The following is a 114,953-nucleotide window of genomic DNA, read 5'->3' as shown; positions in this document are numbered from 1 at the left end:
ACGGCGCTAATGTACGCCTAAAAATGGGGGGTGGCAAGAGGGATTTTTTTAAATAAATTCCGATAGTTACGGGTGTCGTGGAACGGCGACAGTTTGATTTCGCCGCGCAATAAAATCACTTTGAGCGACGCAATGAACGCGGGGAGTGCGGTGTGATGACAGGTGTTTGAAAAGGTTAGTTTCTTAGCGAAACTAACCTTTATAAAGCGATCAAATATAGAGCGAGGCTTCGCCAAGAGGACGCGTTTTGAATCGACGATGCATCCAGAGATACTGCTCTGGCGCACGCATGATTTCAGTTTCAATGACTTTATTGATAAACGCCGCGGCTTCGCACTCGTTTTGTGGATAGTTAGCCATTTCAGGAGAGATGTGCAGACGGTAGCCTGAATTATCCGCTTTTCTCACCATGGTCACGGTCAGCATGGAGGCGCCCGACAGACGCGAAATCACAAAGGTGCCGTTGGTCGTCGCAACGTCTTTAACCGCAAAGAACGGTGCGAAGCTGCTTCCCTTGCGTCCATAATCCTGATCGGGGGCGAACCAGACAGCCTCACCTTTCTTCAGCGCTCCGACCATACCGCGCAGGTTGTTACGGCTGATCATCGCCTTATTGGAACGCATGCGGCCACGCGTCTGTACCCACTCCATCAGCGGACTGTTGTGAGGACGATAAGTGGCCATCATGGGCTGACAAAGTCCCATCACGCGGCCACCCAGCTCCAGCGACATAAAATGAACGCCAACAACCATTACGCCGCGTTTTTGCATCTGCGCGTGTTTAAGGTTATCCAGCCCTTCCACGTCAAACCATTTACGGACACGTTCATCCGGCCAGAACCAGGCCATACCGGTTTCAAGCAAGGCCATGCCGATAGACTTGAAGTTTTCAGCGATGAGCTTCTCGCGTTCCTCGGCATTGTACTGTGGAAAGCAAAGCTCAATATTTTTACGCGCGATGGATTCGCGACGTTTCAGGAAATAGCGGGATGCGCTGCCCAGCTTCGACCCCAGCAAACGCAGAACGGGGTAGGGAAGCTGAACCAGCAGCCAGAGAACGCCAAGACCAAACCAGGTAAACCAGTAACGCGGGTGTAAGAACGCACGTTGAAATTTGGATTGAGACAAAATAGTGAAACCTATATGAAGCCTGTAAAGGTAGCGCAGAGTTTGCGATACGACGTGCCGATAAGACCGTTCTTCAAGGTGATGGTTGCAGGCTTTACCGAACTTTACGGCGTTACCTGGCCACTGCTGATTTGGGTGGGCGGCGTAATGTAGCACCGTTATACGATATGTGCTATTACTCGTTTTTGATTAAAAAAGCGGCAGAATGAAAGGTGCTTGATTTTGCAGTTTTTATCGTTCTCAACATTGTCTTGCGTCAGCTCTGGAGCGTAACAATGGAGGCTGGTAAAGTCTGTTTTAGGACGACAACGTAACTGACAGGAATAACCGGGTGACTGAGCGGATCGATTATCAGATTGAAAAGTACAGTTTTACGGAAGTAAATGAATCCCCTCGCCTTACAGAGCAGTGGAGTGATGTTTTGCGCGAGTGCAGGGAGAGTAAAGCCGGGGCAGAGGAGCGCTTGCGTATTGCTTTGCTCAATGTCGATTACGTGACCAGCTTTGAGCTGCCATTCCGCTTGCTGCTTGTTCGCACGCCCCAGTTAATTGCTGGACTGCGTCATGAGCTCCAGCTCAGCCAGAAAAATGTCCTGTTTAACGGGAAACGCTTCGGCTGTGTCTGGAGCGTGAAAACCGATCTGAGCGACGTTCCGGAAAGTTTTCAGTACCGTCTGTCTACCCGTATCCGGCGACTGGGGGCGGCCCGGCAGACCGCGGAACCTTTTTTACTTATTGCGAAAGAGATTAAGTCTCCCGTCGAACGTCTGAAGCGGGCGCTGCTGAGCGGGCTGGACGTAACCGCCCTGGATGCGCTTTTCTGGTTTGGCATCCAGAGGATTGCCGCCGAGGTGTCGCGTCTGAGAAAGTCGGGGATGAGGATTGCAACGGCTGAAACAGAGGTATTTGACAATCTGACCGGAACGACACGGCGCGTGCCGGTTTATCGTTGTGCGGAAAAGATGGTGTCCCCTGCAGGAATCGAACCTGCAACTAGCCCTTAGGAGGGGCTCGTTATATCCATTTAACTAAGGGGACGAGGCGGCACGAGTATAGCGTTATTTACACTTTGCGTTAAGCGCATCGCCGCCTGACTGCTCAAAGAGTCACCATTCAGGTCGATTTTTTTGTCGATTTATCATCATTTTCCCGCGCCTTACGCTCAGCTTTGCGTTTGTTAGACATGTCGTTACGGATTTGAGCATGGCTTAACAGCGCGAAGATAAACGTCCCGCCGCAGATATTTCCCGCCAGCGTCGGCAGTGCGAACGGCCAGAAAAAATCGCTCCAGTGCAGCGTACCGTTAAAGACCAGATAGAGGATCTCCACGGTACCGACCACAATGTGCGTGGTGTCGGCCAGCGCGATCAGCCAGGTCATCAGGATGATCACCACAATTTTTGCGCTACCGGCAGAAGGAAACATCCAGACCATCGTGGCGATAATCCAGCCGGAGATGATGGCGTTTGAGAACATTTCGGCGGGCGTGTTTTTCATCACGTCCATACCGATTTTCACAAATGCGTCCCGGGTGGGTTCATCAAAAATGGGCATATATTCAAACGCCCAGGCCGCGATGCCGGTACCGATGATGTTGCCCAGCAGCACCACGCTCCACAGACGCATTAACAGACCGAAATTGCCGAGGGTAGGGTTTTGCATCACCGGCAGAACGGCGGTGACCGTGTTTTCGGTAAACAACTGCTGGCGAGCCATAATGACGATAATAAAGCCAAAGGTATAGCCGAGGTTCTCCAGTAAAAAGCCCCCGGGCACACCTTCCAGCTGAACATGAAATATCCCTTTTGCGAGCAGGGATGCCCCCATTGACAGACCCGCAGCGATAGCCGACCAGAAGAGGGCCATGGCATCGCGCTCCATCTCTTTTTCGCCATCCTGGCGTATATGTTCGTGGATGGCCATCGCGCGGGAAGGGAGGCGATCTTCGTCAATTTCTATCTTCTCGCCGCGCGCTTTCTCCTCGCTTTCAATTTCAATCTCCTCTTTACTCTCGCCAATTTTTTCTTCACCCACTTCTTTCATATCTGCTCCCGGAGGTTGATCTTTCTTTAAAGCGTAGCGGCTTTTATCCGGATGCCTGTGGGGATGGTCTTAAATTGGTGGCAATGACAACAAAGGTGATACATCTCTTTCAAAGACATTATAAAATTGCCAGCGAAACGAATTCCAAAAGCCAGGCTATGCTGAGATCAGAGTCACGGTGGTTACTGCCCGTAATTGTGCTCATAGACATCGGTAAACGTGCTGTTACAATCGCTTGCACGTTTACAGACGGAGCGTCAACGGCTCCGTTACGGATGGCAATCAATGATAGCCATACTGAACAGGGAGATTTTTATGAAACTTCGGCTGTCGGCGCTTGCGCTGGTCGCGACGATGCTTGTGGGCTGCGCCAGCTCCGGGGAGCAAACGGGACGCTCCGATCCTCTCGAAGGATTTAACCGTTCAATGTATAACTTCAACTACAACGTGCTGGACCCGTATGTGGTTCGTCCGGTAGCTGTAGCATGGCGTGATTATGTTCCACAACCTGCGCGTAATGGGTTAAGTAACTTTACCAGCAACCTCGAAGAGCCTGCGGTTATGGTGAACTACTTCCTGCAGGGTGACCCGTATCAGGGGATGGTCCACTTTACTCGCTTCTTCCTGAACTCCATATTGGGGATGGGGGGCTTTATCGATGTTGCCGGCATGGCTAACCCGAAACTGCAGCGTGAACAGCCGCACCGTTTCGGCAGCACGCTGGGACATTATGGCGTCGGGTATGGTCCCTACGTGCAATTACCGTTCTACGGCAGCTTTACTCTCCGTGATGATGGCGGCGATATGGTGGATACGCTGTATCCGGTCCTGTCGTGGCTGACCTGGCCGCTGTCGGTGGGTAAATGGACGGTGGAAGGGATTGAAACCCGCGCGCAACTGCTCGACTCCGACGGTCTGCTGCGTCAGTCTTCTGACCCGTACATTATGGTGCGTGAAGCGTACTTCCAGAATCATGACTTTATTGCTAACGGCGGTAAGCTGAAACCGGAAGAGAATCCAAACGCGAAGGCGATCGAGAACGAACTAAAAGATATCGATTCGGAGTAAATAAAAAAGGTGAGCGATGCTCACCTTTTTCAATTCCTGCGCGATTAGAACGCGTAGTTGAAGTTCATACCATACAGCCAGGCTTTACCTTCGGAAGAGAACTCATACGGACCTTCTTTGAAGGAAACTTTTTGACCGTGCATATAAGAGATACCGGCGTCAATTGAGGCATCCTTATTGAAGGCATAGGTCGCACCTGCGCTCAGCCAGAAACGGTCCTGATCCGGAATAGAGATCGAGCGCTTGTCGGCAGGAACCGGGCTGTCATCGAAGGCAATACCGGTACGGAACGTCCAGTTATCATCCATATAGTAGGTGGTCCCCAGCGCGATGCGGTAAGCGTCGCGGAAGCTTTCATCTTTATAGAAGAGCGTGTCGCCCTTGCTGTTGGTCGCCTTCAGCTCCTGGAACTGGCTCCAGCTGGTGTAGGTCAGGCTATAGTGGATCGCCCACTGCGGTGCCACGCGGTTATAACCGGACAGCTCCCACATTTCCGGCAGGTGCAGGCTCAGAGAACCACCCGTGGTACTGCCGTTGGTACCCAACGGCAGGCCGAAGTTGCCGAGGATCTGGTTATAGGCGGAAGGCAGGCTGCTCTTGTAATCGCCATCAAAGTCGATTTTTACTTCGGAACGGTAGGTAAAGCCGTAGCGGTTGTTCTTATCGAGTTCGTACAGGATACCGGCGTTCCAGCCGAAGCCCCATTCGTCACCCTTCAGATAAGCAATCTGGGTGTCTGCCGGAATGCCCGCAACTTGCTGCGCCAGTGGTGGTGGCAGTGCGCCTGAACCCGCGACGATTTTGCCCAGATCACCTGCATAGCGCTCGATTTTCGCTTTGGCGTACACCGCATCAAAGCCCACGCCGAAGCTCCAGTGGCTGTCCAGACGGTAAGCGCCACTCAGGTTCAGGTTCAGGGTTTCAAGGTCAGTTTTACCACCGTAGGCACCTGCTGCGTAGTTATCACCAAACTCGGTCGCTAAACCGTAGTTAGAGGTCACGGAGGCACCCCAACCAAACTGGTCATTTATAGGCGCCACGAAATGCAGGTTTGGCACCCACGCCGTTGGCGCGATGTTATCTGAATTCAGGCTGGCACCGGTAGGAGAACGGCCCGTAATATCAACGCCCGGGTCAACGAAAATCGCCCCGGCGGAGAAGGTTGGACGATCAAACATCATGATCAATGCCGGGTTACGACTCGCGTTACCCGCATCATCAGCAATAGCACCTTCCCCTGAATACGCGCGGCCAAGGCCAGAGGAAGAAAATTCGTTTAACTGAAAGCCCGCTGACCAGGCGGAAGTAGAGACGATTGCCACTGCGACTGCCAGCGCAGTTTTGTTGAACAGGGTTTTCTGGCTCATGACCATAACCTCATTGAGTTATTTTTATTCAATAATTGTTACATACCGTAACAGGAGCGCGAAGTGTAGGGTCTGAGGTATGACAGACAAATCAGACCAGTGGCGTGAGTATAGGTCCGACCAGCATGAATGTTGCAAGTTTGTTTATTAATATTTTCAAACATGTTTCACGAAACGAGATCTGGTTGGCAAAATTGTGACCATCACGACTCACCCAAAAGGGTGGTTTTTGTTTTAGATCATTTTTTAGTGTGATATTGGTCACTTATCCGCTTTTACGCCATTAACGGCTGGAGAGCGCCCGCGCCGGGGCGTAAAATATCAGCATCGTGTTTATCTCGCGCGCTGCGCGAATACAGAGGAAATTGAGCTATGAGTAAATGCAGTGCTGATGAAACCCCGGTTTGCTGCTGTATGGATGTTGGCACCATCATGGACAACTCCGATTGCACCGCCTCTTACAGCCGTGTATTCACCAACCGTGCCGAAGCGGAAGAGACTCTGGCCGCGCTGAGCAAGCGTGCCCGTGACGTTGAATCCGATCCGTGCGAAATCAAGTCTACCTTCACTGAAGTAGACGGCGGCGTGAAGCTGGATATCGATTTTGTCTTCGCCTGCGAAGCCGAAACGCTGATCTTCCAGTTAGGCCTGCGTTAATTTCTTTTTGCCCGGCGGCGCTTCGCTTGCACGGGCCTACGATTTTGTAGGCCGGGTAAGGCAACGCCACCATCCGGCAACACATTGCACAAATGCCCCTGCCATGCAGGGGCATTTTCTTTTTCTTCTCTGTGTTTTAGCTCGCACTTTTTCGTTTCCCCGATTGGCTGAATGTAAAAAAATGGTTAAGACTATTATCAGGTCAGACCACTTAACGTTTGCGAAAATTTTTTACAGGGGAGTGTTATGAGTCAGGCATTACCGCTTATTACCCGTCAGGGCGACCGTATTGCCATCGTCAGTGGGTTGCGCACGCCATTTGCTCGCCAGGCTACGGCGTTTCACGGCATACCGGCTGTTGACCTGGGGAAAATGGTAGTGGGGGAGATGCTGGCTCGCAGCGAAATTCCGCTTGAGGTCATCGAACAACTGGTTTTCGGCCAGGTAGTGCAGATGCCGGAAGCCCCCAATATTGCACGAGAAATTGTTCTCGGGACCGGGATGAACGTTCATACCGATGCCTACAGCGTCAGCCGCGCCTGTGCAACCAGTTTCCAGGCCGTGGCTAACGTCGCAGAAAGCCTGATGGCGGGTACGATCCGCGCCGGGATTGCAGGTGGGGCGGACTCCTCTTCGGTACTGCCGATTGGGGTCAGCAAAAAGCTGGCGCGCATCCTGGTGGATGCCAACAAAGCCCGCACGACCGGGCAGAAACTGAAACTTTTCTCGCGTTTACGCCTGCGCGATCTCCTGCCTGTGCCACCTGCCGTCGCGGAATACTCCACCGGCCTGCGCATGGGCGATACCGCCGAGCAGATGGCCAAAACGTACGGCATTACTCGCGAACAGCAGGATGCCCTGGCGCATCGTTCACATCAGCTTGCGGCAAAAGCCTGGTCGGAAGGGAAACTCACCGACGAGGTCATGACCGCCTATATTCCTCCTTTCCGTGAACCGCTCGCGGAGGATAACAATATTCGCGGCACCTCGACGCTGGCGGATTACGCAAAACTGCGCCCAGCGTTTGACCGTAAACACGGTACGGTAACGGCGGCTAACAGTACGCCACTGACGGACGGCGCCGCGGCCGTGATCCTGATGACCGAATCCCGCGCGAAAGAGCTTGGGATCACGCCTCTGGGCTATTTACGCAGCTATGCTTTCACCGCCATTGATGTCTGGCAGGACATGCTGCTGGGCCCGGCATGGTCCACGCCGCTGGCGCTGGATCGCGCGGGGCTGACGCTGGCGGATTTAACCCTGATTGACATGCACGAAGCGTTTGCCGCGCAAACCCTGGCTAACGTACAGCTGCTGGCAAGCGAGCGTTTTGCGCGCGACGTGCTGGGCCGCGCGCACGCCACCGGTGAAGTGGACCAGAGTAAATTCAACGTGCTGGGGGGCTCCATTGCCTACGGTCATCCGTTTGCGGCGACCGGGGCGAGGATGATCACCCAAACACTCCATGAGTTACGCCGTCGTGGCGGCGGTTTTGGTCTCGTCACCGCCTGTGCGGCGGGCGGGCTGGGTGCAGCAATGGTTCTGGAGGCTGAATAATGGAAATGACATCTGCATTTAACCTGACGGTTCGCCTCGATAACGTCGCTGTGATAACCATTGATGTCCCTGATGAAAAGATGAATACCCTGAAGGCCGAGTTTGGCGCTCAGGTGCGCGCGATGCTAAAGCAGATCCGCGAAAACAAGGCCATTCGCGGTCTGGTATTTATCTCTGCTAAGCCGGATAACTTTATTGCCGGGGCCGACATTAACATGATCGCCCGGGCGCAAAGCGCGCTGGATGCTGAAGAGCTGGCGCGTCAGGGCCAGCAGGTGATGGCGGAGATCAACAGCCTGCCAATCCCGGTTATTGCTGCGATCCACGGGGCGTGTCTGGGCGGTGGGCTGGAGCTGGCGCTGGCCTGCCACAGCCGCATCTGTACCGACGATGCGAAAACCGTTTTAGGCCTTCCTGAAGTGCAGCTTGGCCTGCTGCCTGGCTCTGGCGGAACGCAGCGTCTGCCGCGCCTGGTGGGCGTCAGCACGGCGCTGGAGATGATCTTAACCGGTAAACAGTTACGTGCTCGCCAGGCGCTAAAAGCCGGTCTGGTGGATGACGTCGTGCCGCACGCCATTTTGCTGGAGGCCGCCGTTGAGCTTGCGCTGAAAGGGCGTCAGGCAAAACGTCCTCTGCCGGTACGCGAGCGCGTGCTCGCCGGGCCACTGGGGAGAACGCTGCTGTTCAGGATGGTGGGTAAAAAGACCGAACAGAAAACCAAAGGTAACTATCCGGCGGCAAAGCGGATCCTGGAGGTTATTGAAACCGGGCTGTCCCAGGGAACCAGTAGCGGCTATGCCGCTGAGGCCAAAGCCTTTGGCGAACTGGCGATGACGCCACAGTCACAGGCATTGCGCAGCATCTTCTTCGCCAGCACCGACGTGAAAAAAGATCCCGGCAGCGAGGCGCAACCCGCGCCGCTGCACGCCATTGGCGTGCTGGGCGGCGGCCTTATGGGCGGTGGTATCTCTTTTGTTACCGCAAGCAAAGGCAAATTGCCTGTAAGGATCAAAGACATCTCAGCGAAAGGGATCAACCACGCGCTGCAGTACAGCTGGCAGAACCTTGATCAAAAGGTAAAACGTCGCCATATCAGAGCCAGCGAGCGTGATAAAACCCTGGCGTTGATCTCCGGCACGACGGATTACCGCGGTTTTGCCCACCGCGATGTCGTGATTGAAGCCGTGTTTGAAGACCTGGCGCTTAAGCAGCAAATGGTCGCTGACGTTGAGCAATATTGCGCGCCGCATACCATTTTTGCCTCAAACACGTCGTCTTTACCGATTGGCGATATTGCGGCAAAGGCCGGGCGTCCGGAGCAGGTGATAGGCCTGCACTTTTTCAGCCCGGTAGAAAAAATGCCGCTGGTAGAGGTGATCCCGCATGCCGCAACCAGCCCGCAAACCATCGCCACCGTCGTGAAACTGGCCAAAATGCAGGGTAAGACGCCGATCGTCGTCGCGGACAAAGCCGGTTTTTACGTCAACCGCATTCTGGCACCCTATATTAATGAAGCGATGCGGCTGCTGACGGAAGGCGAGAAAATCGAGCATGTCGACGAGGCGCTGGTGAAGTTTGGTTTCCCCGTTGGCCCAATCCAACTTTTGGATGAGGTGGGAATAGACACCGGCACTAAAATTATACCTGTGCTGGAAGCAGCCTATGGAGATCGTTTTAGCCCACCTGCAAACATTGTTTCTGCAATTTTGAAGGACGATCGCAAAGGCAGAAAAAATGAACGCGGTTTCTATCTTTACGGCGCGAAAGGGCGTAAAAGCAGAAAACAGGTCGACCCTTCGGTTTATGGGCTTATTTCGACCACCGGTCAGGGAAAATTGTCCGCCGTTCAGTGTGCTGAACGCTGCGTGATGATGATGCTCAATGAAGCGGCGCGCTGCTTCGGTGAGCAGGTGATCAAGAGCGCGCGCGATGGCGACATCGGCGCGGTATTTGGCATAGGTTTCCCGCCGTTTCTTGGCGGCCCGTTCCGTTACATGGATACGCTCGGCGCGGGTGAAGTGGTTGCAATCCTGCAACGTCTGGCTTCGCAATATGGCCCCCGGTTTACACCGTGTGACGAATTATTGCAGATGGCGGAGCGGGGCCAGACATTTTGGCCCGCAAGGGAAACTGACCTCGTAAACTGAGGTCAAAGAAGGGTAAATCCTGAAGTGAATGAACCTGTTCTGGCGATTTTGTAAACAGAGATTGACTATACTTACGCCATTGAGGTAAAAAACAGCGTTTCATTCACCGAATGGATCAGGCACAATGCCCGGCCATCGGGTTTTCTACCTCTCAGCATTTATCGCGGGTAGTTAACGCCGGTGATTCTGGTTAACAAAAGCGGTGCAATATGCAAGTTTTTATCATGCGTCACGGCGACGCGGCACTCGATGCCGCCAGTGACTCAGTACGTCCTTTGACCGTCTGTGGCTGCGACGAATCTCGTCTGATGGCGACCTGGCTTAAAGGTCAAAAAGTGGACATCGAACGCGTTCTGGTGAGTCCGTTCCTGCGTGCAGAACAGACGCTGGAAGTGGTGGGGGAGTGTATGAACCTGCCAGCCAGTGTGGATGTTCTCCCTGAACTCACCCCATGTGGCGATGTCGGCCTTGTCAGTGCTTATCTTCAGGCGCTGTGCAATGAAGGTGTCGCCTCCGCGCTGGTCATTTCCCACCTGCCACTGGTTGGCTATCTGGTATCTGAACTGTGCCCGGGCGAAACCCCGCCGATGTTCACGACATCTGCCATTGCCAATGTTTCTCTCGACGAAACGGGTAAAGGTGTCTTCAACTGGCAAATGAGTCCGTGCAACCTGAAGATGGCAAAAGCCATCTGACGTGACGTGCGATAACGCGGGGGCGCAAACTCTGCCTCCCGCCGTCCTGTCAGGGTAATTCTGGCGGTTGCCACTCTTCCACTTCAATCAACACCAGTAATGCGGCATCACCGCCGTACTCTTTGGGTGCCTGATGAAATGCCATCACGTGTGGATGCTGAGCCAACCACAGCGGTGTCTGTTGCTTCAGAATATGTTTACCGTGGCCATGCATCACGCAGGCGCAAAACACATGTTCGCGGCGACAGGCTGCGATCAGTGCGCCCAACTCTTGTTTGGCCTGCATCTGCGTTAATCCGTGCAGATCGAGAAACAGCTCAGGCGAATAATCCCCACGGCGTAATTTTTTCAGCTCAAAATGGCTGACGTCTTCACGTACATACTTCACAGCCCCTTGCGTGTTGAGCAGAGGCTGAAATTCATCTGAAAAATAGTGGCTGTTATCGGCCTGCTCCTGCAACAGTCTTTTGACCGGCACCTCGGAGATTTTCTTGCGCATCGGACGGTGGACGAGGGTGTCCTGCTTGATTTGGCGCGTGCCGGTCATCAGCTGGCGGAAGAGCGCCTGATCCTCCTCGCTGAGCGATGTTTTCTTTTTCATTCGTCATTCTCATCTCGTATTTCCAATAGTGTACCCGACTAAACGCATTTTTTAACCTCAAGCGCGACGCGTCATTGCTGATTTATCGCCGTCTTCATGGCAAACTAGCCGCCGAAAATTATGCGAGCATGCCCTGGAGGAAAGAGTGGATAAAATATTTGTCGATGAAGCAGTAAACGAGCTGCATACCATACAGGACATGTTGCGCTGGTCGGTTAGCCGCTTCAGCGCCGCCAATATCTGGTACGGTCACGGTACCGATAACCCGTGGGATGAGGCCGTGCAGCTGGTACTGCCATCCCTCTACCTGCCGCTGGATATTCCGGAAGACATGCGCACCGCGCGTCTGACCTCCAGCGAAAAACACCGTATCGTTGAGCGCGTGATCCGCCGCGTGAACGAGCGTATTCCGGTCGCCTACCTGACCAACAAAGCCTGGTTCTGCGGCCACGAGTTCTATGTCGATGAACGCGTGCTGGTGCCGCGCTCGCCGATTGGCGAGCTGATCAACAACCACTTTGAAGGCCTGATCGGCCATCAGCCGCAGCACATTCTGGATATGTGTACCGGCAGCGGCTGCATTGCCATTGCCTGCGCTTACGCCTTCCCGGAAGCGGAAGTGGACGCCGTCGATATCTCCACCGACGCGCTGGCCGTGACCGAGCACAACATTGAAGAGCACGGCCTGATCCATCACGTTACGCCAATTCGCTCTGACCTGTTCCGCGACCTGCCGACGCTGCAGTACGATCTGATCGTCACCAACCCGCCGTACGTTGATGCGGAAGATATGTCCGATCTGCCGAGTGAATATCGTCACGAGCCGGAGCTGGGCCTGGCGTCAGGCTCTGACGGCCTGAAGCTGACCCGTCGCATTCTGGCCTGCGCGCCGGATTATCTCACCGACGACGGCGTTCTGATTTGTGAAGTGGGCAACAGCATGGTACATCTGATAGAGCAGTACCCGGATGTGCCGTTCACCTGGCTTGAGTTCGACAACGGCGGTGACGGCGTCTTTATGCTGACCAAAGCGCAGCTGCTCGACGCGCGCGAACACTTCAGCATCTATAAAGATTAATCCAGCGGGCTTCGGCCCGTTTCACAACGCTCAAACACAAACAACAACATCGGAGCCGTGATGGCAGGAAACAGTATTGGACAGGTATTCCGGGTGACCACGTTTGGTGAGTCGCACGGGCTGGCACTGGGCTGTATCGTTGATGGCGTACCGCCAGGTATAGAACTGACCGAAGCAGATTTACAGCACGACCTTGACCGTCGTCGTCCGGGCACCTCTCGCTACACCACGCAGCGTCGCGAGCCGGACCAGGTCAAAATTCTCTCCGGCGTTTTTGAAGGCCGCACCACCGGCACCAGCATTGGTCTGCTGATCGAAAATACCGATCAGCGCTCCCAGGACTACGGCGCCATCAAAGACGTCTTCCGTCCGGGCCACGCTGATTACACCTACGAACAAAAATACGGCTTTCGCGACTATCGCGGCGGCGGACGCTCATCGGCGCGCGAAACCGCGATGCGCGTGGCGGCAGGGGCCATTGCCAAGAAATACCTGCAGCAGAAATTCGGCATCGTTATTCGCGGCTGTCTGACCCAGATGGGCGACATTCCGCTGGCGATCAAAGACTGGGATCAGGTCGAGCAAAACCCGTTCTTCTGTGCGGACGCCGACAAGCTTGAAGCGCTGGATGAACTGATGCGCGGCCTGAAGAAAGAGGGCGACTCCATTGGCGCGAAAGTGACCGTGGTGGCCGATGGCGTCCCGGCGGGCTGGGGCGAGCCGGTATTTGACCGCCTCGACGCCGACATCGCTCACGCGCTGATGAGCATCAACGCGGTGAAGGGCGTTGAGATTGGCGACGGTTTTGACGTGGTATCCCTGCGCGGCAGCCAGAACCGCGATGAAATTACTGCACAGGGCTTCCAGAGCAACCACGCGGGCGGCATTCTGGGCGGGATCAGCAGCGGGCAGCAGATTATTGCCAATATCGCGCTGAAGCCAACCTCCAGCATTACCGTGCCGGGCCACACGATTAACCGTGATGGCGAAGAAGTTGAGATGATCACCAAAGGACGTCACGATCCGTGCGTGGGGATCCGCGCGGTGCCGATCGCAGAAGCGATGCTGGCGATCGTGCTGATGGATCACTTCCTGCGCCAGCGCGCGCAGAACGCGGATGTGACGACCACCATTCCACGCTGGTAAACATGAAAAAAACCGCAATTGCTCTGCTGGCGCTGCTGGCCAGTGGAGCCAGTCTGGCCGCGACGCCATGGCAAAAAATCACCCACCCGGTGGCGGGGAGCGCCCAGTCTATTGGCGCTTTTTCGAACGGATGTATCGTCGGTGCACAGGAGTTACCTCTGCAGTCCGATACCTACCAGGTGATGCGTACCGATCAGCGACGCTATTACGGCCACCCGGACCTGGTGCTGTTCATCCAGCGTCTGGGAAATCAGGTGCATAACCTGGGGCTGGGCACGATGCTGATTGGCGATATGGGGATGCCTGCCGGCGGTCGTTTTAACGGTGGACACGCCAGTCACCAGACCGGACTGGATGTCGATATCTTCCTGCAGCTGCCGAAAGCGCGCTGGAGTTCAGCCCAGTTGCTGAAACCGCAGGCGCTGGATCTGGTGTCGAGCGACGGTAAGCGCGTTGTGCCCTCACTGTGGACGCCGGATATCTTCAGCCTGATTAAGCTGGCGGCAAAAGATAACGACGTTACGCGGATCTTCGTCAACCCGGCTATCAAGCAACAGCTGTGCCTCGATGAGGAAACCGATCGCGACTGGTTGCGCAAAGTGCGCCCGTGGTTCCAGCATCGCGCCCACATGCACGTTCGTCTGCGTTGCCCGGCAAACAGCCTGGAATGTGAAGATCAGCCGTTGCCTCCGCCAGGCGATGGCTGTGGTGCGGAACTGCAAAGCTGGTTTGAACCGGCAAAACCTGGAACCTCTAAGCCTGAGAAGAAGACACCGCCTCCGTTGCCGCCTTCCTGCCAGGCGCTACTGGATGAGCATGTACTTTAATGGATAATTTCGTCGATCTGTTTATGGTGTCACCGCTGCTGCTGGTGGTGCTGTTCTTTGTGGCTATGCTGGCCGGTTTCATTGATGCCCTTGCGGGCGGGGGCGGGTTGTTAACCGTACCCGCGCTGCTGGCGGCGGGCATGAGTCCGGCGCAGGCGCTGGCGACCAACAAGCTGCAGGCCTGCGGCGGCTCGCTTTCCGCGTCGCTCTATTTTATTCGCCGTAAGGTCGTCAATCTTGCCGACCAGAAGCTCAATATTCTGATGACCTTTATCGGCTCGACGTCGGGCGCGCTGCTGGTTCAGCACGTGCAGTCCGATATTCTGCGCCAGATTCTGCCGGTTCTGGTCATCTGTATCGGCCTTTACTTCTTGCTGATGCCAAAGCTCGGGGAAGAAGATCGTCAGCGTCGTCTGCACGGTTTGCCCTTTGCCCTGATTGCCGGCGGCTGCGTGGGGTTCTACGACGGTTTCTTTGGTCCTGGCGCAGGCTCGTTTTACGCGCTGGCGTTTGTGACGCTGGCCGGGTTTAACCTCGCCAAATCTACCGCCCATGCCAAAGTGCTCAACGCCACCTCGAACGTCGGCGGCCTGCTGCTTTTTATCATTGGCGGCAAGGTCATCTGGGCAACCGGCTTTGTGATGATGGCAGGGCAGTTCCTCGGGGCGCGTGCAGGCTCGCGTCTGGTGTTAAGCAAAGGACAAAAACTGATTCGCCCGATGATCGTTATCGTCTCGGCGGTAATGAGCGCCAAACTGCTTTATGACAGCCATGGACAGGAGATCCTCACCTGGTTGGGGATGAACTAATGAACAGTACGCATAAATACGAACAGCTGATTGAGATTTTTGACGGCTGTTTTGCTGAAGATTTTAATACCCGTCTGATTAAAGGCGACGACGAACCGATCTATCTTCCTGCTGATGCCGAGGTTCCGTATCACCGTATCGTGTTCGCGCACGGCTTCTACGCCAGCGGTCTGCACGAGATTTCGCACTGGTGCATCGCAGGGAAAGCGCGTCGCGAACTGGTGGATTTCGGTTACTGGTACTGCCCGGACGGACGTGACGCCGCTACGCAGGGGCAGTTTGAAGATGTGGAAGTGAAACCGCAGGCGCTGGAGTGGCTGTTCTGCGTGGCGGCGGGTTTCCCGTTCAACGTCAGCTGCGACAACCTTGAAGGCGACTTCGAGCCGGACCGTATTGTTTTCCAGCGCCGCGTACACGCGCAGGTGATGACATATCTTGAGAACGGCATTCCGGAACGCCCGGCACGCTTAATCAAGGCTTTACAGAATTATTACCACACGCCGGAGATCACGGCGGAATGCTTCCCTTGGCCGGAAGATCTTTAACAGAGGAAAGAAGATGATCGCAGAATTTGAATCACGCATTCTGGCGTTAATTGATGACATGGTGGAACACGCCAGCGATGATGAGCTGTTCGCCAGCGGTTATCTGCGTGGTCACCTGACGCTGGCTATTGCTGAGCTGGAGGCCGGGGACGATCACTCTGCCGAGGCCGTTCACGATGAAGTCACCCGTAGTCTGGAGAAAGCTATTCAGGCAGGAGAACTCTCTCCGCGCGACCAGTCTCTGGTGCTGGGCATGTGGGATAATCTGTTCCAGCAGGCTAAACGCTAAGCCGCCTTCTCTTCCCTCTCCCCTTTGGGGAGAGGGTTAGGGTGAGGGGATTTGACCGCACTTTACTTAACCATTTTCCCCTTCAGCAGCTTCCGCACCCACAAGCGATTCGGATTCAGTCCCGCAAGCGTAACCCTGTCCAGCGGAAGCGGCTCGTCGCTCATTTGCGCGGCTAATACTTCAGCCAGCAGCGGTGCAGAACAGATCCCGCGCGAACCCAGCCCGCCCAGCATAAACAGTTCCGGGTAGACCGGTGAAGTCACTGCCGTTTCCTGATGTTCAGCCAGATCCGAATAGACCGCAAGCGTGGCGTCGTAGTCCGGCACGTTTCCCGCCATCGGCAGATGATCGCGGGTGGCACAGCGCACGCCGCAGCGCGCGTCTCCGGCACTGACGTCAACCGTTTTCGCCCACGCTGCATCCGGGAAACAGTCAACCAGGCGCTGACGGTTTTGCGCCTGATCCGCCTCACTGTAGCGCATATCCGTTTCGCCGCGATGATAGCTGGCCCCGATACAGTGGTGACCGTTAGACGGATTCTGCGGCGTCAGGTAGCCGTCATAGCACAGCACCTGGCGCAGTTTGCCCAGCTCAGGCGTCGAAGGGATATGGCTCACCTGACCGCCGACCGGATACACCGGCAACGTCGCTGTCTGGATAAACTGGCTGATGTGGTGCCCGTTGGCGAGAACGACGCTGGCATGGTGCGCCGTGTTGCCATCGGCAAAATGCAGATCCCACTGTTCTGTCCGGCTGAGTGATTCCACGTTGTGGGCATAGTGCACCGTCAGTCCGCGCGACTGCGCCAGGGCAATGACCGCGGTGGTCAGTTCTGCCGGGCACAGCCAGCCGCCGAGGGGGTACTGAATGCCGCCGCAGTGCGTCTCTACGCCAGCGCTTTCTGCCACCTGCGGTGCGCTCAGCGGGCGGGCAATCTCGTCAGGCAGGCCCAGCGACAGCATTTGGGTGATTTTTTGCTGGCTCTTCTCATCCCAGGCGAGCTGCGTGACGCCGCACCAGTCGTGGTCGAATGCCACCGGAAGGGCGTCATACAGGCGACGGGCGAAGGTAAACGCCGCCGGGAAAAACTGGAACAGCGCCGGGTCATGCGCGCTTAAAAGCGGATAGAGCGCGCCCTGGCGGTTGCCGGAGGCGCCGTTTGCAGGCGCGTCGTCAGCACAGTAGAGCGTGACCTGCCAGCCACGGTGGATAAGCGCGAGCGAGAGCAGGGCACTGGCAATCCCCCCGCCAATGATGGCAACCTCACGGGATGCGCTGGCACGGCGCGCAAACCAGGGCGTGCTGGCCGGGATATCCAGCGAGTGCTCCATTCTGCCGACCAGCATGTCGCGCTTGCGGCCGAAACCTTTGGTCTTCTGCATGGTAAAGCCCGCCTCCTGCAACCCGCGGCGGACAAAGCCTGCCGAGGTGAAGGTGGCGAGCGTCGCGCCAGGGCGCGCCAGTCGCGCCATCGCGTTAAACAGATGCTGGCTCCACATATCCGGGTTTTTGGCGGGAGCAAAGCCGTCAAGGAACCATGCGTCCACTTTCTGATTCATCGAATCATCAAGCTTGTCGGTCAGATCGTTGATGTCGCCCAGCCAGAGGTCCAGCGTGACGCGTCCACCGTCCAGAGTCAGGCGATGGCAGCCGCCGATGTGGGGCGGCCACTGCGACTGAAGCTGCTCTGCCCAGGTTGCAAGCTCCGGCCAGCGCTGATGGGCAAGCCGCAGGTCGTGCGCGGTGAGCGGGAATTTTTCGAAACTGATGAAATGTAATCTTTGTAGCGTAGCCTCAGGATGTGCAGCGTGAAACCGATCGAACGCCTGCCAGAGGGTTAAAAAATTCAGCCCGGTGCCGAACCCGCTCTCCGCCACCACAAACAGGCTCCGCGGATGGGCCGGGAAGCGGGTGCTGAGCTGGTTTCCGTCGAGGAAAACATAACGGGTTTCTTCCAGTCCGTTATCATTAGAAAAATAGACGTCATCAAAATCTCGGGAAACAGGTGTACCCTCAGCGTTGAATTCGAGGTTGGCGGGTTGTATAGCGTTTTGTTTCACGTAAGTTACTCGTCTGACAGGCAGTGGCACGATCTTAACGATGTGAGTCCATCGGTGCAAATTTCCGCAGAAAATGTCTGATCGGACTTGTTCGGCGTACAAGTGTACGCTATTGTGCGACTCGAAACTTACTATAGTGCGACTTACAGAGGTATTGAATGAAACGTGCAGTGATTACTGGCCTGGGCATTGTTTCCAGCATCGGTAATAACCAGCAGGAAGTCCTGGCATCTCTGCGTGAAGGACGCTCCGGGATCACTTTCTCTGAAGAGTTTAAAGATTCAGGTATGCGTAGCCACGTATGGGGTAACGTCAAACTGGACACCACCGGTTTGATTGACCGCAAAGTGGTTCGTTTCATGAACGATGCCTCTATTTATGCTTATCTCTCCATGCAGGAAGCGATCAAAGATTCCGGCCTGAGTGAAGAGGTTTATCAGAACAACCCGCGCGTGGGTCTGATCGCCGGCTCCGGCGGCTCCTCAAAAGCGCAGGTATTCGGTGCTGACGCAATGCGTAGCCCGCGTGGTCTGAAAGCGGTAGGTCCGTACGTGGTGACCAAAGCCATGGGTTCTGCGGTTTCCGCGTGCCTGGCGACCCCGTTCAAAATCCACGGTGTGAACTACTCCATCAGCTCCGCGTGTGCGACTTCCGCGCACTGCATCGGTAATGCGGTTGAGCAGATCCAGCTGGGTAAACAGGACATCGTATTTGCTGGCGGCGGCGAGGAGCTGGGCTGGGAAATGGCCTGTGAATTCGACGCCATGGGCGCACTGTCCACCAAATACAACGAGACGCCAGATAAAGCCTCCCGTACCTATGACGCACACCGTGATGGTTTCGTTATCGCAGGCGGCGGCGGTATGGTTGTGGTTGAAGAGCTGGAGCACGCGCTGGCACGTGGCGCGCACATCTACGCTGAGATCGTGGGCTACGGTGCCACATCTGACGGCGCTGACATGGTTGCGCCATCCGGCGAAGGCGCGGTACGTTGCATGAAAATGGCGATGCACGGCGTTGATACTCCAATCGACTACCTGAACTCCCACGGTACCTCTACGCCTGTAGGCGACGTGAAAGAGCTGGGTGCGATCCGCGAAGTGTTCGGCGACAACAGCCCGGCGATCTCTGCGACCAAAGCCATGACCGGTCACTCTCTGGGTGCGGCGGGCGTGCAGGAAGCGATCTACTCTCTGCTGATGCTGGAAAATGGCTTTATCGCTCCAAGCATCAACATTGAAGAGATGGATGAGCAGGCGGCTGGCCTGAACATCGTGACCAAACCAACGGAAGCGACACTGACCACCGTCATGTCCAACAGCTTCGGTTTTGGTGGTACTAACGCCACGCTGGTGATGCGTAAGTACAAAGCATAAGTTTTATGTTTGATTAGAAAAGGGAGCCATAAGGCTCCCTTTTTTTATGCATTGACAAGCGGCTGATTGCACAGGCAAACTTCACACCTCAACATTATCCTCACGATAATGCGTAAGCGTTTAACGTCAACCAACGCACCTTAATCCTGGTAAACAGGTAGAGGGGGCGTGGCATTTCCCCGCCTTACTCTTCATTTCGGAGTAAAGCATGACTGCAGTCACTCAAACAGAAACAACCTCTTCAGCGAATGTCTCGCTGTTCCGTATCGCTTTTGCGGTATTCCTGACCTATATGACCGTTGGCCTGCCGCTGCCGGTGATCCCGCTGTTCGTTCATCAGGAGCTCGGGTATGGCAACACCATGGTTGGCATCGCTGTAGGCATTCAGTTTTTAGCCACGGTATTAACCCGCGGTTACGCCGGGCGACTGGCGGATCAGCACGGTGCGAAACGTTCAGCGCTCCAGGGAATGTTTGCCTGTGGGCTGGCGGGCGGCGCATGGCTGCTGGCCGCGCTCCTGCCGGTAGACGCGGCGTATAAATTTGCTCTGCTGGTGCTGGGCCGTTTGATCCTCGGTTTTGGTGAAAGCCAGTTGCTGACCGGCACCCTGACCTGGGGAATGGGGTTGGTGGGGCCCGCCCGTTCCGGCAAGGTGATGTCCTGGAACGGCATGGCTATCTATGGCGCCCTGGCCGCCGGTGCGCCGCTTGGGCTGCTCATCAATAGCCAGTTTGGGTTTGCGACGCTTGCGGCCACCACCATGCTGCTGCCGCTGCTGGCGTGGGCCTTTAACGGCTCGGTGCGTAAAGTGCCCGCGCACAAAGGTGAGCGTCCTTCCCTGTGGAGCGTGGTCGGCCAAATCTGGCAGCCGGGTCTTGGCCTGGCGCTGCAGGGCGTGGGCTTTGCGGTAATTGGTACTTTCGTCTCGCTCTATTTTATGAGCCGTGGCTGGGCGATGGCTGGCTTTACGCTCACCGCGTTTGGCGGTGCGTTTGTGCTGATGCGCGTCTTCTTCGGCTGGATGCCGGATCGCTTTGGCGGTGTGAAGGTGGCGGTGGCGTCGCTGGTCATTGAAACTATCGGTCTTCTGCTGTTGTGGAATGCACCCGTGGCATCCGTTGCGCTGCTTGGCGCGGCGCTGACCGGCTGCGGCTGCTCTCTGATTTTCCCGGCACTTGGTGTGGAAGTGGTGAAGCGGGTGGCCCCACAGGTGCGGGGTACGGCGCTCGGCGGTTATGCGGCGTTTCAGGATATCTCCTACGGCGTAACCGGGCCGCTGGCCGGGCTGTTAGCGACGTCGTTTGGCTATCCGTCCGTCTTCCTGGCCGGTGCGGTTTCCGCAGTGGTGGGGATTGTGGTGACGCTGGTGGCGTTTCGCAGAACGTGAGCCGTTGTTGCCGGGTGGCGGCTGCGCCTTACCCGGCCTACGGTTCGGGGCGTTGTAGGCCCGGTAAGCGTAGCGCCACCGGGCAAATCCTCAGGCAACCAGCCAGAAAATCGCCAGTGCAATCACTAACGCAATAAACAGCAATCCCGGACGCGCAGAGAGGGTTCTGAACGTCTCCACAACCGGCGCAAACAGCGGGCTGTAGATCGGCTGAATATCTCTCACCTCCGGTACGCCGCCTTCGCGCTCGGCGCGGCGAACAAAGATCTGATTGAGCACATCCTGCACCTGCGCGGTGGTCAGAACCGTTTGCGGGGTGGCCTGCCAGTTTTGCAGGGCATAGTCCCGAATCATCTCAAACTCATGCGGTTCCAGCGGCTGTTTGAGCGCAGCCTGAACGGTATGCAGGGTAGGGGCGCTCTGGGTGCTGAGCGTCTGGCGCGCCTGCAGCCAGGTTACCAGATGGGTAAACTGTTTTGCGGGGATCAGCTCGCCCGCCTTCACGCCGGACAACTCCAGCATGGATTGCCAGATAAGCTTCGTCGGTTCGCCGGTGGCCGCGGCAAGCTTGGTCACCATCTGCTTAAGCGTGTTGTGCTCGGCAGGCAGCAGCGAGCGTTCGGTCGACGGACGCACCTGAGGCTGTGGAATAGAGAGCTCATTGTTCTGCAGCAGCGTCAGCACCGTTTTAAGCTGCTCCGGCGTCAGCTGACCCAGAGCGGTCTGACCATACTGCTGGCGAATAAAATCACTCACCGCCTGGCGGTTATTCCCCTGGCCCAACAGCTCCGTCAGCTGCGCGACAATCTGGCGCGTGGTGTGGTTCTGCTGCGCGGTGGTAATACGCTGGTTCAGGTTTTGCTCAGCGGCAGGGAAGTGGCGCGACTGGAGCGGCGCGTCGTTTCTCATACCCAGGTCATGCTTTACCCCAGCCCAGACTTCCGCATTTTGCTGCGAAGTCAGCGCAATCAGGCGCGTGATCAGGCGCTCCAGCACGGTGCGCTGTTGCGTGGATAGCGGTTGTTCACCGGCAACGTTTTGCGTGACAGGGCCTTCACCCGGAGGGCGCGGCGGCGTACCTGAAATGGGCTGCATCGTCAAAAATCCTTAAAGTCAAAACTCAGCGTAAACCTGGCATACGTATATGCCTGGCGGCCAGATTATGGCACACTTGGCAGGTTTTCTTCCTCTCAAACAGGTACTCAGACGTGAAAATCCTCGTTGATGAAAATATGCCTTATGCCCGTGAGCTGTTTAGCCGCCTGGGTAACGTGAAGGCTGTCCCTGGTCGCCCGATCCCGGTCAACGAACTGGATGACGCAGACGCGCTGATGGTGCGCTCGGTGACCAAAGTAAATGAGGCACTGCTCGCCGGTAAAGGGATTAAGTTCGTCGGGACCGCAACGGCAGGGACCGATCATGTGGATGATAAATGGCTTGCGCAGGCCGGGATCGGTTTTTCCGCCGCGCCGGGCTGTAATGCCATTGCCGTCGTGGAATACGTTTTCTCCTCGCTGCTGATGCTGGCCGAGCGCGACGGTTTTGCGCTGAAAGACCGCACGGTGGGGATTGTCGGCGTGGGCAACGTTGGCGGACGCCTGCAAAAGCGCCTGGAAGCGTTAGGGATCCGCACGCTGCTGTGCGATCCGCCGCGCAAAGACAACGGCGAGGAGGGGGATTTCCGCTCGCTGGATGAGCTGGTTGAACAGTGCGATGTCCTGACGTTCCACACACCGCTGTTTAAAGAGGGGCCGTATAAGACTTTGCATCTGGCTGACGAGGCGCTGATCCGCCGTCTGAAGGCTGGCACTATTCTGATAAATGCCTGCCGTGGTCCGGTGGTGGATAACGCCGCGCTGCTGAAATGTCTGGAAGCGGGACAGGATCTCAGCGTGGTGCTGGACGTCTGGGAACCAGAGCCGGATCTCAACGTTGCGCTGCTGAACAGGGTGGACGTTGCGACCGCACATATCGCGGGTTATACGCTTGAGGGGAAAGCGCGCGGTACGACGCAGGTCTTCGAGGCCTACAGCGCCTTTATTGGCCACCCGCAGCAGGTGGCGCTGGATACCTTACTCCCCGCGCCTGAATTTGGCCGTATTACCCTGCACGGTCCGCTCGATCAGGCAACGCTGAAAAGGCTGGTGCATTTGGTGTATGATGTGCGCCGCGATGATGCGCTGCTGCGTAAAGTGGCGGGGATCCCGGGTGAGTTTGATAAGCTGCGCAAGCACTACGTTGAGCGCCGCGAGTGGTCTTCCCTGTATGTGATGTGCGATGACGCCCCGGCGGCGACGCTGCTGCACAAGCTGGGTTTTAACGCCGTTCATCACCCGGCGCATTAATGTCTTCTTAATGCTCCCTGTCGGATACTCCGACAGGGACGCTTTTTTATTTCTGGAGTAAACCACCATGTCTGAAGGCTGGAACATTGCCATTTTAGGTGCCACGGGTGCCGTGGGCGAAGCCCTGCTCGAAACCCTTGCTGAGCGTCAGTTCCCGGTGGGCGATATCTATGCGCTGGCGCGTACCGACAGCGCGGGTGAGCATCTGCGTTTTAACAGTAAATCCGTCATGGTCCAGGATGCCGCCGCGTTCGACTGGACGCAGGCGCAGCTGGCGTTTTTCGCCGCGGGCGCTGAAGCCACGGCGGCGTACATTGAAGAGGCGACCAATGCCGGCTGTCTGGTGATCGACCTGAGCGGCCTGTTCGCTCTGGAGCCGGACGTGCCGCTGGTGGTGCCGGACGTGAACCCGTTCGTGCTGGCCGACTACCGTAACCGCAACATCATCGCGGTACCTGACAGCCTGACCAGTCAGCTGCTGACGGCCCTGAAACCGCTGATCGACGACGGTGGCCTGTCGCGCATTGCCGTCACCAGCCTGCTTTCCGTGTCCGCGAACGGCAAAAAGGCCGTCGATGCGCTGGCAGGGCAGAGCGCGAAACTGCTGAACGGCATCCCGATTGACGAAGATGATTTCTTTGGTCGCCAGCTGGCGTTCAACATGCTGCCGATGCTGCCAGATAATCAGGGCTCCGTGCGCGAAGAGCGCCGTATCGTGGACGAAGCGCGTAAAATTCTGCAGGACGATGGCCTGATGATCTCCGCAAACGTTGTGCAGTCCCCGGTCTTTTACGGTCACGCGCAGATGGTGAGTTTTGAGGCGCTACGCCCGCTGGCGGCGGAAGAGGCGCGTGATGCGTTTGGCCGCGGTGAAGATATTGTGCTTTCCGAAGAGCGCGAGTTCCCGACCCAGGTGGGTGACGCTACCGGAAGCGCGCACCTCTCTGTCGGCTGCGTGCGTAACGATTACGGTATGCCGGAGCAGGTTCAGTTCTGGTCTGTTGCCGATAACGTCCGCTTTGGCGGCGCGCTGATGGCGGTGAAGATCGCTGAAAAACTGGTGCAGGAGTACCTGTACTGATGTCCGCAGTGGATCAAAAGCCGGTTCATAAAATTGCCCTCGGTATTGAGTACGACGGCAGTAAATATTATGGCTGGCAGCGTCAGAATGAGGTGCGTAGCGTCCAGGAAAAGCTGGAGAAAGCGCTTTCTCAGGTGGCAAACGAGCCGATCAACGTCCTGTGCGCGGGGCGCACTGACGCCGGTGTCCACGGGACGGGGCAGGTGGTGCACTTTGAAACCACCGCGGTGCGTAAAGATGCCGCCTGGACGCTGGGTGTAAATGCGAATTTACCTGGTGACATTGCGGTGCGCTGGGTGAAAGCTGTACCGGATGATTTTCATGCGCGCTTCAGTGCCACGGCGCGTCGTTACCGTTATGTCATCTACAACCAGCGTCTGCGTCCGGCGGTATTAAGCCAGGGCGTGACGCATTTTTATGAACCGCTCGATGCGGAACGCATGCATCGTGCGGCGCAGTGTCTGATTGGTGAAAATGACTTTACCTCATTTCGTGCGGTGCAGTGTCAGTCCCGCACGCCGTGGCGTAACGTCATGCACATAAACGTCAGCCGTTTTGGCGCGTATGTGGTGGTGGATATCAAAGCCAATGCCTTTGTACATCATATGGTGCGGAATATTGTGGGCAGCCTGATGGAAGTGGGTGCCGGACACCAGCCGGAGAGCTGGATTGCAGACCTGCTGGCAGCGAAGGACAGAACGCTTGCGGCAGCCACGGCGAAAGCGGAAGGGTTGTATCTGGTCTCGGTAGACTATCCGGATCGGTTTGACCTGCCGAAACCGCCAATGGGGCCGCTCTTTTTAGCGGACTAAATAAAGGTGCAATTAAGGCTTAGACAATATGGACGTAATTCGTTTTTTGATTGATTTCATCCTGCATATTGATGTTCACCTGGCAGAGCTGGTCGCGCAGTATGGCGTCTGGGTTTATGCCATTCTGTTCCTCATTCTGTTTTGTGAAACCGGACTGGTCGTTACCCCCTTCCTGCCGGGCGATTCACTGCTGTTTGTCGCCGGGGCGTTGTCGGCGTTACCCACCAACGATCTGAACGTGCACCTTATGGTGGTACTGATGGTGATTGCCGCGATTGTCGGTGACGCGGTCAACTACACCATTGGTCGCGTGTTCGGTGAGCGGCTGTTCAGCAATCCGGATTCGAAAATTTTCCGTCGCAGCTATCTGGACAAAACCCATGCGTTTTATGAACGCCATGGTGGAAAAACCATTATCCTTGCGCGTTTCGTGCCTATTGTGCGTACATTCGCACCGTTTGTGGCGGGAATGGGGCATATGTCCTATCGTCATTTTGCGGCTTATAACGTGGTGGGTGCGCTGCTGTGGGTACTGCTGTTTACCTATGCAGGCTATCTGTTTGGCGATCTCCCGGTGGTTCAGGAAAATCTTAAGTTACTGATTGTAGCGATTATTGTGCTTTCCGTCCTGCCGGGCGTTATCGAAATTATTCGTCACAAACGTGCGGCGGCAAAACAAGCGAAGTAAATGCACACTGGCGGTTCGACCACTTTTTTATCCAAAGTTTCGGGCTGTTATGTTTTAATGTGCAACATTCATGGTCTGTTGGAGGCAAAAATGGCATTATTCGCCTCTTATAGCAAAACTGGCATACGACCAGGTTCAGGCAGAAAGGTTATCAATGAGCTGGATTGAACGAATTAAAAGCAACATTACCCCAACGCGCAAAGCGAGCATTCCTGAAGGGGTATGGACGAAGTGTGATAGCTGCGGCCAGGTTCTGTATCGCGCAGAGCTGGAACGCAACCTTGAGGTGTGTCCGAAGTGTGACCACCATATGCGTATGTCGGCGCGCAACCGCCTGCATAGCCTGCTGGACGAAGGTTCTCTGGTAGAACTGGGCAGCGAGCTTGAGCCAAAAGACGTGCTGAAGTTCCGCGACTCCAAAAAATATAAAGATCGTCTGGCCTCTGCACAGAAAGAGACCGGCGAGAAAGACGCGCTGGTGGTGATGAAAGGCACCCTGCATGAGATGCCGGTTGTTGCCGCTGCGTTTGAGTTCTCCTTTATGGGCGGCTCAATGGGCTCCGTGGTTGGTGCGCGCTTTGTGCGTGCCGTTGAGCAAGCGCTGGAAGATAACTGTCCGCTGATCTGCTTCTCTGCCTCCGGCGGGGCGCGTATGCAGGAAGCCCTGATGTCTCTGATGCAGATGGCGAAAACCTCAGCTGCGCTGGCGAAAATGCAGGAGCGTGGTCTGCCGTATATCTCCGTGCTGACCGACCCAACCATGGGCGGCGTCTCTGCAAGCTTCGCGATGCTGGGCGATCTGAACATTGCTGAGCCAAAAGCGCTGATCGGCTTTGCGGGTCCTCGCGTTATCGAACAGACCGTTCGTGAAAAACTGCCGCCTGGTTTCCAGCGCAGTGAGTTCCTCATCGAGAAAGGTGCCATCGACATGATCGTCCGCCGTCCGGAAATGCGCCTGAAGCTGGCGCGCATCCTGGCGAAGCTGATGAATCTGCCAGCGCCGAACCCGGATGAGCCGCGCGAAGGCGTGGTGGTACCGGATCAGGAACCCGAGGCCTGATAACTGAAAAGGGCAGGGCCAGCTGGCGCTGCCCTTTTGCTTTCTAATCTGTTAATGACAACCGGGCATTATGGAAAATAAAAGCATTCCCCAAGCCACGTCGCCCCTGGCCGCGTGGCTTTCTTATCTGGAAAACCTGCACAGTAAAACCATCGATATGGGCCTTGAGCGCGTAAGCCAGGTTGCTGCGCGTCTTGATGTGCTAAAACCGGCGCCTTTCGTATTCACCGTCGCAGGCACCAACGGTAAAGGCACCACCTGCCGTACGCTGGAATCTGTCCTGATGGCTGCGGGTTACAGGGTAGGCGTTTACAGCTCTCCACACCTGGTACGCTACACCGAGCGCGTTCGCGTGCAGAACAGCGAACTGCCGGAATCGGCGCATACCGCGTCGTTCGCGGAAATTGAAGCCGCACGCGGTGAGATCTCATTAACCTATTTTGAATACGGCACCCTGTCGGCGCTGTGGCTGTTCAAACAGGCGCAACTGGATGTGGTGATCCTGGAGGTCGGCCTCGGCGGACGTCTTGATGCCACCAATATGGTCGATGCGGATGTGGCGGTGGTCACCAGCATTGCGCTGGACCATGTCGACTGGCTGGGGCCGGATCGTGAAAGCATTGGCCGCGAGAAGGCCGGCATTTTCCGGGCGAATAAGCCGGCGGTTGTCGGCGAGCCGGATATGCCGCACACCATTGCGGATGTCGCAAACGAGAAGGGCGCGCGTCTGCTGCGCCGCGGCGTGGACTGGCAGTATGAAGTTCAGGACAACGGCTGGCGCTTTAGCGATGCACAGGGCACGCTTGAGCACCTGCCACTGCCGCAGGTGCCGCAGCCGAACGCGGCAACGGCTCTGGCAGCACTTCGCGCCAGCGGGCTGGCGGTGAGCGAGCAGGCGATCCGCGACGGTATACAGCAGGCGATTCTGCCCGGGCGGTTCCAGATTGTCAGCGAGTCACCACGCCTGATTCTGGATGTGGCGCACAACCCGCATGCGGCGGCGTATCTCGCGGGACGTCTCAAATCGTTACCAAAAACCGGGCGCGTGCTGGCGGTTATCGGTATGCTTCATGATAAAGATATCGGCGGGACACTGGCCTGCATGGAGAGTGTGGTCGATAGCTGGTATTGTGCTCCTCTGGAGGGGCCACGCGGCGCGACGGCTGAGCAACTGATGGAACATCTCGGCAAAGGCGCAATCTACACTAGCGTGGCGCAGGCCTGGCATGCCGCGATGGCGGATGCTAAACCAGAAGATACCGTGCTGGTGTGTGGTTCATTCCACACGGTGGCACATGTCATGGAAGTGATGGACGCGGGGAGAACCGGTGGCGAGTAAGTTTCAGAACCGTTTAACAGGAACCATTGTGCTGGTCGCGCTCGGGGTGATTATTCTTCCGGGGTTGCTCGACGGGCAGAAAAAGCATTACCAGGATGAGTTTGCCGCTATTCCGCTGGTCCCTAAACCGGGCGACCGGGATGAGCCGGATATGCTGCCCGCGGCGACGCAGGCGCTTCCCGCTCAGCCACCGGAAGGTGCGGCGGAAGAGGTACGGGCGGGCGATGCCGCAGCACCGTCGCTCGATCCGTCTCGTCTGGCGGCCGCGAGCAACAACGATATCGATCCTGTGCCGGTAGAGCAGCCCAAACCGGTTGAAAAACCGAAGCCGGTCGATAAACCACAGCCGAAACCGCAGCGGGATAAAACGGCAGAACAGCTTGCCGCGGCGTCAGAGACGCCTCCACCAACAAAACCGGCTCAGCAGGACGCGGCGGCCCCAACGGGTAAAGCTTACGTTGTGCAGCTTGGCGCGCTGAAAAATGCGGACAAGGTCAATGAGGTGGTAGGTAAACTGCGTAGTGCGGGATACCGTGTTTATACTTCACCTTCCACGCCGGTGCAGGGTAAAATTACCCGTATCCTCGTGGGGCCAGAAGCGTCAAAAGACAAACTGAAAGGTTCGCTCGGCGAGCTTAAGCAGATCTCCGGTCTGAGCGGCGTCGTGATGAGCTACAGCGCGAACTGATAAGATCTCTCCCCTCACCCTAACCCTCTCCCTTGAGGGAGAGGGCTGGGGTGAGGGGGAGCAGACGTTCAAAGAAACGTCAAAAGGGCCACGGCGTTGAACATTTTTTCAGCGCCTTTTTTATTTACGCGCGGGAAGGAAATCCCTACGCAAACGTTTTCTTTTTCTGTTAGAATTCGCCCCGAACTGGATGACAGGGCGTTAAATCGTGGGACATATATGGTCTGGATTGATTACGCCATCATTGCGGTGATTGGTTTTTCCTGTCTGGTTAGCCTGATCCGTGGCTTTGTTCGTGAAGCGTTATCGCTGGTGACCTGGGGTTGTGCTTTCTTTGTCGCCAGTCATTACTACACTTACCTGTCTGTCTGGTTCACGGGCTTTGAAGATGAACTGGTCCGAAATGGAATCGCCATCGCGGTGCTGTTTATCGCGACGCTGATTGTCGGCGCTATCGTGAATTATGTGATAGGTCAGCTGGTCGAGAAAACCGGTCTGTCAGGAACGGACAGGGTACTCGGGATCTGTTTCGGGGCATTACGAGGCGTGCTGATTGTGGCCGCGATCCTGTTCTTCCTGGATACCTTCACCGGGTTCTCCAAAAGTGAAGACTGGCAGAAATCGCAGCTCATTCCGGAGTTCAGCTTCATCATCAGATGGTTTTTTGACTATCTGCAAAGCTCGTCGAGTTTTTTGCCCAGAGCGTAATCCGTTCTGAGATGTGGCTTAACGAGGAAAAGACGAATGTGCGGTATTGTCGGTATCGCCGGTTTCATGCCGGTAAACCAGTCGATTTATGACGCGTTAACGGTGCTTCAGCACCGTGGGCAGGATGCTGCGGGTATCATCACCATTGATGCAAACAACTGCTTCCGTTTACGTAAGGCGAATGGCCTGGTAAATGATGTGTTTGAAGCCCGCCATATGCAGCGTCTGCAAGGTAATATGGGGATCGGTCACGTTCGTTATCCTACTGCTGGCAGTTCCAGCGCCTCTGAGGCTCAGCCTTTCTACGTCAACTCACCGTATGGCATCACCCTGGCGCATAACGGTAACCTGACCAACGCACATGAGCTGCGTAAAAAGCTGTTCGAAGAGAAACGTCGCCACATTAACACCACCTCTGATTCTGAAATCCTGCTCAATGTGTTCGCCAGCGAGCTGGATAACTTCCGCCACTATCCGCTGGAAGCAGACAACATCTTTGCTGCGATTGCCGCGACAAATCGCCAGATCCGCGGTGCTTACGCCTGCGTGGCGATGATCATCGGTCACGGTATGGTGGCCTTCCGCGATCCAAACGGCATTCGTCCGCTGGTGCTCGGCAAGCGCGACTTCGGCGATGGTCGTACCGAATATATGGTTGCCTCTGAGAGCGTGGCGCTGGACACCCTGGGCTTTGAGTTCCTGCGTGACGTGGCGCCGGGCGAAGCGGTGTACATCACCGAGAAAGGCCAGCTGTTTACCCGCCAGTGTGCCGATAACCCGGTCAGCAACCCGTGCCTGTTTGAATACGTTTACTTCGCCCGCCCGGACTCCTTCATCGACAAGATTTCCGTCTACAGCGCGCGCGTGAACATGGGTACCAAGCTTGGCGAGAAGATTGCCCGCGAGTGGGACGATCTCGATATCGACGTCGTGATTCCTATCCCGGAAACCTCCTGCGATATCGCGCTGGAAATCGCCCGTATTCTCGATAAGCCATACCGTCAGGGCTTCGTGAAGAACCGCTACGTTGGCCGTACCTTTATCATGCCAGGCCAGCAGCTGCGCCGTAAGTCCGTGCGCCGCAAGCTGAACGCCAACCGCGCGGAGTTCCGCGACAAGAACGTGCTGCTGGTGGATGACTCCATCGTGCGCGGCACCACCTCAGAGCAGATTATCGAGATGGCGCGCGAAGCCGGGGCGAAGAAAGTCTACCTGGCTTCCGCGGCTCCAGAGATTCGTTTCCCGAACGTGTACGGGATCGATATGCCAACCGCCAACGAGCTGATTGCTCACGGTCGCGAAGTGGATGAAATTCGCCAGATCATCGGTGCCGATGGCCTGATTTTCCAGGATCTGAACGATCTCATCGACGCGGTGCGCGCCGAGAACCCGGATATTCAGCAGTTTGAATGCTCCGTGTTCAACGGGGTGTATGTCACCAAAGACGTTGACCAGCAGTACCTCGACTATCTGGATTCGCTGCGCAATGACGACGCAAAAGCCGTTCAGCTGCAAAACGATCTCGAAAGTTTAGAGATGCACAACGAAGGGTAATCTTCGGCAGGTGAGGGCGTTCGCCCTCACTTGCAACTCCCTGCAAAATCCTGCACAGTCTGCCCTGAAATCAGTAAGGGCGAAAATCATGAAACGACTCATTGTTGGGCTCAGCGGCGCCAGTGGCGCGATTTACGGCGTACGTCTGTTACAGGTTCTGCGTGACGTGGCGGACGTCGAGACCCATCTGGTCATGAGCCAGGCGGCGCGACAGACCCTCTCTCTGGAGACCGATCTCTCCCTGCGCGATGTGCAGGCCCTGGCGGATGTCGTTCACGATGCCCGGGATATCGCTGCCAGTATCTCTTCCGGCTCGTTTAAAACGGCTGGCATGGTTATCCTTCCCTGTTCGATTAAAACCCTCTCGGGCATTGTGCACAGCTATACCGACACCCTGGTCACCCGCGCGGCGGATGTGGTGCTGAAGGAGCGTCGTCCTCTGGTGCTCTGCGTACGGGAAACGCCGCTGCACCTGGGCCATTTGCGTTTAATGACCCAGGCCGCCGAACTCGGCGCGGTGATCATGCCCCCGGTCCCGGCGTTTTATCATCGCCCGACCTCGCTGGATGACGTGATTAACCAGACCGTTAACCGCGTGCTCGATCAGTTCGACATTGACCTGCCGGCCGATCTCTTCACCCGCTGGCAGGGAGCCTGAATTTGTGCACAAACAGTGTGCATGAAAAAAGACGTTGCCCTGTTTCAGGGCAATTATGCAACGGCGATCATATCCTCGACATTTAATTCGTTTTTTCCCTTTTTCTCTCTCCGGTTCGTTCGGCAGACCTGCTATCTTTCACCATTAAGGCAGTATCGCAACGTTTTATTAACATATTTAACGTCGAAGTTTTAACCAGACGGCAATGTGGCATAAGACCTGCAAGATGAAGCCTGCAACACAACACACAACACAATACATAATAAAATCACGGTACTTGAGGGTAAATGTATGAAGAAGACGGTTCTGGCTCTGTCTTTGCTGGTGGGGTTAAGTGCGGCAGCAGGTAGCTACGCAGCGCTTCCACAGACAGTTCGTATCGGTACAGACGCAACCTACGCGCCATTCTCTTCCAAGGATGCGAAAGGCGATTTTGTGGGGTTTGATATCGATCTGGGTAATGAAATGTGCAAACGCATTGCGGTGAAATGCACATGGGTGGGCAGCGACTTTGACGCGTTAATCCCGTCGCTGAAAGCCAAGAAAATCGACGCCATTATCTCTTCTCTCTCCATCACCGAAAAACGTCAGCAGGAGATTGCCTTCTCAGACAAGCTCTACGCCGCGGATTCTCGCCTGATTGCGCCTAAGGGTTCCCCGATTCAGCCCACCATCGACTCGCTGAAAGGCAAGCATGTGGGTGTGCTGCAGGGGTCGACGCAGGAAGGCTATGCCAATGCTAACTGGCGTGAGAAAGGCGTAGACGTGGTGGCTTATCAGAACCAGGATCTGATTTACTCTGATCTGGCTGCAGGCCGTCTGGATGCGGCATTCCAGGATGAAGTCGCGGCAAGCGAAGGATTCCTGAAACAGCCTGCGGGTAAAGAGTTCGCCTTTGCAGGCCCGTCTGTGAAAGACAAAAAATACTTTGGTGACGGCACCGGTATTGGCCTGCGTAAGGATGATACCGAGCTGAAAGCCGCCTTCGACAAAGCTTTTGCTGAGCTGCGTAAAGACGGTACTTACGACAAACTGGCGAAGAAATACTTCGACTTCAACGTCTACGGTGACTAAGACCTGACGATAACGCACCACAAAGGTGCGTTACGGGTGGGATTGACCCAATGCAGTGCATTTGTTGCACTGTATTGGATCGCTGTGTGCATACTTACGCATTTAAAATGCAAAAATTCCCGGCCGAAAGGCATTAATCTTTGCCTGACTAAGGGGATTAATGGCACATTAGCACCACCCCGTCGTCGTAAAAATCCCGTATGAAGACAGTTTGTTGAGGATAAATATGAAAAAGCTCGTGTTGTCATTATCTCTGGTGCTGGCCTTTTCCAGCGCCACCGCGGCATTCGCAGCCATTCCGCAGAAAATTCGGATTGGTACCGATCCAACCTATGCACCGTTCGAATCAAAGAATTCAAAGGGTGAACTGGTCGGTTTTGACATCGATCTGGCCAATGAGCTGTGCAAACGCATCAAAGTACAGTGTACCTACGTTGAGAACCCGCTGGATGCGCTGATCCCATCTCTGAAAGCAAAAAAAATCGACGTGATTATGTCCTCGCTCTCCATTACCGAAAAACGCCAGCAGGAGATTGCCTTCACCGACAAACTCTACGCGGCCGATTCTCGTCTGGTGGTGGCTAAAGCTTCCGACATTCAGCCAACGCTGGAATCCCTGAAAGGCAAACGCGTCGGCGTGCTGCAGGGCACCACGCAGGAAACCTACGGCAACGAACACTGGGCGCCGAAGGGGATTGAAATCGTCTCCTATCAGGGCCAGGAAAATATCTACGCTGACCTGACGGCAGGCCGAATTGATGCCGCTTTCCAGGATGAAGTCGCCGCGAGCGAAGGCTTCCTGAAAACGCCGGTGGGTAAAGATTACAAGTTTGGCGGCCCGTCCATTAAGGATGTGAAGTTGTTTGGTGTAGGGACCGGTATGGGCCTGCGCAAGGAAGACAACGAATTGCGTGAAGCCCTGAACAAGGCGTTTGCTGAAATGCGCGCGGACGGAACGTACGACAAACTGGCGAAAAAATACTTCGATTTTAATGTTTACGGCGGCTAATCGCCCCGTCATATAACGTGCGGCCCCTCCCGCCGAGGGAGGGGAAAAGACACGGTTCCACCACTCACGATACGACAGGGCTCGCGGTATGCTGTACGGATTTTCTGGCGTTATTTTACAGGGCGCGCTTGTCACCCTTGAGCTGGCTATCAGCTCCGTGGTGCTGGCGGTGCTGATAGGTCTGGCAGGCGCAGGGGCGAAGCTTTCGGCTAACAAACCGCTGGCGCTGATCTTTGAAGGCTACACCACGCTCATTCGCGGCGTTCCCGATCTGGTGCTGATGCTGCTGATCTTTTACGGTCTGCAGATTGCGCTTAACGGCATAACAGACGCGATGGGCATGGGACAAATTGATATCGACCCGATGGTGGCCGGTATTATTACCCTCGGTTTTATCTACGGTGCCTACTTCACTGAAACTTTCCGCGGGGCTTACATGGCCGTGCCGAAAGGTCACATTGAGGCGGCAACCGCATTTGGTTTTACCTCTTCACAAACGTTTCGTCGGATTATGTTCCCCGCCATGATGCGCTATGCGCTGCCTGGCATCGGTAATAACTGGCAGGTCATCCTCAAAGCCACCGCGCTGGTCTCGCTGCTGGGCCTGGAAGACGTGGTGAAAGCCACGCAGCTGGCAGGCAAAAGCACCTGGGAGCCGTTCTACTTTGCGGTGGTCTGTGGCGTTATCTATCTGGTCTTTACGACTGTCTCCAACGGGGTGCTGCTTCTGCTTGAGCGTCGCTATTCCGTGGGTGTGAAGAGGGCTGACCTGTGATTGAGATTATTCAGGAATACTGGAAATCGCTGCTGTGGACAGATGGTTACCGCTTTACCGGCGTGGCGATCACGCTCTGGCTGCTGATCTCCTCGGTGGTGATGGGCGGTATTCTGGCGGTATTTCTTGCCATTGGCCGCGTGTCGAACAATAAATTTATCCAGTTCCCAATCTGGCTGTTTACCTATGTGTTTCGCGGTACGCCGCTGTACGTGCAGCTGCTGGTGTTCTATTCGGGGATGTATACGCTTGAGATCGTCAAAGGCACTGAGATGCTGAACGCGTTCTTCCGTAGCGGTCTGAACTGTACGGTACTGGCATTGACGCTCAACACCTGCGCTTATACCACCGAGATTTTCGCGGGGGCTATTCGCTCCGTCCCTTACGGTGAAATTGAAGCGGCGCGTGCATACGGTTTTTCTTCTGTGAAACTCTACCGTTGCATTATCCTGCCGTCGGCGCTGCGTATCGCGTTACCGGCATACAGTAACGAAGTGATTTTGATGCTGCACTCCACCGCGCTCGCCTTTACCGCGACGGTACCGGACCTGCTCAAAATTGCGCGCGATATTAACTCCGCGACCTATCAGCCGTTTACCGCGTTTGGCATTGCGGCGGTGCTCTACTTAATTATCTCATATGTATTGATTAGCCTGTTCCGTAAGGCTGAAAAACGCTGGTTGCAGCATATAAAACCTTCTTCGACGCACTGAGAAAGATGATGGCTGAGAACAAATTAAACGTAATTGATTTGCACAAACGCTACGGCGAACATGAAGTGCTGAAAGGGGTGTCGCTGCAGGCGAATGCGGGCGACGTGATCAGTATTATCGGCTCATCCGGCTCGGGTAAAAGTACCTTCCTGCGCTGCATCAACTTCCTCGAAAAGCCGAGCGAAGGCTCAATTGTGGTGAGCGGGCAGAATATTAACCTGGTGCGTGACAAAGACGGCCAGCTGAAGGTGGCCGACAAGAACCAGCTGCGCCTGCTGCGTACGCGTCTGACGATGGTGTTCCAGCACTTTAACCTCTGGAGCCATATGACGGTGCTGGAGAACGTGATGGAAGCGCCGGTGCAGGTGCTGGGGCTGAGCAAGCATGAAGCCCGCGAGCGGGCGGTGAAATATCTTGCAAAGGTGGGTATCGACGAGCGCCAGCAGATGAAATACCCGGTGCATCTCTCCGGCGGTCAGCAGCAGCGCGTCTCTATCGCCCGCGCCCTGGCAATGGAACCTGAGGTACTGCTGTTTGACGAACCGACCTCAGCGCTGGACCCGGAACTCGTTGGCGAAGTGCTGCGCATCATGCAGAAGCTGGCCGAAGAGGGCAAAACGATGGTGGTGGTGACGCACGAGATGGGCTTCGCCCGTAACGTCTCGAACCACGTGATTTTCCTGCATCAGGGGAAAATTGAAGAGCAGGGGCACCCGGATGAGGTGCTGGCGAACCCGCAAAGCCCGCGTTTGCAGCAGTTCCTGAAGGGTTCTTTGAAGTAAGTTTTGCCTTTCTCCCTCTCCCTGTGGGAGAGGGCCGCGGTGAGGGCATCAGGCCGCGGTGCAGCCCATCGCCCGGTGGCGCTTCGCTTACCGGGCCTAAACAAACCGTAGGCCGGGCAAACGCCGTGCCGCCCGGCATTCAGAGCGCACCGCACTCCAGCCGATATACCCAGTCGTCATAGCGCACGCCGTCAATCTCATACGCCTTTTCCAGCACCTGGGTACGCACAAATCCGGCTTTCTCCAGCACCCGCACCGACCCGCCGTTGTCCGCCAGCACGTAGGCGTTAATCGCCTTCACGCCGGTCTGGTTAAAGGCGTATTCACACACCGCGCGCAGCGCCTCGCTGGCGATGCCTTTTCCCTGTACGGCAGGCACGACCGTATAGCCGATATCGGCCTCATCATGATTCTCAGGGCTGATTTGCAGGCCGATGTCGCCAAGGGGGGTGTCATCATTACGAAAGCGGATCACAAAAACATGTGCAGCTGTAAGCCGCGCGGCAAACACGCGTCGGGTCTCTTTTTCCGGGGCGATGGCGGCCATATAGCGCATGATGCTGCGATCTTCGCGCAGCGAGCGAAAGAAGGCCCAGTCAGTGGGTTTGAAGGGAGTGAGATGAAGCCGGGGGGTAGTGAGAGTTGCCATTGTTACGCCATTCCGATGGATCAGGCTTATTACCTTAACACCGGAATGGAACTGGCGAACAGATTGGATTTTTGTGATGGGGGGCTAGCGTTTGGTTCTCATGAGCTTCGAACGATCGACATAATTGCCATATTGATCGTAATAGCGGCTGGGCCAGATAGATGCCGCATCTCTTTCTAGTGCCCCCGCGATGATCTGTTCCCCCTTGGGCCATGGCCTGGAGAGCGCGTTTGCAAGCGTAGAAGAACTTAAACCCGCTTGGCGTGAAAGCGCTGCAAGTGACAACTTACGCTTATGGAGCATGGCGATAATATCCGCTGGGTGCATATCCTGATCTCTGTTCATACATTTTCCTTTATATATGATTTTGTTCAAATTGTAGATACGAATACTAAGTAATACTTAGTACATTTTCAATGACGGGATACCAGAATCATGACTCTACTTCCAGATTTTGAAGAGTCATCATGCTTCCCCATCGACTAAAAGCGGCTCGACTGAAAGCCGGACTATCACAGCAAAAACTTGGGATCCTCGCGGGGATTGATGAAGCGACGGCAAGTGCACGTATGAACCAGTATGAGAAGGGGATACACACGCCTGATTTTGCGCTGGCGTGCAAGTTGGCGGAGGTACTGAATATCCCGGCTTGTTATTTTTATACGGTTGAGGATGATTTGGCTGAATATATTGAAAATTATAAAAAAGCCAACGCTTAAATAGTTGGCTTTTATAATTAATTAACGAAGATGATCAAGATAAGGAGAGTGTAACTTTAAAAATATCTCTCGCCAGTTTTGCGGAAGGGTACTATAATCATCCCCCCATTCGTCTTGTATAAAATTATACGCTTTATATGGTTTATCTTTTGATGGTGCATCATAGCCGAGAAGATCTTCTATACAGTTATTAACCATTATTCTACGTTTCTCGCCTGTTTCGGCTAAAATCAATGGGTTCATTAATTCCGCTTTAGGTGTACCTATATCAGAATCATGTAATATGATGTAGTCGATTCCTAATGCATTTAGATATTTTGCCATGGAAATCATAACCGCTTTTCCTCTGGCGCGCAAAATCTCGCAATTTCCTATAGCTATAGATTTTTGTTCAGGTGGGAGTCTCTTAATGGTTTCTCTTAACACAACTTCTTCAGTATCACCTTCGACAAATATACATTTATTTGTGAAAAATATTCTAGCAATGTAATCATCTATCTTCAGAAGCATTTTAAGATTTAATTTTTCATTCTCTTGTAAACTTGTGAATGCTTGTTCAAGATTAAAAGAATGTGTGGATGTAAAATCGTTTTCGCTTACAGAGAATTTAGTGAGGCTTAAGCTAGTATCAGATCCTAAATCTATCATATACGGAGAGTGTGTTGTCGCTACAATTTGACTTTTGCCCGATGCGAATTTGTAAATTGTATCTCTCATCTGACTTGCAGCCGCAGGATGCAAATATATTTCCGGTTCTTCGAAGCATAAAATTGTTGATCTTTGTGATTCTTCATGTGCATTCAAATAATCTTGTATAAATCTAATTAATTGAAAGGCTGTGCATCTAATAATACCATGACCTTGATAGCTTACTGACGTTCTGACATTGCTTTCCATTTCAACATTAAATAATGGTTTAATCACTTTATCTGCATCATCTAAGTTTGCAGTAACATGTATCGATGCATTAGGAAATAAAGAATGTGCCATTGAATTCAGATCTTGTATTAATCGTCCAAAATCTGTTTCCCTGTCTTGTGGATTCATTTCTCTGGCTAGTAAGGAAAGATGTTGCTGAGCTTGAGTGTAGTTATCAGATCTGTTTCTAACACTTTTGAATAGGTCGCCTAAGAGATTTAATAAAGCTCCATTTTGGCTAGTTAATTCAGACATGCAAGATTCTGCTGGGATGATAATTACCTTTGGCAGTTTTGATATTATATTGCCCGGAATCCCACCTGGGTTTTTTACCCAAGTAGCTGCAGAATCTGCAACAACATCCCACAGTTGTGGTAGTTCGTTTGCTTTTTCTTTGTTTGCTTTTGTATTCAGCGATGCTGTTAAATTATCAACACCGAAGTGATCTATTAAAAATTCAATTGTAAAATCCTCGCCCTCAAGTTCTGCAGGAGTTTGCGCTGCAACATACTTTTCACTTCTATTTTTATTTTTCTCCATTATGAAAATTTCAGGTTTTGTGCTTGTAATACTCCACACTTTCCTGTAAACAATTTTATTGTTTGTTTCTCCTGGTAAAGGGTGGTCATTCCTAATAATTCTTCCCTTAAAACCTATCCAAGTTTCCGCTTCATCAGGGATATTATGGTATTCTCCTATTATCTCAATCGTTTCTTGTTTTATGTAATCATCACGTTCTTGATTATAACATTTAGAGTAATCATCTGATGAAGGATTGATGTTTTGATGTAGTAATTGCAATGCCCTAAAAACACTGGACTTACCAGCATTATTGGAACCAATTAAAAACGTTGCATCTCTAAAGTTTATTGTGCAGTCTTTTAACTTTCTAAAGTTTTTTATAGATAAATTATCCAAACGCATTTTAATTTCCTTATAGATTTATTTGTTTCTAGCTAAACAAAATTACTATAAGTCACTAGTTAAAATGCTGTCAGATATCTCATTATTGGTTTTATCCCACCACATCCCCCAGCGCTTCCTCTAAGTCATACCAGCGGAACGCGAACCCGGCCGCTTCCAGCCGTTTGGGCAGCGCCCGTTGCCCGCCTAATACCAGCACCGCGGCTTCACCCATCATCAGGCGGATCACCGTAGCGGGCACCCGCAAAATCGCCGGGCGGTGCAGGGCATGTCCCAGCGCATGGGCAAACTGCTCATTACGCACCGGATACGGCGCAACCATGTTAAACGGCCCGCGCAGATCGTTATCCAGCAGCCAGAGAATACCGTTGACCATATCGTCGATATGGATCCACGCCAGATACTGACGCCCATTACCGATGGGCCCGCCAAGTCCAAGCCGGAAAGGGGGAAGCATTTTCGCCAGAATGCCGCCTTTCGGTGCCAGGACAACGCCGGTCCGCAGCAGGCAGACGCGGGTCCGATCGCTCTGCGCCGCGCAGGCAATTCGCTCCCACTGGGCGCAGAGTTTATGGGTGAACTCGTTATGGGGCGGCTCTTCCTCGGTGACCACCACCTCACCGAGATCGCCGTAGTAGCCCACAGCGGAGCCTGAAATCAGCACCGAAGGCGGGGTGTGGCTGTTGCGGATAAGCTCGACCAGCTTTTCGGTGATGTTCCACCGGCTGCTGCATAACAGCTGTTTTTGCTCTTCCGTCCAGCGCTTATCGGCGATGGGTTCACCCGCGAGGTTAATGACGGCGTCGAAGCCGTCGAGATTTTGCTGATCGGCGAGATTTTTCCAGATGTCGACACCTGCCCCGAGCACCTGGCGTGCCTTCTCAGGGCTGCGCGTGACCACGGTAATGTCGTGATGCAAGGCCTGCAGACGCGCAATAAGGTGACGACCAATGAGGCCTGTACCGCCGGTCAGCAAAATCTTCATACAACCTCCAGGTTTACGCCTGGCGTTTCCAGCTTAGCGTCATAGAGACGGAGTCTGCGTAACGCAGGGCGTGAAGTTTATCGATCTCAACTTCAGCATAAGTGACCCAGTGATGTTCGCGTGCGATATCGAGCACATCCTGAGTTAATTTTTCCAGCAGAGAGAAGCGGTTATTCTCCACGTACTGGATGATATTTTTGGTGATGGTGCGGTAGTTCAGCGCGTCATTGATGTCTTCACTGGCCCGCGCTTTGTCTGCGGGATAGTGAATCACCACGTTAATAACAATATCCTGACGGTTGGCGATCTCTTCCTCTTTGATACCGATGAAGGTACGCAAGCGTAAATTTTTTATACGAATAATGGCGTCTGGCTGTGACATTGCAGGTCTTCTCCGTGTCAGTATTTCCCGCTCATCATACATGAGAGGCTCACAGGCACCCAGCCTCATACCGGGTTAAATTTGCTGGATTTTTTGCATCGCGCGTTCGGTCGCCGGGCGGGTACGGATGCGCTCGAACCAGTTGTTTACCGCCGGGTAAGCGCCTAAGTCAATCCGGTGTTTTTCATGGGTATTCACCCACGGCCAGCAGGCAATGTCGGCAATACTGTAATGATCGCCCCCGAGCCACGGCGTCTTCTCCAGCCGACGGTTCAGAACGCCATAGAGCCGCTGAGTTTCAACCTGATAGCGCTCTATCGCATAAGGAATGGGCTGCGGGGCGTAGGCGGTAAAATGGTGATTTTGCCCAAGCATGGGCCCCAGCCCGCTGGCTTGCCAGAAGAGCCACTGCAGGGTGTGATGACGCTCGCGTAACTCCCCGCTCAGCAGCTTGCCGGTTTTCTCCGCCAGGTAGAGCAGAATTTCACCGGATTCAAACAGGCTCAACGGCCTGCCCCCGTCCGTCGGCTGGTTATCAATAATGGCCGGAATTTTATTGTTCGGCGAAATAGCCAGAAAGAGAGGGCTGAACTGATCGCCTTTGCTGATATCCACGCGAATGATCCTGTAATCCAGTTCGGCCTCCTCGAGAAAAAGGGTGATCTTGTGGCCGTTTGGGGTAGGGGCATAATAAAGGTCGATCATTCTCAACTCCTGTCCATGCGAAGAGTGGTGCCATATCAAATGAGTATAGGTGGTTGTTGTAAATCGTGAGTTTTCATCAAGTGACAGCGAGGCAAAGAGATTATATGTTGAGTCAAAACCCGATCAGCCAATGAGGATGTTATGAACCAGCCCGTAATCACGTTGTGGTCCGATGCGAATTTCTTTTCTCCCTATGTCATGAGCGTATACGTTGCGCTGGCCGAAAAAGGACTCACTTTTACGCTGAAGACCGTTGATCTTGACGGTGGTGAACATCTTAAACCGCAGTGGCAGGGATACGACCTGACCCGACGCGTGCCGGTGCTGGAAATAGAGGGTTTTGCCCTGAGCGAATCGTCGGCGATCGATGAATATCTGGAAGATCGGTTTTCGCCGCCAGAGTGGGAGCGGATCTATCCTCACGATCTGCAAAAGCGCGCCCGGGCGCGGCAGATTCAGGCGTGGCTGCGCAGCGATCTGGTGCCGATTCGCGTGGAACGCCCGACGGATGTCGTGTTTGCCGGGGTAAAAAAGCCCGCCCTGAGCGCAGAAGGCCAGGAAAGCGCCCAAAAACTGATTGATACCGCCACCTTACTGCTCGCTCATGGCAACCCGAACCTGTTCGGTGAGTGGTGTATCGCTGACGCCGATCTGGCGTTAATGCTAAACCGTTTGATCCTCAACGGTGATGCGGTACCGCAGCTGCTGGTCGATTATGCCGCGTTTCAGTGGCAGCGAGCCTCCGTACAGCGCTATGTGGCACTCTCCGCTAAGCATGCGGGCTGATAAGCCCTGACGCTTCAGGTATGATGGGGGCAGTTTGTTTTCCCGAGGAGTGACTGATGAAACTGATGTTTGCGTCGGATATCCATGGATCGCTGCCCGCGACCGAGCGTGTCCTCTCCCTGTTTGCACAAAGCGGCGCGCAGTGGCTGATTATTCTGGGCGATGTGCTTAATCACGGCCCGCGCAATGCGCTGCCGGAAGGCTACGCCCCTGCGCAGGTGGCTGAAAAACTGAACGCATATGCCTCGCGCATTATCGCCGTTCGCGGCAACTGCGACAGCGAAGTGGACCAGATGCTGCTGCATTTTCCCCTCACCGCGCCGTGGCAGCAGGTGCTGCTGGAACACAGCCGCCTGTTCCTGACGCATGGCCATCTTTTTGGCCCGGATAATCTCCCGGCGCTCGCGGCTGGCGATGTCCTGGTTTACGGTCATACTCATATTCCGGTTGCTGAAAAACGCGGTGATACTTATCACTTTAATCCGGGGTCGGTCAGCATACCGAAAGGTGGATATCCTGCGAGTTATGGCATGCTGGAGGGAAATACCCTGAGCGTTATCGCACTTAATGATCAGCAAGTTATTGCGCAGGTAACGATTAATCCGTAAGTTACACCTCAACTGCAAACGCGCCGACAGAGCGCTTAGACGAGAAGGTTTCCCGATGGTGGAGCAGAGTCATTTGGCAAGTACAGAGTGGGTTGACATTGTCAACGAAGAGAATGAAGTGATCGCGCAGGCCAGCCGCGAACAAATGCGTGCGGAGCGCCTGCGTCACCGTGCGACATATATCGTTGTCCATGACGGTATGGGTAAAATTCTGGTTCAGCGCCGCACGGACACCAAAGATTTTCTCCCGGGTATGCTGGATGCCACTGCAGGCGGCGTTGTTCAGGCGGATGAGGTGCTGCTGGATTCCGCGCGTCGTGAAGCGGAAGAAGAGTTAGGTATTGCCGGTGTGCCGTTTGCCGAACATGGTCAGTTCTACTTCGAGGATGAGCATTGCCGCGTCTGGGGCGGGCTGTTCAGCTGCGTTTCTCATGGCCCGTTCGCCCTGCAGGAAGAAGAAGTCAGCGAAGTAAACTGGATGACGCCGGAAGAGATTACCGCGCGTTGCGACGAGTTTACGCCGGATTCGTTAAAAGCGCTGGCGCTCTGGATGAGCCGTAACGCCAATAACGAATCGACCAAATCCGAGAAAGAGGAAGAGGCCGAGTAAGCGCTAGCAACTCTCCCTCAGACACAGACTGGACGCGATGGGTTTTTGGTCGCGCCAGTCTCCGCCATTCAGACGCTCCAGTAACGCTTTTCCGGCTTCAATCCCAATCTTACGATGCGGTACCGCCATGGTGGTCAGCGGCGGCTGGCAGACCCGGCTGACGTCGCTATCCCCAAAACCCACTATCGCCAGATCGTCCGGTACCTTGATGCGCCTGCGCTGGCATTCGTACAGCGCCCCGCAGGCCAGTTCGTCAGAAACGCACACCAGCGCATCCAGCTCCGGCCAGGCCAGCAGGAATTCAGGCAGTTGCGCCGCACCGGTCGAGAAACTCGGCGACATGGCCGCGTTAATGACCCGGTTTGGCGACATGTGGTGGCGCAGCATGGCTTTGTACCAGCCCTGCAGATGCTGCTGGAAAATCCACTGTTCCTGGTTGGCGCACAGCAGGCCAATATTCTGATAGCCGCGCTTAATGACCATTTCCGTGAGTTCATACATGGCCGCCACGTTATCAATCCCGATGTTCATATCGATCGGGTCGGCGCGCATGGCTCCCATCTCCATCACCGGAATGGAGGCATTCTTCAGACAGTGACGAACGGTGTCGGTATGTTCAACGCTGAGCAGGATAGCGGCGGCGATATTTGACGCCAGCAGCGTCTCCAGCAACTTCTCTTCCTGCTCAAGGCGGTGCTGGGATTCAGCCAGCATGATTTGATATCCGGCGGGCTGCAGCACCTGCTGTAGCCCGGCGAACATCTCCGAGCAGCCTGCTTCGGAGAGGTTAGGCACCACCATGGCTATGGTCCATGAGGAGGCCGAGGCCAGCGCGCTGGCGGCAAGATTGGGCATATAACCCAGCTCCTGCACCGCGGCTTCAATTTTTTCTCGTAGTTTATCGGAAACCTGTTCAGGCGTGCGGAGTGCACGGGACACGGTCATCGTGCCCACACCGGCAAGCTGTGCGACATCGGCGAGTGTCACTTTACCAGTACTGCGCCGTTTTCGGGTTAGAGACATACACCTTCCTGCTGACCAGACGCGTTCGTTTTCCTTCATTTCACGTGACACGCAGTATACGCCTTAAATCCCTTTTTTTGCTGTGATTTCACGCCAGGATGGTAATTTGATAGCGCTATCACACTTCTGAATGTTAGATCTTGGTAGCGCTATCTTTGTGATAATCATCACGGTTAATAATGGATGTGTTGAATAAAGTTTGCTCATCTTTTGCAGTCTGGCAGGAGTGAAAAGTGCTGAAAAAATGGATATATGATACAACCATCACGCTGCAGGATAGCGTTGAAAGCTGGCCGCAGGCCCTTGAGATCTGCGCGAAACCGCTGCTGGAGCTTAAGACGATAGCGCCAGAATACGTGACGGCAATCATTGAGCAACATCATACGTTAGGACCTTATTATGTGCTGGCACCAGGGCTGGCTATGCCGCATGCGCGGCCGGAGGAAGGTGCCAAAGGACTGGGATTGTCATTATTAAAACTCAGGCAGGGCGTCTCTTTTGGTGCCGGTGAGTTCGACCCTGTGGATGTGATTATTATGCTCGCGGCACCTGACAAAAATAGCCATATCGAGATGATTTCAGCGCTGGCTGAGTTATTTTCCAGCGAGGCCGATATGGCCGAACTGCATCAGGCGAATACGCTGGAGGAGATAAAAACGATTATTAACCGCTTCTGATTTACTTTTTTAATCCGCTTTTTCACAACATTACGCGTCAGCGTGGTGGGGCGTACTCTACTCAAAATAAGGGGACAACAATGAAAATCATGGCTATTTGCGGTTCCGGCCTGGGCAGCAGTTTTATGGTTGAAATGAACATTAAAAAGGTGCTCAAAAAGCTGGAGATTGAGGCTGACGTTGAACACTCCGATCTCTCCTCGGCCACGCCGGGCGCGGCCGATCTGTTCGTGATGGCAAAAGACATTGCGGCCAGCGCCAGCGTGCCGGAAGGCCAGCTGGTAGTGATCAACAACATCATTGATATCAATGAACTGGAAGCGCAACTGCGCAGCTGGTTCGACAAACGTTAAACCTGATAAGGCGAGGTGGATATGTTTATCCTTGAAACGCTGAATTTCGTTGTTGATATATTAAAAGTCCCTTCGGTGCTGGTGGGGTTAATTGCATTAATTGGTCTGGTCGCGCAGAAAAAAGCCTTTTCTGATGTGGTGAAAGGGACCATTAAAACCATTCTTGGCTTTATTGTTTTGGGCGGCGGTGCCACGGTACTGGTTGGGTCGTTAAATCCTTTAGGCGGCATGTTTGAACACGCCTTTAATATCCAGGGAATTATTCCAAATAATGAAGCGATCGTGTCCATTGCGCTGGAGAAATACGGCGCCTCAACCGCGTTGATTATGGCCTTCGGGATGGTGGCAAATATTATCGTCGCCCGTTTTACCCGCCTGAAGTATATCTTCCTGACCGGGCATCACACCTTCTACATGGCGTGCATGATTGGCGTGATCCTGACGGTGGCGGGTTTTGAGGGGGTAGGGCTGGTCTTTACCGGCTCGCTGATCCTTGGCCTGATTATGGCCTTCTTCCCGGCCATTGCGCAGCGCTATATGAAGCGTATTACCGGCAACGACGAGATTGCCTTCGGCCACTTCGGCACGCTGGGCTACGTGCTCTCCGGCTGGATTGGCAGCAAGGTAGGTAAAGGCTCGCGCTCAACCGAAGAGATGAACCTGCCGAAGAACCTGAGCTTCCTGCGCGACAGCTCCATTTCTATCTCCCTGACCATGATGATTATCTACCTGATCATGGCGGTGAGCGCCGGACGCGAGTACGTCGAGGCCACCTTCAGCGGCGGTCAGAACTACCTCGTTTACGCCATCATTATGGCGATCACCTTTGCGGCGGGCGTGTTCATCATCCTGCAGGGCGTGCGTCTGATTCTGGCGGAAATCGTCCCGGCCTTTACCGGCTTCTCGGAAAAGCTGGTACCCAATGCGCGTCCGGCTCTGGACTGCCCGGTGGTCTATCCGTATGCGCCAAACGCGGTGCTGATTGGCTTCCTGTTCAGCTTCCTCGGGGGAATTGTTGGGCTGTTCATCTGCGGGCAGTTCAGCTGGGTGCTGATCCTCCCGGGCGTGGTGCCGCACTTCTTCACTGGCGCAACGGCAGGCGTGTTCGGTAACGCCACCGGTGGACGTCGCGGGGCCATGATTGGCGCCTTTGCCAACGGTCTGCTGATCACCTTCCTGCCGGTCCTGCTGCTGCCGGTACTGGGCGCCATTGGCTTTGCCAACACCACCTTCTCGGACGCGGATTTCGGCGCTGTCGGGATTGTGCTCGGCAACCTGGCGCGCTTCCTGTCACCGCTTGCCATTACCGGGCTTGTTGTGGCGCTGTTCGCGCTGCTGGTGGTGTACAACGTGTTCGCGAAAAACAAACCTGCGGGCGGTAACGCGCAGGAAAACAGCGGAGCCAAATCATGAATGAGAAAGAGATAACTGAACTAGCGCGTCACATTCGTCTTGAGACCCTGAAATCGCTGACGCAGCTGGGGTTTGGCCACTACGGCGGCAGTATGTCGGTGGTTGAAACGCTCGCCGTGCTGTACGGCGCGGTGATGAAGATTGACCCGGCAGATCCGGACTGGCCTGAGCGAGACTATTTTGTCCTGTCGAAAGGCCATGCGGGCCCGGCGCTCTACAGCACGCTGGCGATTAAAGGCTATTTCCCGATTGAGGAACTGGGCACCCTGAACCAGAACGGTACGCGGCTGCCCAGCCACCCGGACCGGCTGAAAACGCGCGGCGTGGATGCCACGACCGGCTCGCTGGGGCAAGGGATCTCCATCGCCGGCGGCATGGCGCTGTCGCACAAGCTGGCAGGCAGGCCGAACCGGGTCTTTTGCATCGTCGGTGACGGTGAGCTGAACGAGGGGCAGTGCTGGGAAGCCTTCCAGTTTATTGCCCACCATCGCCTGAATAACCTGACGGTGTTCGTTGACTGGAATAAGCAGCAGCTGGATGGCGAACTGGATGACATCATCAGCGCATTCGATCTGGAGGGGAAATTCCGCGCCTTTGGTTTCGACGTGGTGACGGTGAAAGGTGACGATATCCCTGGGCTGCTGGAGGTGGCGTCCCGCGTGCCAGCCGCGGATGCGCGCCCGCGGGTTGTGATCCTCGACAGCATTAAGGGGCAGGGGGTGCCATATCTGGAGCAGCTTAGCAACTCGCACCACCTGCGCTTGACCGCAGAGAGCAAAGCGGCCCTCAACGAGACGATTCGCCAACTGGAGGCTTCACATGATTAAGGTTGCACCGCCACGACAGAAAGATGCCGTTGAGATGCGCAAGGTTTACGCGGGCTTTGTGGCAAAACAGATTGAGGCTGGCAGTGAGATTATCGCGCTGGAAGCGGACCTGATGAGCTCAATGGCGATGGATGGCGTAGCGCGCGATTATCCGCAGCACGTGATTAACTGCGGCATTATGGAGGCCAACGTGATTGGCACCGCGGCGGGGCTGGCGCTTACCGGACGTAAGCCGTTTGTTCACACCTTCACCGCCTTTGCCAGCCGTCGCTGCTTCGACCAGCTGTTTATGTCTCTCGACTACCAGCGCAACAACGTGAAGGTGATTGCCTCGGATGCGGGGGTAACCGCCTGTCACAACGGCGGGACCCATATGTCGTTTGAGGACATGGGGATCGTGCGCGGTCTGGCGCATTCGGTGGTGCTGGAGGTGACTGACGCGGTGATGTTTGAAGACGTCCTGCGCCAGCTGATTGACCTGGAAGGGTTCTACTGGGTGCGTACTATCCGTAAGCAGGCGCCGAGCGTTTATGCGCCGGGCTCAACCTTCACCATTGGCAAAGGCAACGTGCTTCGCGAGGGGAGTGATATTACGCTTATTGCCAACGGCATTATGGTGGCGGAAGCGCTTGAGGCGGCGCATCAGCTGGAGCAGGAGGGGGTCAGTGCGGCGGTCATCGACATGTTTACCCTGAAGCCCATCGACCGGATGCTGGTGAAAAACTACGCCGAGAAAACCGGACGGATTGTGACCTGTGAAAATCACAGCATTCACAACGGGCTGGGTTCGGCGGTGGCGGAAGTACTGGTGGAAACTTGTCCGGTGCCGATGCGGCGGGTGGGGGTAAAAGAGCGTTACGGCCAGGTGGGGACGCAGGAGTTCCTGCAGAAGGAGTATGGCCTGACGGCACATGACATAGTGTCGGCGGCGAGAGAGCTGCTGTAATAAAAAAGGCGACCCTTTGTGGTCGCCTTTTTGTTGCCCGGTGGCGCTTCGCTTATCCGGCCTACAAAACCGTAGGCCCGGTAAGCGTCAGCGCCACCGGGCTTTTTGGCTTACTGCTGCTGTGAAGACTGGATCGCCGTCAGCGCAATGGTGTAGACGATATCGTCAACCAGCGCGCCACGAGACAGGTCGTTCACAGGTTTGCGCATACCCTGCAGCATCGGCCCGATGGAGATCAGGTCTGCAGAACGCTGTACCGCTTTGTAGGTGGTGTTACCGGTGTTCAGATCCGGGAAGATGAACACGGTAGCGCGACCGGCAACCGGAGAGTTCGGCGCTTTGGATTTCGCAACGTCAGCCATAACGGCGGCATCGTACTGCAGCGGGCCATCGATCATCAGGTCAGGACGTTTTTCCTGCGCCAGACGGGTCGCTTCACGCACTTTCTCTACGTCGCTACCTGCACCAGAGGTACCGGTGGAGTAGGAAAGCATCGCCACGCGAGGTTCGATACCGAAGGCAATCGCGGAGTCCGCGGACTGGATTGCGATTTCTGCCAGCTGCTCTGCCGTTGGATCCGGGTTGATCGCGCAGTCGCCGTAAACGTAAACCTGTTCCGGCAGCAGCATGAAGAATACGGAAGAGACCAGGGAGCTGCCCGGTGCCGTTTTGATCAGCTGCAGCGGTGGACGAATGGTGTTTGCGGTGGTATGAACCGCACCGGAAACCAGACCGTCAACTTCGTCCTGCTCCAGCATCAGCGTACCCAGCACCACGTTGTCTTCCAGCTGTTCGCGCGCAACGGCTTCGGTCATGCCCTTGCTCTTACGCAGCTCAACCAGACGGGCAACGTAGCTTTCGCGAACCACTTCCGGGTCAACGATTTCGATGCCAGCACCCAGTTCAACGCCCTGAGACGCCGCCACGCGGTTGATCTCATCCGGGTTACCCAGCAGCACACAGGTCGCGATGCCGCGCTCTGCACAGATAGCTGCCGCTTTAACAGTACGCGGTTCGTCGCCTTCTGGCAGCACAACGCGTTTACCTGCTTTACGCGCCAGCTCGGTCAGCTGGTAACGGAATGCAGGAGGAGACAGACGACGGCTGCGCTCGGAGGTCGCCGTCAGGGATTCGATCCAGTCTGCGTTGATGTAGCCCGCAACGTATTCCTGAACTTTCTCAATACGCTCATGGTCATCAACCGGCACTTCCAGGTTGAAGCTCTGCAGGCTCAGGGAGGTCTGCCAGGTGTTGGTGTTCACCATGAAGACCGGCAGGCCGGTCGCGAACGCGCGTTCGCACAGTTTGCTGACGCGTGGGTCCATCTCGTAAGCACCGGTCAGCAGAATAGCGCCGATTTCCACGCCATTCATCGCGGCCAGACACGCTGCAACCAGTACGTCTGGACGGTCTGCGGAGGTCACCAGCAGGGAGCCTGCGCGGAAGTGTTCCAGCATGTGCGGAATGCTGCGTGCACAGAAGGTCACGGACTTCACGCGACGGGTGTTGATGTCGCCTTCGTTAACGATGGTGGCGTTCAGGTGACGCGCCATATCGATTGCACGGGTGGCAATCAGATCGAAGCTCCATGGCACCGCGCCCAGTACTGGCAGCGGGCTGGATTCCTGCAGTTTCGCCGGGTCAACTTTAATGACTTTCGCTTTGGAAGAGTCGTCAAAGATCTCAGACAGGTCAGGACGCGTACGGCCTTGTTCATCCACTGGCGCGTTCAGTTTGTTGACGATCACGCCGGTGATGTTGGTATTTTTCGCACCGCCGAAGCTGCTGCGCGTCAGTTCGATACGCTCGTTCAGCTGCTCTGGGGTATCTGTGCCCTGAGACATCACGAAAACGATCTCTGCGTTCAGGGTTTTCGCGATTTCGAAGTTCAGAGACTGAGCAAACTGGTGTTTGCGGGTTGGAACCAGGCCTTCAACCAGCACCACTTCCGCGTCTTTTGTATTGGCGTGGTAGTTGGCGATGATCTCTTCCATCAGCACGTCTTTCTGGTTGCTGGACAGCAGAGATTCAACGTGGTTCATCTTCAGCGGTTCAGCCGCTGGCAGATTGGAGTTCTTACGAACGATGGTGGTGGTCTGGTCTGGCGCATCGCCACCGGCGCGTGGCTGGGCGATTGGCTTAAAGACGCTCAGACGAACGCCTTTGCGTTCCATAGCACGGATCACGCCAAGGCTGACGCTGGTCAGGCCGACGCTGGTTCCGGTAGGGATCAGCATAATAGTACGGGACACGGTTTATCCTCTTTCGTTACCGCCTGAATGTGGCGGGTTACAAAACAGCACCGCCAGCATTGCTGGCGGTGTGGAATCAGGCAGTCAGGCGGTGCGCGTCTTGCGCGATGACCAGTTCTTCGTTAGTTGGGATAACGAGAGCAGGGCGGGTGCCTTCTTTGTTGATGAAGCCAGACTTGCCGAAGCGGGCAGCCAGGTTACGCTCGTGATCAACGTCGAAGCCCAGAACGCCCAGTTTGCCCAGGGACAGTTCACGCACCATTGCCGCGTTCTCACCGATACCACCGGTGAAGACAACCGCGTCCAGACGACCGTCCATCAGCGCAGTGTAAGAGCCGATGTATTTCGCCAGACGGTGGCAGTAAACGTCCATTGCACGTTTAGCGTCTTCTTTCTCTGCGTAGTTGTCTTCAACGTAACGGCAGTCGCTGGTGACTTCGGTCAGACCCAGCAGGCCAGACTCTTTAGTCAGCATTTTGTTGATCTGGTCAACGCTCATGCCCAGGGTGTCGTGCAGGTGGAAGATGATCGCCGGATCGATGTCACCGGAACGGGTACCCATCACCAGACCTTCCAGCGGGGTCAGACCCATGGAGGTATCTACACATTTACCGTTGCGGATAGCAGAAACAGAACCACCGTTGCCCAGATGGCAGGTGATGATGTTCAGTTCTTCAACCGGCTTGTTCAGTACTTTTGCGGCTTCCTGAGTCACATAGAAGTGGCTGGTGCCGTGTGCGCCATAACGACGTACGCCGTGTTCTTTGTACAGGCTGTAAGGCAGGGCATAGAGGTAAGACTCTTCCGGCATGGTCTGATGGAACGCAGTGTCGAAGACGGCCACGTTTTTGTCTTTCAGATTCGGGAAGGATTTCAGCGCTTCAGCGATACCGATCAGGTGCGCCGGGTTGTGCAGCGGTGCAAAAGAGGCAGAGTCTTTGATGCCCTGAATAACAGATTCGTCGATCACGACGGAGCTGGTGTATTTTTCGCCGCCGTGGACGATACGGTGACCAATCGCAGTCAGCTGAGCAGACAGTTCTGGTTTTTGTGCCAGAATAGTGTTAACGATAAAGTTCAGCGCTTCACTGTGAGCGGCGCCTGCACCTAAAGCCGCTTCTTGTTTGCTGCCGTCCATCTTCCACTTGATACGTGCTTCAGGCAGATGGAAACATTCGGCCAAACCAGAGAGGTATTCGTCACCGTTGAGCGCATCGATGATGGCGAATTTCAGTGAGGAGCTACCGCAGTTCAGAACCAGTACTAACTTACTCGACATGGAAGTACCTATTATTGATACGTGGCTAAAAAAACGTCAGTGAGTCTAACAGCGTAACGCATGATGACTCAGACATTTATGATTAACATCATGCCAAACGAACATTGTGGCATGATGGAAGAAATAACTATGATTTTATGCCATTTTGCACAATTTTCAGCCAATGGCATAATGTGCAATAATTTGACGAGTTAATGATTCTCGTCTATGGCCCTATCAGGCTGGCACAGGATACCCGATACGGGGTAGAGATGACAAAATATTTTGAACGTTGTCATAGCTTGTTGTGGTTTTGCACGAAAATTTTAATTTTTATATGTGAAGTTGAGGTACAGCCATGTCGACACCAGAGAACCCGTCCGTAAATTTCTTCAGTCTGTTTCGTCGGGGACAGCATTACGCAAAGACGTGGCCAATGGAAAAGCGCCTTGCGCCCATGTTCATTGAGAATCGCACCATCCGCGCCACGCGCCATGCGATTCGCTTTATGCCACCCGTCGCTGTCTTTACGCTGTGCTGGCAGATTGCGCTGGGTGGACAGCTTGGTCCCGCTGTCGCAACGGCGCTCTTCGCGCTAAGCCTGCCAATGCAGGGCCTGTGGTGGTTAGGAAAACGTTCTGTCACCCCACTGCCACCTTCTATTTTACACTGGTTTTATGAAGTCCGCGGAAAACTGGAGGAGGCCGGGCAGGCGCTCGCCCCGGTGGAAGGTAAGCCGGATTACCAGGCGCTGGCGGACACGTTAAAGCGCGCTTTTAAGCAGCTGGATAAAACATTCCTCGATGACTTGTGATTGATCATCGAAACGACGATGAAAAGAAGGCACAGTAACAATCCGTTACCGTGTCTTTTTTTTAAGTGCAATGCGCTACAGGAGTCGAAAGATGGAAATGACCCATGCTCAACGTCTGATTTTGTCTAACCAGTACAAGATGATGACTATGCTTGATCCCGATAACGCTGCGCGCTACAGCCGCCTGCAGACCATTGTCGAACGCGGCTTTGGTTTGCAGATGCGTGAACTCGACCGCGAATTTGGCGAGCTGAAAGAAGAAACCTGTCGCATCGTGATCGACATTATGGAGATGTATCACGCCCTGCACGTCTCCTGGACGAATCTTAAAGATCAGCAGTCCATTGACGAGCGGCGCGTGACCTTCTTAGGCTTTGATGCGGCAACGGAAGCGCGTTATCTGAGCTATGTGCGCTTTATGGTGAATACCGAAGGGCGTTATACCCACTTTGACGCGGGTACCCACGGTTTCAACGCGCAGACCCCTATGTGGGATAAATACCAACGTATGCTGAGCGCGTGGCACGCCTGCCCGCGTCAGTACCATTTAAGCAGCAACGAAATTCAACAAATTATTAATGCCTGACGGAGGTGCGTGTGCAGTGTAGAGGTTTTCTGTTTGATCTGGACGGTACGCTGGTGGATTCGCTGCCGGTTGTGGAGCGTTCATGGTGCCATTGGGCTGACAGACATGGCATCGACCATCAGGAGGTGCTGAATTTTATCCATGGCAAACAGGCCATTACCTCGTTACGGCACTTTCTGGCCGGACGCTCTGAGGACGATATTCAGGCGGAGTTCAAATACCTGGAACACATTGAAGCCACGGACACGGACGGCATCACCGCTTTACCGGGCGCGCGCGAACTGCTTGAGCATCTGAACGAAGCGCAGATCCCGTGGGCTATCGTCACCTCAGGCTCCATTCCCGTCGCCCACGCCCGACATAAGGCGGCAGGTTTACCGAAGCCGGAAGTGTTTATCACTGCGGAGCGCGTTAAGCGCGGCAAACCCGAACCCGACGCCTTTTTGCTGGGAGCTGAACTGCTGGGCCTCGCTCCCGCAGAGTGTGTGGTGGTAGAAGATGCGGCGGCTGGCGTACTCGCCGGGCTGAACGCCGGAAGCCACGTTATTGCGGTGAACGTTCCGGCGGGGTCCCCCCGCCTGGAGGAGGCCGACCTGGTGCTGGATTCTCTCACTGCACTGGCTGTGTCAAAAGCACCTGACGGTGTTGTAACCGTCTCGCTAAAAGTGTAAACCCATGATATAGCCCCACGCTGATGGGGCTTTTTTATGGCAAAATTTCTCATCTCCCACTGACAAGGACATGTTGTGAACGGTGAACTGATCTGGGTCCTGAGCCTGCTTTTAATCGCCATTATCCTTTTTGCCACGGGCAAGGTACGCATGGATGCCGTCGCCTTGTTTGTCATCGTCGCCTTTGTGCTGAGCGGTACGCTCACGCTGCCGGAAGCCTTCTCCGGGTTTAGCGATCCCAACGTTATTCTGATTGCCGCCCTGTTTATCATCGGTGATGGCCTCGTGCGCACCGGTGTGGCAACGATTATGGGCGCGTGGCTGGTGAAGGTGGCTGGCAACAGCGAAACGAAAATGCTGGTCTATCTAATGCTGACGGTCGCCGGACTGGGGGCGTTTATGAGTTCAACGGGGGTGGTCGCTATCTTTATCCCGGTGGTGTTGAGCGTCTCCATGCGGATGCAGAGCTCGCCGTCGCGGCTGATGATGCCCCTGAGTTTTGCCGGTTTGATAAGCGGCATGATGACGCTGGTGGCCACGCCGCCGAACCTGGTCGTCAACAGTGAGCTGATCCGGGAAGGCTTTCAGGGCTTCAGTTTTTTCAGCGTGACTCCGCTTGGACTGGTCGTTCTGGTGATGGGCGTGGTTTACATGCTGCTGACCCGTTTTGCCCTGAAAGGCGAAAAACAGGACAAAAGCAAAGAAGGGTGGAAACAACGCACCTTCCGCGATCTGATTAAAGAATACCGCCTCACCGGGCGGGCGCGCCGCCTGGCCATTCGCCCCGGTTCGCCAATGGTGGGCCAGCGGCTTGACGATCTGAAACTGCGTGAGCGCTACGGCGCGAATGTGATTGGTGTTGAGCGCTGGCGTCGTTTTCGCCGGGTCATCGTCAACGTTAACGGGGTGTCGGAATTCCGCGCGCGGGATGTCCTGCTGATTGATATGTCCACCGCGGAGGTGGATCTGCGTGAGTTTTGTAGTGAACAGCTGCTGGAACCGATGGTGCTACGCGGAGAGTATTTCTCAGACCAGGCGCTGGATGTCGGCATGGCCGAAGTATCGCTGATCCCGGAATCGGAGCTGTTGGGTAAAACCGTGCGGGAAATGGGGTTCCGTACCCGTTATGGTCTGAATGTCGTGGGGCTGAAGCGTGATGGCGTGGCGATGGAAGGGGCGGTGGTGGATGAGCCGATCCTGCTGGGGGATATCTTTCTCGTCGTCGGTAACTGGAAGCTGATAAGTCAGCTTGGGCAAAAGGGCCGCGATTTTGTGGTGCTCAACATGCCTGTTGAAGAGAGCGATGCCTCCCCGGCGCACAGCCAGGCGCCCCATGCGATTTTTTGCCTGGTATTGATGGTGGCGCTGATGCTGACCGACGAGATCCCCAATCCGGTCGCGGCCATTATTGCCTGTCTGTTAATGGGCAAGTTTCGCTGTATTGATGCCGAGAGCGCCTATAAGGCGATTCACTGGCCAAGCATCATCCTGATTGTGGGGATGATGCCGTTCGCCCTTGCTCTGCAAAAAACCGGCGGTGTGGATTTAGTCGTCAAAGGGCTGATGGACGTTGGCGGCGGATACGGGCCGTACATGATGCTGGTATGCCTGTTTATCATGTGCGCCACGATCGGACTGTTTATCTCCAATACCGCTACGGCGGTGCTGATGGCGCCCATCGCGCTGGCGATGGCGAAATCCATGGGCGTGTCACCGTATCCGTTTGCGATGATGGTGGCGATGGCCGCTTCCGCGGCATTTATGACGCCGGTTTCGTCACCGGTGAACACGCTGGTTCTGGGGCCGGGGAACTACCGGTTCAGCGATTTTGTGAAGCTGGGGGTGCCGTTCACCGTGCTGGTGATGCTGGTATGCGTGGTGTTGATACCGGTTTTATTCCCGTTTTAGCATGAGCGCAGAAACGTAGGCCGGGTAAGGCGAAGCCGCCACCCGGCGAAAAATTACAACGGAGAATCCTGGCTAATCTCATCCAACGATAAATGGAAGCTCGGTACAAACACCTGCATAAAGTAATCCATCTCTTCGCTGCGGCGGGATTCCAGCGTTTTTTCCAGACGCGTTTTTGCCAGTAAAAACTCATTATTCCCCGCGGATAACTCTTCGAGACACTTCAGATAGGCACAGAGCGCGTCGGCCTGCTTTACCAGCGACTTCTCTTCCTCTGTGTACTGCTGTTCATCAATAAGCGGCTCAAAGATATCGCGTAACTCGTCCGGCACCATGTCAATCAGCTTCTGCTGGGCAATTTTCTCGATGGCCTTATATTCCTGCGCAATCTGCGAGTTGAAATATTTCACCGGCGTCGGCAGATCTCCGGTTAACACCTCTGACGCATCGTGATACATCGCCAGCAGGGCAATGCGCTCAGCATTAACCTGACCGTTGAATTTGCGGTTTTTAATGGCGGCCAGCGCGTGAGCGACCATTGCCACCTGAAGGCTGTGCTCTGACACATTCTCAGTGCGGACATTGCGCATCAGCGGCCAGCGGTTGATGAGTTTCAGGCGGGAGAGATGGGCAAAGAAATGACTCTGACTCATAGGTTACCTTTTGTCTTCACTGCGACAGGACTTCATTGTGCGGGGAGGGGAGGGAAGATGCAAATTTGCAGGTTTCGTTGGCCGGGTAAGCGCAGCGCTACCCGGCAGAAAGAGAATATTACTGATGATAACCGGAGAGGAAACGCCCGAAGCGGCTAATGGCCATTTCAAGGTCATCTTCGCGCGGCAGCGTGACGATACGTACGTGGTCCGGCCATGGCCAGTTAAATGCCGTGCCCTGAACCAGCAGCACTTTTTCCTGAAGCAGGAAGTCGAGCACCATCTTCTGATCGTCGTGAATGTTGAAGCGCTTCGCGTCGATTTTCGGGAACATATACAGCGCCCCATTTGGCTTCACGCAGGAGACGCCCGGGATATCGTTGATCAGCTCCCATGCGCGGTTACGCTGTTCGTACAGACGACCACCGGGAACGATAAATTCACTAATGCTCTGATAGCCGCCGAGCGCCGTCTGGATTGCGTGCTGGGCCGGAACGTTGGCACATAAACGCATGGAAGCCAGCATCTCCAGACCTTCAATATAGCCTTTGGCGTGTTTTTTCGGACCGTTTAATACCATCCAGCCCTGACGGAAACCGGCCACGCGGTAGGTCTTAGAGAGGCCGTTAAAGGTCACGGTCAGCAGATCCGGAGCCAGCGCGGCGATGGAGTGGTGCTGCGCTGCATCGTAGAGGATCTTGTCGTAAATCTCGTCCGCGAAGATGATCAGGTTGTGCTGACGAGCGATCTCCACGATCTCCATCAGCAGTTCTTTTGAATAAACCGCGCCCGTTGGGTTGTTCGGGTTGATGATCACGATGCCGCGCGTACGTGGAGTGATTTTCGCGCGAATATCGTCGAGATCCGGGAACCAGTCAGAAGATTCATCACACAGATAGTGTACCGCTTTGCCGCTGGAGAGTGACACGGCCGCCGTCCACAGCGGGTAGTCCGGGGCGGGAACCAGCATTTCGTCACCGCTGTTCAGCAGCGCCTGCATCGCCTGCACAATCAGTTCGGAGACGCCGTTGCCGATATAGATATCTTCAACGGTAACATCACGCATACCGCGTGCCTGGTAGTGCTGCATGATGGCTTTACGTGCGGAGTACAGTCCTTTGGAATCACAATAGCCTTGAGCAGTAGGAAGGTTGCGGATCACATCAACCAGAATTTCATCCGGCGCTTCAAAACCAAATGGCGCAGGGTTACCAATGTTGAGTTTCAGAACCTTATTGCCTTCTTCTTCCAGGCGTTTCGCCTCTTTCAGAACCGGGCCGCGGATGTCATAACAGACGTTATCTAGCTTGCTGGATTTTTCGATAGGGGACATGAACCTTTAACCTTTTCGCTATTATTGCCGCTCCCTGCCGTGGAAGTCAGCACGGAATAATGTACTCCCCCCTCGCTTCGTTTTGAAGGGTGTGCAGGAGAAGATTTTGTACCGACAGCAAATTCTTGATAAATCTTTTACGCTGCAGGTGCCCACTTTGCTACCGTAAAGTTGCATGCATGGCAAAAGATTAGGTTTATTCTGCTATTCATTTTCTGGATTACTGTATATTGTGCTGGTGAAAAATATGTGATGAGCCAGATGAGGGGGCAATCACCCTGCGTGACTTTTCGTAAAACCTGAATGTTAGCGTCGTCTTGCTTTAATAGCGCAGTGTGGTTAAAAGTTACTCATGTGAAATTAATGTTAAGTGGCATTAATGGATGCTCTTAATCAAAATTAAAATTTATTTATTATTAACCTATAAAATGCAACTTTAGTTAATTTTAATAAAATTTGTTTAGATGCTTAACATTCTTCTTTAATCCTCAATATTGCAATAAGACTTATAAATAAAATGGATTTGGGTTAAGATGTCTTTCAGGAAAGCAGATGTCAGAGACATGTTTTTTGTCTGTCTGGAACTGCTATTCCTGTTTAATTGATTGTTATTGTTGGAGTTATCTCTGGCGGGAAGGGTTTGACGATCTCCTGCTACGTTGACAGCGCTGCGATAAAGATGGCAGAAAAGGTGTTACACCTTTAATGTAATTTACATAATCCTGCGAACATCTAAATATCCTGAACGTTTAAGAGAATAAAAATAACGTCATGAAACGTGCTTTCTGACTGTTGATATTAAGCAGCACAATAACTATCTGTCAGGCAGTCTGCCGGGCCGGGATGCGAGGGAAAACCTTCAGAGGGAATTGCTTAACTGTTACACACACAGCTTCAACCCGGGCAGCTCCGCACGAGCAACCTGAAAGTGAATAGATATGATAAATGCAAATCGTCCGATAATGAATCTCGACCTCGATCTGCTGAGAACGTTTGTTGCGGTCGCCGATCTCAACACTTTTGCAGCTGCTGCTGCCGCCGTTTGCCGAACCCAGTCTGCCGTGAGTCAGCAAATGCAGCGGCTGGAGCAACTGGTTGGTAAAGAGCTTTTTGCCCGTCATGGGCGCAATAAGCTCTTAACGGAACACGGTATTCAGCTACTGGGTTATGCCAGGAAAATTCTTCGCTTTAATGATGAAGCATGTATGTCATTAATGTTTAGCAACCTACAAGGCGTGCTAACGTTAGGCGCATCTGATGAGTCAGCGGACACCATATTGCCGTTTCTTCTCAATCGCATTAGTTCGGTTTATCCGAAGCTTGCGCTGGATGTCAGCGTGAAACGTAATGCCTTTATGGTTGAGATGTTAAAGGAAAATAAAGTCGACCTGGTGGTGACGACGCACCGTCCCGGGCAGTTTGATTGCCTGACGTTGCGTACATCCCCAACGCACTGGTATTGCGCAGCCGAATATGTGCTGCAAAAAGGGGAGCCGGTGCCACTGGTGCTCCTGGATGACCCGAGCCCGTTCCGCGATATGGTGCTGACAGCGCTGAATGAAGCCAACATCCCGTGGCGCCTGGCATATGTGGCATCCACGTTACCCGCGGTTCGTGCTGCAGTGAAAGCCGGGCTTGGCGTAACGGCACGCCCGGTGGAGATGATGAGCCCGGATCTGCGCGTGCTGGGTAAATCCGATGGACTTCCCGTGCTGCCTGATACGGAGTATCTGCTCTGCCACAACGCGTCCAGTCATAATGAACTGGCAAGCGTGGTGTTCGAGGCGATGGAAAACTACCATAACCCGTGGCAGTTCGAGCGCATTACCTCCGAAGGAGGGGATGATTCTCTGATTGTTGAAGGGGACTTTGAGTGATCGCTGGCTCAAAATTCTGGTAACAAAATGTAAGTGTAAAAAAAAGCCACTCGTGTGAATTTTGCATGCAGTGGCTTTTTTTTCGCAATAATACCCGCTTCAGAAGCGTGGGTTTTAAGAATTCATATTACAGATCAATAATATAAATCATTTCGCTCAAAACTTATCCATTTTCTGTTCTCACTTCATCCTTATGTCACCTATGTTAATAAAACAGGAAAGATGTTGCCGTTTTCTAGGTTGAATTAACAAAAGCGTGTCTCAGATCAAGAAAATACTCCTATTTGGGGGGAGGAATCGTTGGCAAATCCTGTCAAAATAGGAGGGTTATTTTTTTTACTTCCGAAACGGACACGATTCAACAACATACATTTGACGGAAAGTCATGTACCCACCAGGGTTAAAGGGCACCAAATGTTAATGAGAATCGCTCGATGTAATTTAATGTGAAGAAACCTTTGTTAAAGTTGACAATAGGTTATAGAAAGGAGTAAAAAACCCCATCATTTTGCTGTCTACGTCTCATTTCTGACAGTTAGTGTAAGGTTATTTGTTCCTCCCCATGAATCGATGTGATGCCCATCTGCCAGCAAGAGCAGTGTCGTTGGTATCACTTTTGATGAGTAAGCAATGAGTATGTCAACATCCACAGAAGTCATCGCTCATCACTGGGCATTCGCAATCTTTCTTATTGTAGCCATTGGCCTGTGCTGCCTGATGTTAGTCGGCGGCTGGTTCCTGGGCGGTCGCGCCCGCGCAAGGCACAAAAACACACCTTTCGAATCAGGTATTGATTCGGTCGGTTCCGCTCGCTTACGCCTGTCTGCCAAGTTCTATCTGGTAGCCATGTTCTTCGTCATCTTCGACGTGGAAGCGCTTTACCTTTTCGCATGGTCAACCTCCATCCGCGAAAGTGGTTGGGTGGGCTTTGTCGAGGCCGCAATTTTCATTTTAGTGCTACTGGCCGGTCTGGTTTATCTGGTGCGTATTGGCGCGCTTGACTGGACGCCTGCGCGTTCACGTCGTGAACATATCAACCCGGAAAACAGTATCTCTAATCGTCAGCAGTAACAGCGAGGCAATAAGATGGATTATACGCTCACCCGCATAGATCCTAACGGTGAGAATGACCGTTACCCCCTGCAAAAACAGGAGATCGTAACCGACCCCCTGGAGCAAGAAGTCAATAAAAGCGTGTACATGGGCAAACTCGAGCATGCCATGCACGATATGGTCAACTGGGGTCGTAAGAACTCCATCTGGCCTTACAACTTTGGCCTTTCTTGCTGCTACGTTGAAATGGTGACGTCATTCACTGCGGTGCATGACGTTGCGCGTTTTGGGGCAGAGGTACTGCGTGCTTCCCCACGTCAGGCTGACCTGATGGTGGTCGCCGGTACCTGCTTTACCAAGATGGCACCTGTTATTCAGCGTCTTTATGACCAGATGCTGGAGCCAAAATGGGTTATCTCCATGGGCGCATGTGCAAACTCTGGCGGTATGTACGACATCTATTCTGTCGTGCAGGGCGTAGATAAGTTTATCCCAGTGGATGTCTACATCCCGGGTTGTCCGCCACGTCCGGAAGCTTACATGCAGGCGCTGATGCTGCTGCAGGAGTCTATCGGTAAAGAACGTCGCCCACTGTCGTGGGTTGTTGGCGATCAGGGTGTGTATCGCGCGAACATGCAGTCTGAGCGCGAGCGTAAACGTGGTGAACGTATTGCCGTCACCAATCTGCGTACGCCTGACGAAATTTAATTTGCGCCTGTAGGCCTGGAGAACACCTTCGCATATCACTACTCAAATAGCGCGAAGCCAGGCTCAACAGTCACCACGGACCATTTGCAATGGTGAACAATATGACCGACTTAACCGCGCAAGAAGCCGCCTGGCAGACACGGGATCATCTGGATGACCCAGTCATTGGCGAACTGCGCAACCGTTTTGGGCCGGATGCCTTTACTGTTCAGGCTACCCGCACCGGGGTACCCGTTGTTTGGGTGAAGCGTGAGCAATTGCTGGAAGTTGTCGATTTCCTCAAGAAATTGCCAAAACCGTACGTCATGCTGTTTGACTTACACGGCATGGATGAACGTCTGCGTACCCACCGCCAGGGTCTCCCTGCTGCGGATTTTTCCGTTTTCTACCACCTGATCTCAATAGACCGTAATACGGATATCATGCTCAAGGTGGCATTGTCTGAAAACGACATGCATCTGCCGACGCTCACCAAACTTTTCCCGAACGCCAACTGGTATGAGCGTGAAACCTGGGAAATGTTCGGCATGACCTTTGACGGCCACCCGCATCTGACGCGCATCATGATGCCGCAGACCTGGACCGGCCACCCGCTGCGTAAAGACTACCCGGCACGTGCTACTGAATTCGACCCGTTTGAGCTGACCAAAGCCAAGCAGGATCTGGAGATGGAAGCCCTGACCTTCAAGCCAGAAGACTGGGGCATGAAGCGCGGTACCGACAACGAGGACTTCATGTTCCTCAACCTCGGTCCGAACCACCCGTCTGCGCACGGTGCCTTCCGTATCATTCTTCAGCTTGATGGCGAAGAGATTGTCGACTGTGTTCCTGACATTGGCTACCACCACCGTGGTGCTGAGAAGATGGGCGAGCGTCAATCCTGGCACAGCTATATTCCGTATACTGACCGTATCGAGTACCTCGGCGGCTGCGTAAACGAGATGCCATACGTGCTGGCCGTTGAGAAACTGGCAGGTATTACCGTTCCGGATCGCGTTAACGTCATCCGCGTGATGCTGTCAGAACTGTTCCGCATTAACAGCCACCTGCTGTATATCTCCACCTTCATTCAGGACGTCGGCGCGATGACCCCGGTCTTCTTCGCCTTTACCGACCGTCAGAAAATCTACGATCTGGTGGAAGCGATTACCGGTTTCCGTATGCACCCTGCCTGGTTCCGTATCGGCGGTGTGGCACACGATCTGCCGCGTGGTTGGGATCGACTGCTGCGTGAGTTCCTCGACTGGATGCCAAAACGTCTGGCCTCCTATGAGAAAGCCGCGCTGCGTAACACCATCCTGAAAGGGCGTTCCCAGGGTGTTGCGGCCTACGGCGCGAAAGAAGCGCTGGAGTGGGGGACAACAGGTGCAGGTCTGCGTGCGACCGGTATTAATTTCGACGTGCGTAAAGCGCGTCCTTACTCTGGCTACGAGAACTTCGACTTTGAAGTCCCGGTGGGCGGCGGTGTTTCCGACTGCTACACCCGCGTGATGCTGAAAGTGGAAGAGCTGCGTCAGAGTCTGCGCATCCTTGAGCAGTGCCTCAACAACATGCCGGAAGGCCCGTTCAAAGCGGATCACCCGCTGACCACGCCGCCACCGAAAGAGCGCACGCTGCAACATATCGAAACCCTGATCACCCACTTCCTGCAGGTTTCCTGGGGTCCGGTCATGCCGGCGCAAGAATCCTTCCAGATGATTGAAGCGACCAAGGGTATTAACAGTTACTACCTGACCAGCGACGGCAGCACCATGAGCTACCGTACCCGTGTGCGTACGCCAAGCTTCGCGCACCTGCAGCAGATCCCGTCCGCCATTCGCGGCAGTCTGGTCTCCGACCTGATTGTGTATCTGGGTAGTATCGATTTTGTTATGTCAGATGTGGACCGCTAATTATGCACGAGAATCAACAACCACAAACCGAGGCTTTTGAGCTGAGTGAAGCAGAGCGTGCCGCCATCGAGCACGAGATGCACCACTACGAAGACCCGCGTGCGGCGTCCATTGAAGCGCTGAAAATCGTACAGAAACAGCGTGGTTGGGTGCCGGATGGGGCGATCTATGCGATCGCAGAAGTGCTGGGTATTCCGGCAAGTGACGTAGAAGGCGTAGCCACGTTCTACAGCCAGATCTTCCGTCAGCCGGTAGGCCGTCATGTGATCCGCTACTGCGACAGCGTTGTCTGTCACATTACCGGTTATCAGGGCATTCAGGCTGCCATTGAGAAGAAACTCAATATCAAGCCGGGCCAGACCACCTTTGATGGTCGCTTTACTCTGCTGCCAACCTGCTGCCTGGGTAACTGCGACAAGGGGCCGACCATGATGATTGATGAGGACACTCACAGCCATCTGACGCCGGAAGCGATTCCTGACCTGCTGGAGCAGTACAAATGAAAACTGTAATTCGTACTGCTGAAACCCATCCGCTGACCTGGCGTCTGCGCGATGACAAACAGCCGGTATGGCTCGACGAATACCAGAGCAAAAACGGCTATGCCGGTGCGCGTAAAGCCCTCGGTGGCATGGCGCCGGACGACATCGTTAACGCGGTGAAAGAGTCGGGTCTGAAAGGCCGCGGTGGCGCGGGCTTCTCCACCGGCCTGAAGTGGAGCCTGATGCCGAAAGACGAATCCATGAACATCCGTTACCTGCTGTGTAACGCCGATGAAATGGAGCCGGGCACCTATAAAGACCGTCTGCTGATGGAGCAGTTGCCGCACCTGCTGGTGGAAGGCATGCTGATCTCGGCGTTTGCGCTGAAAGCGTACCGTGGTTACATCTTCCTGCGCGGTGAGTACATCGAAGCAGCAGAAAACCTGCGTCGCGCGATTGCGGAAGCCACTGAAGCGGGCCTGCTTGGCAAAAACATTCTGGGCACTGGTTTTGACTTCGAGCTGTTCGTGCACACCGGTGCCGGGCGTTATATCTGCGGTGAAGAAACCGCGCTGATTAACTCCCTGGAAGGCCGCCGTGCGAACCCGCGTTCCAAGCCGCCATTCCCGGCAAGCTCCGGCGTGTGGGGTAAGCCGACCTGCGTAAACAACGTCGAAACCCTGTGTAACGTTCCGGCAATCCTCGCCAACGGTGTGGAGTGGTATCAGGGCATCTCCTCAAGCAAAGATGCTGGTACCAAGCTGATGGGCTTCTCCGGCCGCGTGAAAAATCCTGGCGTCTGGGAGCTGCCGTTCGGTACCACCGCACGTGAAATTCTTGAAGACTACGCTGGCGGCATGCGCGATGGCCTGAAATTCAAAGCCTGGCAGCCGGGTGGGGCAGGGACAGACTTCCTGACCGAAGCTCACCTTGACCTGCCGATGGAATTCGAAAGCATCGGTAAAGCAGGCAGCCGTCTGGGTACGGCGCTGGCGATGGCCGTCGACCACGAGATCGGCATGGTATCGCTGGTGCGTAACCTGGAAGAGTTCTTCGCCCGTGAGTCCTGCGGCTGGTGTACACCTTGCCGTGATGGTCTGCCGTGGAGCGTGAAGATCCTGCGTGCAATCGAACGTGGCGAAGGCCAGCCTGGCGATATCGAGACACTTGAGCAACTGTGTCGATTCTTAGGTCCGGGTAAAACCTTCTGTGCCCACGCACCGGGTGCTGTCGAACCGCTGCAGAGCGCGATTAAATATTTCCGCGACGAATTCGAAGCAGGCATCAAGCAGCCGTTCAGCAATACCCATGCGATTAATGGGATTCAGCCGAACCTGCTGAAAGCGCGCTGGTAACGACAAGAATTTTGATTAACGCTCGGTTTCGACTGAGCCAACTGGAAGCATGCTAATGGCTACGATTCATGTAGACGGCAAAGAATATGAGGTCAACGGGGCGGACAACCTGCTGGAAGCTTGTCTGTCGCTCGGCCTTGATATTCCGTATTTTTGCTGGCATCCGGCGCTGGGCAGCGTCGGTGCTTGCCGCCAGTGTGCGGTGAAGCAATATCAAAACGCGGAAGACACGCGTGGTCGCCTGGTGATGTCCTGTATGACGCCAGCCACCGAAGGTACCTTTATTTCGATTGATGACGAAGAAGCCAAACAGTTCCGCGAAAGCGTTGTGGAATGGTTGATGACCAACCACCCACACGACTGTCCGGTCTGTGAAGAGGGCGGTAACTGCCACCTTCAGGATATGACCGTAATGACCGGTCACAGCTTCCGTCGCTATCGCTTTACCAAGCGTACCCACCGTAACCAGGATCTGGGGCCGTTCATCTCTCACGAAATGAACCGCTGCATCGCCTGCTACCGCTGCGTGCGTTACTACAAAGACTACGCAGACGGTCAGGATCTGGGCGTCTATGGTGCGCATGACAACGTCTACTTCGGTCGTCCGGAGGACGGGGTGCTTGAGAGCGAATTCTCCGGTAACCTGGTGGAAATCTGCCCGACCGGCGTGTTCACCGACAAAACCCACTCCGAGCGTTACAACCGTAAATGGGACATGCAGTTTGCGCCAAGCATCTGCCAGCAGTGTTCGCTGGGCTGTAACACCAGCCCGGGTGAGCGCTACGGCGAGCTGCGTCGTATCGAAAACCGTTATAACGGTACCGTTAACCACTACTTCCTGTGCGACCGCGGTCGTTTCGGCTATGGCTATGTGAACCTGAAAGACCGTCCGCGTCAGCCGGTTCAGCGCCGTGGCGATGACTTCATTACCCTGAACGCTGAACAGGCGATGCAGGGCGCGGCAGACATTCTGCGCCAGTCGAAGAAAGTGATCGGTATCGGCTCCCCGCGCGCCAGCATCGAAAGCAACTTCGCGCTGCGCGAGCTGGTGGGTGCGGAAAACTTCTATACCGGTATCGCCCAGGGCGAGCAGGAACGTCTGCAGCTGGTACTGAAAGTGCTGCGTGAAGGCGGTATTCATACCCCTGCGCTGCGTGAAATTGAATCCTATGATGCGGTTCTGGTGCTGGGTGAAGATCTGACGCAGACCGGCGCTCGTGCGGCTCTGGCAGTTCGCCAGGCGGTGAAGGGTAAAGCCCGTGAAATGGCAGCGGCGCAAAAAGTGGCTGACTGGCAGATTGCGGCAATCCTCAACATCGGCCAGCGCGCGAAGCATCCTCTGTTTGTGACGAACGTAGACAATACCCGTCTGGACGATATCGCGGCGTGGACCTACTGCGCACCGGTTGAAGATCAGGCGCGTCTTGGCTTTGCCATTGCCCACGCGCTGGACAGCAACTCCCCAGCCGTTGAACTGGATCGTGACCTGCAAAACAAGGTCGACGTGATTGTTCAGGCGCTGGCGGGTGCGAAGAAACCTCTGATTATTTCCGGGACTAACGCCGGAAGCGCCGAGATCATTCAGGCTGCAGCGAATGTTGCCAAAGCCCTGAAAGGCCGCGGTGCCGACGTTGGCGTGACCATGATTGCCCGTGCGGTAAACAGCATCGGTCTGGGTATGATTGGCGGCGGCTCGCTGGAAGAAGCGTTAAGCGAACTGGAATCCGGTGCCGCTGACGCCGTTGTGGTGCTGGAAAACGATCTGCATCGCCACGCTTCTGCCGCACGCGTAGACGCCGCGCTCTCCAAAGCGCCGCTGGTGATGGTTATCGACCATCAGCGCACCGCGATTATGGATAAAGCGCACCTGGTGCTCTCTGCGGCAAGCTTCGCAGAAAGCGACGGTACCGTTATCAACAACGAAGGCCGCGCGCAGCGTTTCTTCCAGGTTTATGACCCGGCATATTACGACAGCAACACCGTGATGCTGGAAAGCTGGCGCTGGCTGCACTCCCTGCACAGCACCGTGCAGAGCCGTGAAGTGGACTGGACGCAGCTTGACCATGTTATCGACGCGGTGGTGGAAAAACTGCCTCAGCTGGCAGGCATTAAAGATGCCGCGCCTGAAGCAAGCTTCCGTATTCGCGGCCAGAAACTGGCGCGTGAACCGCACCGTTACAGCGGTCGTACCGCAATGCGTGCCAATATCAGCGTACACGAACCGCGTCAGCCGCAGGATAAAGACACCATGTTCGCCTTCTCAATGGAAGGGAACAACCAGCCGTCTGCGCCGCGTTCACAGATCCCATTCGCATGGGCACCGGGCTGGAACTCCCCGCAGGCATGGAACAAGTTCCAGGCTGAAGTGGGCGGTTCACTGCGTCACGGTGATCCGGGCGTGCGTCTGATTGAAGCCTCCGAAACCGGTCTGGACTTCTTCACCACCGTGCCGGCGAGCTTCAAGGCGCAGGACGGTAGCTGGCGTATCGCCCCTTACTACCATCTGTTCGGTAGTGACGAGCTGTCCCAGCGTTCACCGGTCTTCCAGACCCGTATGCCGCAGCCGTACATCAAGCTCAACCCGGCGGACGCCGCGAAGCTTGGCGTCAACGCGGGTGCGAACATTGCCTTCAGCTACGACGGCCAGACCATCAGCCTGCCGCTGATTATCTCGGAAAGTCTGACAGCAGGGCAGGTAGGTCTGCCGATGGGTATGCCTGGCATCGCGCCGGTTCTGGCGGGTGCGCGTCTTGATAATCTGCAGGAGGCAAAAGCATGAGTTGGTTAACGCCGGATCTTATCGACATCCTGCTGAGCATTCTGAAAGCGATTGTTATCCTGCTGGTGGTGGTCACCTGCGGCGCGTTCATGAGCTTTGGTGAACGTCGTCTGCTCGGTCTGTTCCAGAACCGTTACGGACCGAACCGCGTGGGCTGGGGTGGTTCACTCCAGCTGGTCGCGGACATGATCAAGATGTTCTTTAAAGAGGACTGGATCCCGCGCTTCTCGGACCGCGTGATCTTTACTCTGGCACCGATGATCGCCTTCACCTCGCTGCTGCTGGCGTTTGCTATCGTTCCGGTCAGCCCGACCTGGGTGGTGGCTGACCTGAACATCGGCATTCTGTTCTTCCTGATGATGGCAGGCCTCGCGGTTTACGCGGTGCTGTTCGCAGGCTGGTCCAGTAACAACAAATACTCGCTGCTGGGTGCGATGCGTGCGTCTGCGCAGACGCTGAGCTACGAAGTATTCCTGGGTCTCTCCCTGATGGGCGTGGTGGCGCAGGCCGGTTCATTCAACATGACCGACATCGTCAACAACCAGGCCGACATCTGGAACGTTATCCCGCAGTTCTTTGGGTTTATTACCTTTGCTATCGCGGGCGTGGCGGTGTGTCACCGTCACCCGTTTGACCAGCCAGAAGCCGAACAGGAACTGGCCGACGGTTACCACATTGAATATTCCGGTATGAAATTCGGTCTGTTCTTCGTGGGCGAATACATCGGTATCGTCACCATTTCCGCGTTGATGGTAACGCTGTTCTTTGGTGGCTGGCATGGCCCGTTCTTACCGCCGTTCATCTGGTTCGCGCTGAAAACCGCGTTCTTCATGATGATGTTCATTTTGATTCGCGCAGCGTTACCGCGTCCGCGTTATGACCAGGTAATGTCCTTCGGCTGGAAAGTGTGCCTGCCGCTGACGCTCGTCAACTTGTTGGTAACGGCGGCTGTCATTCTCTGGCAGCAGCCATAAGGGGCTATAGACCATGACCTTAAAAGAATTACTGGTAGGCTTCGGCACTCAGGTACGCAGTATCTGGATGATCGGCCTGCACGCGTTTGCCAAACGCGAAACCCGGATGTACCCGGAAGAGCCGGTATATCTGCCGCCGCGCTACCGTGGCCGTATCGTGCTGACGCGCGACCCGGACGGTTCCGAGCGCTGCGTTGCCTGTAACCTGTGTGCGGTAGCGTGTCCGGTAGGCTGTATCTCTCTGCAGAAAGCAGAGACGGTAGATGGCCGCTGGTACCCTGAGTTCTTCCGCATCAACTTCTCACGCTGCATCTTCTGCGGTCTGTGTGAAGAAGCGTGCCCAACCACGGCGATTCAGCTGACTCCAGACTTTGAACTGGGTGAGTATAAGCGTCAGGACCTGGTGTACGAGAAAGAGGATCTGCTGATTTCCGGTCCGGGCAAATACCCGGAATATAACTTCTACCGGATGGCGGGTATGGCAATCGACGGCAAAGATAAGGGCGAAGCAGAGAACGAAGCTAAGCCTATCGACGTCAAGAGCCTGTTACCGTAAGGAGAGGGCAATGGAATTCGCTTTTTATATCTGTGGCCTTATCGCCATCCTGGCTACGCTGCGAGTGATTACGCACACCAATCCGGTGCATGCGCTGCTGTACTTAATCATTTCGCTGCTGGCCATTTCCGGGGTGTTCTTTGCGCTGGGCGCGCACTTCGCCGGTGCGCTGGAAATCATCGTCTACGCCGGGGCCATCATGGTGCTGTTCGTGTTCGTGGTGATGATGCTGAACCTGGGCGGCTCTGAAATTGAGCAGGAACGTCAGTGGTTAAAACCGCAGGTATGGATTGGCCCGGCAATTCTGTCGGCCATCATGCTGGTGGTGATTGTATACGCCATTCTCGGCGTCAACGATCAGGGCATCGACGGTACGCCGATCGGCGCTAAAGAGGTCGGTATTACGCTCTTTGGCCCATACGTTCTGGCGGTTGAACTGGCCTCCATGCTGCTGCTGGCAGGTCTGGTTGTTGCCTTCCACGTTGGCCGCGAAGAGCGTGCTGGCGAGGTGCTGAGCAACCGCACTGACGACCGCGCGAAAAGAAAAACGGAGGAGCGCGCATGATCCCCTTAACACATGGACTGATCCTCGCTGCGATTTTATTCGTTCTGGGTCTGACGGGTCTGGTTATCCGCCGCAATCTGCTGTTTATGCTGATCGGTCTGGAAATCATGATTAACGCCTCTGCGCTGGCCTTCGTGGTCGCCGGAAGCTACTGGGGCCAGACCGATGGTCAGGTGATGTACATTCTCGCCATCAGCCTTGCGGCTGCTGAAGCGAGTATTGGCCTGGCGCTGTTGCTGCAGCTCCATCGTCGCCGCCAGAATCTGAACATCGATTCAGTAAGTGAGTTGCGTGGATGAACATGCTTGCCTTAACCATTATTTTTCCGCTGATTGGCTTCGTGCTGCTGGCGTTTTCTCGCGGCCGCTGGTCTGAGAATCTGTCTGCGACAGTCGGCATCGGCTCTGTTGGTCTGGCTGCGCTGGTGACAGCGTATGCGGGTATCGACTTCTTTAACAACGGACGTCAGCCCTTCAGCGTGCCGCTGTGGACCTGGATGTCGGTCGGTGATTTCAACATCGGTTTCAACCTGGTGCTGGATGGTCTCTCGCTGACCATGCTCTCCGTGGTCACCGGCGTCGGCTTCCTGATCCACATGTTCGCCTCCTGGTATATGCGCGGTGAAGAGGGGTACTCCCGCTTCTTCGCCTACACCAACCTGTTTATCGCCAGCATGGTGGTTCTGGTGCTGGCCGATAACCTGCTGCTGATGTATCTGGGCTGGGAAGGCGTGGGCCTGTGCTCGTACCTGCTGATCGGTTTCTACTACACCGATCCGAAGAATGGCGCAGCGGCCATGAAAGCGTTCGTCGTGACCCGTGTGGGTGACGTCTTCCTCGCGTTCGCGCTGTTCATTCTCTATAACGAACTGGGCACGCTGAACTTCCGCGAGATGGTGGAACTGGCGCCGGCACACTTCGCTGCAGGCAACAACATGCTGTGGTGGGCAACGCTGATGCTGCTGGGTGGTGCTGTGGGTAAATCCGCGCAGCTGCCGTTGCAGACATGGCTGGCCGACGCGATGGCAGGTCCAACCCCTGTCTCCGCGCTGATCCACGCTGCGACCATGGTCACCGCCGGTGTCTACCTGATTGCACGTACCCATGGTCTGTTCCTGATGACCCCGGAAATTCTGCATCTGGTGGGTATCGTCGGTGCGGTCACGCTGGTGCTGGCAGGCTTTGCCGCGCTGGTGCAGACCGACATCAAACGCGTTCTTGCGTACTCCACCATGAGCCAGATTGGTTACATGTTCCTGGCGCTGGGCGTTCAGGCGTGGGACGCGGCAATTTTCCACCTGATGACGCACGCGTTCTTTAAAGCGCTGCTGTTCCTCTCATCCGGTTCCGTCATTCTGGCCTGCCATCACGAGCAGAACATCTTCAAGATGGGCGGACTGCGTAAGTCCATCCCGCTGGTTTATGTCTGCTTCCTGGTGGGCGGCGCGGCGCTGGCGGCACTGCCGCTGATCACCGCGGGCTTCTTCAGTAAGGACGAAATCCTTGCGGGTGCCATGGCGAATGGTCATATCAATCTGATGGTTGCGGGTCTGGTCGGCGCGTTCATGACCTCCCTGTATACCTTCCGTATGATTTTCATCGTATTCCACGGTAAAGAACAAATTCACGCTCACGCAGGGAAGGGGATTACCCACCACCTGCCGCTGATTGTGCTGCTGGTCCTGTCCACCTTCGTTGGCGCGATGATTGTTCCGCCACTGCAGGGCGTACTGCCAGACACCACCGAGCTTGAGCATGGTCGCGTTCTGACGCTTGAAATCACCTCCGGTGTGGTCGCTATCGCGGGCATCCTGATCGCTGCATGGCTGTGGCTGGGTAAACGTACGCTGGTAACTGCCGTTGCCAACAGTGCGCCGGGCCGTCTGCTGGGCACCTGGTGGTACAACGCGTGGGGCTTCGACTGGCTGTACGACATGATCTTCGTGAAGCCGTTCCTGGGCATTGCGTGGCTGCTGAAGCGCGACCCACTGAACAGCCTGATGAATATCCCGGCGATCCTCTCCCGCTTTGCAGGTAAAGGCCTGCTGTACAGCGAGAACGGTTACCTGCGCTGGTATGTGGCGTCCATGAGCATCGGTGCGGTTGTCGTGCTGGCGCTGCTGATGGTGTTGCGTTGATCGTTAAGTGAATTTTATTCGAATTCGTTGAAAATCAGGCCCCTGCTGGGGGCCTTAAAAAGGAATGTAAATCGCCATGTTACTACCCTGGCTAATATTAATTCCCTTCATCGGCGGCTTCCTGTGCTGGCAGACTGAACGCTTTGGCGTGAAAATGCCGCGCTGGATCGCGCTGATCACCATGGGATTGACGCTCGCGCTTGGTCTGCAACTCTGGTTGCAGGGTGGCTACTCTCTGACTCAGTCTGCGGGCATTCCGCAGTGGCAGTCTGAGTTTATCCTGCCGTGGATCCCACGTTTCGGCATTACGATCCACCTGGCGATTGACGGTCTGTCGCTGCTGATGGTGGTGCTGACCGGTCTGCTCGGCGTTCTGGCGGTACTCTGCTCCTGGCGTGAAATCGAAAAATACCAGGGCTTCTTCCACCTGAACCTGATGTGGATCCTGGGCGGTGTTATCGGCGTGTTCCTGGCCATCGACATGTTCCTGTTCTTCTTCTTCTGGGAAATGATGCTGGTGCCGATGTACTTCCTGATCGCGCTGTGGGGCCATAAGGCGTCCGACGGTAAAACGCGTATCACGGCGGCCACCAAGTTCTTCATCTATACCCAGGCGAGTGGTCTGGTGATGCTGATTGCCATTCTGGCGCTGGTGTTTGTGCACCACAATGCGACCGGTGTCTGGACCTTCAACTACGAAGAGCTGCTGAAGACTCCGATGTCGCACGGCGTGGAATACCTGCTGATGCTGGGCTTCTTCATCGCCTTCGCGGTGAAAATGCCGGTGGTTCCTCTGCACGGCTGGCTGCCAGACGCGCACTCTCAGGCACCAACGGCGGGTTCCGTTGACCTGGCGGGCATCTTGCTGAAAACCGCGGCCTACGGCCTGCTGCGTTTCGCACTGCCGCTGTTCCCGAACGCCTCCGCTGAGTTCGCACCGATTGCCATGTGGCTGGGTGTGATCGGTATCTTCTACGGTGCCTGGATGGCGTTTACGCAGTACGACATCAAACGTCTGATTGCCTACACCTCCGTCTCCCACATGGGCTTCGTGCTGATTGCTATCTACACCGGCAGCCAGCTGGCGTACCAGGGCGCGGTGATCCAGATGATTGCGCACGGCCTGTCCGCAGCCGGTCTCTTCATCCTGTGTGGCCAGCTGTACGAACGTCTGCACACTCGCGACATGCGTATGATGGGCGGCCTGTGGAGCAAAATTAAATGGCTGCCCGCGCTGTCCATGTTCTTCGCAGTGGCCACCCTGGGGATGCCAGGCACCGGTAACTTCGTCGGCGAATTTATGATTCTGTTCGGCAGCTTCAAAGTGGTACCGGTGATTACCGTGATCTCCACCTTTGGTCTGGTGTTCGCTTCCGTGTACTCGCTGGCGATGCTGCACCGCGCTTACTTCGGTAAAGCGAAGAGCGAAATTGCTGCACAAGAACTGCCGGGGATGTCGCTGCGTGAGCTGTTCATCATCCTGCTGCTGGTCGTACTGCTGGTGCTGCTGGGCTTCTTCCCGCAGCCGATTCTGGATACCTCGCATAGCGCGATGGGTAACATCCAGCAGTGGTTTGTTAATTCTGCTTCTACTACAAGGCCGTAATTCGCCATGACAATAACTCCACAACAACTGATCGCGCTGCTACCGCTGCTGATCGTCGGATTGACGGTGGTGGTTGTGATGCTCTCCATTGCGTGGCGACGCAATCACTTCCTGAATGCCACGCTGTCGGTCATCGGCCTGAACGCCGCGTTAGTCTCTCTCTGGTTTGTTGGTCAGGGTGGGGCGATGGACGTCACCCCGCTGATGCGCGTTGACGGTTACGCTATGCTGTATACCGGTCTGGTTCTGCTGGCGAGCCTGGCAACCTGTACCTTTGCGTACCCGTGGCTTGAAGGCTACAACGACAACAAAGAAGAGTTTTACCTGCTGGTTCTGATTGCCGCACTGGGCGGCATTCTGCTGGCGAACGCGAACCACCTGGCTGCGCTGTTCCTCGGCATTGAGCTGATCTCTCTGCCGCTGTTCGGTCTGATTGGTTACGCCTTCCGTCAGAAGCGCTCGCTGGAAGCAAGTATCAAGTACACCATCCTGTCTGCGGCGGCGTCCTCGTTCCTGCTGTTTGGTATTGCGCTGCTGTACGCACAGTCCGGTAATCTCTCCTTCATGGCGCTCGGCAAGAGCCTCGGCGACGGCATGCTGCATGAGCCGCTGCTGCTGGCGGGTCTGGGCATGATGATTGTTGGCCTTGGCTTCAAACTCTCTCTGGTTCCGTTCCACCTCTGGACGCCAGACGTCTACCAGGGTGCGCCAGCGCCGGTGTCTACCTTCCTGGCGACGGCGAGCAAAATCGCTATCTTCGGGGTGGTGATGCGTCTGTTCCTGTACGCACCGGTGGGTGACAGCGAAGCGGTTCGCGTGGTGCTGGGCATCATCGCGTTCGTCTCCATCATCTTCGGTAACCTGATGGCGCTGAGCCAGACCAACATCAAACGTCTGCTGGGTTACTCCTCTATCTCGCATCTGGGCTACCTGATGGTGGCGCTGATTGCGCTGCAGAGCGGTGAGATGTCGATGGAAACCGTGGGCGTCTATCTGGCCGGTTATCTGTTCAGCAGCCTCGGCGCGTTCGGCGTGGTGAGCCTGATGTCCAGCCCGTACCGTGGCCCGGATGCCGATTCACTGTTCTCCTACCGTGGTCTGTTCTGGCACCGTCCGATCCTGTCCGCGGTGATGACGGTGATGATGCTTTCTCTGGCGGGTATCCCGATGACGCTGGGCTTTATCGGTAAGTTCTACGTGCTGGCTGTCGGTGTGCAGGCGCATCTGTGGTGGCTGACCGCGGGCGTGGTGATCGGCTCTGCGATTGGTCTGTACTACTATCTGCGTGTGGCCGTGAGTCTGTACCTGAGTGCTCCTCAGCAGCTCAACCGTGATGCCCCAACCAACTGGCAGTACAGCGCCGGCGGTATTGTGGTCCTCATCTCCGCACTGCTGGTACTGATCTTCGGTATCTATCCGCAGCCGCTGATTGATATCGTGCAGCGAGCGATGCCGCTGATGTAAAACAAAAAACCCGCCTCGGCGGGTTTTTTTATGGTTTTCTCCCTCTCCCCGTGGGAGAGGGCCGGGGTGAGGGCACCAGCCCGCACCAGATTTAAGCCAGCTGTTTCCTGCTAATCAACGGCCCGTCAATTTTCTTCATCGAGCGGTCCAGCACTTCCTCAATCACCGATGACAGCTCGTTCAGCTCAAACTTCGCCACATAACCGTCCGCCTTCACCTTACGAATATGATCTTCGTTGGCGTTGCCGGAAAGGGAGGAGTGGATCACCACCGGAATATCTTTCAGCAGCGGATCGGTTTTGATCTTACGCGTCAGCGTGAAACCGTCCATCTCCGGCATTTCGAGGTCGGTCAGTACCAGGGCAATCTTATCGGTAATCGGCACCCCTTCCGCCTGCGCCTGTGCCGCCAGCACGCCAATTTTCTCCCATGCGTCTTTACCGGTGATATGCAACTGCGCCGGAATTTCCATTGCCTGCAGACCCTTCTCCAGCATGGAGCGCGCCACTTTGGAATCTTCCGCGACAATCGCGACAGCGCCAGGCTTAATATGGAATTTGGTGGTCTTCAGATTGGTGGCATGAAGATCGTGGTTGGCCGGCGTGATGTCATACAGGATCTGCTCAACGTCCAGCACCATCGCCAGTTCGTTGGTATCCGTCTTCTCGTCAAGACACGCAATACTGGTGATGTAGCGCCCGCTGACGGCGGTTTCCGCGGCGTGCACCTGCTTCCAGTCCAGACGCATGATGTTCTCAACCGATTCCACGGCGAATGCCTGCACGCTACGTGCATATTCGGTGATCAGCAGAATGTTCAGCCCGGTAGTGGGCTTACAGCCCGCCACGGCGGCCAGGTCAATCACCGGGATCACCTGATCGCGAATATTCACCATTCCCATCAGCGGTGATTTCATTCCTGCGGGTTTCGTGAACTCCGGCATCGGCACAATTTCACGCAGTTTAAAGACGTTAATGCCAAACAGCTCAGATTTATTTTCGTTAAGAGAGGTGCCGAGACGGAACAGCAACAGTTCAAAACGGTTCGACAGGGTCAGATTCGCCCTGTCATCAATATCTTTCTGGAAATTATCCATTCTACCCTCGAGAGAAATGCTGACCTTTTAATCGTTATCGGCATCCTGAGAGAAAAATGAAGGACTAAACGCTGACCTGAGCGAAATCTTCGGCCAGCTCACATTCCGGGAACAGCGCGCGACACTCTGCCAGCAGGCCTGCACACCCCCGTGCGTCGTAGCGTGAGCTGACATGGGTGATGATGAGCCTGCCGACCCCTGCGTCACGGGCAAGCTGCGCTGCCTGTCGCGTTGAGCTATGGCCCCGGCTGTTGGCTTTTTCTTCCATCGCCGTTTCAAGCGTGGCTTCATGCACCATCACGTCCACGCTCTGCGCCAGGGTTAACGCTGCCGGGCAAGGGGCCGTGTCGCCAAAAATCGCCAGTTTTTTGCCGGGCTGCGGGGCGGCGAGATAATCCTGACCGTTGATGACGCGCCCGTCCTCCAGCGTGACGGTCTCTCCGTGCTTCAGGCGCTGGAACAGCGGCCCGGGTTTGACGCCATCGGCCATTAGCGCGGCGGCATCCAGCGCGCCGGGTTTGTCATGCGCTTCAATGCGGTAGCCGTAGCACGCCACAGGATGATTGAGCGGTTGGGCGGTGACGTGATAATCCCCGTCATCGAAAACCAGACCGTCGCCAATCTCAACGATTTCCAGCGGATAATCCGTCCACGACCCGCTCAGGCGCAGCGTGGTTTCAACAAATTCACGCACACCCGCAGGCCCGTAAATCGTCAGCGGGTTGGCGTTTCCGGCCATGGAGCGGCTGCACAGCAGCCCGGGCAAGCCAAAAAGATGGTCGCCATGCAGGTGTGTGATAAAGATTTTATCCAGCTTGCCAGGGTGATAAGCGGTGCGTAACAGCTGATGCTGCGTCCCTTCGCCACAGTCAAACAGCCACAGCCCACCGCGGGTAGGGTGTTTAAGATCCAGCAGAATCGCCGTCACATTTCGTGAGCGGGTTGGCACGCCAGCTGACGTACCCAGAAAAATCAGTTCCATAACGCAATCAGCCCTTTGCCGAACGGGGAGGGGTTTAGTATAACGTGATGAACCCCAGGAAGGAGACTGACATGATCCAGTGGCAAGATTTACACCATAGTGAACTCACCGTAAATGCGCTGTATGCCCTGCTTAAACTGCGCTGTGAAGTGTTTGTGGTCGAACAGACCTGCCCGTATCAGGACATCGATGGCGATGATCTGGTCGGCGAAAACCGCCATATCCTCGGCTGGCGCGATAACGAGCTGGTGGCGTATGCGAGGATTCTGAAAAGCGAAGACGATATCGAGCCCGTGGTCATTGGCCGCGTCATCATCAGCGGTAGCGCGCGCGGTGAAAAACTGGGCTATCAGCTGATGGAAAAAACGCTGGCAGCGTGCCAGAAACAGTGGCCAGACAAGGCGTTATACCTGGGTGCGCAGGCGCACCTTCAACCCTTCTATGGCCACTTTGGTTTCGTGCCGGTTACTGAAGTCTACGACGAAGATGGCATTCCCCACATTGGTATGGCGCGGGAAGCGAAGCAGGCGTAATGGCGAGTCGTTGGCTATAGTTAGCGGACTGGTGTACTAACATGGAGAAAAATATGTCATTTCAATCCTGGGATACCCGTATCGATGACGATCTGGCTTTACTGAGTGAAACGCTGGAAGAGGTGTTACGTTCCTCGGGCGACCCTGCCGATCAGAAATATATTGAGCTTAAAGCCCGTGCCGAACAGGCGCTGCATGAGGTTAAAAATCGCGTCAGCCACGCATCGGATACCTATTACTACCGCGCCAAAAAAGCGGTGTATCGTGCCGATGATTACGTGCATGAAAAACCGTGGCAGGGTATTGGCGTCGGGGCCGCCGTAGGGCTGGTACTCGGTCTGCTGTTAGCCCGTCGTTAGGCCGCTTAACCACTCCCTATACGTGGGTACTGATATTTCTGATGGTACCCCGTATACTAAGCGTTTTCACAGGGAGAGGTTCGCGTGCATTCGATTTCCACCGCGCTGGAACGTCTGCGTACTCAGCTTGCGCAAGCGTTACCCGCTATACCCGGTTTACGTCATTTCGACGTCTCTTTCCCGTTAAACGATGCTTTCGATCCGCTCGCCTGGCTGGGCGCGCAGCAGTGCTATCCTCAGTTTTACTGGCAACAGCGTAACGGCGATGAAGAGCTGGCGGCGCTGGGGGCGGTTACCCGGTTTTCCTCTCTGACAGAAGCCTCGCAGTTTTTACGCGCGCAACACGCGGCAGGGGATACCCGCATTTGCGGCCTGAACGCGTTTAACCCGGAGCAGGGCAGTCTCTTTCTTCCGCGCCTGCTCTGGCGACGTAGCGCGGGTCACGCCACGCTGCGCCTGCAGTTGTGGAGCGACAGTTCGCTGCAGGACGATGCCCTGGCCGCACGGGATTTCTTACAGCAGCTCCGTTCTGCAAAGCCTGTCCGCCCGCTCTCCGTTCAGGTTGAGCACGAAACCCATCAGCCGCAACAGCCCGAATGGCTGAGGCTGGTCCGCAAAGCGACAGACACCATCGCACGCGGTGATTTTGAAAAGGTTGTCCTCGCCCGCGCTACCGACCTGCAGTTTACACAGCGCGTTCATCCCGTCGCGCTGATGGCGGCCAGCCGCGCCCTGAATTTAAATTGCTATCACTTCTGCATGGTATTCGACGCCAGCAACGCCTTTCTCGGCTCAACGCCCGAACGTCTCTGGCGGCGGCGCGGCAAGCTGCTGCGCACGGAAGCCCTGGCGGGTACGGTCGCCAGCCATCCCGATGATAAACAGGCGCAGCGCCTGGGGGAGTGGCTGCTGAATGATGATAAAAACCAGCGTGAAAATATGCTGGTCGTGGAAGATATTTGCCAGCGCCTTCAGCGCCATACGCAGACCCTTGAGGTACTGCCGCCTCAGGTGGTGCGCCTGCGTAAAGTGCAGCATTTGCGCCGCTGTATCTGGACCGAGCTAAAACAGGCCGATGATGAGCAGTGTCTGCACATGCTGCAGCCAACGGCGGCCGTTGCGGGATTACCGCGACAGCCAGCGCGCGAGTTTATCCAGAAGGTGGAGCCTTTTAACCGCGAGTGGTATGCCGGTTCGGCCGGGTATTTATCGCCTGACCAGAGTGAGTTCTGCGTGGCGCTGCGCTCCGCCCGCGTCCAGGAGGACTCCCTGCGTCTCTACGCCGGCGCCGGCATTGTCAGCGGGTCTGACCCGGAGCAGGAGTGGCAGGAGATTGAAAACAAAGCCGCCGGATTGCGCTCTCTGCTACTAAGGGATTAATACAGATTCGCGCAATCCCGATTCATATCAAAATTCCAGTTTTTTCTATTATTTATACTGTGTCGTATTCTTGATACCGGACAATCTCATGTCAGTAAGTTCTTTTAACCGACGCTGGGCGGCGGTGATCCTTGAAGCCCTGACGCGCCATGGCGTCAGGCACGTGTGTATTGCACCGGGTTCTCGCTCAACGCCGCTGACGCTGGCGGCTGCCGAAAACCGGGCCTTGATTCATCACACCCACTTCGATGAACGCGGCCTCGGTCATCTGGCGCTGGGGCTGGCGAAAGCCAGCAAAGAACCTGTGGCGGTGATTGTCACCTCCGGTACCGCGGTGGCAAACCTCTATCCGGCACTGATTGAAGCCGGGTTAACCGGTGAAAAGTTGATCCTGCTCACCGCCGACCGCCCTCCCGAACTTATCGACTGCGGCGCCAATCAGGCGATTCGTCAGCCGGGGCTCTTTTCTTCCCATCCTTCGCAGACGATATCGCTTCCTCGCCCCACTCAGGATATTCCGGCAAGCTGGCTGGTCTCTACTGTCGATCACGCCATGGAGACGTTGCGCGGCGGGGCGTTGCATATCAACTGCCCGTTTGCCGAGCCGCTGTACGGTGAAATGGACGACACGGGGCTTGAATGGCAGCACGCCCTGGGTAGCTGGTGGGAGAGTGAGAAACCGTGGCTGCGCGAGCAGACGCATCTTGAAAGCGCAAAACAGCGGGACTGGTTCTTCTGGCGGCAGAAGCGCGGCGTGGTCATCGCCGGGCGTATGAGCGCCGCGGAAGGCAAGCTGGTGGCCGAATGGGCGCAAACGCTCGGCTGGCCGCTGATTGGCGACGTGCTTTCCCAGACCGGTCAGCCGCTGCCGTGCGCCGACCTCTGGCTGGGTAATGCGAAAGCGGTCACCGAGCTGTCGCAGGCGCAGATTGTGGTCCAGCTTGGATCGAGTTTAACCGGCAAACGGTTACTGCAGTGGCAGGCGACCTGCACGCCCGAAGAGTACTGGCTGGTGGACGCGCTGGAGGGGCGGCTCGACCCGGCGCACCATCGCGGTCGTCGCCTGGTCAGCAGTATCGAGACCTGGCTGACGCTCCATCCGGCTGAAAAACGTAAACCCTGGGCGGTTGCCATCCCGGAACTCTCGCGCCAGGCGTGGGAACGAACAACGGCGCACTGTGAGGCATTTAGCGAAGCCGGGCTGGCGCACCGTATTCACCAGCTCCTGCCTGAACAGGGGCAACTGTTTGTCGGCAACAGCCTGGTCGTGCGTTTGATTGACGCCTTTTCACAGTTGCCTGCTGGCTACCCGGTGTACAGCAACCGTGGCGCCAGCGGCATCGACGGGCTTATTTCGACAGCGGCGGGCGTGCAGCGCGCCAGCGCGAAATCGACGCTGGCCATCGTGGGCGATCTCTCCGCGCTCTACGATCTCAATGCGCTGGCGCTACTGCGTCAGGCGTCCGCCCCGTTCGTGCTGATGGTGGTAAACAACAACGGCGGGCAAATTTTCTCCCTGTTGCCCACGCCGCAGACCGAGCGCGAGCGATTCTATCTGATGCCGCAGAACGTGCAGTTCGAACACGCCGCAGCGATGTTCAGCCTGAAATATCATCGTCCGGAAAGCTGGGAGCAGCTGGGTGCCGCGCTAGCGACCGCCTGGAAACAGCCGGGTGCGACGCTGATTGAGCTGGTGGTGAACGAGGCTGACGGTGCGCAGGCGCTGCAAAGCCTGCTGGCGCAGGTGAGCCAGCTGTGATCCTCCGGGCGGTACAGCAGGCCGGTAAGCCAGGCTACCCCTGGTTGGTTTTTCTGCACGGCTTTTCCGGCGACAGCCGCGAGTGGCAGAAGGTGGGTGAAAAACTCAGCGACTACCCCCGGCTGTATCTCGATCTGCCGGGGCACGGCGGATCCCGGCAGGTTGGCGTGGCGGGGTTCGAAGAGATGAGCACATTACTCACCCGAACTTTAATTAGTTACAACATACTCAACTTCTGGCTCATCGGGTACTCCCTCGGCGGCCGCATTGCGATGTTCCACGCCTGCCAGCAGCCAAAGGGGTTGCTGGGCCTGATAGTTGAAGGCGGGCATCCGGGCTTGCAGGATGCCGAAGCGCGTCATACGCGCCTGGCATCGGACCGCAACTGGGCGAGACGTTTTCGCACCGAACCGCTGGATAAGGTATTCACTGACTGGTATCAACAGCCCGTTTTTGCCACCCTGACGGACACTCAGCGCGATGCGCTGATTACCTTGCGCAGCCAGAACAGCGGCGTGGCGCTGGCGATGATGCTCGAGGCGACGTCGCTGGCGGTGCAGCCCGATTTACGCGCCGCGCTTAGCGCACGCGATTTCGCTTTTGATTATCTCTGTGGCGAACGCGATGAGAAGTTTGCGGCCCTTGCCGCTGAACTGAACGCCGTTCGCCATCTCATTCCAAACGCCGGACACAACGCCCATCGGGAAAACCCCGAAGCGGTGAGCGCGAGTCTGGTTCAGATACTGCGTCTTCGAATAAAGGACACTCTATGATCTATCCTGATGAAAACATGCTCTATGCACCGGTTGAATGGCAAGACTGCTCCGAAGGCTATACCGACATTCGTTACCACAAATCCACCGACGGCATTGCCAAAATCACCATTAACCGTCCGCAGGTGCGTAACGCCTTCCGTCCGCTGACCGTTAAAGAGATGATTCAGGCCCTGGCGGATGCGCGCTACGACGACAATATCGGCGTGATTATCCTGACCGGCGAAGGGGATAAGGCGTTCTGCTCCGGCGGCGATCAGAAAGTACGCGGTGACTACGGCGGATACCAGGACGATGCGGGCACGCACCACCTGAACGTGCTCGATTTCCAGCGTCAGATCCGCACCTGTCCAAAACCGGTGGTGGCGATGGTGGCGGGTTACTCCATCGGTGGCGGTCACGTGCTGCACATGATGTGTGACCTGACCATCGCCGCAGAGAACGCCATCTTCGGCCAGACCGGCCCGAAAGTGGGATCTTTCGACGGCGGCTGGGGCGCCTCCTATATGGCACGCATCGTCGGGCAGAAAAAAGCCCGCGAAATCTGGTTCCTGTGCCGTCAGTACAACGCCCGGGAAGCGCTGGAGATGGGGCTGGTCAATACCGTGGTCCCGATTGCCGACCTCGAAAAAGAGACCGTCCGCTGGTGTCGCGAAATGCTGCAAAACAGCCCCATGGCGCTGCGTTGCCTGAAAGCGGCCCTCAACGCCGACTGTGACGGCCAGGCAGGCCTGCAGGAGCTGGCGGGCAACGCCACCATGCTGTTCTACATGACCGAAGAGGGTCAGGAAGGGCGCAACGCGTTTAACGAAAAACGCCAGCCAGACTTCAGCAAATTCAAACGGAACCCGTAATGCGTCGCGCGCAGGTTTACCGCTGGCAGATACCGATGGACGCGGGCGTGGTGCTGCGTGAACGGCGGTTAAAAACCCGTGACGGCGTTTTCGTGCATTTGCAGCAGGGCGAGCGGGAAGGCTGGGGCGAGGTGTCGCCGCTGCCGGGCTTTAGCCTGGAGTCGCTGGAGGAAGCGCAGGCCGCGCTGGTGGCCTGGGCGGATGCCTGGCGCGAGGGGGCCAATCCACCGCTACCGGACGTGCCTTCCGCCGCCTTTGGCATCAGCTGCGCGCTGGCGGAGCTCGACGGTAGCCTGCCGGAAGCGGCCGATTATCGCGCGGCGCCGCTCTGCACGGGCGATCCGGACGAACTCTTCGCGTTGCTCTCCGCCATGCCGGGTGAGAAGGTCGCAAAAATCAAAGTCGGCCTCTACGAAGCGGTACGCGACGGCATGGTGGCCAACCTGCTGCTGGAAGCGATCCCCGACCTTCGTCTGCGTCTGGATGCGAACCGCGCCTGGACGCCGCTGAAGGCGCAGCAGTTTGCAAAGTACGTCAACCCGGCATACCGCAGCCGCATTGCCTTTCTGGAAGAGCCGTGTAAAACCCGTGACGATTCGCGTGCGTTTGCCCGCGAAACGGGGATTGCCATCGCCTGGGATGAAAGCCTGCGCGAAGCGGATTTTGCCTTCGTTGCCGAGCCCGGCGTCAGCGCAGTGGTGATAAAACCGACCCTGACCGGCAGTCTGGCGAAGGTGCGCGAGCAGGTTGCAGCGGCGCACGCCGCAGGGCTGACGGCGGTGATCAGCTCCTCTATAGAATCCAGCCTTGGGCTGACGCAGCTGGCGCGTATTGCCGCCTGGTTAACGCCGGACACGGTGCCTGGCCTCGACACGCTGAACCTGATGCAGGCTCAGCTTATCCGCACGTGGCCGGGCAGTACGCTGCCGTGCCTGAATACCGGGGCGCTGGAGCCGTTGTTATGAGTTTTGCCGACTGGCCCTGGCGTCACTGGTGCGTGCAGTTTGCGGATAAACCGGCCCTGAGACTGAACGACGAGGTGCTTACCTGGCAGCAGCTGTGCGTCCGCGTCGACCGTCTCGCGGCGGGGTTTCACCAGCAGGGCGTGGCGGAGGGCGACGGCGTGCTGCTGCTGGCCCATAACCATCCGCAGACCCTGCTGGCATGGCTGGCGCTGCTCCAGTGCGGCGCGCGTATCCTTCCTGTTAACCCACAGCTGCCGCTCCCGCTGCTGGAGGTGTTACTCCCGCAGATGACGCTGCGCTTTGCGCTGGTGCTGGACGGCAGCTATGACGCTCTTCCTGCCCTGAGCATGCGCGATCGTGAAGGGGAACATCGCGTCGCGTGGCAACCGGCACGGCTGGCGTCCATGACGCTCACCTCAGGCTCCACCGGGCTGCCAAAAGCGGCGGTCCATACCTGCGCGGCCCATCTTGCCAGCGCGCGCGGCGTACTGTCGCTGATGCCCTATGGCGGTGACGATGACTGGCTGCTTTCGCTGCCGCTGTTTCATGTCTCCGGCCAGGGAATTTTATGGCGCTGGCTGCAGGCGGGGGCGAGGTTAACCGTGCGCGAGAAACAGCCTCTGGAGCAGGCTTTGCGCGGCTGCACGCACGCCTCGCTGGTGCCAACCCAGCTCTGGCGTCTTCTGAATACCGACAGCCACATTGCCCTGAAAGCGGTTTTGCTTGGCGGGGCGGCGATTCCGGTGGCGTTAACGCAACAGGCGCGGGAGCATGGGATCCGCAGCTTCTGCGGTTACGGCCTGACCGAATTTGCCTCTACCGTCTGCGCGAAAGAGGCGGACGGCGAGCCGGACGTGGGCTCTGCGCTGCCGGGCAGAGAGGTGCAGATCGTGAACGGTGAGGTCTGGATCAAGGCGCACAGCATGGCCTCAGGCTACTGGCGGGACGGTGCGTTAATTCCGCTGACCAACGCGCAGGGATGGTTCGCCACCCGCGATCGCGGTGAATGGCATGATGGCCGCCTGACGATTCTGGGTCGTATGGACAACCTCTTTTTTAGCGGGGGAGAAGGGATCCAGCCGGAAAGCCTTGAGCGGGTTATCGCAACACACCCGCAGATTAATCAGGTGTTTATCGTCCCGCTGGACGACGCCGAATTTGGCCAACGTCCGGTGGCGGTGGTGGAGTGTGAACCGGGAACGGATATCACCTGTTTCCCTGACTGGGTCAGGGATAAGCTGGCGCGGTTTGAGCAACCCATCCGCTGGCTGCTGCTGCCGACCGAGCTCAAAAATGGCGGCATCAAAGTCTCCCGTCGCGCGCTGCAGCAGTGGGTCAATGCATCACTTAAGGGATAAGCGCCGTTTCAAATAGTGACAATCTTTCGACCTGCCGCACGCAGAGTCCTTGATCCCCGGAAGACTCCGGTTAAAATCTCGCGGTTCTGGAACTTCTCTATAAAATGTGCGGGATCGCGATAATGAAAAAAGTGGCATTAATGGGCTTCGGCCTGATGGTTGTTTCTGCGGCGGCAAACGCCATTAGCATTAACGGCTCGGCGGGTCAGGATTATACCCACCTGGGCTTCGGCATGGGCACGGAAACCTCCGGTCTGGCGATGACCGGTGGCTGGACGCATAACGATGACGACGGCGACGCGGCAAGCCTCGGTCTCGGTCTGAACGTTCCGCTGGGCCCGTTCCTGGCGACTGTTGGCGGTAAAGGTATCTACACCAACCCGAATGACGGTGACGAAGGGTACGCGGCGGCGGTGGGCGGCGGTCTGCAGTGGAAAATTGGCGACAGCTTCGGCCTTTTCGGCGAGTACTACTACTCACCGGACTCGCTTTCCAGCGGTATCGACAGCTATGAAGAGGCCAACGCCGGTGCGCGCTGGACCATCATGCGTCCGATTACCATTGAAGCGGGCTATCGTTATCTGAACCTGGCCGGCAAAGACGGCAACCGCGACAATGCGCTGGCTGACGGTCCATACGTGGGCGTTAGCGCAGGCTTCTAAACACACCGGCGCGGCACGCTGTCGCGCCAGTTTCTCTCTTCTCCTACCCACGTTTGCGCTATAGTGTTCTGACCAAATAAGCGGGAGAACATAATGATTAACGTGGAGATGTTATCCACCGGCGACGAAGTGCTGCATGGACAAATTATTGATACCAATGCCGCCTGGCTTGCCGATCTTTTCTTTGAGCAAGGATTACCGTTAACGCGCCGCAATACCGTGGGCGACAATCTTGAGTCGCTGGTGAGTGTTCTGCGCGAACGCAGCGAACACTGTGACGTGCTGATTGTTAACGGTGGGCTCGGCCCCACCAGCGACGACCTCAGCGCGCTGGCCGCTGCGAATGCCAAAGGCGAAGGGCTGGTGCTGCATGAAGCGTGGCTCTCGCAGATGGAGCGCTTTTTTGCCGAACGCGGTCGCGTCATGGCCCCCAGCAACCGCAAACAGGCTGAGATCCCCGCCAGCGCGGAGCTGGTCGATAACCCGGTTGGTACCGCATGTGGGTTTGCCATGCAGTTGAACCGCTGCCTGATGTTCTTTACGCCGGGCGTGCCCTCAGAATTTAAGGTGATGGTCGAGCAGCAGATCCTGCCGCGCCTTCGCCAGCGCTTTACCCTGCCGGAACCCCCGCTTTGCCTGCGCCTGACCACTTTTGGCCGCTCTGAAAGCGATCTGGCCCAGAGCCTCGATCACCTCTCACTCCCGCCGGGCGTTTCCATGGGCTATCGCTCCTCCATGCCAATCATTGAGCTTAAGCTGACCGGGCCTGCCACGCAGAAAGAGGCGATGCTGGCCTTGTGGCCTGAGGTGCAGCGCGTGGCGGGCGAAAGCCTGATTTTCGAAGGCACGGAAGGGCTACCGGCGCAGATTGCGAAGCATCTGCAGTCGCGCCAGCTGAGCGTGACCTTAAGCGAGCAGTTCACCGGCGGCCTGCTGGCGCTGCAGTTGTCTCGCGTCAACGCGCCGCTGTTGGCCAGCGAAGTGGTGCCGTTCCAGCAGGAGACCCTGGCGCAGACCGCCCGTTGGGCATCTGAAAGAAGGGTAAAACATTTTGCCGGCCTGGCGCTGTTTGTCGGGGGGCTGGATGAGGAATATCTTAACTTCGCGCTGGCCACGCCGGAAGGCACCTGGGCGCTGCGGGTTAAGATGAGTATCACCCGCCACAGCCTGGCGGTGCGTCAGGAGGTTTGTGCGATGATGGCACTGAACATGCTGCGCCGCTGGTTGAATGGCAAAGAGGTGGCCAGCGAGCACGGCTGGATCCACGTTGTCGAGTCGTTGTACGTTGAGTAAACCGTTGGCCGGGGCCTTTCGCCCCGGCCATGTTCAGCCCAGCGCCTTCGCCAGCAGGGTAATCGGATGTTCACAGCGTAAGCTTGTGGACATCTCAATCTGCCACTTGCAGGTTTCGCAGTCGGTCACCACGATATCCGCGCCGCTCTCTTCAATCTGACGGAACAGTGGGGCGCCAATTGCCTGTGACGTGACGTAGTTTTCCCGTTTAAAGCCGTAGGTTCCCGCAATTCCGCAGCAGCGCGAATCCAGCACCGTTAGCTCCAGGCCCGGGATTAACCGCAGCAGCTCCAGCGTATACAGCGACCAGCCCATTTTCTCCATATGACACGGCGTGTGATACACCACTTTCAGGGGCAATTTCCTGAGCGGCAGGGTCTGCCCGCTGTCCAGTTTGCGCCACAGAAAACGCGTCGCCAGCTCGATGTGCTCGCGCAGCCCGCGGTTATCCACATCCAGCAGATGAGGATACTCATCGCGCAGGGTAAAGGTACAGGTGGAGGAGGTCGCCAGCACCGGAATACCTTTCTCGACGATGGCTTCGCGCAGCGACGTGACGTTGCTCTGCGCCTGCCTGCGTGCTTTATCGGTAAACCCGTTGGCAATCAGCGGCACGCCGCAGCACTTCTCCTTGTTCAGTAGCTGTACGCCTGTTCCCATGGCGTTCAGCACCTTCAGCAGATCTTTTCCCAGCTGCGGGTGGTTGTAGTTCACGTAGCAGCCGTGGAAAAAAGCCACCTGGTCGGCATACTGCGCCTGCTTCGCCGCGACGGACGTGTACCAGCGGCGGAAGGTGCCGTGAGAATATTTCGGCAGGCTGCGGTGATGATCGATCTTAAGGGTGGCATCCAGCAGCTGTCGTACCGGTTTGAGGGAGGTTGCGGCGTTTACCAGCGGAGCGAACGGCGTCGACAGGCTGCCCATCAGATCGGTGTGGCTCAGAATGGCGTCCCGCAGTGACGGTTTTTGCGTGCTGTAGCGCGCCCGGGCGCGCTGGATGATATCGCCGATTTTCACATCCGATGGGCAGGCGACTTCACAGCGTTTGCAGTTGATGCAGTATTTCAGGGCTTCGTCGTACAGCTTACCGTCCTTCAGGCGCAGGCGTTCGCCGTCCGGCCCGGCCTGTTTCGGGCCTGGATAGCGTGGATTGACGCCGCTGACCGGGCAGACCGTGGTACACACCGTGCATTTGATGCAGCTTTCAAAACGGGTATCGTTCATTGTTCAGCCTCCATGCGTTGGCTAATCTGCTCTGCCGCATACAGCGCCGTAACGGCGCAGACGCCGCCACCGCAGCCCTGGGCGATGGGGTCATATCCACCCAGCAGCGAGCCAATGGCAAAAAGATTACTGATGGGCTTACCGGCAAGCTGCGGATGTAGCCGGTTATCGACGATGACGCCAAACTGCTGCCAGGGCTGCGGCGAGAAGAAATCGCTCTGGTACCAGTCCGCGCGGGAGGCGCTCTGCCGGACATCCAGCCCCATAATGGCTTCCCGGATGCCCTCCCGGCTACTCAGCAGCCCGTTACTGAAGAAACTGCCGCTGGCCAGCACCGTATAACGGGCCCGAAGGGGGATATCATCGTGGTTGCGCGTCCAGATTTCGTTCACCGCGCCGTCCGTCAGGGTAATTTTTTTCACTTCATCCCCTGCCATCCAGACGCCACCCTGCGCAACAAACTGGCGCTGGAGTTGGGTATGCAGGCGAATACCGGGTACGGAAGGGGGCAGCGTGGGCAACAAACCGAGCGTGCAGGGCAGACGGTCTGAGAGCCAGCGCCAGAGTCGGTTGTCGTTTAAGCCAAAGCAGGCGGGCATCAATAGCGCATCGCATCCTGCCGCAAGCGGGCTGAGTGCCTCATACAGCAGCGGCCATTTCTCTTCGTTATCAAGGAAACGGGCGATATTCACCGCGCGAAATTCACTTGGGTTATCGCGTAGAACGTCCAGCTCTGGCAGCTCTATCTCTGCGGTGTCAGCATTAACCCCCTGGCGACAGAGTGATGCTGCCGCGAGATGGGGCTGAAAATCCAGAAAACCGCTGATGCCCACCACCCGCACGCGTGCGGCGCTGAACGGGGCAACGGGCACCTCCTCCGGGCTGAGCCAGGCGGAGCGTAGGGTACCAAGCGGCGTGACGCGCTGATGATTTTGCCTGGCGCTGCCCTGCAGACGTGCGCCGCACTCTGCCAGCAGCGCTTCGGTTTCCAGGGCAAAGCGGTCAATATGTTGCGCGCCAATCAGGTGATACGGGTGCTGCGGCGGCAGCTTTTCGCGGCAGGTTTCGTCCACCAGATCCAGCGAGCCTGACGAAAAGTGCAGGGCGCTCTGTCCCCGGGTGATAATGGCGCAGCGCAGCCCCTGCTTTGTGAGTTTGATTCCACAAAGCAGGCCTGCCAGCCCGCCGCCGACAATCACGGCATCAAATTTCATCGTGTTGCTCCTTCTCAAGACCGCACAGCCCCTGGTAGACCCAGCGGGTAAACTCGCTTTCCCGCAGGGCATCACCCCAGGCGACAGGCTGAATCCCCTTCCAGCGCTCGTTTAAAAACGCGCTGAGCTGATCGAGCGACTGGGTGGCGGTGGTGGTATGAAAACGCTGCAGCAGCCCGGCGGCACGGCAGGCGCAGAGCTCACCCTGACAGGTTCCCATTCCGACGCGGGTACGGCGGCGGAGATCGAGCAGGCTGGTGACCGTCAGGTTCTCCACCGCGTACTGCACTTCACCGGCGGTCACGGCTTCGCACTCGCACACCAGGCTGCGGCTCAATCGTCCTTCACCGAGCCACTGTGGCGTTCTGTCGCCGTGGCGGTAAATAGCGGACCCGCGCAGCGGCGCGGGCAGGGAGATGATTTTTTGCAGCGTTTTCTCGGTAGACTGGCGCGATCCGGGTAAAGGCTGTTCTGCCGTCACGCACCGTTCGGTATTGCCCAGCTTGCGGCAGACGGCATCCGTCGCCCACTCGGCCATCAGACGATAGGTCATCAGCTTGCCGCCTGTAATCGTGATAAACCCGTCCAGGCCATCGCGCGCGGCGTGATCGAGCAGCACAATGCCGCGGCTGACGTTACGCCCGCTCGGATCGTCGTCGCTGGCCACCAGCGGGCGGACGCCGGCATAGGCGCGCAGGATCCGGGTCTGCGCCATGACCGGGGCCAGTTTTTCCCCTTCGCGCAGCAGGATGTCCACCTCTTCGGCGGTCACGCGGTTGTAATCAATTTCGCTGTAGTCCACGTGGGTGGAGGTGGTGCCGATTAACGAAATGGTATCGCCCGGCACCAGAATATCGGCATCGGAGGGTTTGCGGCAGCGGTTGATCACATGGTTATTAATGCGGTGGTCGAGGATCAGCAGGGAGCCTTTCGCCGGGAACATGCGTACCGACAGGTCAGCATATTCCGCAATACGTTGACCCCAGATCCCGGCGGCATTGATGACGACGGAGGCAAACAGCTCGCTGTGTTCGTTGTATTGCGTATCAAACACCCGCACGCCGCAGATGCGATGGCCTTCACGGATCAGCCCGGTCACTTCGTGCCCGGTCAGGATGTGCGCCCCATGCTCGCGGGCGTCCAGCATATTGGCGGCCGTCAGGCGAAAGGGATCAACCGTCCCGTCGGGCACTTTGACCGCGCCCGTCAGGGCCGGGTTGACGGCGGGTTCAAGGCGGCGCGCGAGGGCCGGGTCGATGGCCTCGGCCTGAATCCCCGCCGCATGACATGCCGTCAAAAAGGTTGACTGAAAGGCGAGATCGTCTTCGGGAAGGGTGATAAACAGACCGTCGGTCGGCTCAATGCAGTGGCGGGCAATACGCCGCAGGATCTGATTTTCGGCGATACATTCGCGTGCTGATTCGCCGTCCGTCACGGCGTAGCGGGCGCCGCTGTGAAGCAGTCCATGATTGCGTCCGGTTGCGCCTGTCGCAATGTCATGGCGCTCCACCAGCGTGACGCTTAACCCCCGCAGGGCACAATCGCGTGCGATGCCGGCGCCGGTTGCGCCACCGCCAATGATAATCACATCGCGAAAGCGTGGATCGTGAATTGTCATTGTCATCCCTCAGTGTTCGTTTTTTATCATTTAGCCACATGAAAACTGTGGTTTGTTTGATTTCGAACACAAACGAGCGAAATTCGAAAGTGAAACGTGATTTCATGCGCTTTTTTGCGCATCCTGTCATATTTCTGTAACAATTTGTGCGTTGATTCACAGTAACATTCACCGTGATTTCTTAACATCGCGACCTCTCTGGAGTATGGGGCAGTTAAACCCCTGTAAATTCAATAGCTGGCCACGGAGGCTGTCATGCTCAGTATCTTCAAACCTGCGCCGCATCGGGCGCGTCTGCCAGAGGCAGAAATTGATCCGCTATACCGCCGTCTGCGTTGGCAAATTTTCCTCGGGATCTTCTTCGGGTACGCGGCGTATTACCTTGTGCGCAAAAACTTCGCGCTTGCTATGCCGTATCTGGTGGAGCAGGGCTTTTCACGCGGCGATCTGGGGTTCGCGCTGTCGGGGATCTCCATCGCCTACGGTTTTTCCAAATTCATCATGGGGTCCGTCTCGGATCGCTCGAATCCGCGCGTGTTCCTGCCGGCGGGTCTGATCCTCGCGGCTGCGGTCATGCTGTTTATGGGCTTTGTGCCGTGGGCAACCTCCAGCATTGCCATCATGTTCGTGCTGCTGTTCCTCTGCGGCTGGTTCCAGGGGATGGGATGGCCGCCATGCGGACGTACCATGGTGCACTGGTGGTCGCAGAAAGAGCGTGGCGGCATCGTGTCGGTATGGAACTGTGCGCATAACGTGGGGGGCGGCATTCCGCCTCTGCTGTTCCTGCTGGGGATGGCCTGGTTTAACGACTGGCATGCGGCGCTCTACATGCCGGCCTTTGGCGCCATTCTGGTGGCGATTATTGCCTTCGCCCTGATGCGTGATACGCCGCAGTCCTGCGGCCTGCCGCCGATTGAAGAGTACAAAAACGACTACCCGGATGATTACAGCGAGAAGCACGAAGAAGAGCTGACGGCAAAGCAGATCTTCATGAAGTACGTGCTGCCTAACAAGCTGCTGTGGTATATCGCGGTCGCCAACGTGTTCGTTTATCTGCTGCGCTATGGCATTCTCGACTGGTCGCCGACTTACCTGAAAGAGGTGAAGCACTTCGCGCTGGATAAATCCTCCTGGGCCTACTTCCTGTATGAATATGCGGGGATCCCGGGCACCCTGATTTGCGGCTGGATGTCGGACAAAGTGTTTAAAGGCAACCGCGGTGCGACGGGCGTCTTCTTTATGACTCTGGTCACCATCGCCACCGTGGTCTACTGGCTCAACCCGCCGGGCAACCCATCAGTTGATATGGCCTGTATGATCGTCATCGGCTTCCTGATTTACGGTCCGGTTATGCTGATTGGTCTGCACGCTCTGGAGCTGGCACCGAAAAAAGCGGCAGGCACGGCGGCGGGCTTTACCGGTCTGTTTGGCTATCTGGGCGGTTCGGTCGCGGCGAGCGCCATTGTTGGCTACACCGTTGACTTCTTCGGCTGGGACGGCGGCTTTATGGTGATGATTGGCGGCAGCGTGCTGGCGGTCCTGCTGCTGGTTGTTGTGATGATCGGTGAAAAACGTCACCACGCGGAAGTGCTGGCGCGTCGTCAATAAGGAGCATTGTAATGAAATTAACACAGTTAGCGACGGGCCTGCTGCTGGCGGGCCTGATGACCGGGTCCGCGCTGGCGGCAGATAAAATCGTCATCGCCCACCGCGGTGCGAGCGGCTATCTGCCGGAGCATACGCTGCCGGCAAAAGCGATGGCCTATGCGCAGGGTGCGGATTATCTGGAGCAGGATCTGGTGATGACGAAGGATGACCAGCTGGTTGTCCTGCACGATCACTACCTTGACCGCGTGACGGACGTGGCGGAGCGTTTCCCGGACCGCGCCCGCAAAGATGGCCGCTACTACGCCATTGACTTTACGCTGGCAGAGATCCGCTCGCTGAAGTTCACGGAAGGCTTCGAGATTGAAAATGGCAAGAAGAAGCAGGTTTATCCGGGGCGTTTCCCGATGGGCAAATCTGACTTCCGGATCCATACCTTCCAGGACGAGATTGAGTTTGTTCAGGGGCTGAACCACTCAACCGGGAAAAATATCGGCATCTACCCGGAAATCAAGGCGCCGTGGTTCCACCACCAGGAAGGGAAAGACATTGCCGCGAAAACGCTGGAAGTGCTGAAGCAGTACGGCTACACCAGCAAGAAGGACAAGGTTTATCTGCAGTGTTTTGACGCCGCTGAGCTCAAGCGCATCAAAACCGAGCTGGAGCCGAAGATGGGGATGGATCTCAATCTGGTGCAGCTGATTGCCTACACCGACTGGAATGAAACCCAGGAGAAGCAGCCGGACGGCAAGTGGGTAAACTACAACTACGACTGGATGTTTAAGCCGGGCGCGATGAAGCAGATAGCGCAGTACGCCGACGGTATCGGGCCGGATTACCACATGCTGGTGGCAGAGGGCTCTACACCGGGCCACGTGAAGCTGACGGCGATGGTGAAAGAGGCGCATGCCAGCAAGATGCAGGTCCATCCGTACACGGTGCGCGCAGACCAGCTGCCGCCGTATGCCACGGACGTGAATCAGCTTTATGAGGTGTTGTACAACCAGGCGGGCGTGGACGGACTGTTTACGGATTTCCCGGATAAAGCAGTGAGTTTTTTGAAGGATAAACGCTGAAATTGCCGGGTGGCGGCTGCGCCTTACCCGGCCTACGAACTGCGGTTTTGTAGGTCGGGTAAGCGAAGCGTCACCCGACACAATCACATCTCGATTTCTATATCGCCTTTTGCCCGGCAGCAGCAGGGCAAAATTTCCCCTTCGTTGATAAAGGCCAGCGGTTCGGTCAGCCAGTCCACCTGGCCTGCGACCAGGCGGCAGCGGCAGGAGCCGCAATAACCTTCACGACACTGGTACTCCACCTCCACCTGATGCGCTTCAAGCGCCACCAGCAGGGAAGGGTGCTCTTCCTGGCACAGCACTTCGGTGCCCGAAAGGCTCAGCGTGACGCGTGTCATCAGAGCTGGAAGTCGCTCAGGTCGTCAGTGTTCACTTCAGAATCAATCTGACCGACCAGGTAAGAACTGACTTCCACTTCCTGTGGCGCCACCTGCACGTTATCGGACACCAGCCAGGTGTTGATCCACGGAATAGGGTTAGAGCGCGTCTGGAACGGCAGGTCGAGACCAACTGCCTGCATACGGATGTTGGTAATGTACTCAACGTACTGGCACAGAATATCTTTGTTCAGGCCAATCATGGAGCCGTCGCGGAACAGGTAGTCTGCCCACTCTTTCTCCTGCTGGGCCGCCAGCACGAACAGGTCGTAGCACTCCTGTTTGCACTCTTCGGCAATTTGCGCCATCTCCGGGTCGTCCGAACCGCTGCGCAGCAGATTCAGCATGTGCTGGGTACCGGTCAGGTGCAGGGCTTCGTCACGGGCGATCAGACGGATGATTTTGGCGTTACCTTCCATCAGCTTGCGCTCGGCAAAGGCGAAGGAGCAGGCAAAGCTCACGTAGAAGCGGATCGCTTCCAGCGCGTTGACGCTCATCAGACACAGATACAGCTGCTTTTTCAGCGCACGCAGGTTCACGGTGATGGTTTTACCGTTCACATGGTGAGTGCCTTCGCCCAGCAGATGCCAGTAGCTGGTCATCTCAATCAGCTCGTCGTAGTAATGGGCAATGCCTTCCGCGCGCTTCTGGATCTGCTCATTGGTGACGATATCGTCAAATACCACCGCCGGATCGTTGACGATGTTGCGGATGATATGGGTGTAAGAGCGGGAGTGGATCGTCTCGGAGAACGCCCAGGTTTCTACCCAGGTTTCCAGCTCAGGAATGGAGATCAGCGGCAGCAGCGCCACGTTCGGGCTACGTCCCTGAATGGAGTCCAGCAGCGTCTGGTATTTCAGGTTGCTGATGAAGATATGTTTTTCGTGATCCGGCAACGACTGGTAGTCAATACGGTCGCGGGAAACGTCCACTTCTTCCGGACGCCAGAAGAAGGAGAGTTGCTTTTCAATCAGCTTTTCAAAGATGTCATATTTTTGCTGATCGTAGCGTGCCACGTTGACCGGCTGGCCGAAGAACATCGGCTCTTTGAGCTGGTCGTTTTTCGTCTGTGAAAAGGTGGTATATGCCATTGCGGTGAGTCCTGTTGAGATTTTATTGCCCGGCGGCACTGCGTTTGCCGGGCCTCCAAAATCGTAGGCCGGGTAAGCGTAGCGCCACCCGGCAAAGTGCTTAGATCTTACATGCGCCGCTTTCGCAGCCATCGTCCTGAATTGACGGAACCAGGTCGTCCTGCGCGTCTTCCGCACCATCACGGGTGTTGTGATAGTACAGGGTTTTCACGCCAAATTTGTAGGCGGTCAGCAGGTCTTTCAGCAGCTGCTGCATCGGAACCTTACCAGACGGGAAGCGCGTCGGGTCGTAGTTGGTATTGGCAGAGATCGACTGGTCGATAAATTTCTGCATGATACCCACCAGCTGCAGGTAGCCGTCGTTGTTAGGCATTTCCCACAGCAGCTCGTAGTTGTCACCCAGCGTCTCGTAATCCGGCACCACCTGACGCAGCACGCCGTCTTTCGAGGCTTTGATGCTGACGTGGCCGCGCGGTGGCTCAATACCGTTGGTGGCGTTGGAGATCTGCGAAGAGGTCTCGGACGGCATCAGGGCAGAGAGCGTGGAGTTACGCAGACCGTAGGTCTTGATGGACTCGCGCAGGCCTTCCCAGTCGAGATGCAGCGGCTCGCTGACAATCGCATCCAGGTCTTTCTTGTAGGTGTCGATAGGCAGAATGCCTTTCGCATAGGTGGTTTCGTTGAACCACGGGCACGCGCCTTGCTCTTTCGCCAGCTCGTTAGAGGCTTTCATCAGATAGTACTGAATGGCTTCAAACGTCTGGTGGGTCAGGTTGTTGGCGCTGCCGTCAGAGTAACGCTTGCCGTTTTTCGCCAGCCAGTAGGCGAAGTTGATCACGCCGATACCCAGGGTACGACGGCCCATCGCACCGCGTTTGGCTGCCGGGATTGGATAATCCTGGTAGTCCAGCAGGGCGTCGAGGGCGCGGACGGCCAGCACTGCCAGCTCTTCCAGCTCGTCCAGGCTCTTAATCGCACCCAGGTTGAACGCGGACAGCGTACACAGCGCAATTTCACCGTTTTCGTCGTTCACGTCTTCCAGCGGTTTGGTCGGCAGGGCGATCTCCAGGCACAGGTTAGACTGGCGCACTGGCGCAACAACCGGGTCAAACGGGCTGTGGGTGTTGCAGTGGTCAACGTTCTGGATGTAGATACGACCGGTAGAGGCACGTTCCTGCATCATCAGGGAGAACAGGTCGACCGCTTTCACGCGCTGTTTACGGATGCTGTCGTCTTTTTCGTATTTGGTATACAGACGCTCGAACTCGTCCTGATCGGCGAAGAACGCGTCATACAGGCCCGGGACGTCAGACGGGCTGAACAGGGTGATATCTTCGCCTTTCAGCAGACGGGTATACATCAGCTTGTTGATCTGTACGCCGTAGTCCATGTGACGCACGCGGTTGCCTTCCACGCCGCGGTTGTTTTTCAGGACCAGCAGGCTTTCCACTTCCAGGTGCCACATTGGGTAGAACAGGGTCGCTGCACCACCACGCACGCCGCCCTGAGAGCAGGATTTCACGGCCGTCTGGAAGTGTTTGTAGAACGGGATACAGCCGGTGTGGAACGCTTCACCGCCGCGAATTGGGCTGCCCAGCGCACGAATGCGACCGGCGTTGATACCGATACCGGCACGCTGGGAAACGTATTTCACAATGGCGCTGGAGGTGGCGTTGATGGAATCCAGGCTGTCACCGCACTCGATCAGTACGCAGGAGCTGAACTGACGGGTTGGAGTACGCACGCCAGACATGATTGGCGTAGGCAGAGAAATCTTGAACGTAGAAACCGCATCGTAGAAACGCTTCACGTAGTCCAGACGGGTTTCACGCGGATAGTTGGAGAACAGGCAGGCGGCCACCAGAATATAGAGGAACTGGGCGCTTTCGTAGATCTCACCGGTGACACGGTTCTGAACCAGGTATTTGCCTTCGAGCTGCTTCACTGCCGCATAGGAGAAGTTCATATCGCGCCAGTGATCGATAAACCCGTTCATCTGCTCGAACTCTTCTTCCGTATAGTCTTCCAGCAGATGCGTGTCGTATTTGCCCAGCTCAACCATTTTCACCACGTGGTCGTACAGCTTCGGCGGCTCAAACTGGCCGTAGGCTTTTTTACGCAGGTGGAAAATGGCCAGACGTGCCGCAAGGTACTGATAATCCGGTGCTTCACGGGAGATCAGGTCTGCCGCCGCTTTGATGATGGTTTCGTGGATATCAGACGTTTTGATGCCGTCGTAGAACTGGATGTGAGAACGCAGTTCAACCTGGGAGATAGATACGTTGTTCAGTCCTTCTGCTGCCCAGTCGAGAACTCGATGGATTTTGTCCAGATTGATACGCTCGGTAGTACCGTCGCGCTTTGTCACCAGCAGACTCTGATTCATGTGGGGTTTACCTGTCCGTGAAATAAAAAATATCCCCCGCTTATCCACAGAACCGTCTTGTGACTAACTCTGTGGATAAATACTACATATAGGGGGTTTGCGATAAGAAAAACGCTATATGGTGAGTATTCTAGTAAGGATTCTTTTCAGCACAAGGGTTGATTTTGACGTTAAATTGAGGTTGTGAAAGGGTAAAAAAGGCTAAGTCCTCATGCTGTAAGGCCTGGAAGAGATGTCAATAATTAAGAAAAAAAATTCAAAATTTGATCGAGTGCTGATTTCTTCGACGGGTGGTCAGAATTGCGCAACATGATGTCGCGCAATCTTTATAAGAATAACGAATGACGTTAGTCGTTTTTGGCGGTTGTATGCAACATATAGTTAACATCAACGCCCGGTGCGAGTTTGAATTTATTGGTCAGCGGATTGTAGTGCAGGCCGGTAATGTGCTGCTCTTTGAGCCACGTCTGGTCAACCCAGCTTAACAGCTCCGCAGGCTTGATGAATTTCTTCGCGTCGTGCGTCCCTTTCGGCACCATGCGCAGCACATACTCCGCACCGACGACGGCCATCAGCCAGGCTTTACCATTACGGTTGATGGTCGAGAAGAAGACCTGGCCGCCCGGTTTCACCAGTTTTGCACAGGCGTGCACCACGGATTGCGGATCGGGAACGTGCTCCAGCATCTCCATACAGGTCACCACATCGTACTGATGAGCATGTTTCGCCGCGTGTTCTTCGACGGTTTCCTGCACATATTCAACCTGAATACCCGACTCCAGGGCATGGAGACGGGCAACCTGCAACGGCTCGAAGCCCATATCCAGACCCGTGACGTTCGCCCCTTCGCGCGCCATGCTTTCAGCCAGGATACCGCCGCCGCAGCCGACATCGAGCACTTTCTTACCGAACAGACCGCCGGAACGCTCCGCGATATAGCCCAGACGCAGCGGATTAATGCGATGCAGCGGTTTGAACTCACCTTCGAGATCCCACCAGCGGGAGGCCACCGCTTCAAATTTGGCAATCTCTTCGTGGTCAACGTTGTGAGCCACCGGGGATTTTTCGGCATTCATGGGCGCTTTTACTCCTTATTTAGCAAGACGAATGAGTATATCAGGCAATCCCCGTGAATAAAGCGTATAGGTTTACCTGTATCACCTCGGCTGTGTTATAATTTGCGACCTTTGAATCCGGGATACAGTAGAGGGATAGCGGTTAGATGAGCGACCTTGCGAGAGAAATTACACCGGTTAACATCGAGGAAGAGCTGAAGAGCTCCTATCTGGACTATGCGATGTCGGTCATTGTTGGCCGTGCGCTGCCGGACGTCCGCGATGGCCTGAAGCCGGTACACCGTCGCGTACTATACGCCATGAACGTATTGGGCAATGACTGGAATAAAGCCTACAAAAAATCTGCCCGTGTCGTTGGTGACGTAATCGGTAAATACCATCCCCATGGTGATTCCGCGGTGTACGACACTATCGTCCGTATGGCGCAGCCATTCTCGCTGCGTTACATGCTGGTAGATGGTCAGGGTAACTTTGGTTCTATCGACGGCGACTCCGCCGCGGCAATGCGTTATACGGAAATCCGTCTGGCGAAGATTGCCCATGAGCTGATGGCCGACCTGGAAAAAGAGACGGTTGATTTCGTTGATAACTACGACGGCACGGAAAAAATTCCTGACGTTATGCCAACGAAAATCCCTAACCTGCTGGTCAACGGTTCGTCCGGTATCGCCGTAGGTATGGCAACCAACATTCCGCCGCACAACATCACGGAAGTGATCAACGGCTGCCTGGCCTATATCGACGATGAAGACATCAGCATTGAAGGGCTGATGGAACACATCCCGGGCCCGGACTTCCCGACGGCGGCGATCATCAACGGTCGTCGCGGTATTGAAGAAGCGTACCGTACCGGTCGCGGCAAGATCTACATCCGTGCCCGCGCTGAAGTGGAAGCGGACGCCAAAACCGGCCGCGAAACCATCATTGTTCACGAGATCCCGTATCAGGTGAACAAAGCGCGTCTGATTGAGAAAATCGCCGAGCTGGTAAAAGAAAAACGCGTTGAAGGCATCAGCGCGCTGCGTGACGAGTCTGATAAAGACGGGATGCGCATCGTGATTGAGATTAAACGCGACGCGGTGGGTGAGGTTGTGCTGAACAATCTGTACTCCCAGACTCAGCTTCAGGTCTCCTTCGGTATCAACATGGTTGCACTGCACCATGGTCAGCCGAAGATCATGAACCTGAAAGAGATCCTGAGCGCGTTCGTGCGTCACCGCCGTGAAGTGGTGACCCGCCGTACCATCTTTGAACTGCGCAAAGCGCGTGACCGTGCCCATATCCTTGAAGCGCTGGCGGTTGCGCTGGCCAACATCGACCCGATCATCGAGCTGATCCGTCGCGCGCCAACCCCGGCGGAAGCGAAAACCGCGCTGATTTCCCGTCCGTGGGATCTGGGCAACGTTGCGGCGATGCTGGAGCGTGCGGGTGATGACGCGGCGCGTCCTGAGTGGCTGGAGCCTGAGTTTGGCGTGCGTGACGGTCAATACTACCTGACTGAACAGCAGGCCCAGGCGATTCTGGATCTGCGTCTGCAGAAACTGACCGGCCTTGAGCATGAAAAACTGCTCGACGAATATAAAGAGCTGCTTGAGCAAATTGCCGAGCTGCTGCACATCCTGGGCAGCGCAGAGCGCCTGATGGAAGTGATCCGTGAAGAGCTGGAGCTGGTCCGCGATCAGTTCGGCGATGAGCGTCGCACCGAAATCACCGCCAACAGCGCGGACATCAACATCGAAGACCTGATCAACCAGGAAGACGTTGTTGTGACCCTGTCTCACCAGGGCTACGTGAAGTACCAGCCGTTGACCGACTACGAAGCACAGCGTCGTGGCGGCAAGGGCAAGTCTGCGGCACGTATTAAAGAAGAAGACTTTATTGACCGTCTGCTGGTGGCGAACACCCATGACACGATCCTCTGCTTCTCCAGCCGGGGTCGTCTGTACTGGATGAAAGTCTATCAGCTGCCGGAAGCGAGCCGTGGCGCACGTGGTCGTCCAATCGTTAACCTGCTGCCGCTGGAAGCGAACGAACGTATCACCGCCATTCTGCCGGTACGCGAGTACGAAGAGGGCGTGAACGTCTTTATGGCGACCGCCAGCGGTACCGTGAAGAAAACCGCGCTGACCGAATTCAGCCGTCCACGCTCTGCCGGTATCATCGCGGTGAACCTGAACGAAGGCGACGAGCTGATTGGCGTCGATCTGACCTCGGGCTCCGATGAAGTCATGCTCTTCTCTGCTGCCGGTAAAGTGGTGCGCTTCAAAGAAGACGCCGTTCGCGCAATGGGCCGTACCGCGACGGGCGTTCGCGGTATCAAACTGGCGGGCGAAGACAGCGTCGTTTCGCTGATCATTCCGCGCGGTGAAGGAGCCATCCTGACCGTCACGCAGAATGGTTACGGTAAACGTACGGCGGAAGGGGAATACCCAACCAAGTCTCGCGGCACGCAGGGCGTTATCTCTATCAAGGTGACCGAGCGCAACGGTTCCGTTGTTGGCGCGGTACAGGTAGACGACGCGGATCAGATCATGATGATCACCGATGCCGGTACGCTGGTGCGTACTCGCGTTTCTGAGATCAGCGTCGTGGGTCGTAACACCCAGGGTGTGATCCTCATCCGTACTGCGGAAGATGAAAACGTGGTAGGTCTGCAGCGCGTTGCTGAGCCAGTGGATGACGAAGAGCTCGACTCCATCGACGGTAGCGTCGCGGAAGGTGATGATGATATCGCGCCGGAAGCCGACACCGATGATGATGCAGCGGACGACGCTGACGAGTAATGTCTCCTGATGCAAAAAAGGGCCGGATTCCGGCCCTTTTCTTTTGCACAAGCAGAGAAGTCAACGTTGCGACCTGGCGCGTTTACCGCTACCTTAACCACATTCTTTTGACCCCGACGGCGGAGCCTCGCCCCTTTGAAATACCTCGTCTCCTTTCGTACTACGCTGAAAGTTTCTCGCTATCTGTTTCGGGCGCTGGCGCTCCTGCTTTGGCTGCTGGTGGCCCTGTTCTCGGTGTTTTACATCGTTAACGCGCTGCACCAGAAAGAAGCGGAGATCCGCCAGGAGTTTAATTTAAGCTCCGACCAGGCCCAGCGCTACATTCAGCGAACGTCTGATGTGATGAAGGAGCTGAAGTATATTGCCGAAAATCGCCTCACGGCGGAAAACGGCATTCTGGCGCTTCGCGGCCGGAGTGATAAAACCGAAGTTCCGGACTTCCAGCCCCTGTTCCCGGATTCCGATTGTTCCACGCTGAGCAACACCTGGCGCGGATCGCTGGAATCACTTGCCTGGTTCATGCGTTACTGGCGTGATAATTTCTCCGCCGCCTATGACCTGAACCGCGTATTCCTGATTGGCAGTGAAAATCTCTGCATGGCGGATTTTGGCCTGCGCGATGTGCCCGTTGAGCGTGATGATGCGCTGAAAAGCCTGCATGAACGTATCGTGAAATATCGCAATGCGCCGCAGGACGAGCGCGGGAATAACATCTTCTGGGTTAGCCAGGGCCCGCGTACGGGCGTGGGGTATTTCTACGCCCTGACCCCGGTCTATCTCGGCAATCGCCTGCAGGCACTGCTGGGGATTGAGCAGACCATTCGCATGGAAAACTTCTTTACCCCAGGCAGCCTGCCCATGGGGGTGACCATTCTGGATGAAAACGGTCATCAGCTGATCTCCCTTGCCGGACCCGATAACCGTTTAAACGTTGAACCGCAATGGATGCAGGAGCGGTCATGGTTTGGTTATACCTCAGGCTTCCGCGAGCTGGTGCTGAAGAAAAGTCTGCCGCCTTCTTCGCTGAGTATTGTCTATTCGCTGCCGGTGGACATGGTGCTCGAGCGGATACGCATTCTTATCATGAATGCCATTCTGCTGAACCTGCTGGCGGGCGGCGCGCTGTTTACCCTGGCACGCATGTATGAGCGAAAGATCTTTATTCCCGCCGAAAGCGACGCCCAGCGACTGGAGGAGCATGAGCAGTTTAACCGTAAGATTGTCGCCTCTGCCCCGGTGGGGATCTGCATTCTGCGTACCCAGGATGGGACAAATATTCTGAGTAACGAGCTGGCACATAACTACCTGAACATGCTGACGCATGAGGACCGGCAGCGGTTGACGCAGATTATCTGCGGTCAGCAGGTTAACTTTGTCGACGTGCTCACCAGTACCCATACCAACCTGCAGATCAGCTTTGTCCATTCCCGCTATCGCAATGAAAACGTGGCGATTTGCGTGCTGGTGGATGTCTCTGCGCGCGTGAAGATGGAAGAGTCGTTGCAGGAGATGGCCCAGGCCGCAGAGCAGGCCAGCCAGTCGAAATCGATGTTCCTTGCGACGGTCAGCCACGAGCTGCGCACGCCGCTGTACGGGATTATCGGTAACCTCGATCTGCTGCAGACGAAAGAGCTGCCGAAAGGGGTCGACAGGCTGGTGACGGCGATGAACAACTCTTCCAGTCTGCTGCTGAAAATCATTAGCGATATTCTCGACTTCTCTAAAATTGAATCTGAGCAGCTAAAAATCGAACCGCGGGAGTTCTCACCGCGCGAGGTGATGAACCATATCAGCGCTAACTATCTGCCGCTGGTGGTGCGTAAACAGCTGGGGCTTTACTGCTTTATCGAACCGGATGTGCCGCTGACGCTGCACGGCGATCCGATGCGTCTGCAGCAGGTTATCTCTAACCTGCTCAGCAACGCCATTAAATTCACCGATATCGGCTGCATTGTGTTGCACGTCCGCCGGGCGGGGGATTACCTGAGCATCCGCGTGCGCGATACGGGGGTGGGCATCCCGGCGAAAGAAGTGGTTCGTCTGTTTGACCCGTTCTTCCAGGTGGGGACCGGCGTGCAGCGTAACTTCCAGGGCACCGGACTGGGGCTGGCGATTTGTGAGAAACTCGTCAGCATGATGGACGGCGATATCTCGGTGGATACCGAGCCCGGCATGGGCAGCCAGTTCACCATCCGTATTCCACTCTATTCGGCGCAGTATCCGGCGAAAGCGACGCTAGACGGGCTAAGCGATAAGCGCTGCTGGCTGGCGGTGCACAATGCCTCGCTGAATGATTATCTGACGGCACTGCTGACCCACAGCGGCGTGCGGGTCTCGGGATATGAAGGCCAGACGCCGGACGTCGACGATGTGCTGATTACCGACGAGATGCTGGAACAGCCATGGCAGGGAAGAGGCGTGGTGATGTTCTGTCGTCGCCACATTGGTATCCCGGTTGAACGTGCACCTGGGGAGTGGGTACACAGTGTCGCAACGCCGCATGAGCTGTTGAGCCTGCTGGCGCGCATCTACAAGGTACAGCTGGAAGAGAGCGACAGCGCGGGCGGGTTGCCCTCACCGGAGGCGCTGGCGTCAGTGAATGACGATATGATGATTCTGGTGGTGGATGACCATCCGATTAACCGCCGCCTGCTGGCTGATCAGCTCGGATCGCTTGGCTACCAGTGTAAAACCGCGAATGATGGCGTGGATGCGCTAAATGTGCTGAGTAAAAATCATATTGATATCGTCCTTAGCGACGTCAACATGCCTAACATGGATGGTTACCGCCTGACGCAGCGCATCCGACAGCTTGGCCTGACGCTGCCGGTTGTAGGCGTCACGGCGAACGCGCTGGCGGAAGAGAAACAGCGTTGTCTGGAGTCAGGCATGGACAGCTGTCTGTCGAAGCCGGTGACGCTGGACGTGCTGAAGCAGACATTGTCGATTTACGCAGATCGGGTGAGAAAAACCAGAATATAAAAAAGGCCCGTAAGGGCCTTTTACGTTTTTCCCCCTCTCCCCGTGGGAGAGGGTGGGGTGAGGGCATCAGGCCGCACACCCGTTTGGGATCAATCCTTATCCGTTGCGCTCAGCGTAACGGAGGAGAGATAGTTCAGCAGAGCAATATCGTTGTCCACGCCCAGCTTCATCATTGCTGATTTCTTCTGGCTGCTGATGGTTTTAATACTGCGGTTCAGTTTCTTGGCGATCTCGGTCACCAGGAAACCTTCTGCAAACAGGCGCAGAACTTCGCTCTCTTTTGGCGACAGACGTTTGTCACCGTAGCCACCCGCGCTGATTTTTTCCAGCAGACGAGAGACGCTCTCAGGGGTGAACTTCTTGCCTTTCTGCAGCGCGGCGAGCGCTTTTGGCAGATCGGTCGGTGCGCCTTGTTTCAGCACAATCCCTTCGATATCCAGATCCAGCACGGCGCTCAGGATCGCCGGGTTGTTGTTCATGGTCAGAACAATGATCGAGATGTCCGGGAAGTGACGCTTAATATATTTGATGAGCGTGATCCCATCACCGTACTTGTCCCCAGGCATGGAGAGATCGGTAATGAGCACGTGTGCATCAAGCTTTGGGAGGTTATTGATCAGTGCTGTAGAGTCTTCAAATTCACCGACTACATTCACCCACTCGATCTGTTCAAGTGATTTGCGAATACCGAACAGTACAATCGGATGGTCATCGGCAATAATTACGTTCATATTGTTCATGTATTAGGCTACCTTGCTACAGCAAGCTTTTGACGTAGGCGTCAATGTCGCTGATGTATTTTTCAATGCCAGAGGCATCTTTCTCACGAATTAGATGTTCCAGCGTTTCACATAACTGCTTGCCGGGAACCAGATTAAGCATGGCAAACACCCCTTTAAGCCGGTGTGCTGTCTGTGCCAGCGCTGCAAAATCATTCGCAGCGGACTCAGTATACAACCGCTTAACATCATCTGGTACTGTATCAACAAAGAGTGAATAGTATCCGCTGGCGTGAAGCTCGGCATTTTCATTGCCGCCTAACGGTGATTCCGCTATCTCTTCCTGCGCCAGTTGCTCTTCTATTAGTTGTAGTACAGCTTCCTGCATCGCATTGCTTATATTAAAGTTGACGCGCAACTGGCCTGGGCCGATTTTTCGCACGCCTGACTCATCATCGCTTAAAAGCAAGCCTGAGGCAGTAAGATTAGACGGATTATCCGTTAAAAACAGATCAAATTCTTGACTTGCAAGTCTTTCATCCGGCGTGATGCAGGCCGCACCCCAGTTTTCCAGCTGACGAACCACTATATTGCGGATCTCATTTGAGGTCACATCAACCATCACCACGACATCATCCAGCAGACGTTCTTCGTCTTCTTCCTGCGGATTGGCGGCCATTTTCACGTGCAGAGAATAACGGGTGCCGAGGGATTCGCGGGCTTTAATATTCAGGTGGCCGCCAAGCTTACGTGCCAGCTGGTCGCACAGCCAGAAGGTCAGGGCATTGGCTTTGCCGTAACGATCGCTTTGTGTGTCATTCAGGAACGGGAAGTGGAGATTATCAATTTCACTTGTCGTGACACCTTCCCCGGTGTCCAGAATGCGGAACGTCAGGCGATCCTCAGCCGACTCGTCCGTATTCACTTCCAGGGTGATCTTGCCGATCTGCGTGGTGGTGACGGCATACTGAATTATCATCAACAGAATGCGACGCAGCGCTTCTCGATCGCCATGGCGTTCGTCATTCGCGGACAAATGGTTATTGATCAGCAGCTGCAGCCCTTTACGCTTAATCACGGGAAGAACTTCCGGAACCACTTCATCGATCAGATCCTGGATGGAGAAGAGGGTTGGCGTTCCCTTCCAGAAATCATTCTCCAGCATGTTCGCCAGCTGGATCTCATCGACCATACGCACCAGCGAGTCGGCCTGGCAGGCAAGCTGATGACTTTCAGAGGTATTCAACGCCGCCGCCTGGCTTGCCAGCGCCCTTAACGGCTGCTTGAAGGCATCGCCGATATTTTGCATAAAGGCGGCACGTCCCTGCTGGTTTTTCTCATACAGCCTTTGCGCCTGCTTGAGCTTTTTATTCACCAGCACTTCCCTGTCCTGATCGCGGATGATGAAGATCTGCGTGCGGGAGGCGACCTGGCTGCGGAACTGACGGATCTCGTACAGTTCATTATTTATGGTGGCCTGAATGACGCCCTGATGCTGATCCGCCATGGTGGTGATGTTCTGCAGGTTAAGATGCGGCAGCAGATGGTCAGCAATTTTATTGCTCATCACCGTACGGTTCGCCTCCTGATCGTGAACGAGCACCCCAAGCGGCAGTACGGAAATAATCTCTTCATTCAGCGCCCGGAGTACGCGCAGCTCATTGCTGGTTCCGGCCGGAACCGCAGAAGCGTCGCTCTGGCGCCCCGGCTGGAAACGAAACGTGCTGTAGCCAAACAGGGCCAGCGCCAGCAGGCCAATATTCAGCAGCAGAGGCAAGAGGATATTTTGCAGGGTATCAAGCAGCAGGGTGCCAAACGGCACCTGCCACACCAGACGCATGCCGGTCGAGTTCAGCGACGAGGCAATCTCGATTTTCGAGCCATTAAAGGAGATCGATACGCTCTCTGCGGCCTCTTTATCAGGTGCCGAACGCATATTCTGGGTACTGTTGTCTGGCTCCAGACGGAAGCTGTCGAGCGGCATGTCCGGCGGGATTAAATCATTAATCGGTAAATCGAAGGCCACGACCGTTGCCAGATGCCCCGGCTGGTTAAAGGTGGTACGCAGGGTAAAATAATGACCATTTTGCCAGGCCAGCCGACGCAGGGACGAGAAGCTCTCCCGTTCATCGAGGGCGTTCGCCTGCTGCAGCATCTCAGCGCGGCGGGAATCAACAATGCTGCCCACGGTTGTCTCTTTAAACCCGGACGAGAGATCTTTTAACGGCAGGGTCGAAATCAGGATCATGCTGTTGTCCTGACCGTTCAGGTAGTACATCGACCACGGCACCGTCTCGGCACCCCAGAGGGTATCCAGATAGGTTGAAATTCGCTGCGTCATCTCAAGTGTGGCGCTGTCGTGAGATCCAAAAATAAGCGCTTCGGTCTTACGCTGCGGTTTCTCAAGATAATAGACATCCTGCTTAAGCCGCGTCTCCTGAAGTCCGTCGCCGGATGACGAGGCCGGTGCTGCCGCGATGTTGTCGTAAATCTGCCAGGTGGCGTAGCGCCAGGTATCAATGCGCTTGTGTACGGCGTGGGTGATATCAACGACCTGATAGCTCTTATCCTTCAGCCAGGCGTTCACCGCACTCTGGACCATAACGCCCATTGTGACTAACAGCACAACGATCAAAAGAAGAAAGAAACGGGTGATGCTCCCGGGAAGGAGGGAGAATTTGCTCGGGGCGGTAGTTTCAGTCTGACTCATTGATATCTTTAACCCGTTATGGTCGTGCTCTGTGGCGATAGGGCAGTATAAAGGGTAATAACTGAATTTCCAGCGCCACTGTCCTGGAACAGGCGACTTTTTCAACGGACAATATCGTCGCCAGGCGGGCTCCAGACATGTACAAAGTCGCCAGAGTCGTACAAATATGGCGCATCACCAGTCGGCAAATAGCACGAATTAACAAGAAATTAAGTTTTTCGAGAATTACGAGCTTTCTACAGCGATCCGGCGGACGTTTAGTTAATAGTCGTTACAATTACGCGGCGGTAGCACAAAAAAAGACAGGTTACGTAAAGAAAGGTAAAAAAAAACCGAATGCGAAGCATCCGGTTGAATTAGGGATAAACAGACATTCAAAACTGAATGACGGTAATAAATAAAGTTAATGATGATAGCGAGAGATATTTTAGAGATTAGGCGCGATCTTGTTTTGTCATTCAGTGCGGTAACGTATTTTATTGTAACTTGTTGATATTAATGGTGTGATTTTCTCGTTTGATTATAAGTGCTAAATTTATAAGCTATTTGTGCTTTGTAAAAGTTCCTTCCTGTTTACATTTTGAAACATGTTGATAGATAAATGAAACATCTTCAAAGTTTTCGTATCATATTCGCATTGGATTATTCTGTAATTTTGCGGAGAATGAAATTGCCGACTGGTTAATGAGGGTTAACCAGTAAGCAGTGGCAATTATAAGGCATATAACAGAGGGTTAATAAAATGAAAGTTAAAGTACTGTCCCTCCTGGTACCAGCTCTGCTGGTGGCAGGCGCAGCAAATGCGGCTGAAATTTATAACAAAGACGGCAACAAATTAGATCTGTACGGTAAAGTGGATGGTCTGCACTATTTCTCCGATGACGACAGCGTTGATGGCGACCAGACCTACATGCGTCTTGGTTTCAAAGGCGAAACCCAGGTTAACGATCAACTGACCGGTTACGGCCAGTGGGAATACCAGATCCAGGGCAACACCTCTGAAAGCGACAACCAGGCCTGGACGCGTGTGGCGTTCGCGGGTCTGAAGTTCGCTGAAGCGGGTTCTTTCGATTACGGTCGTAACTACGGCGTGATCTACGACGTGACCTCCTGGACCGACGTTCTGCCAGAATTTGGTGGAGATACTTACGGTGCAGATAACTTCCTGCAGTCCCGTGCTAACGGCGTAGCAACCTACCGTAACCAGGACTTCTTCGGTCTGGTGGATGGCCTGAACTTTGCTCTGCAGTATCAGGGTAAAAACGGCAGCGTAAGCGGTGAAAACGACACCGGTCGTAGCACCCTGAAACAGAACGGCGACGGCTACGGTGCGTCCCTGACCTATAACCTGGGTGAAGGCTTCAGCATCGGTGGTGCATTGTCTTCTTCCAAACGTACCGCTGACCAGAACGACACGGGTAACCTGGCGCTGAAAGGCGAAGGCGATCGTGCTGAAGTCTATACGGGTGGCCTGAAATACGACGCCAACAACATTTACCTGGCGGCGCAATACTCCCAGACCTATAACGCAACGCGTTTCGGCAACTCTCAGAGCAGCAGCGACATTTACGGCTTTGCTAACAAAGCACAGAACTTCGAAGTGGTCGCTCAGTACCAGTTCGACTTTGGTCTGCGTCCATCCGTGGCTTACCTGCAGTCTAAAGGTAAGGACATCGAAGGCTACGGCGACCAGGATCTGCTGAAATATGTTGATGTGGGCGCGACTTACTACTTCAACAAAAACATGTCTACCTATGTGGACTACAAAATCAACCTGCTGGATGACAAAGAGTTCACCCGTCAGGCAGGTATCAGCACGGACGATATCGTCGCGCTGGGTCTGGTTTACCAGTTCTAATCGCTACACGGTATGACTCAGGGGCCTCACGGCCCCTTTTTTGTATTTTTTTTAGGCTCTCACAATTCACCCGTTTTGGTGTACTCTTGCCGCCCTGGCATGAGGATAATAATGAATGGACATGACTTTTTTACGCGCCAGCTTCCTGGCAATCCTTTTTTTCCTGACCGCTTGTGACGCTTCCACGCCGGAGACCACCACCGACGCTCCCGCGGCGATGGTGCTCGAAGGCAAAACGATGGGCACTTTCTGGCGCGTCAGCGTAATGAATCTTGATAAGGCACGCGCCGAAGAACTGCGTAGCAAAATTCAGTCACAGCTGGATGCAGACGATCAGTTGCTGTCGACCTACAAAAATGACTCGGCGCTGATGCGCTTTAACCTTTCAAGCAGTACCTCCCTGTGGCCGGTGAGCGAGGCGATGGCCGATATCGTGACCGAGTCCATGCGCGTGGGCTACAAAACTAACGGGGCGATGGACGTGACGGTGGGGCCCCTGGTGAACCTCTGGGGATTTGGCCCCAACAAGCAGCCGGCGACCACGCCCGATCAGGCGGCCATTGATGACGCCCGCGCCCGGACAGGGCTACAGCATCTGACGGTGATCAATCAGTACGGTCAACAGTACCTGCAAAAAGATATTCCCGATCTGTTTGTCGATCTGTCGACAGTAGGCGAAGGTTATGCGGCGGATCATCTGGCTGCGCTGATGGCGCAGGAAGGCATCTCCCGCTATCTGGTATCAGTGGGCGGCGCGTTAGTCAGCCGGGGCATGAACGCCAGCGGCAAACCGTGGCGCGTAGCGATTCAAAAACCGACCGATCAACAAAATGCCGTGCAGGCGATGGTGGACATCAACGGACATGGCATCAGCACCTCAGGGAGCTACCGTAACTATTACGAGCTTGACGGGAAGCGTATTTCGCACGTTATCGACCCGCAGACCGGGCGACCCATTACGCATAATCTGGTGTCGGTGACGGTTATTGCACCGACCGCGCTGGAAGCGGATGCCTGGGACACCGGGTTGATGGTTCTCGGTCCGGAGAAAGCCAAAGAGGTAGTGCGTCAGGAAGGGCTGGCGGTGTATATGATCGTTAAAGAGGCCGACGGGTTCAAAACCTGGCATTCGCCGCAGTTCGCCAGCTTCCTGGTGAATGAAAAAAATTAAAAAGCAAGGTTGCGGGTTTTTAATCTGTGGCGCTCAGGCAGGCTGTATATATGCTTATACAAGGAGCCGATCATGAGAAACCTGACCTTAATGACCGATGAGGATCGCTGGCTGGCCGTGCTGGCCCGCGATCCGCGCGCTGACGATCAGTTTGTCTTCGCTGTGCAGACGACGGGTATCTTCTGCCGTCCGTCATGCCGTGCCCGCCACGCGCTGCGTAAAAATGTCCGCTTTTACCCTGATGCTCACCATGCCGTTCAGGCAGGATTTCGGCCATGCAAGCGCTGCATGCCGGACAAGCGCGATCCGCAGGCACAGAAGCTGGCCAAAGTGGAACACGCCTGCCGTCTGCTGGAGCAGGATCCGGCGTTAACCCTGGAGAAGCTGGCGCAGCAGGTTGCCATGAGTCCTTACCATTTCCACCGTCTGTTTAAGTCTGTCACCGGTATGACCCCGAAAGCCTGGCAGCAGGCGGCGCGAGGTCAGCGCCTGCGCGCCGCGCTAGCGCAGGGTGATAAAATTACCGATGCCGTGCTGGCGGCGGGGTTTCCTGACAGCAGTAGCTATTATCGTAAAGCCAACGATGCGCTGGGTATGACGGCGAAGCAGTACCGTAAAGGGGATGCGGCAGTGCGTTATGCCATCGATAATTGCGCTTTAGGACGCTGTCTGGTGGCAGAAAGTGAGCGGGGGATCTGCGCGATCCTGCTGGCTGACACCGATGCGCAATTAATCGAAGAGCTGGCGACGGTGTTCCCAAACGCAGAGCACGCGCCGCTGGACGACGACTTCGTGCAACGGATCCATCAGGTAATTGCCAGTATTGATAACCGTTCTGTACCGCTTGCGCTGCCGCTGGATATTCGCGGGACGGCGTTCCAGCAGCGGGTCTGGCAAGCCCTGCGAACTATCCCCTGCGGTGAAACGGCAAGTTACCAGCAGGTGGCGCAGGCGATTGGTCAGCCCAACGCGGTACGCGCCGTTGCCGGTGCCTGTGCGGCAAACACGCTGGCGATTGTGATCCCCTGTCATCGTGTTGTTCGCAACGACGGCGCGCTGTCAGGTTATCGGTGGGGGACAGCGCGAAAAGCGTTATTACTGAAACGTGAGGCGAAACGCCGGGAGGGATAATGCTCGATCTTTTTGCGGATGCTGAACCCTGGCAGGAGCCGCTGGCGCCGGGGGCGGTCATCCTGCGCCGCTTTGCACTTTCCCGTGCGGCGGCGCTGCTGGAGGGTATTGACGAGGTCACGGCGGTTTCACCGTTTCGTCACATGGTCACGCCGGGCGGCTACACCATGTCGGTTGCGATGGCTAACTGCGGTGAACTGGGGTGGGCGACCAACGAACGCGGCTATCTGTATGCGCCGAACGACCCCGCAACCGGCCAGCCGTGGCCTCCCATGCCTGCGGTTTTTCAGACGCTATGTCACGATGCTGCCGTCGCCGCGGATTATGCCGACTTCCGTCCTGATGCCTGCCTGATTAACCGCTACGCCGTTGGTGCAAAGCTTTCGCTGCATCAGGACAAGGATGAACCCGATCTGCGCGCGCCTATCGTCTCGGTATCGTTAGGTCTGCCCGCCGTGTTCCAGTTTGGCGGGTTACGCCGCAACGATCCGCTCAAACGCATCATGCTGGAGCATGGCGATGTGGTGGTGTGGGGCAGGGAGTCGCGGTTGTATTATCACGGCATTCAGCCGCTGAAACCCGGCGTTCACCCCCTGACGGGTGAGTACCGTTACAACCTGACGTTCCGCCAGGCGGGTTTTAGTAAACAAAAATAAGAATTATTCTTGATGTACACGCCGGGCAGTTTACACTGCTGGCTGATTTTTATTGTCCGGATTGCCTGCATGCAACTACTTCTCCTTGTCTGGCGTCAGTATCGCTGGCCCTTCATCGCCGTCATGGCGCTAAGCCTCGCCAGCGCCGCACTGGGTATTGGCCTGATCGCGTTTATCAACGTGCGTTTGATTGAAATGGTCGACACATCACTCGCCGTATTGCCGGAATTTCTTGCCCTGCTCATGCTGTTGATGGCAGTCACGCTCGGCTCTCAGCTGGCGCTGACCGCGCTCGGCCACCATTTCGTTTTTCGTCTGCGCAGCGAGTTTATCAAGCGGATTCTGGACACCCACGTAGAGCGCATTGAACAGCTCGGCAGCGCGTCTCTGCTGGCGGGGTTAACCAGCGACGTGCGCGCCATTACCATTGCGTTCGTTCGTCTGCCGGAGCTGGTGCAGGGGATTATTCTGACCTTCGGCTCTGCGGCTTATCTCGCCTGGCTCTCCAGCAAAATGCTGGCGGTAACCGCCCTGTGGATTGCCATCACCATCTGGGGCGGTTTTGTGCTGGTGTCACGCGTCTACAAACACATGGCGGTATTGCGCGAAACCGAGGATAAGCTCTACAACGATTACCAGACGGTACTCGAAGGGCGCAAAGAGCTGACCCTGAACCGCGAGCGCGCCGAGCATATCTTTAACAATCTCTACATCCCGGACGCCCGCGAATACCGGCACCATATTATTCGTGCCGATACCTTCCACCTGAGCGCGGTGAACTGGTCAAACATTATGATGCTGGGGGCGATTGGCCTGGTATTCTGGATGGCGAACAGCCTGGGCTGGGCGGATACGAACATCGCGGCAACCTACTCGCTGACGCTGCTGTTCTTGCGCACGCCGCTGCTTTCGGCCGTCGGAGCTTTGCCGACCCTGCTGAGCGCGCAGGTGGCGTTTAATAAGCTCAAAAAGTTCGATCTCGCACCGTTTAACCCTGAATTCCCGCGCCCGCAGGCCTTCCCGAACTGGCAGACGCTGGAGCTGCGTAACGTCACGTTCCGCTATCAGGACAACGCTTTCTCCGTGGGGCCGATCAATCTGACGATTCACCGCGGCGAGCTGCTGTTCCTGATTGGCGGTAACGGCAGTGGGAAATCGACCCTCGCGATGTTGCTCACCGGGCTTTATCAGCCGCAGTCGGGTGAGATTTTGCTGGATGGTAAGGCGCTGAGCGCAGAAAAACCTGAGGATTACCGCAAACTTTTCTCGGCGGTGTTCACCGACGTCTGGCTGTTTGACCACCTGCTGGGACCGGAAGGGCAACAGGCCAATCCTGCGCTGGTGGAGAAATGGCTGGCGCAGCTGCAGATGTCGCACAAGCTGGAGCTGCAGGACGGCAAGATCCTCAACCTCAGGCTCTCGAAAGGGCAGAAAAAACGCGTGGCGCTGCTGCTGGCGCTGGCGGAAGAGCGTGACATCATTCTGCTGGATGAGTGGGCGGCGGATCAGGATCCGCACTTCCGCCGCGAGTTTTACCAGGTGCTGCTGCCGCTGATGCAGCAGATGGGCAAAACGATTTTCGCCATCAGCCATGACGATCACTACTTTATTCATGCTGACCGTTTGCTGGAGATGCGCGAGGGCAAGCTGAGCGAGCTGACCGGTGAAGCGCGCGATGCGGCATCGCGTGATGCGGTGGCGCGCACGGCCTGATGCCCTCATCTTAACCCTCTCCCACAGGGCTGAGGG

The 114,953-nt window shown here is 55.7% G+C and carries 104 protein-coding genes and 1 tRNA gene; 76 read left to right on the top strand and 29 right to left on the bottom strand.

Features of this window, described 5'->3' with window-relative positions; genetic code table 11:
- Positions 1-210: 210 nt before the first annotated feature.
- Positions 211-1,131: a kdo(2)-lipid IV(A) palmitoleoyltransferase gene (lpxP, locus tag EKN83_RS02035; protein WP_025757136.1), complete on the bottom strand. Its 921-nt coding sequence runs from the start codon at positions 1,129-1,131 to the stop codon at positions 211-213.
- A 12-nt stretch (positions 1,132-1,143) separates the two neighbouring features.
- On the opposite strand from lpxP, the gene EKN83_RS23320 reads away from it, so the two are divergent.
- Both EKN83_RS23320 and EKN83_RS02030 read left to right on the top strand, forming a co-directional pair.
- On the top strand, positions 1,144-1,281 hold the full coding sequence (locus EKN83_RS23320; RefSeq protein WP_154219997.1) for a hypothetical protein: 138 nt from the start codon (positions 1,144-1,146) through the stop codon (positions 1,279-1,281).
- 178 nt (positions 1,282-1,459) lie between these two features.
- Positions 1,460-2,131, top strand: a complete 672-nt coding sequence (locus EKN83_RS02030; protein WP_071994035.1) for a helix-turn-helix domain-containing protein — start codon at positions 1,460-1,462, stop codon at positions 2,129-2,131.
- On the opposite strand, the gene EKN83_RS02025 is transcribed toward EKN83_RS02030, so the two are convergent.
- A tRNA-Arg gene (locus EKN83_RS02025) sits at positions 2,091-2,165 on the bottom strand. The genes EKN83_RS02030 and EKN83_RS02025 overlap by 41 nt on opposite strands.
- Positions 2,166-2,240: 75 nt before the next feature.
- Positions 2,241-3,170, bottom strand: a complete 930-nt coding sequence (locus EKN83_RS02020) for a formate/nitrite transporter family protein (RefSeq protein WP_126800235.1) — start codon at positions 3,168-3,170, stop codon at positions 2,241-2,243.
- 315 nt (positions 3,171-3,485) lie between these two features.
- On the opposite strand from EKN83_RS02020, the gene mlaA reads away from it, so the two are divergent.
- Positions 3,486-4,238 carry a phospholipid-binding lipoprotein MlaA gene (gene mlaA / locus EKN83_RS02015; protein WP_126800234.1) on the top strand — a complete coding sequence of 251 codons (753 nt, stop codon included), beginning with the start codon at positions 3,486-3,488 and terminating at the stop codon, positions 4,236-4,238.
- 44 nt (positions 4,239-4,282) lie between these two features.
- Here the strand turns inward: mlaA and fadL are convergent, their stop codons facing one another.
- On the bottom strand, positions 4,283-5,605 hold the full coding sequence (fadL, locus tag EKN83_RS02010) for a long-chain fatty acid transporter FadL (protein WP_032672454.1): 1,323 nt from the start codon (positions 5,603-5,605) through the stop codon (positions 4,283-4,285).
- A 372-nt stretch (positions 5,606-5,977) separates the two neighbouring features.
- On the opposite strand from fadL, the gene EKN83_RS02005 reads away from it, so the two are divergent.
- From EKN83_RS02005 to sixA, 4 genes are all read left to right on the top strand, one after another.
- A complete protein-coding gene (locus tag EKN83_RS02005) occupies positions 5,978-6,262 on the top strand; it encodes a YfcZ/YiiS family protein (protein ID WP_014832805.1) in 285 nt (94 codons plus the stop codon).
- A 246-nt stretch (positions 6,263-6,508) separates the two neighbouring features.
- The gene (gene fadI / locus EKN83_RS02000; protein WP_126800233.1) at positions 6,509-7,819 is read left to right on the top strand and encodes an acetyl-CoA C-acyltransferase FadI; all 1,311 of its coding nucleotides are present in this window, start codon (positions 6,509-6,511) and stop codon (positions 7,817-7,819) included.
- Positions 7,819-9,966 (top strand): fatty acid oxidation complex subunit alpha FadJ, encoded by a 2,148-nt coding sequence (gene fadJ / locus EKN83_RS01995; protein ID WP_045285803.1) that lies wholly within the window; start codon positions 7,819-7,821, stop codon positions 9,964-9,966. The genes fadI and fadJ overlap by 1 nt, the downstream gene beginning before the upstream one ends.
- A gap of 209 nt (positions 9,967-10,175) precedes the next feature.
- Positions 10,176-10,661: a phosphohistidine phosphatase SixA gene (gene sixA / locus EKN83_RS01990; protein WP_025757141.1), complete on the top strand. Its 486-nt coding sequence runs from the start codon at positions 10,176-10,178 to the stop codon at positions 10,659-10,661.
- A 49-nt stretch (positions 10,662-10,710) separates the two neighbouring features.
- On the opposite strand, the gene smrB is transcribed toward sixA, so the two are convergent.
- Positions 10,711-11,262 (bottom strand): endonuclease SmrB, encoded by a 552-nt coding sequence (gene smrB / locus EKN83_RS01985; protein ID WP_045285802.1) that lies wholly within the window; start codon positions 11,260-11,262, stop codon positions 10,711-10,713.
- A gap of 145 nt (positions 11,263-11,407) precedes the next feature.
- Between smrB and prmB the strand changes: the two genes are divergently transcribed.
- Genes prmB through EKN83_RS01955 form a run of 6 tightly spaced genes read left to right on the top strand, consistent with a single transcriptional unit; the run spans position 11,408 to position 15,956 of the window.
- Positions 11,408-12,340, top strand: a complete 933-nt coding sequence (gene prmB, locus EKN83_RS01980; protein ID WP_025757143.1) for a 50S ribosomal protein L3 N(5)-glutamine methyltransferase — start codon at positions 11,408-11,410, stop codon at positions 12,338-12,340.
- Between the two features lie 60 nt (positions 12,341-12,400).
- On the top strand, positions 12,401-13,486 hold the full coding sequence (aroC, locus tag EKN83_RS01975) for a chorismate synthase (protein ID WP_025757144.1): 1,086 nt from the start codon (positions 12,401-12,403) through the stop codon (positions 13,484-13,486).
- Positions 13,487-13,488: 2 nt separating this feature from the next.
- Complete coding sequence (gene mepA / locus EKN83_RS01970) at positions 13,489-14,313, top strand: penicillin-insensitive murein endopeptidase (protein WP_126800232.1); 825 nt, start codon at positions 13,489-13,491, stop codon at positions 14,311-14,313.
- Positions 14,313-15,122 (top strand): sulfite exporter TauE/SafE family protein, encoded by an 810-nt coding sequence (locus EKN83_RS01965; RefSeq protein WP_025757146.1) that lies wholly within the window; start codon positions 14,313-14,315, stop codon positions 15,120-15,122. The genes mepA and EKN83_RS01965 overlap by 1 nt, the downstream gene beginning before the upstream one ends.
- Complete coding sequence (locus EKN83_RS01960; RefSeq protein ID WP_025757147.1) at positions 15,122-15,667, top strand: elongation factor P hydroxylase; 546 nt, start codon at positions 15,122-15,124, stop codon at positions 15,665-15,667. Before EKN83_RS01965 ends, EKN83_RS01960 begins: the two co-directional genes overlap by 1 nt.
- Positions 15,668-15,680: 13 nt before the next feature.
- A complete protein-coding gene (locus EKN83_RS01955; RefSeq protein WP_025757148.1) occupies positions 15,681-15,956 on the top strand; it encodes a YfcL family protein in 276 nt (91 codons plus the stop codon).
- Positions 15,957-16,018: 62 nt separating this feature from the next.
- Here the strand turns inward: EKN83_RS01955 and mnmC are convergent, their stop codons facing one another.
- On the bottom strand, positions 16,019-18,016 hold the full coding sequence (gene mnmC, locus EKN83_RS01950; protein WP_126800231.1) for a bifunctional tRNA (5-methylaminomethyl-2-thiouridine)(34)-methyltransferase MnmD/FAD-dependent 5-carboxymethylaminomethyl-2-thiouridine(34) oxidoreductase MnmC: 1,998 nt from the start codon (positions 18,014-18,016) through the stop codon (positions 16,019-16,021).
- A gap of 158 nt (positions 18,017-18,174) precedes the next feature.
- On the opposite strand from mnmC, the gene fabB reads away from it, so the two are divergent.
- Both fabB and EKN83_RS01940 read left to right on the top strand, forming a co-directional pair.
- Positions 18,175-19,392 carry a beta-ketoacyl-ACP synthase I gene (gene fabB / locus EKN83_RS01945; RefSeq protein WP_025757150.1) on the top strand — a complete coding sequence of 406 codons (1,218 nt, stop codon included), beginning with the start codon at positions 18,175-18,177 and terminating at the stop codon, positions 19,390-19,392.
- Positions 19,393-19,600: 208 nt separating this feature from the next.
- On the top strand, positions 19,601-20,779 hold the full coding sequence (locus EKN83_RS01940) for an MFS transporter (protein ID WP_025757151.1): 1,179 nt from the start codon (positions 19,601-19,603) through the stop codon (positions 20,777-20,779).
- Positions 20,780-20,869: 90 nt separating this feature from the next.
- Here the strand turns inward: EKN83_RS01940 and flk are convergent, their stop codons facing one another.
- Positions 20,870-21,874, bottom strand: coding sequence for a flagella biosynthesis regulator Flk (flk, locus tag EKN83_RS01930; protein WP_126800230.1), 1,005 nt, complete (start codon positions 21,872-21,874; stop codon positions 20,870-20,872).
- A gap of 113 nt (positions 21,875-21,987) precedes the next feature.
- Here flk and pdxB point away from each other — a divergent pair, with 113 nt between their 5' ends.
- The 15 genes from pdxB to hisP all read left to right on the top strand — a co-directional run bounded on the left by pdxB (position 21,988) and on the right by hisP (position 36,065).
- The gene (gene pdxB, locus EKN83_RS01925; RefSeq protein ID WP_094918442.1) at positions 21,988-23,124 is read left to right on the top strand and encodes a 4-phosphoerythronate dehydrogenase PdxB; all 1,137 of its coding nucleotides are present in this window, start codon (positions 21,988-21,990) and stop codon (positions 23,122-23,124) included.
- 67 nt (positions 23,125-23,191) lie between these two features.
- Positions 23,192-24,205 (top strand): aspartate-semialdehyde dehydrogenase, encoded by a 1,014-nt coding sequence (locus tag EKN83_RS01920; protein WP_025757154.1) that lies wholly within the window; start codon positions 23,192-23,194, stop codon positions 24,203-24,205.
- Complete coding sequence (gene truA, locus EKN83_RS01915) at positions 24,205-25,017, top strand: tRNA pseudouridine(38-40) synthase TruA (RefSeq protein WP_025757155.1); 813 nt, start codon at positions 24,205-24,207, stop codon at positions 25,015-25,017. Before EKN83_RS01920 ends, truA begins: the two co-directional genes overlap by 1 nt.
- A 28-nt stretch (positions 25,018-25,045) precedes the next feature.
- A complete protein-coding gene (locus EKN83_RS01910) occupies positions 25,046-25,705 on the top strand; it encodes a DedA family protein (protein WP_039263236.1) in 660 nt (219 codons plus the stop codon).
- Between the two features lie 154 nt (positions 25,706-25,859).
- Positions 25,860-26,765: an acetyl-CoA carboxylase, carboxyltransferase subunit beta gene (accD, locus tag EKN83_RS01905; RefSeq protein WP_025757157.1), complete on the top strand. Its 906-nt coding sequence runs from the start codon at positions 25,860-25,862 to the stop codon at positions 26,763-26,765.
- A gap of 70 nt (positions 26,766-26,835) precedes the next feature.
- On the top strand, positions 26,836-28,104 hold the full coding sequence (gene folC, locus EKN83_RS01900) for a bifunctional tetrahydrofolate synthase/dihydrofolate synthase (protein ID WP_047959158.1): 1,269 nt from the start codon (positions 26,836-26,838) through the stop codon (positions 28,102-28,104).
- Positions 28,094-28,792, top strand: a complete 699-nt coding sequence (gene dedD / locus EKN83_RS01895) for a cell division protein DedD (RefSeq protein WP_126800229.1) — start codon at positions 28,094-28,096, stop codon at positions 28,790-28,792. The genes folC and dedD overlap by 11 nt, the downstream gene beginning before the upstream one ends.
- A gap of 219 nt (positions 28,793-29,011) precedes the next feature.
- The gene (gene cvpA / locus EKN83_RS01890; protein ID WP_000262116.1) at positions 29,012-29,500 is read left to right on the top strand and encodes a colicin V production protein; all 489 of its coding nucleotides are present in this window, start codon (positions 29,012-29,014) and stop codon (positions 29,498-29,500) included.
- Between the two features lie 36 nt (positions 29,501-29,536).
- The gene (gene purF / locus EKN83_RS01885) at positions 29,537-31,054 is read left to right on the top strand and encodes an amidophosphoribosyltransferase (protein WP_126800228.1); all 1,518 of its coding nucleotides are present in this window, start codon (positions 29,537-29,539) and stop codon (positions 31,052-31,054) included.
- An 88-nt stretch (positions 31,055-31,142) separates the two neighbouring features.
- Positions 31,143-31,712, top strand: coding sequence for a UbiX family flavin prenyltransferase (locus tag EKN83_RS01880; RefSeq protein WP_025757161.1), 570 nt, complete (start codon positions 31,143-31,145; stop codon positions 31,710-31,712).
- A gap of 291 nt (positions 31,713-32,003) precedes the next feature.
- Positions 32,004-32,786: a lysine/arginine/ornithine ABC transporter substrate-binding protein ArgT gene (gene argT, locus EKN83_RS01875; protein WP_025757162.1), complete on the top strand. Its 783-nt coding sequence runs from the start codon at positions 32,004-32,006 to the stop codon at positions 32,784-32,786.
- 226 nt (positions 32,787-33,012) lie between these two features.
- Positions 33,013-33,795 carry a histidine ABC transporter substrate-binding protein HisJ gene (hisJ, locus tag EKN83_RS01870; protein WP_064672894.1) on the top strand — a complete coding sequence of 261 codons (783 nt, stop codon included), beginning with the start codon at positions 33,013-33,015 and terminating at the stop codon, positions 33,793-33,795.
- A gap of 88 nt (positions 33,796-33,883) precedes the next feature.
- A complete protein-coding gene (locus tag EKN83_RS01865; protein WP_008502591.1) occupies positions 33,884-34,570 on the top strand; it encodes a histidine ABC transporter permease HisQ in 687 nt (228 codons plus the stop codon).
- Positions 34,567-35,283: an ABC transporter permease gene (locus EKN83_RS01860; protein WP_008502590.1), complete on the top strand. Its 717-nt coding sequence runs from the start codon at positions 34,567-34,569 to the stop codon at positions 35,281-35,283. The genes EKN83_RS01865 and EKN83_RS01860 overlap by 4 nt, the downstream gene beginning before the upstream one ends.
- An 8-nt stretch (positions 35,284-35,291) precedes the next feature.
- Positions 35,292-36,065: a histidine ABC transporter ATP-binding protein HisP gene (gene hisP / locus EKN83_RS01855; RefSeq protein ID WP_014832781.1), complete on the top strand. Its 774-nt coding sequence runs from the start codon at positions 35,292-35,294 to the stop codon at positions 36,063-36,065.
- Between the two features lie 139 nt (positions 36,066-36,204).
- Here the strand turns inward: hisP and EKN83_RS01850 are convergent, their stop codons facing one another.
- Together EKN83_RS01850 and EKN83_RS01845 are read right to left on the bottom strand one after the other, a co-directional pair.
- Complete coding sequence (locus EKN83_RS01850; protein WP_126800227.1) at positions 36,205-36,714, bottom strand: GNAT family N-acetyltransferase; 510 nt, start codon at positions 36,712-36,714, stop codon at positions 36,205-36,207.
- A gap of 84 nt (positions 36,715-36,798) precedes the next feature.
- Positions 36,799-37,059 carry a helix-turn-helix domain-containing protein gene (locus EKN83_RS01845; RefSeq protein ID WP_126800226.1) on the bottom strand — a complete coding sequence of 87 codons (261 nt, stop codon included), beginning with the start codon at positions 37,057-37,059 and terminating at the stop codon, positions 36,799-36,801.
- A gap of 122 nt (positions 37,060-37,181) precedes the next feature.
- Between EKN83_RS01845 and EKN83_RS01840 the strand changes: the two genes are divergently transcribed.
- Complete coding sequence (locus EKN83_RS01840; protein WP_126800225.1) at positions 37,182-37,433, top strand: helix-turn-helix transcriptional regulator; 252 nt, start codon at positions 37,182-37,184, stop codon at positions 37,431-37,433.
- Between the two features lie 21 nt (positions 37,434-37,454).
- Here the strand turns inward: EKN83_RS01840 and EKN83_RS01835 are convergent, their stop codons facing one another.
- The 4 genes from EKN83_RS01835 to yfcG form a co-directional block, all read right to left on the bottom strand.
- The gene (locus EKN83_RS01835) at positions 37,455-39,275 is read right to left on the bottom strand and encodes an ATP-dependent nuclease (RefSeq protein WP_126800224.1); all 1,821 of its coding nucleotides are present in this window, start codon (positions 39,273-39,275) and stop codon (positions 37,455-37,457) included.
- A 91-nt stretch (positions 39,276-39,366) separates the two neighbouring features.
- A complete protein-coding gene (locus tag EKN83_RS01830; RefSeq protein WP_126800223.1) occupies positions 39,367-40,260 on the bottom strand; it encodes a TIGR01777 family oxidoreductase in 894 nt (297 codons plus the stop codon).
- Positions 40,261-40,273: 13 nt separating this feature from the next.
- Positions 40,274-40,642, bottom strand: coding sequence for a dihydroneopterin triphosphate 2'-epimerase (gene folX, locus EKN83_RS01825; RefSeq protein ID WP_025757165.1), 369 nt, complete (start codon positions 40,640-40,642; stop codon positions 40,274-40,276).
- Between the two features lie 75 nt (positions 40,643-40,717).
- Positions 40,718-41,347 (bottom strand): GSH-dependent disulfide bond oxidoreductase, encoded by a 630-nt coding sequence (yfcG, locus tag EKN83_RS01820; protein WP_047959154.1) that lies wholly within the window; start codon positions 41,345-41,347, stop codon positions 40,718-40,720.
- A gap of 141 nt (positions 41,348-41,488) precedes the next feature.
- Here yfcG and yfcF point away from each other — a divergent pair, with 141 nt between their 5' ends.
- Genes yfcF through yfcD form a run of 3 tightly spaced genes read left to right on the top strand, consistent with a single transcriptional unit; the run spans position 41,489 to position 43,351 of the window.
- Positions 41,489-42,133, top strand: coding sequence for a glutathione transferase (gene yfcF / locus EKN83_RS01815; protein ID WP_025757167.1), 645 nt, complete (start codon positions 41,489-41,491; stop codon positions 42,131-42,133).
- Positions 42,134-42,189: 56 nt separating this feature from the next.
- Positions 42,190-42,741, top strand: coding sequence for a phosphodiesterase (gene yfcE / locus EKN83_RS01810; RefSeq protein ID WP_047959153.1), 552 nt, complete (start codon positions 42,190-42,192; stop codon positions 42,739-42,741).
- Between the two features lie 55 nt (positions 42,742-42,796).
- Positions 42,797-43,351, top strand: a complete 555-nt coding sequence (gene yfcD, locus EKN83_RS01805; RefSeq protein ID WP_025757169.1) for an NUDIX hydrolase YfcD — start codon at positions 42,797-42,799, stop codon at positions 43,349-43,351.
- Positions 43,352-43,354: 3 nt separating this feature from the next.
- Here yfcD and EKN83_RS01800 read toward each other — a convergent pair whose 3' ends face one another.
- A complete protein-coding gene (locus EKN83_RS01800; protein ID WP_126800222.1) occupies positions 43,355-44,374 on the bottom strand; it encodes a LacI family DNA-binding transcriptional regulator in 1,020 nt (339 codons plus the stop codon).
- A gap of 233 nt (positions 44,375-44,607) precedes the next feature.
- Between EKN83_RS01800 and EKN83_RS01795 the strand changes: the two genes are divergently transcribed.
- From EKN83_RS01795 to EKN83_RS01775, 5 genes are all read left to right on the top strand, one after another.
- Positions 44,608-45,051: a PTS sugar transporter subunit IIA gene (locus tag EKN83_RS01795; protein ID WP_025757171.1), complete on the top strand. Its 444-nt coding sequence runs from the start codon at positions 44,608-44,610 to the stop codon at positions 45,049-45,051.
- Between the two features lie 80 nt (positions 45,052-45,131).
- Complete coding sequence (locus EKN83_RS01790) at positions 45,132-45,404, top strand: PTS sugar transporter subunit IIB (protein WP_025757172.1); 273 nt, start codon at positions 45,132-45,134, stop codon at positions 45,402-45,404.
- Between the two features lie 21 nt (positions 45,405-45,425).
- Positions 45,426-46,817, top strand: a complete 1,392-nt coding sequence (locus EKN83_RS01785) for a PTS ascorbate transporter subunit IIC (protein WP_025757173.1) — start codon at positions 45,426-45,428, stop codon at positions 46,815-46,817.
- Positions 46,814-47,644 carry a transketolase gene (locus EKN83_RS01780; protein ID WP_126800221.1) on the top strand — a complete coding sequence of 277 codons (831 nt, stop codon included), beginning with the start codon at positions 46,814-46,816 and terminating at the stop codon, positions 47,642-47,644. The genes EKN83_RS01785 and EKN83_RS01780 overlap by 4 nt, the downstream gene beginning before the upstream one ends.
- A complete protein-coding gene (locus EKN83_RS01775) occupies positions 47,637-48,590 on the top strand; it encodes a transketolase family protein (protein ID WP_025757175.1) in 954 nt (317 codons plus the stop codon). Before EKN83_RS01780 ends, EKN83_RS01775 begins: the two co-directional genes overlap by 8 nt.
- Positions 48,591-48,700: 110 nt before the next feature.
- Here EKN83_RS01775 and pta read toward each other — a convergent pair whose 3' ends face one another.
- Complete coding sequence (gene pta / locus EKN83_RS01770; protein ID WP_025757176.1) at positions 48,701-50,842, bottom strand: phosphate acetyltransferase; 2,142 nt, start codon at positions 50,840-50,842, stop codon at positions 48,701-48,703.
- Between the two features lie 76 nt (positions 50,843-50,918).
- A complete protein-coding gene (gene ackA / locus EKN83_RS01765) occupies positions 50,919-52,121 on the bottom strand; it encodes an acetate kinase (RefSeq protein WP_025757177.1) in 1,203 nt (400 codons plus the stop codon).
- Positions 52,122-52,458: 337 nt separating this feature from the next.
- Here ackA and yfbV point away from each other — a divergent pair, with 337 nt between their 5' ends.
- The 4 genes from yfbV to EKN83_RS01745 all read left to right on the top strand — a co-directional run bounded on the left by yfbV (position 52,459) and on the right by EKN83_RS01745 (position 56,079).
- On the top strand, positions 52,459-52,914 hold the full coding sequence (yfbV, locus tag EKN83_RS01760) for a terminus macrodomain insulation protein YfbV (RefSeq protein WP_045285783.1): 456 nt from the start codon (positions 52,459-52,461) through the stop codon (positions 52,912-52,914).
- A gap of 91 nt (positions 52,915-53,005) precedes the next feature.
- Complete coding sequence (locus EKN83_RS01755; protein WP_008502874.1) at positions 53,006-53,500, top strand: YfbU family protein; 495 nt, start codon at positions 53,006-53,008, stop codon at positions 53,498-53,500.
- Between the two features lie 11 nt (positions 53,501-53,511).
- On the top strand, positions 53,512-54,171 hold the full coding sequence (locus EKN83_RS01750; protein ID WP_025757179.1) for a sugar phosphatase: 660 nt from the start codon (positions 53,512-53,514) through the stop codon (positions 54,169-54,171).
- A gap of 75 nt (positions 54,172-54,246) precedes the next feature.
- Positions 54,247-56,079, top strand: coding sequence for an SLC13 family permease (locus EKN83_RS01745; RefSeq protein WP_126800220.1), 1,833 nt, complete (start codon positions 54,247-54,249; stop codon positions 56,077-56,079).
- 53 nt (positions 56,080-56,132) lie between these two features.
- Here the strand turns inward: EKN83_RS01745 and yfbR are convergent, their stop codons facing one another.
- Both yfbR and alaA read right to left on the bottom strand, forming a co-directional pair.
- Positions 56,133-56,732: a 5'-deoxynucleotidase gene (gene yfbR / locus EKN83_RS01740; protein WP_045285782.1), complete on the bottom strand. Its 600-nt coding sequence runs from the start codon at positions 56,730-56,732 to the stop codon at positions 56,133-56,135.
- 118 nt (positions 56,733-56,850) lie between these two features.
- Positions 56,851-58,065, bottom strand: coding sequence for an alanine transaminase AlaA (gene alaA / locus EKN83_RS01735; RefSeq protein ID WP_003861471.1), 1,215 nt, complete (start codon positions 58,063-58,065; stop codon positions 56,851-56,853).
- A 938-nt stretch (positions 58,066-59,003) separates the two neighbouring features.
- Between alaA and lrhA the strand changes: the two genes are divergently transcribed.
- The 14 genes from lrhA (at position 59,004) to nuoN (ending at position 75,513) form a co-directional block, all read left to right on the top strand.
- A complete protein-coding gene (gene lrhA, locus EKN83_RS01730) occupies positions 59,004-59,942 on the top strand; it encodes a transcriptional regulator LrhA (RefSeq protein WP_045286090.1) in 939 nt (312 codons plus the stop codon).
- A 630-nt stretch (positions 59,943-60,572) separates the two neighbouring features.
- Positions 60,573-61,013, top strand: a complete 441-nt coding sequence (nuoA, locus tag EKN83_RS01725) for an NADH-quinone oxidoreductase subunit NuoA (RefSeq protein ID WP_014171000.1) — start codon at positions 60,573-60,575, stop codon at positions 61,011-61,013.
- A 15-nt stretch (positions 61,014-61,028) separates the two neighbouring features.
- Complete coding sequence (nuoB, locus tag EKN83_RS01720; protein ID WP_003861482.1) at positions 61,029-61,703, top strand: NADH-quinone oxidoreductase subunit NuoB; 675 nt, start codon at positions 61,029-61,031, stop codon at positions 61,701-61,703.
- A gap of 89 nt (positions 61,704-61,792) precedes the next feature.
- Positions 61,793-63,595, top strand: a complete 1,803-nt coding sequence (gene nuoC / locus EKN83_RS01715; RefSeq protein ID WP_025757183.1) for an NADH-quinone oxidoreductase subunit C/D — start codon at positions 61,793-61,795, stop codon at positions 63,593-63,595.
- Between the two features lie 2 nt (positions 63,596-63,597).
- Positions 63,598-64,098, top strand: a complete 501-nt coding sequence (gene nuoE / locus EKN83_RS01710) for an NADH-quinone oxidoreductase subunit NuoE (protein ID WP_003861486.1) — start codon at positions 63,598-63,600, stop codon at positions 64,096-64,098.
- A complete protein-coding gene (nuoF, locus tag EKN83_RS01705) occupies positions 64,095-65,432 on the top strand; it encodes an NADH-quinone oxidoreductase subunit NuoF (RefSeq protein WP_008500209.1) in 1,338 nt (445 codons plus the stop codon). The genes nuoE and nuoF overlap by 4 nt, the downstream gene beginning before the upstream one ends.
- Positions 65,433-65,487: 55 nt before the next feature.
- Complete coding sequence (gene nuoG, locus EKN83_RS01700; protein ID WP_045286089.1) at positions 65,488-68,211, top strand: NADH-quinone oxidoreductase subunit NuoG; 2,724 nt, start codon at positions 65,488-65,490, stop codon at positions 68,209-68,211.
- Positions 68,208-69,185: an NADH-quinone oxidoreductase subunit NuoH gene (nuoH, locus tag EKN83_RS01695; RefSeq protein ID WP_008500211.1), complete on the top strand. Its 978-nt coding sequence runs from the start codon at positions 68,208-68,210 to the stop codon at positions 69,183-69,185. Before nuoG ends, nuoH begins: the two co-directional genes overlap by 4 nt.
- A 13-nt stretch (positions 69,186-69,198) precedes the next feature.
- Positions 69,199-69,741: an NADH-quinone oxidoreductase subunit NuoI gene (gene nuoI, locus EKN83_RS01690; protein ID WP_003861491.1), complete on the top strand. Its 543-nt coding sequence runs from the start codon at positions 69,199-69,201 to the stop codon at positions 69,739-69,741.
- A gap of 10 nt (positions 69,742-69,751) precedes the next feature.
- Positions 69,752-70,306 (top strand): NADH-quinone oxidoreductase subunit J, encoded by a 555-nt coding sequence (gene nuoJ, locus EKN83_RS01685; protein ID WP_008500212.1) that lies wholly within the window; start codon positions 69,752-69,754, stop codon positions 70,304-70,306.
- Positions 70,303-70,605 (top strand): NADH-quinone oxidoreductase subunit NuoK, encoded by a 303-nt coding sequence (gene nuoK / locus EKN83_RS01680; protein WP_003861496.1) that lies wholly within the window; start codon positions 70,303-70,305, stop codon positions 70,603-70,605. The genes nuoJ and nuoK overlap by 4 nt, the downstream gene beginning before the upstream one ends.
- Positions 70,602-72,443: an NADH-quinone oxidoreductase subunit L gene (gene nuoL, locus EKN83_RS01675; protein WP_023312533.1), complete on the top strand. Its 1,842-nt coding sequence runs from the start codon at positions 70,602-70,604 to the stop codon at positions 72,441-72,443. Before nuoK ends, nuoL begins: the two co-directional genes overlap by 4 nt.
- A 76-nt stretch (positions 72,444-72,519) precedes the next feature.
- Positions 72,520-74,049, top strand: a complete 1,530-nt coding sequence (nuoM, locus tag EKN83_RS01670) for an NADH-quinone oxidoreductase subunit M (RefSeq protein WP_025757186.1) — start codon at positions 72,520-72,522, stop codon at positions 74,047-74,049.
- Positions 74,050-74,055: 6 nt separating this feature from the next.
- Complete coding sequence (nuoN, locus tag EKN83_RS01665) at positions 74,056-75,513, top strand: NADH-quinone oxidoreductase subunit NuoN (protein WP_023312531.1); 1,458 nt, start codon at positions 74,056-74,058, stop codon at positions 75,511-75,513.
- A 91-nt stretch (positions 75,514-75,604) separates the two neighbouring features.
- Here nuoN and EKN83_RS01660 read toward each other — a convergent pair whose 3' ends face one another.
- On the bottom strand, positions 75,605-76,609 hold the full coding sequence (locus EKN83_RS01660) for a chemotaxis protein (RefSeq protein WP_045286087.1): 1,005 nt from the start codon (positions 76,607-76,609) through the stop codon (positions 75,605-75,607).
- A 64-nt stretch (positions 76,610-76,673) separates the two neighbouring features.
- Complete coding sequence (rbn, locus tag EKN83_RS01655; RefSeq protein ID WP_126800219.1) at positions 76,674-77,591, bottom strand: ribonuclease BN; 918 nt, start codon at positions 77,589-77,591, stop codon at positions 76,674-76,676.
- Positions 77,592-77,662: 71 nt separating this feature from the next.
- On the opposite strand from rbn, the gene EKN83_RS01650 reads away from it, so the two are divergent.
- From EKN83_RS01650 to EKN83_RS01605, 10 genes are all read left to right on the top strand, one after another.
- Positions 77,663-78,124, top strand: coding sequence for a GNAT family N-acetyltransferase (locus EKN83_RS01650; RefSeq protein WP_025757189.1), 462 nt, complete (start codon positions 77,663-77,665; stop codon positions 78,122-78,124).
- Positions 78,125-78,177: 53 nt separating this feature from the next.
- Complete coding sequence (elaB, locus tag EKN83_RS01645; RefSeq protein ID WP_008500219.1) at positions 78,178-78,483, top strand: stress response protein ElaB; 306 nt, start codon at positions 78,178-78,180, stop codon at positions 78,481-78,483.
- A gap of 84 nt (positions 78,484-78,567) precedes the next feature.
- Positions 78,568-79,863 (top strand): isochorismate synthase MenF, encoded by a 1,296-nt coding sequence (gene menF / locus EKN83_RS01640; protein ID WP_095450492.1) that lies wholly within the window; start codon positions 78,568-78,570, stop codon positions 79,861-79,863.
- 88 nt (positions 79,864-79,951) lie between these two features.
- Positions 79,952-81,622 (top strand): 2-succinyl-5-enolpyruvyl-6-hydroxy-3-cyclohexene-1-carboxylic-acid synthase, encoded by a 1,671-nt coding sequence (gene menD / locus EKN83_RS01635; protein WP_045286084.1) that lies wholly within the window; start codon positions 79,952-79,954, stop codon positions 81,620-81,622.
- Complete coding sequence (gene menH / locus EKN83_RS01630) at positions 81,619-82,395, top strand: 2-succinyl-6-hydroxy-2,4-cyclohexadiene-1-carboxylate synthase (protein ID WP_126800218.1); 777 nt, start codon at positions 81,619-81,621, stop codon at positions 82,393-82,395. Before menD ends, menH begins: the two co-directional genes overlap by 4 nt.
- Positions 82,392-83,249 (top strand): 1,4-dihydroxy-2-naphthoyl-CoA synthase, encoded by an 858-nt coding sequence (gene menB / locus EKN83_RS01625; RefSeq protein WP_025757193.1) that lies wholly within the window; start codon positions 82,392-82,394, stop codon positions 83,247-83,249. Before menH ends, menB begins: the two co-directional genes overlap by 4 nt.
- Positions 83,249-84,214, top strand: coding sequence for an o-succinylbenzoate synthase (gene menC, locus EKN83_RS01620; RefSeq protein WP_047959143.1), 966 nt, complete (start codon positions 83,249-83,251; stop codon positions 84,212-84,214). The genes menB and menC overlap by 1 nt, the downstream gene beginning before the upstream one ends.
- Positions 84,211-85,572: an o-succinylbenzoate--CoA ligase gene (gene menE, locus EKN83_RS01615; RefSeq protein ID WP_126800217.1), complete on the top strand. Its 1,362-nt coding sequence runs from the start codon at positions 84,211-84,213 to the stop codon at positions 85,570-85,572. Before menC ends, menE begins: the two co-directional genes overlap by 4 nt.
- Before the next feature lie 122 nt (positions 85,573-85,694).
- Positions 85,695-86,234, top strand: a complete 540-nt coding sequence (locus EKN83_RS01610; protein WP_025757196.1) for a YfaZ family outer membrane protein — start codon at positions 85,695-85,697, stop codon at positions 86,232-86,234.
- 93 nt (positions 86,235-86,327) lie between these two features.
- A complete protein-coding gene (locus EKN83_RS01605) occupies positions 86,328-87,527 on the top strand; it encodes a nicotinamide mononucleotide deamidase-related protein YfaY (protein ID WP_126800216.1) in 1,200 nt (399 codons plus the stop codon).
- 33 nt (positions 87,528-87,560) lie between these two features.
- Here the strand turns inward: EKN83_RS01605 and glpC are convergent, their stop codons facing one another.
- From glpC to glpA, 3 genes are read right to left on the bottom strand one after another with little or no spacing between them, the layout of a single operon-like run.
- Positions 87,561-88,751 carry an anaerobic glycerol-3-phosphate dehydrogenase subunit GlpC gene (gene glpC, locus EKN83_RS01600; RefSeq protein WP_126800215.1) on the bottom strand — a complete coding sequence of 397 codons (1,191 nt, stop codon included), beginning with the start codon at positions 88,749-88,751 and terminating at the stop codon, positions 87,561-87,563.
- Entirely contained in the window at positions 88,748-89,965 is a 1,218-nt protein-coding gene (glpB, locus tag EKN83_RS01595) for a glycerol-3-phosphate dehydrogenase subunit GlpB (protein WP_126800214.1), read from the bottom strand. The genes glpC and glpB overlap by 4 nt, the downstream gene beginning before the upstream one ends.
- Positions 89,955-91,583, bottom strand: a complete 1,629-nt coding sequence (glpA, locus tag EKN83_RS01590) for an anaerobic glycerol-3-phosphate dehydrogenase subunit A (protein WP_126800213.1) — start codon at positions 91,581-91,583, stop codon at positions 89,955-89,957. The genes glpB and glpA overlap by 11 nt, the downstream gene beginning before the upstream one ends.
- Positions 91,584-91,838: 255 nt before the next feature.
- On the opposite strand from glpA, the gene glpT reads away from it, so the two are divergent.
- Positions 91,839-93,191, top strand: a complete 1,353-nt coding sequence (gene glpT / locus EKN83_RS01585; RefSeq protein WP_025757200.1) for a glycerol-3-phosphate transporter — start codon at positions 91,839-91,841, stop codon at positions 93,189-93,191.
- An 11-nt stretch (positions 93,192-93,202) separates the two neighbouring features.
- On the top strand, positions 93,203-94,264 hold the full coding sequence (glpQ, locus tag EKN83_RS01580) for a glycerophosphodiester phosphodiesterase (RefSeq protein ID WP_047959136.1): 1,062 nt from the start codon (positions 93,203-93,205) through the stop codon (positions 94,262-94,264).
- An 83-nt stretch (positions 94,265-94,347) separates the two neighbouring features.
- Here the strand turns inward: glpQ and yfaE are convergent, their stop codons facing one another.
- From yfaE to ubiG, 4 genes are all read right to left on the bottom strand, one after another.
- A complete protein-coding gene (yfaE, locus tag EKN83_RS01575; protein WP_025757202.1) occupies positions 94,348-94,602 on the bottom strand; it encodes a class I ribonucleotide reductase maintenance protein YfaE in 255 nt (84 codons plus the stop codon).
- Positions 94,602-95,732 carry a class Ia ribonucleoside-diphosphate reductase subunit beta gene (gene nrdB, locus EKN83_RS01570; protein WP_045286072.1) on the bottom strand — a complete coding sequence of 377 codons (1,131 nt, stop codon included), beginning with the start codon at positions 95,730-95,732 and terminating at the stop codon, positions 94,602-94,604. Before nrdB ends, yfaE begins: the two co-directional genes overlap by 1 nt.
- A gap of 100 nt (positions 95,733-95,832) precedes the next feature.
- Positions 95,833-98,118 (bottom strand): class 1a ribonucleoside-diphosphate reductase subunit alpha, encoded by a 2,286-nt coding sequence (nrdA, locus tag EKN83_RS01565; protein WP_025757204.1) that lies wholly within the window; start codon positions 98,116-98,118, stop codon positions 95,833-95,835.
- A 347-nt stretch (positions 98,119-98,465) separates the two neighbouring features.
- On the bottom strand, positions 98,466-99,194 hold the full coding sequence (gene ubiG / locus EKN83_RS01560) for a bifunctional 2-polyprenyl-6-hydroxyphenol methylase/3-demethylubiquinol 3-O-methyltransferase UbiG (protein ID WP_025757205.1): 729 nt from the start codon (positions 99,192-99,194) through the stop codon (positions 98,466-98,468).
- 146 nt (positions 99,195-99,340) lie between these two features.
- Between ubiG and gyrA the strand changes: the two genes are divergently transcribed.
- Complete coding sequence (gene gyrA, locus EKN83_RS01555; RefSeq protein WP_095441342.1) at positions 99,341-101,977, top strand: DNA topoisomerase (ATP-hydrolyzing) subunit A; 2,637 nt, start codon at positions 99,341-99,343, stop codon at positions 101,975-101,977.
- 135 nt (positions 101,978-102,112) lie between these two features.
- Entirely contained in the window at positions 102,113-104,959 is a 2,847-nt protein-coding gene (rcsC, locus tag EKN83_RS01550) for a two-component system sensor histidine kinase RcsC (RefSeq protein ID WP_126800212.1), read from the top strand.
- Between the two features lie 89 nt (positions 104,960-105,048).
- Here the strand turns inward: rcsC and rcsB are convergent, their stop codons facing one another.
- Together rcsB and rcsD are read right to left on the bottom strand one after the other, a co-directional pair.
- Positions 105,049-105,699, bottom strand: a complete 651-nt coding sequence (gene rcsB / locus EKN83_RS01545) for a response regulator transcription factor RcsB (protein ID WP_003859405.1) — start codon at positions 105,697-105,699, stop codon at positions 105,049-105,051.
- A gap of 16 nt (positions 105,700-105,715) precedes the next feature.
- Positions 105,716-108,388, bottom strand: a complete 2,673-nt coding sequence (gene rcsD / locus EKN83_RS01540) for a phosphotransferase RcsD (protein ID WP_095441343.1) — start codon at positions 108,386-108,388, stop codon at positions 105,716-105,718.
- A 742-nt stretch (positions 108,389-109,130) separates the two neighbouring features.
- Here rcsD and EKN83_RS01530 point away from each other — a divergent pair.
- The 5 genes from EKN83_RS01530 (at position 109,131) to EKN83_RS01510 (ending at position 114,917) form a co-directional block, all read left to right on the top strand.
- Positions 109,131-110,246, top strand: a complete 1,116-nt coding sequence (locus EKN83_RS01530) for a porin OmpC (RefSeq protein ID WP_045286069.1) — start codon at positions 109,131-109,133, stop codon at positions 110,244-110,246.
- Between the two features lie 115 nt (positions 110,247-110,361).
- Positions 110,362-111,417, top strand: a complete 1,056-nt coding sequence (gene apbE / locus EKN83_RS01525; RefSeq protein ID WP_126800210.1) for an FAD:protein FMN transferase ApbE — start codon at positions 110,362-110,364, stop codon at positions 111,415-111,417.
- A 72-nt stretch (positions 111,418-111,489) separates the two neighbouring features.
- On the top strand, positions 111,490-112,548 hold the full coding sequence (gene ada / locus EKN83_RS01520; RefSeq protein ID WP_126800209.1) for a bifunctional DNA-binding transcriptional regulator/O6-methylguanine-DNA methyltransferase Ada: 1,059 nt from the start codon (positions 111,490-111,492) through the stop codon (positions 112,546-112,548).
- Positions 112,548-113,204 (top strand): DNA oxidative demethylase AlkB, encoded by a 657-nt coding sequence (gene alkB, locus EKN83_RS01515; protein ID WP_025760348.1) that lies wholly within the window; start codon positions 112,548-112,550, stop codon positions 113,202-113,204. Before ada ends, alkB begins: the two co-directional genes overlap by 1 nt.
- Before the next feature lie 69 nt (positions 113,205-113,273).
- Positions 113,274-114,917, top strand: a complete 1,644-nt coding sequence (locus EKN83_RS01510; protein WP_126800208.1) for a multidrug ABC transporter permease/ATP-binding protein — start codon at positions 113,274-113,276, stop codon at positions 114,915-114,917.
- Positions 114,918-114,953 lie beyond the last annotated feature (36 nt).

The sequence above is a fragment of the Enterobacter sp. WCHEn090032 genome (genome assembly GCF_003986875.1).
Lineage (GTDB): Bacteria > Pseudomonadota > Gammaproteobacteria > Enterobacterales > Enterobacteriaceae > Enterobacter > Enterobacter sichuanensis.
The sequence above is the reverse complement of the archived record's forward strand: the minus strand, read 5'-3'. Positions and strand labels throughout refer to the sequence as shown.

Excerpts from the sequence above, each read along its gene's own strand:
- nuoI (WP_003861491.1), top strand. The coding sequence starts at position 69,199 with ATGACCTTAAAAGAATTACTGGTAGGCTTCGGCACTCAGGTACGCAGT.
- EKN83_RS23320 (WP_154219997.1), top strand. The coding sequence starts at position 1,144 with ATGAAGCCTGTAAAGGTAGCGCAGAGTTTGCGATACGACGTGCCGATA.
- EKN83_RS01800 (WP_126800222.1), bottom strand. The coding sequence starts at position 44,374 with ATGTCTCTAACCCGAAAACGGCGCAGTACTGGTAAAGTGACACTCGCC.
- menC (WP_047959143.1), top strand. The coding sequence starts at position 83,249 with ATGCGTCGCGCGCAGGTTTACCGCTGGCAGATACCGATGGACGCGGGC.
- glpC (WP_126800215.1), bottom strand. The coding sequence starts at position 88,751 with ATGAACGATACCCGTTTTGAAAGCTGCATCAAATGCACGGTGTGTACC.
- purF (WP_126800228.1), top strand. The coding sequence starts at position 29,537 with ATGTGCGGTATTGTCGGTATCGCCGGTTTCATGCCGGTAAACCAGTCG.
- EKN83_RS01830 (WP_126800223.1), bottom strand. The coding sequence starts at position 40,260 with ATGAAGATTTTGCTGACCGGCGGTACAGGCCTCATTGGTCGTCACCTT.
- yfaE (WP_025757202.1), bottom strand. The coding sequence starts at position 94,602 with ATGACACGCGTCACGCTGAGCCTTTCGGGCACCGAAGTGCTGTGCCAG.
- lrhA (WP_045286090.1), top strand. The coding sequence starts at position 59,004 with ATGATAAATGCAAATCGTCCGATAATGAATCTCGACCTCGATCTGCTG.
- EKN83_RS01530 (WP_045286069.1), top strand. The coding sequence starts at position 109,131 with ATGAAAGTTAAAGTACTGTCCCTCCTGGTACCAGCTCTGCTGGTGGCA.
- ubiG (WP_025757205.1), bottom strand. The coding sequence starts at position 99,194 with ATGAATGCCGAAAAATCCCCGGTGGCTCACAACGTTGACCACGAAGAG.
- EKN83_RS01880 (WP_025757161.1), top strand. The coding sequence starts at position 31,143 with ATGAAACGACTCATTGTTGGGCTCAGCGGCGCCAGTGGCGCGATTTAC.
- yfcG (WP_047959154.1), bottom strand. The coding sequence starts at position 41,347 with ATGATCGACCTTTATTATGCCCCTACCCCAAACGGCCACAAGATCACC.
- EKN83_RS01955 (WP_025757148.1), top strand. The coding sequence starts at position 15,681 with ATGATCGCAGAATTTGAATCACGCATTCTGGCGTTAATTGATGACATG.
- gyrA (WP_095441342.1), top strand. The coding sequence starts at position 99,341 with ATGAGCGACCTTGCGAGAGAAATTACACCGGTTAACATCGAGGAAGAG.
- EKN83_RS01755 (WP_008502874.1), top strand. The coding sequence starts at position 53,006 with ATGGAAATGACCCATGCTCAACGTCTGATTTTGTCTAACCAGTACAAG.
- EKN83_RS01785 (WP_025757173.1), top strand. The coding sequence starts at position 45,426 with ATGTTTATCCTTGAAACGCTGAATTTCGTTGTTGATATATTAAAAGTC.
- fadL (WP_032672454.1), bottom strand. The coding sequence starts at position 5,605 with ATGAGCCAGAAAACCCTGTTCAACAAAACTGCGCTGGCAGTCGCAGTG.
- EKN83_RS01835 (WP_126800224.1), bottom strand. The coding sequence starts at position 39,275 with ATGCGTTTGGATAATTTATCTATAAAAAACTTTAGAAAGTTAAAAGAC.
- yfbV (WP_045285783.1), top strand. The coding sequence starts at position 52,459 with ATGTCGACACCAGAGAACCCGTCCGTAAATTTCTTCAGTCTGTTTCGT.
- rbn (WP_126800219.1), bottom strand. The coding sequence starts at position 77,591 with ATGGAACTGATTTTTCTGGGTACGTCAGCTGGCGTGCCAACCCGCTCA.
- yfcD (WP_025757169.1), top strand. The coding sequence starts at position 42,797 with ATGGTGGAGCAGAGTCATTTGGCAAGTACAGAGTGGGTTGACATTGTC.
- EKN83_RS01910 (WP_039263236.1), top strand. The coding sequence starts at position 25,046 with ATGGACGTAATTCGTTTTTTGATTGATTTCATCCTGCATATTGATGTT.
- nuoE (WP_003861486.1), top strand. The coding sequence starts at position 63,598 with ATGCACGAGAATCAACAACCACAAACCGAGGCTTTTGAGCTGAGTGAA.
- alaA (WP_003861471.1), bottom strand. The coding sequence starts at position 58,065 with ATGTCCCCTATCGAAAAATCCAGCAAGCTAGATAACGTCTGTTATGAC.
- nrdA (WP_025757204.1), bottom strand. The coding sequence starts at position 98,118 with ATGAATCAGAGTCTGCTGGTGACAAAGCGCGACGGTACTACCGAGCGT.
- cvpA (WP_000262116.1), top strand. The coding sequence starts at position 29,012 with ATGGTCTGGATTGATTACGCCATCATTGCGGTGATTGGTTTTTCCTGT.
- folX (WP_025757165.1), bottom strand. The coding sequence starts at position 40,642 with ATGTCACAGCCAGACGCCATTATTCGTATAAAAAATTTACGCTTGCGT.
- nrdB (WP_045286072.1), bottom strand. The coding sequence starts at position 95,732 with ATGGCATATACCACCTTTTCACAGACGAAAAACGACCAGCTCAAAGAG.
- nuoN (WP_023312531.1), top strand. The coding sequence starts at position 74,056 with ATGACAATAACTCCACAACAACTGATCGCGCTGCTACCGCTGCTGATC.
- nuoH (WP_008500211.1), top strand. The coding sequence starts at position 68,208 with ATGAGTTGGTTAACGCCGGATCTTATCGACATCCTGCTGAGCATTCTG.
- glpB (WP_126800214.1), bottom strand. The coding sequence starts at position 89,965 with ATGAAATTTGATGCCGTGATTGTCGGCGGCGGGCTGGCAGGCCTGCTT.
- yfbR (WP_045285782.1), bottom strand. The coding sequence starts at position 56,732 with ATGAGTCAGAGTCATTTCTTTGCCCATCTCTCCCGCCTGAAACTCATC.
- fadJ (WP_045285803.1), top strand. The coding sequence starts at position 7,819 with ATGGAAATGACATCTGCATTTAACCTGACGGTTCGCCTCGATAACGTC.
- yfcE (WP_047959153.1), top strand. The coding sequence starts at position 42,190 with ATGAAACTGATGTTTGCGTCGGATATCCATGGATCGCTGCCCGCGACC.
- EKN83_RS01650 (WP_025757189.1), top strand. The coding sequence starts at position 77,663 with ATGATCCAGTGGCAAGATTTACACCATAGTGAACTCACCGTAAATGCG.
- EKN83_RS01660 (WP_045286087.1), bottom strand. The coding sequence starts at position 76,609 with ATGGATAATTTCCAGAAAGATATTGATGACAGGGCGAATCTGACCCTG.
- EKN83_RS01780 (WP_126800221.1), top strand. The coding sequence starts at position 46,814 with ATGAATGAGAAAGAGATAACTGAACTAGCGCGTCACATTCGTCTTGAG.
- EKN83_RS01840 (WP_126800225.1), top strand. The coding sequence starts at position 37,182 with ATGCTTCCCCATCGACTAAAAGCGGCTCGACTGAAAGCCGGACTATCA.
- nuoC (WP_025757183.1), top strand. The coding sequence starts at position 61,793 with ATGGTGAACAATATGACCGACTTAACCGCGCAAGAAGCCGCCTGGCAG.
- nuoB (WP_003861482.1), top strand. The coding sequence starts at position 61,029 with ATGGATTATACGCTCACCCGCATAGATCCTAACGGTGAGAATGACCGT.
- EKN83_RS01965 (WP_025757146.1), top strand. The coding sequence starts at position 14,313 with ATGGATAATTTCGTCGATCTGTTTATGGTGTCACCGCTGCTGCTGGTG.
- smrB (WP_045285802.1), bottom strand. The coding sequence starts at position 11,262 with ATGAAAAAGAAAACATCGCTCAGCGAGGAGGATCAGGCGCTCTTCCGC.
- fadI (WP_126800233.1), top strand. The coding sequence starts at position 6,509 with ATGAGTCAGGCATTACCGCTTATTACCCGTCAGGGCGACCGTATTGCC.
- nuoF (WP_008500209.1), top strand. The coding sequence starts at position 64,095 with ATGAAAACTGTAATTCGTACTGCTGAAACCCATCCGCTGACCTGGCGT.
- glpQ (WP_047959136.1), top strand. The coding sequence starts at position 93,203 with ATGAAATTAACACAGTTAGCGACGGGCCTGCTGCTGGCGGGCCTGATG.
- EKN83_RS02020 (WP_126800235.1), bottom strand. The coding sequence starts at position 3,170 with ATGAAAGAAGTGGGTGAAGAAAAAATTGGCGAGAGTAAAGAGGAGATT.
- argT (WP_025757162.1), top strand. The coding sequence starts at position 32,004 with ATGAAGAAGACGGTTCTGGCTCTGTCTTTGCTGGTGGGGTTAAGTGCG.
- EKN83_RS01790 (WP_025757172.1), top strand. The coding sequence starts at position 45,132 with ATGAAAATCATGGCTATTTGCGGTTCCGGCCTGGGCAGCAGTTTTATG.
- EKN83_RS01940 (WP_025757151.1), top strand. The coding sequence starts at position 19,601 with ATGACTGCAGTCACTCAAACAGAAACAACCTCTTCAGCGAATGTCTCG.
- fabB (WP_025757150.1), top strand. The coding sequence starts at position 18,175 with ATGAAACGTGCAGTGATTACTGGCCTGGGCATTGTTTCCAGCATCGGT.
- menE (WP_126800217.1), top strand. The coding sequence starts at position 84,211 with ATGAGTTTTGCCGACTGGCCCTGGCGTCACTGGTGCGTGCAGTTTGCG.
- nuoK (WP_003861496.1), top strand. The coding sequence starts at position 70,303 with ATGATCCCCTTAACACATGGACTGATCCTCGCTGCGATTTTATTCGTT.
- mlaA (WP_126800234.1), top strand. The coding sequence starts at position 3,486 with ATGAAACTTCGGCTGTCGGCGCTTGCGCTGGTCGCGACGATGCTTGTG.
- hisP (WP_014832781.1), top strand. The coding sequence starts at position 35,292 with ATGGCTGAGAACAAATTAAACGTAATTGATTTGCACAAACGCTACGGC.
- glpT (WP_025757200.1), top strand. The coding sequence starts at position 91,839 with ATGCTCAGTATCTTCAAACCTGCGCCGCATCGGGCGCGTCTGCCAGAG.
- EKN83_RS01845 (WP_126800226.1), bottom strand. The coding sequence starts at position 37,059 with ATGAACAGAGATCAGGATATGCACCCAGCGGATATTATCGCCATGCTC.
- nuoJ (WP_008500212.1), top strand. The coding sequence starts at position 69,752 with ATGGAATTCGCTTTTTATATCTGTGGCCTTATCGCCATCCTGGCTACG.
- menD (WP_045286084.1), top strand. The coding sequence starts at position 79,952 with ATGTCAGTAAGTTCTTTTAACCGACGCTGGGCGGCGGTGATCCTTGAA.
- hisJ (WP_064672894.1), top strand. The coding sequence starts at position 33,013 with ATGAAAAAGCTCGTGTTGTCATTATCTCTGGTGCTGGCCTTTTCCAGC.
- accD (WP_025757157.1), top strand. The coding sequence starts at position 25,860 with ATGAGCTGGATTGAACGAATTAAAAGCAACATTACCCCAACGCGCAAA.
- glpA (WP_126800213.1), bottom strand. The coding sequence starts at position 91,583 with ATGACAATTCACGATCCACGCTTTCGCGATGTGATTATCATTGGCGGT.
- sixA (WP_025757141.1), top strand. The coding sequence starts at position 10,176 with ATGCAAGTTTTTATCATGCGTCACGGCGACGCGGCACTCGATGCCGCC.
- aroC (WP_025757144.1), top strand. The coding sequence starts at position 12,401 with ATGGCAGGAAACAGTATTGGACAGGTATTCCGGGTGACCACGTTTGGT.
- folC (WP_047959158.1), top strand. The coding sequence starts at position 26,836 with ATGGAAAATAAAAGCATTCCCCAAGCCACGTCGCCCCTGGCCGCGTGG.
- flk (WP_126800230.1), bottom strand. The coding sequence starts at position 21,874 with ATGCAGCCCATTTCAGGTACGCCGCCGCGCCCTCCGGGTGAAGGCCCT.
- nuoM (WP_025757186.1), top strand. The coding sequence starts at position 72,520 with ATGTTACTACCCTGGCTAATATTAATTCCCTTCATCGGCGGCTTCCTG.
- EKN83_RS01850 (WP_126800227.1), bottom strand. The coding sequence starts at position 36,714 with ATGGCAACTCTCACTACCCCCCGGCTTCATCTCACTCCCTTCAAACCC.
- apbE (WP_126800210.1), top strand. The coding sequence starts at position 110,362 with ATGGACATGACTTTTTTACGCGCCAGCTTCCTGGCAATCCTTTTTTTC.
- mepA (WP_126800232.1), top strand. The coding sequence starts at position 13,489 with ATGAAAAAAACCGCAATTGCTCTGCTGGCGCTGCTGGCCAGTGGAGCC.
- EKN83_RS01865 (WP_008502591.1), top strand. The coding sequence starts at position 33,884 with ATGCTGTACGGATTTTCTGGCGTTATTTTACAGGGCGCGCTTGTCACC.
- elaB (WP_008500219.1), top strand. The coding sequence starts at position 78,178 with ATGTCATTTCAATCCTGGGATACCCGTATCGATGACGATCTGGCTTTA.
- EKN83_RS01920 (WP_025757154.1), top strand. The coding sequence starts at position 23,192 with ATGTCTGAAGGCTGGAACATTGCCATTTTAGGTGCCACGGGTGCCGTG.
- alkB (WP_025760348.1), top strand. The coding sequence starts at position 112,548 with ATGCTCGATCTTTTTGCGGATGCTGAACCCTGGCAGGAGCCGCTGGCG.
- rcsB (WP_003859405.1), bottom strand. The coding sequence starts at position 105,699 with ATGAACAATATGAACGTAATTATTGCCGATGACCATCCGATTGTACTG.
- nuoG (WP_045286089.1), top strand. The coding sequence starts at position 65,488 with ATGGCTACGATTCATGTAGACGGCAAAGAATATGAGGTCAACGGGGCG.
- EKN83_RS01610 (WP_025757196.1), top strand. The coding sequence starts at position 85,695 with ATGAAAAAAGTGGCATTAATGGGCTTCGGCCTGATGGTTGTTTCTGCG.
- EKN83_RS01605 (WP_126800216.1), top strand. The coding sequence starts at position 86,328 with ATGATTAACGTGGAGATGTTATCCACCGGCGACGAAGTGCTGCATGGA.
- menB (WP_025757193.1), top strand. The coding sequence starts at position 82,392 with ATGATCTATCCTGATGAAAACATGCTCTATGCACCGGTTGAATGGCAA.
- truA (WP_025757155.1), top strand. The coding sequence starts at position 24,205 with ATGTCCGCAGTGGATCAAAAGCCGGTTCATAAAATTGCCCTCGGTATT.
- ada (WP_126800209.1), top strand. The coding sequence starts at position 111,490 with ATGAGAAACCTGACCTTAATGACCGATGAGGATCGCTGGCTGGCCGTG.
- rcsD (WP_095441343.1), bottom strand. The coding sequence starts at position 108,388 with ATGAGTCAGACTGAAACTACCGCCCCGAGCAAATTCTCCCTCCTTCCC.
- EKN83_RS01510 (WP_126800208.1), top strand. The coding sequence starts at position 113,274 with ATGCAACTACTTCTCCTTGTCTGGCGTCAGTATCGCTGGCCCTTCATC.
- EKN83_RS02005 (WP_014832805.1), top strand. The coding sequence starts at position 5,978 with ATGAGTAAATGCAGTGCTGATGAAACCCCGGTTTGCTGCTGTATGGAT.
- EKN83_RS01775 (WP_025757175.1), top strand. The coding sequence starts at position 47,637 with ATGATTAAGGTTGCACCGCCACGACAGAAAGATGCCGTTGAGATGCGC.
- nuoL (WP_023312533.1), top strand. The coding sequence starts at position 70,602 with ATGAACATGCTTGCCTTAACCATTATTTTTCCGCTGATTGGCTTCGTG.
- nuoA (WP_014171000.1), top strand. The coding sequence starts at position 60,573 with ATGAGTATGTCAACATCCACAGAAGTCATCGCTCATCACTGGGCATTC.
- ackA (WP_025757177.1), bottom strand. The coding sequence starts at position 52,121 with ATGTCGAGTAAGTTAGTACTGGTTCTGAACTGCGGTAGCTCCTCACTG.
- EKN83_RS01960 (WP_025757147.1), top strand. The coding sequence starts at position 15,122 with ATGAACAGTACGCATAAATACGAACAGCTGATTGAGATTTTTGACGGC.
- yfcF (WP_025757167.1), top strand. The coding sequence starts at position 41,489 with ATGAACCAGCCCGTAATCACGTTGTGGTCCGATGCGAATTTCTTTTCT.